Annotated in this window: 111 protein-coding genes and 1 tRNA gene (2 of these 112 running past the window's edge); 63 read left to right on the plus strand and 49 right to left on the minus strand. The window is 29.5% G+C overall.

The features are described from left to right. The 4 genes in view from IPH62_10345 to IPH62_10360 are tightly spaced (at most 26 nt apart) and all read right to left on the minus strand, a layout consistent with a single transcriptional unit that may run on beyond the window. On the minus strand, positions 1-625 hold the 5' end (the start) of the coding sequence (locus IPH62_10345; protein MBK7105671.1) for a HAMP domain-containing protein. The gene continues 1,217 nt to the left of window position 1, outside the view; 625 of the gene's 1,842 nt are visible here — the first part of the coding sequence; its start codon is at positions 623-625; its stop codon lies beyond the left edge, outside the window. 26 nt (positions 626-651) lie between these two features. Continuing rightward, the gene (locus tag IPH62_10350) at positions 652-1,770 is read right to left on the minus strand and encodes a cytochrome c3 family protein (GenBank protein ID MBK7105672.1); all 1,119 of its coding nucleotides are present in this window, start codon (positions 1,768-1,770) and stop codon (positions 652-654) included. After that, positions 1,767-3,011: a Ni/Fe-hydrogenase cytochrome b subunit gene (gene hybB / locus IPH62_10355; protein MBK7105673.1), complete on the minus strand. Its 1,245-nt coding sequence runs from the start codon at positions 3,009-3,011 to the stop codon at positions 1,767-1,769. Before hybB ends, IPH62_10350 begins: the two co-directional genes overlap by 4 nt. Then, on the minus strand, positions 3,011-3,910 hold the full coding sequence (locus IPH62_10360) for a 4Fe-4S dicluster domain-containing protein (protein ID MBK7105674.1): 900 nt from the start codon (positions 3,908-3,910) through the stop codon (positions 3,011-3,013). Before IPH62_10360 ends, hybB begins: the two co-directional genes overlap by 1 nt. A gap of 322 nt (positions 3,911-4,232) precedes the next feature. On the opposite strand from IPH62_10360, the gene IPH62_10365 reads away from it, so the two are divergent. Next, positions 4,233-6,272, plus strand: a complete 2,040-nt coding sequence (locus tag IPH62_10365) for a bifunctional 3-deoxy-7-phosphoheptulonate synthase/chorismate mutase (GenBank protein MBK7105675.1) — start codon at positions 4,233-4,235, stop codon at positions 6,270-6,272. A 57-nt stretch (positions 6,273-6,329) separates the two neighbouring features. Here the strand turns inward: IPH62_10365 and IPH62_10370 are convergent, their stop codons facing one another. Continuing rightward, complete coding sequence (locus tag IPH62_10370; GenBank protein ID MBK7105676.1) at positions 6,330-6,848, minus strand: DUF481 domain-containing protein; 519 nt, start codon at positions 6,846-6,848, stop codon at positions 6,330-6,332. Between the two features lies 1 nt (position 6,849). Further along, positions 6,850-7,332, minus strand: coding sequence for a GNAT family N-acetyltransferase (locus IPH62_10375; GenBank protein ID MBK7105677.1), 483 nt, complete (start codon positions 7,330-7,332; stop codon positions 6,850-6,852). A gap of 114 nt (positions 7,333-7,446) precedes the next feature. On the opposite strand from IPH62_10375, the gene IPH62_10380 reads away from it, so the two are divergent. Beyond that, positions 7,447-8,346 (plus strand): EamA family transporter, encoded by a 900-nt coding sequence (locus IPH62_10380; GenBank protein ID MBK7105678.1) that lies wholly within the window; start codon positions 7,447-7,449, stop codon positions 8,344-8,346. 27 nt (positions 8,347-8,373) lie between these two features. Here the strand turns inward: IPH62_10380 and IPH62_10385 are convergent, their stop codons facing one another. The 3 genes from IPH62_10385 to IPH62_10395 form a co-directional block, all read right to left on the minus strand. Beyond that, positions 8,374-8,604, minus strand: a complete 231-nt coding sequence (locus IPH62_10385) for a hypothetical protein (GenBank protein ID MBK7105679.1) — start codon at positions 8,602-8,604, stop codon at positions 8,374-8,376. Positions 8,605-9,032: 428 nt separating this feature from the next. Continuing rightward, positions 9,033-9,422 carry a VOC family protein gene (locus tag IPH62_10390; protein MBK7105680.1) on the minus strand — a complete coding sequence of 130 codons (390 nt, stop codon included), beginning with the start codon at positions 9,420-9,422 and terminating at the stop codon, positions 9,033-9,035. Continuing rightward, positions 9,412-9,603 (minus strand): DUF2892 domain-containing protein, encoded by a 192-nt coding sequence (locus tag IPH62_10395; protein MBK7105681.1) that lies wholly within the window; start codon positions 9,601-9,603, stop codon positions 9,412-9,414. Before IPH62_10395 ends, IPH62_10390 begins: the two co-directional genes overlap by 11 nt. Before the next feature lie 120 nt (positions 9,604-9,723). Here IPH62_10395 and IPH62_10400 point away from each other — a divergent pair, with 120 nt between their 5' ends. Next, on the plus strand, positions 9,724-10,350 hold the full coding sequence (locus IPH62_10400) for a hypothetical protein (protein ID MBK7105682.1): 627 nt from the start codon (positions 9,724-9,726) through the stop codon (positions 10,348-10,350). Between the two features lie 3 nt (positions 10,351-10,353). On the opposite strand, the gene IPH62_10405 is transcribed toward IPH62_10400, so the two are convergent. The 3 genes from IPH62_10405 to IPH62_10415 are packed head-to-tail and all read right to left on the minus strand — an operon-like array spanning position 10,354 to position 12,168. After that, positions 10,354-10,779: a hypothetical protein gene (locus tag IPH62_10405; GenBank protein MBK7105683.1), complete on the minus strand. Its 426-nt coding sequence runs from the start codon at positions 10,777-10,779 to the stop codon at positions 10,354-10,356. 51 nt (positions 10,780-10,830) lie between these two features. Next, complete coding sequence (locus tag IPH62_10410) at positions 10,831-11,604, minus strand: AMP nucleosidase (GenBank protein ID MBK7105684.1); 774 nt, start codon at positions 11,602-11,604, stop codon at positions 10,831-10,833. 12 nt (positions 11,605-11,616) lie between these two features. Further along, positions 11,617-12,168: a phosphatase PAP2 family protein gene (locus tag IPH62_10415; protein MBK7105685.1), complete on the minus strand. Its 552-nt coding sequence runs from the start codon at positions 12,166-12,168 to the stop codon at positions 11,617-11,619. A gap of 113 nt (positions 12,169-12,281) precedes the next feature. On the opposite strand from IPH62_10415, the gene IPH62_10420 reads away from it, so the two are divergent. Next, a complete protein-coding gene (locus IPH62_10420; protein MBK7105686.1) occupies positions 12,282-14,522 on the plus strand; it encodes a response regulator in 2,241 nt (746 codons plus the stop codon). A 116-nt stretch (positions 14,523-14,638) separates the two neighbouring features. Here IPH62_10420 and rocD read toward each other — a convergent pair whose 3' ends face one another. Next, positions 14,639-15,847, minus strand: a complete 1,209-nt coding sequence (gene rocD, locus IPH62_10425) for an ornithine--oxo-acid transaminase (protein ID MBK7105687.1) — start codon at positions 15,845-15,847, stop codon at positions 14,639-14,641. A 208-nt stretch (positions 15,848-16,055) separates the two neighbouring features. Between rocD and IPH62_10430 the strand changes: the two genes are divergently transcribed. Both IPH62_10430 and IPH62_10435 read left to right on the plus strand, forming a co-directional pair. After that, complete coding sequence (locus IPH62_10430) at positions 16,056-16,592, plus strand: LOG family protein (GenBank protein ID MBK7105688.1); 537 nt, start codon at positions 16,056-16,058, stop codon at positions 16,590-16,592. Between the two features lie 8 nt (positions 16,593-16,600). After that, on the plus strand, positions 16,601-17,020 hold the full coding sequence (locus tag IPH62_10435) for an acyl-CoA thioesterase (GenBank protein MBK7105689.1): 420 nt from the start codon (positions 16,601-16,603) through the stop codon (positions 17,018-17,020). A gap of 49 nt (positions 17,021-17,069) precedes the next feature. On the opposite strand, the gene IPH62_10440 is transcribed toward IPH62_10435, so the two are convergent. The 3 genes from IPH62_10440 to IPH62_10450 are packed head-to-tail and all read right to left on the minus strand — an operon-like array spanning position 17,070 to position 21,370. After that, on the minus strand, positions 17,070-19,958 hold the full coding sequence (locus IPH62_10440) for a DUF2723 domain-containing protein (GenBank protein ID MBK7105690.1): 2,889 nt from the start codon (positions 19,956-19,958) through the stop codon (positions 17,070-17,072). A 14-nt stretch (positions 19,959-19,972) separates the two neighbouring features. Beyond that, positions 19,973-20,191 (minus strand): hypothetical protein, encoded by a 219-nt coding sequence (locus IPH62_10445; protein MBK7105691.1) that lies wholly within the window; start codon positions 20,189-20,191, stop codon positions 19,973-19,975. A gap of 57 nt (positions 20,192-20,248) precedes the next feature. Continuing rightward, entirely contained in the window at positions 20,249-21,370 is a 1,122-nt protein-coding gene (locus tag IPH62_10450) for a glycosyltransferase family 4 protein (GenBank protein ID MBK7105692.1), read from the minus strand. A gap of 76 nt (positions 21,371-21,446) precedes the next feature. Between IPH62_10450 and IPH62_10455 the strand changes: the two genes are divergently transcribed. Next, positions 21,447-22,082 carry a glycosyltransferase family 2 protein gene (locus IPH62_10455; protein ID MBK7105693.1) on the plus strand — a complete coding sequence of 212 codons (636 nt, stop codon included), beginning with the start codon at positions 21,447-21,449 and terminating at the stop codon, positions 22,080-22,082. A gap of 2 nt (positions 22,083-22,084) precedes the next feature. Here IPH62_10455 and IPH62_10460 read toward each other — a convergent pair whose 3' ends face one another. The 3 genes from IPH62_10460 to IPH62_10470 form a co-directional block, all read right to left on the minus strand. Continuing rightward, positions 22,085-23,254, minus strand: a complete 1,170-nt coding sequence (locus IPH62_10460) for a class I SAM-dependent RNA methyltransferase (protein ID MBK7105694.1) — start codon at positions 23,252-23,254, stop codon at positions 22,085-22,087. Between the two features lie 241 nt (positions 23,255-23,495). Further along, positions 23,496-24,491 carry a DUF1028 domain-containing protein gene (locus IPH62_10465; GenBank protein MBK7105695.1) on the minus strand — a complete coding sequence of 332 codons (996 nt, stop codon included), beginning with the start codon at positions 24,489-24,491 and terminating at the stop codon, positions 23,496-23,498. A 27-nt stretch (positions 24,492-24,518) separates the two neighbouring features. Next, positions 24,519-25,757 carry an arginine deiminase gene (locus IPH62_10470; protein MBK7105696.1) on the minus strand — a complete coding sequence of 413 codons (1,239 nt, stop codon included), beginning with the start codon at positions 25,755-25,757 and terminating at the stop codon, positions 24,519-24,521. Positions 25,758-25,900: 143 nt separating this feature from the next. Here IPH62_10470 and IPH62_10475 point away from each other — a divergent pair, with 143 nt between their 5' ends. The 6 genes from IPH62_10475 to IPH62_10500 all read left to right on the plus strand — a co-directional run bounded on the left by IPH62_10475 (position 25,901) and on the right by IPH62_10500 (position 30,410). After that, a complete protein-coding gene (locus IPH62_10475) occupies positions 25,901-26,569 on the plus strand; it encodes a Crp/Fnr family transcriptional regulator (protein ID MBK7105697.1) in 669 nt (222 codons plus the stop codon). A gap of 112 nt (positions 26,570-26,681) precedes the next feature. Further along, positions 26,682-27,107, plus strand: a complete 426-nt coding sequence (locus tag IPH62_10480) for a hypothetical protein (protein ID MBK7105698.1) — start codon at positions 26,682-26,684, stop codon at positions 27,105-27,107. A gap of 11 nt (positions 27,108-27,118) precedes the next feature. Beyond that, complete coding sequence (locus IPH62_10485) at positions 27,119-27,688, plus strand: YceI family protein (protein MBK7105699.1); 570 nt, start codon at positions 27,119-27,121, stop codon at positions 27,686-27,688. 13 nt (positions 27,689-27,701) lie between these two features. After that, complete coding sequence (locus IPH62_10490) at positions 27,702-28,556, plus strand: hypothetical protein (GenBank protein ID MBK7105700.1); 855 nt, start codon at positions 27,702-27,704, stop codon at positions 28,554-28,556. Positions 28,557-28,573: 17 nt separating this feature from the next. Further along, entirely contained in the window at positions 28,574-28,768 is a 195-nt protein-coding gene (locus tag IPH62_10495; GenBank protein ID MBK7105701.1) for a DUF2892 domain-containing protein, read from the plus strand. Positions 28,769-28,781: 13 nt separating this feature from the next. Then, positions 28,782-30,410 carry a T9SS type A sorting domain-containing protein gene (locus IPH62_10500; GenBank protein ID MBK7105702.1) on the plus strand — a complete coding sequence of 543 codons (1,629 nt, stop codon included), beginning with the start codon at positions 28,782-28,784 and terminating at the stop codon, positions 30,408-30,410. Between the two features lie 63 nt (positions 30,411-30,473). Here the strand turns inward: IPH62_10500 and IPH62_10505 are convergent, their stop codons facing one another. The 8 genes from IPH62_10505 to IPH62_10540 all read right to left on the minus strand — a co-directional run bounded on the left by IPH62_10505 (position 30,474) and on the right by IPH62_10540 (position 37,884). Further along, positions 30,474-30,827 carry a hypothetical protein gene (locus tag IPH62_10505; protein MBK7105703.1) on the minus strand — a complete coding sequence of 118 codons (354 nt, stop codon included), beginning with the start codon at positions 30,825-30,827 and terminating at the stop codon, positions 30,474-30,476. Continuing rightward, positions 30,827-31,846 carry an argininosuccinate lyase gene (gene argH, locus IPH62_10510; GenBank protein ID MBK7105704.1) on the minus strand — a complete coding sequence of 340 codons (1,020 nt, stop codon included), beginning with the start codon at positions 31,844-31,846 and terminating at the stop codon, positions 30,827-30,829. The genes IPH62_10505 and argH overlap by 1 nt, the downstream gene beginning before the upstream one ends. Before the next feature lie 144 nt (positions 31,847-31,990). Then, positions 31,991-33,214, minus strand: coding sequence for an argininosuccinate synthase (locus tag IPH62_10515; protein ID MBK7105705.1), 1,224 nt, complete (start codon positions 33,212-33,214; stop codon positions 31,991-31,993). Between the two features lie 12 nt (positions 33,215-33,226). Next, the gene (locus tag IPH62_10520) at positions 33,227-33,685 is read right to left on the minus strand and encodes an arginine repressor (GenBank protein MBK7105706.1); all 459 of its coding nucleotides are present in this window, start codon (positions 33,683-33,685) and stop codon (positions 33,227-33,229) included. Next, complete coding sequence (locus IPH62_10525; protein MBK7105707.1) at positions 33,670-34,875, minus strand: aspartate aminotransferase family protein; 1,206 nt, start codon at positions 34,873-34,875, stop codon at positions 33,670-33,672. Before IPH62_10525 ends, IPH62_10520 begins: the two co-directional genes overlap by 16 nt. Then, positions 34,865-35,617, minus strand: coding sequence for an acetylglutamate kinase (argB, locus tag IPH62_10530; GenBank protein MBK7105708.1), 753 nt, complete (start codon positions 35,615-35,617; stop codon positions 34,865-34,867). The genes IPH62_10525 and argB overlap by 11 nt, the downstream gene beginning before the upstream one ends. Before the next feature lie 10 nt (positions 35,618-35,627). Further along, complete coding sequence (gene argJ, locus IPH62_10535; protein ID MBK7105709.1) at positions 35,628-36,866, minus strand: bifunctional glutamate N-acetyltransferase/amino-acid acetyltransferase ArgJ; 1,239 nt, start codon at positions 36,864-36,866, stop codon at positions 35,628-35,630. Next, positions 36,859-37,884, minus strand: a complete 1,026-nt coding sequence (locus IPH62_10540) for an N-acetyl-gamma-glutamyl-phosphate reductase (GenBank protein ID MBK7105710.1) — start codon at positions 37,882-37,884, stop codon at positions 36,859-36,861. Before IPH62_10540 ends, argJ begins: the two co-directional genes overlap by 8 nt. Before the next feature lie 586 nt (positions 37,885-38,470). On the opposite strand from IPH62_10540, the gene IPH62_10545 reads away from it, so the two are divergent. Further along, positions 38,471-39,970, plus strand: a complete 1,500-nt coding sequence (locus IPH62_10545; protein MBK7105711.1) for an OmpA family protein — start codon at positions 38,471-38,473, stop codon at positions 39,968-39,970. 56 nt (positions 39,971-40,026) lie between these two features. Here IPH62_10545 and IPH62_10550 read toward each other — a convergent pair whose 3' ends face one another. Further along, the gene (locus tag IPH62_10550; GenBank protein ID MBK7105712.1) at positions 40,027-40,446 is read right to left on the minus strand and encodes a DUF1801 domain-containing protein; all 420 of its coding nucleotides are present in this window, start codon (positions 40,444-40,446) and stop codon (positions 40,027-40,029) included. Between the two features lie 125 nt (positions 40,447-40,571). Here IPH62_10550 and lepB point away from each other — a divergent pair, with 125 nt between their 5' ends. Beyond that, a complete protein-coding gene (lepB, locus tag IPH62_10555; protein MBK7105713.1) occupies positions 40,572-41,459 on the plus strand; it encodes a signal peptidase I in 888 nt (295 codons plus the stop codon). Between the two features lie 6 nt (positions 41,460-41,465). Here lepB and IPH62_10560 read toward each other — a convergent pair whose 3' ends face one another. From IPH62_10560 to IPH62_10570, 3 genes are all read right to left on the minus strand, one after another. Further along, a complete protein-coding gene (locus IPH62_10560; GenBank protein MBK7105714.1) occupies positions 41,466-42,599 on the minus strand; it encodes an amidohydrolase in 1,134 nt (377 codons plus the stop codon). 1 nt (position 42,600) lies between these two features. Beyond that, on the minus strand, positions 42,601-44,505 hold the full coding sequence (locus tag IPH62_10565) for a CocE/NonD family hydrolase (GenBank protein MBK7105715.1): 1,905 nt from the start codon (positions 44,503-44,505) through the stop codon (positions 42,601-42,603). Positions 44,506-44,640: 135 nt separating this feature from the next. Next, on the minus strand, positions 44,641-45,816 hold the full coding sequence (locus tag IPH62_10570; GenBank protein ID MBK7105716.1) for a T9SS type A sorting domain-containing protein: 1,176 nt from the start codon (positions 45,814-45,816) through the stop codon (positions 44,641-44,643). A 235-nt stretch (positions 45,817-46,051) separates the two neighbouring features. Between IPH62_10570 and IPH62_10575 the strand changes: the two genes are divergently transcribed. After that, positions 46,052-47,578, plus strand: a complete 1,527-nt coding sequence (locus tag IPH62_10575; protein MBK7105717.1) for a serine hydrolase — start codon at positions 46,052-46,054, stop codon at positions 47,576-47,578. A gap of 37 nt (positions 47,579-47,615) precedes the next feature. Here IPH62_10575 and metH read toward each other — a convergent pair whose 3' ends face one another. Both metH and IPH62_10585 read right to left on the minus strand, forming a co-directional pair. Beyond that, positions 47,616-51,308, minus strand: coding sequence for a methionine synthase (gene metH / locus IPH62_10580; GenBank protein MBK7105718.1), 3,693 nt, complete (start codon positions 51,306-51,308; stop codon positions 47,616-47,618). Next, positions 51,298-52,344 carry a DUF1016 family protein gene (locus IPH62_10585; protein ID MBK7105719.1) on the minus strand — a complete coding sequence of 349 codons (1,047 nt, stop codon included), beginning with the start codon at positions 52,342-52,344 and terminating at the stop codon, positions 51,298-51,300. The genes metH and IPH62_10585 overlap by 11 nt, the downstream gene beginning before the upstream one ends. Positions 52,345-52,458: 114 nt before the next feature. Between IPH62_10585 and rfaD the strand changes: the two genes are divergently transcribed. From rfaD to IPH62_10605, 4 genes are read left to right on the plus strand one after another with little or no spacing between them, the layout of a single operon-like run. After that, positions 52,459-53,433, plus strand: a complete 975-nt coding sequence (gene rfaD / locus IPH62_10590; GenBank protein ID MBK7105720.1) for an ADP-glyceromanno-heptose 6-epimerase — start codon at positions 52,459-52,461, stop codon at positions 53,431-53,433. A 33-nt stretch (positions 53,434-53,466) separates the two neighbouring features. Beyond that, entirely contained in the window at positions 53,467-53,847 is a 381-nt protein-coding gene (locus IPH62_10595) for a four helix bundle protein (protein MBK7105721.1), read from the plus strand. A gap of 25 nt (positions 53,848-53,872) precedes the next feature. Next, positions 53,873-54,331, plus strand: coding sequence for an 8-oxo-dGTP diphosphatase (locus IPH62_10600; GenBank protein MBK7105722.1), 459 nt, complete (start codon positions 53,873-53,875; stop codon positions 54,329-54,331). A gap of 11 nt (positions 54,332-54,342) precedes the next feature. Next, complete coding sequence (locus IPH62_10605) at positions 54,343-55,323, plus strand: SPASM domain-containing protein (GenBank protein MBK7105723.1); 981 nt, start codon at positions 54,343-54,345, stop codon at positions 55,321-55,323. Here IPH62_10605 and IPH62_10610 read toward each other — a convergent pair. Next, positions 55,313-56,116 (minus strand): alpha/beta hydrolase, encoded by an 804-nt coding sequence (locus tag IPH62_10610; protein ID MBK7105724.1) that lies wholly within the window; start codon positions 56,114-56,116, stop codon positions 55,313-55,315. The two genes, IPH62_10605 and IPH62_10610, sit on opposite strands and share 11 nt — an antisense overlap. A 148-nt stretch (positions 56,117-56,264) precedes the next feature. Between IPH62_10610 and IPH62_10615 the strand changes: the two genes are divergently transcribed. The 8 genes from IPH62_10615 (at position 56,265) to IPH62_10650 (ending at position 64,190) form a co-directional block, all read left to right on the plus strand. Further along, positions 56,265-56,837 carry a hypothetical protein gene (locus tag IPH62_10615; GenBank protein ID MBK7105725.1) on the plus strand — a complete coding sequence of 191 codons (573 nt, stop codon included), beginning with the start codon at positions 56,265-56,267 and terminating at the stop codon, positions 56,835-56,837. 33 nt (positions 56,838-56,870) lie between these two features. After that, on the plus strand, positions 56,871-57,419 hold the full coding sequence (locus IPH62_10620) for an RsbRD N-terminal domain-containing protein (protein MBK7105726.1): 549 nt from the start codon (positions 56,871-56,873) through the stop codon (positions 57,417-57,419). Positions 57,420-57,485: 66 nt separating this feature from the next. Further along, positions 57,486-58,100, plus strand: a complete 615-nt coding sequence (locus IPH62_10625; GenBank protein ID MBK7105727.1) for a molybdenum cofactor guanylyltransferase — start codon at positions 57,486-57,488, stop codon at positions 58,098-58,100. Beyond that, a complete protein-coding gene (locus IPH62_10630; GenBank protein ID MBK7105728.1) occupies positions 58,097-60,016 on the plus strand; it encodes a hypothetical protein in 1,920 nt (639 codons plus the stop codon). Before IPH62_10625 ends, IPH62_10630 begins: the two co-directional genes overlap by 4 nt. Positions 60,017-60,254: 238 nt before the next feature. Continuing rightward, positions 60,255-61,838, plus strand: coding sequence for a tetrathionate reductase family octaheme c-type cytochrome (locus IPH62_10635; GenBank protein ID MBK7105729.1), 1,584 nt, complete (start codon positions 60,255-60,257; stop codon positions 61,836-61,838). Further along, the gene (locus IPH62_10640) at positions 61,831-62,475 is read left to right on the plus strand and encodes a cytochrome b/b6 domain-containing protein (protein ID MBK7105730.1); all 645 of its coding nucleotides are present in this window, start codon (positions 61,831-61,833) and stop codon (positions 62,473-62,475) included. Before IPH62_10635 ends, IPH62_10640 begins: the two co-directional genes overlap by 8 nt. Further along, complete coding sequence (locus tag IPH62_10645; protein MBK7105731.1) at positions 62,475-62,987, plus strand: YeeE/YedE family protein; 513 nt, start codon at positions 62,475-62,477, stop codon at positions 62,985-62,987. Before IPH62_10640 ends, IPH62_10645 begins: the two co-directional genes overlap by 1 nt. 12 nt (positions 62,988-62,999) lie before the next feature. Continuing rightward, positions 63,000-64,190, plus strand: coding sequence for a YeeE/YedE family protein (locus IPH62_10650; GenBank protein ID MBK7105732.1), 1,191 nt, complete (start codon positions 63,000-63,002; stop codon positions 64,188-64,190). A 31-nt stretch (positions 64,191-64,221) separates the two neighbouring features. Here IPH62_10650 and IPH62_10655 read toward each other — a convergent pair whose 3' ends face one another. From IPH62_10655 to IPH62_10665, 3 genes are read right to left on the minus strand one after another with little or no spacing between them, the layout of a single operon-like run. After that, positions 64,222-65,349 (minus strand): hypothetical protein, encoded by a 1,128-nt coding sequence (locus IPH62_10655; GenBank protein MBK7105733.1) that lies wholly within the window; start codon positions 65,347-65,349, stop codon positions 64,222-64,224. A gap of 12 nt (positions 65,350-65,361) precedes the next feature. After that, positions 65,362-65,871 carry a hypothetical protein gene (locus IPH62_10660; protein MBK7105734.1) on the minus strand — a complete coding sequence of 170 codons (510 nt, stop codon included), beginning with the start codon at positions 65,869-65,871 and terminating at the stop codon, positions 65,362-65,364. Between the two features lies 1 nt (position 65,872). Beyond that, complete coding sequence (locus IPH62_10665) at positions 65,873-66,346, minus strand: hypothetical protein (GenBank protein MBK7105735.1); 474 nt, start codon at positions 66,344-66,346, stop codon at positions 65,873-65,875. Positions 66,347-66,643: 297 nt separating this feature from the next. On the opposite strand from IPH62_10665, the gene IPH62_10670 reads away from it, so the two are divergent. From IPH62_10670 to IPH62_10700, 7 genes are read left to right on the plus strand one after another with little or no spacing between them, the layout of a single operon-like run. Then, complete coding sequence (locus IPH62_10670) at positions 66,644-67,087, plus strand: MerR family transcriptional regulator (protein MBK7105736.1); 444 nt, start codon at positions 66,644-66,646, stop codon at positions 67,085-67,087. Positions 67,088-67,090: 3 nt separating this feature from the next. Continuing rightward, a complete protein-coding gene (locus tag IPH62_10675; GenBank protein MBK7105737.1) occupies positions 67,091-69,301 on the plus strand; it encodes a molybdopterin-dependent oxidoreductase in 2,211 nt (736 codons plus the stop codon). After that, the gene (locus IPH62_10680; GenBank protein ID MBK7105738.1) at positions 69,302-69,841 is read left to right on the plus strand and encodes a 4Fe-4S dicluster domain-containing protein; all 540 of its coding nucleotides are present in this window, start codon (positions 69,302-69,304) and stop codon (positions 69,839-69,841) included. A gap of 9 nt (positions 69,842-69,850) precedes the next feature. Continuing rightward, positions 69,851-70,798: a polysulfide reductase NrfD gene (nrfD, locus tag IPH62_10685; GenBank protein ID MBK7105739.1), complete on the plus strand. Its 948-nt coding sequence runs from the start codon at positions 69,851-69,853 to the stop codon at positions 70,796-70,798. A gap of 15 nt (positions 70,799-70,813) precedes the next feature. Continuing rightward, a complete protein-coding gene (locus IPH62_10690) occupies positions 70,814-71,392 on the plus strand; it encodes a YeeE/YedE family protein (protein MBK7105740.1) in 579 nt (192 codons plus the stop codon). Further along, on the plus strand, positions 71,389-71,994 hold the full coding sequence (locus IPH62_10695; protein ID MBK7105741.1) for a YeeE/YedE family protein: 606 nt from the start codon (positions 71,389-71,391) through the stop codon (positions 71,992-71,994). The genes IPH62_10690 and IPH62_10695 overlap by 4 nt, the downstream gene beginning before the upstream one ends. Then, complete coding sequence (locus IPH62_10700; GenBank protein ID MBK7105742.1) at positions 71,991-72,647, plus strand: rhodanese-like domain-containing protein; 657 nt, start codon at positions 71,991-71,993, stop codon at positions 72,645-72,647. The genes IPH62_10695 and IPH62_10700 overlap by 4 nt, the downstream gene beginning before the upstream one ends. 50 nt (positions 72,648-72,697) lie before the next feature. On the opposite strand, the gene IPH62_10705 is transcribed toward IPH62_10700, so the two are convergent. Beyond that, positions 72,698-73,168 (minus strand): MarR family transcriptional regulator, encoded by a 471-nt coding sequence (locus tag IPH62_10705; protein ID MBK7105743.1) that lies wholly within the window; start codon positions 73,166-73,168, stop codon positions 72,698-72,700. Between the two features lie 151 nt (positions 73,169-73,319). Here IPH62_10705 and galE point away from each other — a divergent pair, with 151 nt between their 5' ends. Genes galE through IPH62_10720 form a run of 3 tightly spaced genes read left to right on the plus strand, consistent with a single transcriptional unit; the run spans position 73,320 to position 76,193 of the window. Next, positions 73,320-74,294: a UDP-glucose 4-epimerase GalE gene (galE, locus tag IPH62_10710; protein MBK7105744.1), complete on the plus strand. Its 975-nt coding sequence runs from the start codon at positions 73,320-73,322 to the stop codon at positions 74,292-74,294. Then, on the plus strand, positions 74,295-74,861 hold the full coding sequence (gene rfbC, locus IPH62_10715) for a dTDP-4-dehydrorhamnose 3,5-epimerase (GenBank protein ID MBK7105745.1): 567 nt from the start codon (positions 74,295-74,297) through the stop codon (positions 74,859-74,861). It abuts the gene before it with no gap. A 3-nt stretch (positions 74,862-74,864) separates the two neighbouring features. Beyond that, on the plus strand, positions 74,865-76,193 hold the full coding sequence (locus IPH62_10720; GenBank protein ID MBK7105746.1) for a UDP-glucose/GDP-mannose dehydrogenase family protein: 1,329 nt from the start codon (positions 74,865-74,867) through the stop codon (positions 76,191-76,193). Here the strand turns inward: IPH62_10720 and bshA are convergent, their stop codons facing one another. Next, entirely contained in the window at positions 76,194-77,321 is a 1,128-nt protein-coding gene (gene bshA / locus IPH62_10725; GenBank protein MBK7105747.1) for an N-acetyl-alpha-D-glucosaminyl L-malate synthase BshA, read from the minus strand. A gap of 145 nt (positions 77,322-77,466) precedes the next feature. On the opposite strand from bshA, the gene rfbD reads away from it, so the two are divergent. From rfbD to IPH62_10750, 5 genes are all read left to right on the plus strand, one after another. Continuing rightward, positions 77,467-78,375 carry a dTDP-4-dehydrorhamnose reductase gene (rfbD, locus tag IPH62_10730; protein ID MBK7105748.1) on the plus strand — a complete coding sequence of 303 codons (909 nt, stop codon included), beginning with the start codon at positions 77,467-77,469 and terminating at the stop codon, positions 78,373-78,375. Positions 78,376-78,378: 3 nt separating this feature from the next. After that, on the plus strand, positions 78,379-79,155 hold the full coding sequence (locus tag IPH62_10735; GenBank protein MBK7105749.1) for an HAD-IIA family hydrolase: 777 nt from the start codon (positions 78,379-78,381) through the stop codon (positions 79,153-79,155). An 81-nt stretch (positions 79,156-79,236) separates the two neighbouring features. Next, positions 79,237-79,512, plus strand: a complete 276-nt coding sequence (locus IPH62_10740; protein ID MBK7105750.1) for a DUF134 domain-containing protein — start codon at positions 79,237-79,239, stop codon at positions 79,510-79,512. 15 nt (positions 79,513-79,527) lie between these two features. Next, on the plus strand, positions 79,528-79,926 hold the full coding sequence (locus IPH62_10745) for a hypothetical protein (GenBank protein ID MBK7105751.1): 399 nt from the start codon (positions 79,528-79,530) through the stop codon (positions 79,924-79,926). Between the two features lie 82 nt (positions 79,927-80,008). After that, a complete protein-coding gene (locus tag IPH62_10750; GenBank protein ID MBK7105752.1) occupies positions 80,009-80,551 on the plus strand; it encodes an autotransporter domain-containing protein in 543 nt (180 codons plus the stop codon). A gap of 77 nt (positions 80,552-80,628) precedes the next feature. Here IPH62_10750 and IPH62_10755 read toward each other — a convergent pair whose 3' ends face one another. Next, entirely contained in the window at positions 80,629-81,093 is a 465-nt protein-coding gene (locus tag IPH62_10755) for a hypothetical protein (GenBank protein ID MBK7105753.1), read from the minus strand. 173 nt (positions 81,094-81,266) lie between these two features. Here IPH62_10755 and IPH62_10760 point away from each other — a divergent pair, with 173 nt between their 5' ends. Together IPH62_10760 and IPH62_10765 are read left to right on the plus strand one after the other, a co-directional pair. Next, positions 81,267-82,163: a helix-turn-helix domain-containing protein gene (locus IPH62_10760; protein MBK7105754.1), complete on the plus strand. Its 897-nt coding sequence runs from the start codon at positions 81,267-81,269 to the stop codon at positions 82,161-82,163. A 107-nt stretch (positions 82,164-82,270) separates the two neighbouring features. Then, complete coding sequence (locus IPH62_10765; protein ID MBK7105755.1) at positions 82,271-82,699, plus strand: hypothetical protein; 429 nt, start codon at positions 82,271-82,273, stop codon at positions 82,697-82,699. A 184-nt stretch (positions 82,700-82,883) separates the two neighbouring features. Here IPH62_10765 and IPH62_10770 read toward each other — a convergent pair whose 3' ends face one another. Together IPH62_10770 and IPH62_10775 are read right to left on the minus strand one after the other, a co-directional pair. Beyond that, on the minus strand, positions 82,884-83,501 hold the full coding sequence (locus IPH62_10770) for a response regulator transcription factor (GenBank protein MBK7105756.1): 618 nt from the start codon (positions 83,499-83,501) through the stop codon (positions 82,884-82,886). Then, positions 83,502-87,008 carry a PAS domain S-box protein gene (locus tag IPH62_10775; GenBank protein MBK7105757.1) on the minus strand — a complete coding sequence of 1,169 codons (3,507 nt, stop codon included), beginning with the start codon at positions 87,006-87,008 and terminating at the stop codon, positions 83,502-83,504. A gap of 221 nt (positions 87,009-87,229) precedes the next feature. Between IPH62_10775 and IPH62_10780 the strand changes: the two genes are divergently transcribed. Both IPH62_10780 and IPH62_10785 read left to right on the plus strand, forming a co-directional pair. Next, positions 87,230-88,297: an efflux RND transporter periplasmic adaptor subunit gene (locus IPH62_10780; protein MBK7105758.1), complete on the plus strand. Its 1,068-nt coding sequence runs from the start codon at positions 87,230-87,232 to the stop codon at positions 88,295-88,297. Between the two features lie 24 nt (positions 88,298-88,321). After that, on the plus strand, positions 88,322-91,405 hold the full coding sequence (locus IPH62_10785; protein MBK7105759.1) for an efflux RND transporter permease subunit: 3,084 nt from the start codon (positions 88,322-88,324) through the stop codon (positions 91,403-91,405). A gap of 75 nt (positions 91,406-91,480) precedes the next feature. Here IPH62_10785 and IPH62_10790 read toward each other — a convergent pair. Next, positions 91,481-91,553, minus strand: a tRNA-Thr gene (locus IPH62_10790). A gap of 87 nt (positions 91,554-91,640) precedes the next feature. Between IPH62_10790 and IPH62_10795 the strand changes: the two genes are divergently transcribed. Beyond that, the gene (locus tag IPH62_10795; GenBank protein ID MBK7105760.1) at positions 91,641-92,390 is read left to right on the plus strand and encodes an RNA methyltransferase; all 750 of its coding nucleotides are present in this window, start codon (positions 91,641-91,643) and stop codon (positions 92,388-92,390) included. On the opposite strand, the gene IPH62_10800 is transcribed toward IPH62_10795, so the two are convergent. From IPH62_10800 to IPH62_10810, 3 genes are read right to left on the minus strand one after another with little or no spacing between them, the layout of a single operon-like run. Next, positions 92,379-92,846: a DinB family protein gene (locus IPH62_10800; protein MBK7105761.1), complete on the minus strand. Its 468-nt coding sequence runs from the start codon at positions 92,844-92,846 to the stop codon at positions 92,379-92,381. The two genes, IPH62_10795 and IPH62_10800, sit on opposite strands and share 12 nt — an antisense overlap. 6 nt (positions 92,847-92,852) lie before the next feature. Further along, a complete protein-coding gene (locus IPH62_10805) occupies positions 92,853-95,666 on the minus strand; it encodes a T9SS type A sorting domain-containing protein (protein ID MBK7105762.1) in 2,814 nt (937 codons plus the stop codon). 35 nt (positions 95,667-95,701) lie between these two features. Beyond that, on the minus strand, positions 95,702-97,738 hold the full coding sequence (locus IPH62_10810; GenBank protein ID MBK7105763.1) for a hypothetical protein: 2,037 nt from the start codon (positions 97,736-97,738) through the stop codon (positions 95,702-95,704). A 246-nt stretch (positions 97,739-97,984) separates the two neighbouring features. Between IPH62_10810 and IPH62_10815 the strand changes: the two genes are divergently transcribed. Beyond that, positions 97,985-98,731, plus strand: a complete 747-nt coding sequence (locus tag IPH62_10815) for an HU family DNA-binding protein (GenBank protein ID MBK7105764.1) — start codon at positions 97,985-97,987, stop codon at positions 98,729-98,731. 65 nt (positions 98,732-98,796) lie between these two features. Here IPH62_10815 and IPH62_10820 read toward each other — a convergent pair whose 3' ends face one another. Then, on the minus strand, positions 98,797-99,114 hold the full coding sequence (locus IPH62_10820) for a hypothetical protein (protein MBK7105765.1): 318 nt from the start codon (positions 99,112-99,114) through the stop codon (positions 98,797-98,799). 286 nt (positions 99,115-99,400) lie between these two features. Between IPH62_10820 and ypdA the strand changes: the two genes are divergently transcribed. Continuing rightward, a complete protein-coding gene (gene ypdA, locus IPH62_10825) occupies positions 99,401-100,372 on the plus strand; it encodes a YpdA family putative bacillithiol disulfide reductase (protein ID MBK7105766.1) in 972 nt (323 codons plus the stop codon). On the opposite strand, the gene IPH62_10830 is transcribed toward ypdA, so the two are convergent. After that, a complete protein-coding gene (locus IPH62_10830; GenBank protein MBK7105767.1) occupies positions 100,365-101,816 on the minus strand; it encodes a PQQ-dependent sugar dehydrogenase in 1,452 nt (483 codons plus the stop codon). The genes ypdA and IPH62_10830 overlap by 8 nt on opposite strands. A gap of 92 nt (positions 101,817-101,908) precedes the next feature. Continuing rightward, a complete protein-coding gene (locus IPH62_10835) occupies positions 101,909-102,385 on the minus strand; it encodes an EVE domain-containing protein (GenBank protein ID MBK7105768.1) in 477 nt (158 codons plus the stop codon). 107 nt (positions 102,386-102,492) lie between these two features. Between IPH62_10835 and IPH62_10840 the strand changes: the two genes are divergently transcribed. The 13 genes from IPH62_10840 to IPH62_10900 form a co-directional block, all read left to right on the plus strand. After that, positions 102,493-103,047: a DUF192 domain-containing protein gene (locus tag IPH62_10840; GenBank protein MBK7105769.1), complete on the plus strand. Its 555-nt coding sequence runs from the start codon at positions 102,493-102,495 to the stop codon at positions 103,045-103,047. An 18-nt stretch (positions 103,048-103,065) separates the two neighbouring features. Continuing rightward, a complete protein-coding gene (locus IPH62_10845; protein MBK7105770.1) occupies positions 103,066-106,203 on the plus strand; it encodes an exodeoxyribonuclease V subunit gamma in 3,138 nt (1,045 codons plus the stop codon). A 114-nt stretch (positions 106,204-106,317) separates the two neighbouring features. Further along, the gene (greA, locus tag IPH62_10850; GenBank protein ID MBK7105771.1) at positions 106,318-106,788 is read left to right on the plus strand and encodes a transcription elongation factor GreA; all 471 of its coding nucleotides are present in this window, start codon (positions 106,318-106,320) and stop codon (positions 106,786-106,788) included. An 18-nt stretch (positions 106,789-106,806) separates the two neighbouring features. After that, positions 106,807-108,177, plus strand: a complete 1,371-nt coding sequence (gene tilS / locus IPH62_10855; protein MBK7105772.1) for a tRNA lysidine(34) synthetase TilS — start codon at positions 106,807-106,809, stop codon at positions 108,175-108,177. After that, the gene (hpt, locus tag IPH62_10860; protein MBK7105773.1) at positions 108,165-108,728 is read left to right on the plus strand and encodes a hypoxanthine phosphoribosyltransferase; all 564 of its coding nucleotides are present in this window, start codon (positions 108,165-108,167) and stop codon (positions 108,726-108,728) included. Before tilS ends, hpt begins: the two co-directional genes overlap by 13 nt. A 38-nt stretch (positions 108,729-108,766) precedes the next feature. Further along, positions 108,767-110,836 carry an ATP-dependent zinc metalloprotease FtsH gene (gene ftsH, locus IPH62_10865; GenBank protein ID MBK7105774.1) on the plus strand — a complete coding sequence of 690 codons (2,070 nt, stop codon included), beginning with the start codon at positions 108,767-108,769 and terminating at the stop codon, positions 110,834-110,836. Next, positions 110,823-111,470 (plus strand): dolichol kinase, encoded by a 648-nt coding sequence (locus tag IPH62_10870; GenBank protein ID MBK7105775.1) that lies wholly within the window; start codon positions 110,823-110,825, stop codon positions 111,468-111,470. Before ftsH ends, IPH62_10870 begins: the two co-directional genes overlap by 14 nt. A 64-nt stretch (positions 111,471-111,534) precedes the next feature. Further along, positions 111,535-112,629: a DUF4837 family protein gene (locus IPH62_10875; protein MBK7105776.1), complete on the plus strand. Its 1,095-nt coding sequence runs from the start codon at positions 111,535-111,537 to the stop codon at positions 112,627-112,629. A gap of 29 nt (positions 112,630-112,658) precedes the next feature. After that, positions 112,659-113,393, plus strand: a complete 735-nt coding sequence (gene truA / locus IPH62_10880; protein ID MBK7105777.1) for a tRNA pseudouridine(38-40) synthase TruA — start codon at positions 112,659-112,661, stop codon at positions 113,391-113,393. Between the two features lie 31 nt (positions 113,394-113,424). Then, complete coding sequence (locus tag IPH62_10885; GenBank protein MBK7105778.1) at positions 113,425-113,880, plus strand: DUF2231 domain-containing protein; 456 nt, start codon at positions 113,425-113,427, stop codon at positions 113,878-113,880. 9 nt (positions 113,881-113,889) lie between these two features. Then, on the plus strand, positions 113,890-114,486 hold the full coding sequence (locus IPH62_10890; GenBank protein ID MBK7105779.1) for a hypothetical protein: 597 nt from the start codon (positions 113,890-113,892) through the stop codon (positions 114,484-114,486). 11 nt (positions 114,487-114,497) lie between these two features. Beyond that, positions 114,498-115,277 (plus strand): enoyl-CoA hydratase/isomerase family protein, encoded by a 780-nt coding sequence (locus IPH62_10895; protein MBK7105780.1) that lies wholly within the window; start codon positions 114,498-114,500, stop codon positions 115,275-115,277. Between the two features lie 30 nt (positions 115,278-115,307). Beyond that, on the plus strand, positions 115,308-115,343 hold the 5' end (the start) of the coding sequence (locus tag IPH62_10900) for a hypothetical protein (GenBank protein ID MBK7105781.1). It continues 966 nt past the right edge of the window; the window shows 36 of its 1,002 coding nt (coding positions 1-36); it begins with the start codon at positions 115,308-115,310; the stop codon falls past the right edge of the window.

Raw genomic sequence — 115,343 nt, forward strand, 5'->3', positions numbered from 1 at the left:
TCTTAACCAATATTCTTACAATTGTTGCCAAAATTAGTGTTGCAATAATTGCAAATAGAATTACATTCATTGTGCTATTTTGTGTTAAATGATCTACTTCATAAAGTGAAACGGAAATATCTAAAACTCCTAAAACAATTTTATCTTCCGGATGCGCATGACATTCAGCTTCCCAGCAGCTTTTTTCATTATAGATTGGATTAATAATTCCCAAAACTCTAGAGGAATCCGGATCAACTCTAAAAATTCTTGTTCTTTCTTTAATTGATAATTTTTGAAGAGGTTCATTTTTTGCATGGCATGCATAACAACTTTCAGCATTTTTATCAACCATATCGCCAATTTCTTTTTCTTCGGTAGAATAAATTATTTCACCTTCTTTATTCAACACTCTAATATTTCTGATACTTTTTTCTTCGCCAATTCTATTAATAATATTGTGAATGTGATCTCTTCTATTTGAGAGCATATCAAAACGAGTACTGTGTCTAATTGTTTCACTTAACTGATTTGCATGTCTTTCAACTTCAGATATTAAACTATCTGATTGTGAAGTAATACTGAAATATGCAAATGTTGCCAATATTAAAATTACAGTTACTGAAACAGCTAATATTAATCGCATTCCAATTTTATTAAATAGAAATACTTTCATTTTATTTTTTCTCCAGGTAAATCATCTGGATAACTTACATCATCGTGACATTCATCGCAAGTTGGTTTTGCTGTATAATTATTTTTTGCGTGACAATTTTCGCAATAAAATTCAATGTGAATATCATCTAATTTTAATCCGGTAATATTATGATCAAAAACTCCATCATTATTTTTATGGCAATAAACACATGCTTGTTTTAATCCAGTGAATTTATTTTTTTCTTTGTGGCATTGACTGCAATCGGAAATGTTATGATATCCGGTTACAGCAAAACCAGTTTTTAATTTATGATCGAAAGGTTTGGCTTCTGAATTTTGATGACATTGATTGCAAGTTTTTTGATTATCTGTTTTGTGACAGCTTGAACATCTTGAATGTTTATCGGCTTTTTTATCAGCAACAAATTTTTCTTTTTTATTATGGCAATTTGCACAACTTTCTTGAGTATGACAAGCATTGCATTCTAATCCGAAAAGCGAAGAATGATCATTATGGAAATAAGTTACAAATTTTCCTTCTTTGGCTTTTGTTTCATAAACAATTTTTGCGGGAATTGTAATTTTAGGATGAACATTTTCTGCACTTTTTACTTTTTTTGAATCAGATTTTTTTTCTGTATTTAATAAATGGCAACTTTTACATTCTGTCTTTTCTTCCCACGTGGAATGACAACCGATGCATTGGCGGTGAAGTGCAGCTTTCAAATCCGGTGTACTTAAGTTTGTTCTGCTTCTTTCGGGTTCGTGACAAGTTACACATTTAACAATTTTTCCGGGTGGATTAAAATGATGGCAAGAAACGCAACCGCCGGACATAAGTGACATTTCAGAATGTAACTTGTGCGAAAATTTTACCGGTTTATATAAATCTTTTTCGACTTTAATTTCTGCGAGATATATTTCATTTGGTCCCTCATCAGGAGAATGTCTGATTATATCTGATTTATTTCGTGGGCAAGCAATTAAGCATGGATTTGCTTTTGTCGGAGTATCGCAAATATGACATTTTTTGCAATCAACATCCATTTGGGCATGTGTTTTTAAATTTGTGATTTGTCCAAATGTAGTTGAGGAAACGATGAATAGAAAAATATATAATTTAATTATTTTCATTTTGCAACTCCGCGGATAGCATATTTTGTTTTAATATTTGCTTTTGTTGAAGGAATACTTATTACCGGAAATATCATAACAAAAAGTCTATACATCAAAATTTCAATTGCTACAAATCCAAGCGTTACAGAAATTTCACCAAATGACGGAAAGTATGATTCAACAGCGTAAGGCGGATTATATGCAGTTACGAAATTGTTAAATCTATTCATTACAACACCGAAAATTACAAGCATTGATGCGATGAATAATCCGGTTGGTGATTTTCTAACTTCGGGTGATAAAAACATTCTTAACGGAACTATTACTCCAATTATAATTTCTATTCCAAACATTATACTGATTGAATTTATTTCTGCTAAGTAAACAAATGTTTCTCTGATAACCATATCGCCAAGTTTTCCAATCAAATAAATTCCTAATAATGGAGCAATAAATTTTGATAAACTTGACAAAACTTCAGTTTCCGGTTTTAATCCAAATGATCTTGATGCACTTAACGATTCCGCAATTACCATTGGAAATCCTACAGAAAATGCGCTCAATAAAAATAGCAAAGGAAGAATAGGAGTTTGCCACAAAGGATGCATTTTGGGTCCGGCAATAATCATTAAAGTTCCCAATGAAGATTGATGCAGACATGAAAGTACAACTCCGGCAATTATAAATACAAACATTGTTTTACTAAGTCCTCTATCAAGAGCTCGTAATAATCGATCAATAATTTTATTAAATCTGCTTAAAAATCCGGGAAGATTAACTTTGTCAATAAATCTTTCGGTAACTATCGGAAGGAATTCTATATACAAAACCGAAACATAAATCATAACACAAATACCAACTTCAAATAATGCGGAATTTCCGTTCCACATTACCAAAGGATGCCAGATATAATACCATCTTCCAATATCTACAAAAACTCCGGTTGCAACAAAAGTATAGCCCAACATTGCGGTTAATAAAGCTGGACGAATAACCGTTTCATATTTATCTCTATGCATTATGTGACCAAGAGCTGCAGTTGTAAATCCACCGGCGGCTAAAGCTACACCGGCTGCAACATCTAAACCAATCCAAATTCCCCAAGGAAATTGATCATTTAAATTTGTTACAGATCCAATTCCGAAGAAAAATCTTCCGAGCAGAAAAATTATTCCGTTTAATGCTATAACCGATAATACAATAACTCCCGGTGTGAAAAACTTTTTACTAATAGGAGTTGGTAAATGTAAATGACTCATTATTTATTCTCCTTTTTAGTTTCTCTATCTTTACTTAACCACATAATTCCACCAAGTAAAGCGTAAACTGCAATTGGCGGAACAAAATATGCAAACAATCCATGTTGAATTGATTCTGAAACTCCGGGTGCCGGATTATTTCCTAATTTTGGAAATACAGAACTAACTAAATCTTTTTGCGCAATATATAACCAAGATGTTCCGCCAACTTCGTATTCGCCAAAAATGTGATCATAATATCTATCTGGATAATTTTTAATTCTTCTCTTGGCTTCTAATATTAAATCTTCTCTTTTTCCGTAAGTCATTGCTTCAACCGGACAAATTTCAATACAAGCCGGAAGTTTGCCGACTTTTGTTCTTTCATAACAAAAATCACATTTCGCAATTTTAGGATCGAGAGCTTTTTCATATTCAAAAGAAGGAACTTGAAATGGGCAAGCAACCATACAATATCTGCAACCAATACATTTATTCGTATCCCAAATTACTGAGCCATTTTCAACTTTGGTAAATGCTCCAACAATACATGCCGAAACGCAAGCTGGATGATCGCAATGCATGCACTGTAATTTTATTGTTGCCGGAGTTTCTTCAGTAAAATATTGATTTACAACGGTCAAACTTTTTGCAGAAGGTCTTCTGTTAGTTTCAAAAGATTTGTCATTTTGGTAATCTTCATAATTTCCTTGTTCAATATCATGAGCACCTTTACATGCCCATTCGCATTTTCTGCATCCGATGCAAACTGTTGTATCAACAAGTACACCTTTTCTTTCGTTACTTATAATATTTTCCGGTGCAGCCTTAATTTTTTTTGGAGTTACAGTAGAAAGCGCTGTTCCACTTGCCCCAATAACTGCAATTGTTTTTAAAAAGTCTCGTCTATTTTGTGACATAGGTTAAACCTTAATTTATTTACGTACATTGAATTTATTGTCCTATTTAAAACTGTTATTTATCCTTTGTAAAGCTTCTTTTTATTTATCATAATTTTATAATGTTACCTACTTTTCAAATGAGAATCTTTTATAAATATAAAATAAGATTTTGTAATCATAATATCGAATTATACGGTTTATATTCGTAAATATATAAAAATATTATAATAAGATAAAGATGACTTATATTAATAAGTTATTTATCGCTTCTGTTATGGCTTTATTAGAATAATTAATTTTCGTACTTTCACTAACCAAAATTTTAAAATATGTGAGAAAAATGGAAGAATCAAAAAAACTGGAAAATTTAAGGGAAAAAATAAATAATCTTGATAACGATCTTTTACAATTGCTTGCCGAAAGAAGAAAATTTAGCTCGGAAATTGTTGAATCAAAAATTGAATCTGATCAGCCGATTAGAGATTTGGATAGAGAAACCGAATTACTTTCTCGTATAATAAATTCCGGTAAAAAAATTGGTTTGGATTCTCATTATGTTTCGAAAATATTTTATGATATTATTGATGATTCAGTTCGTTTGCAGCAAAATCATTTTCAAAAATCTTTGTTTGATAACGGAACCGATGTTATAAGAATTGCAATTCAAGGAATTGACGGCTCTTACAGTTCAATGGCGGCAAAAAAGTTTTTTGCACAATTTAATAAAGAAATTATTTTTATTAGCAAAGAAAGATTTGATGAAGTTGCTTTGGAAGTTGAAGAGGGAAGAGCTGATTTTGCAATGCTGCCAATCGAAAATACAACTTCCGGCGGCATTAATGAAGTTTACGATTTGTTACTTCACACAAAATTATCAATAATCGGCGAAGAAAAATTTAGAGTAAAACATTGTTTGGTTGGATCAGAAAATACAACTTTAGGAAAATTAGAATTAATTTTTGCTCATTATCAAGCTGCGGCGCAATGCAATAAATTTTTAGCAACAATTCCAAACGTAAAAATTCAATATTTTGCCGATACGGCTCTTTCTGCAAAAAAAATTAAAGAAGAAGGTAAAGTTGAATTTGGTGCAATTGCCAGCGAAGAAGCAGCAAATTTTTTCAATTTGAAAATTTTACAAAGAGATATTGCAAATCAACCCGAAAACTTTACAAGGTTTTTAGTTTGTTCAAGAATGACACAAAAAATTGATCCGAGAATTCCCGCAAAAACTTCACTCGTTATGGCAACAGCGCACACTGCCGGATCACTTTTAAAGGCTTTAGCGGTTTTCAGCAAATTTGACGTAAATATAGAAAAATTGGAATCTCGTCCAATCATAGGAAATCCTTGGGAAGAAATGTTTTACTTGGATTTTGAAGGTAATATTCAAGACGAAAAAATTAAATTATTGTTGGATGATTTAGGAATTCATACAAGATTTATAAAAGTTTTAGGTTGTTACCCGACAAAAGAAATTGGTAAAGCTGCGCTTGATTTTCTTGCTGCTTCTGCGGGAAAAACTGATGAAGAAAAGAAAACCGAGCCGGTTCAAAATGTTGAAAAACCAAAGAAATCTTCTAAACCAAAAAGTTATAAACTCGCAAGCAGAGATTATAAATCGGAAGATACAATTATAAAAGTAAATGATATTTCAATCGGCGGAAATAATTTTATTGTAATCGGCGGACCTTGTTCTGTTGAATCTCATGATCAAATTTTTCAATGCGCGCAATTTGCAAAAGAACACGGAACTCAAATTTTACGCGGCGGATGTTTTAAACCGAGAACTTCTCCATATAGTTTTCAAGGAATGGGTTTTGACGGTTTGAACGAATTAAAAAGTGCCGGAAAAAAATATGATATGCCAATAATTACGGAAGTTCTCTCTTCTGAACAAGTTACCGAAGTTGCTTTGCATTCTGATATTGTACAAATTGGCGCAAGAAATATGCAGAATTTTTCTCTTCTTAAGGAAGTTGGAAGAATCCACCGACCTGTAATGCTGAAAAGGGGAATGATGTCTTCACTTGATGAATTATTAAATGCAGCTGAATATATTTTAGCCCACGGAAATCGACAAGTAATTTTATGCGAGCGAGGAATTAGAACTTTTGAAACCGCAACAAGAAATACTTTGGATTTAAGTGCAATTCCGTTTTTGAAAGAACTTACTCATTTGCCAATTATTGTTGATCCATCTCATGCAATTGGAGTTAGAGATAAAGTTGCTCCTTTGGCAAAAGCTGCAAAGGTTGTTGGTGCTCATGGAATTATGATTGAATTTCATCCCGATCCGGATAAAGCTTTAAGCGATGGCGAACAATCATTAACTTTTGAGCAATACGGAACTTTGATGAAAGAACTTTATGAGTTGTAAAATGTATCGAGATAACCTTTTGAAATTGTTTCTTTTTAAATTTTCTAAACTATATAGTTATAAAGCGAAAGTGTAATTTATTAAGAACAAACTATAACTCGAATTTGTATTTGTAAACGTCATTCCGTAATCAAAATTAAAACCAAGTTTTGATTGCGGATTTATTTGATATGCAAAATTTAAACTTAGTAACAATCCCAAATTCCAAGAATTAATATCGCTGAAAGATCTATCATTCAAATAAATTAAACCTAATCCTTCACTAACGTAAAAATTTTCATTGGGATTTTGAAGAAATAAAACAGAAGTTCCAACCGAATAAAAGTAAGAGAAATATTCTATTCTATTATTTCCGGGAAGAAATTTTTCTAATTTTTGTGCTGCGGAAAAGTGAATATTTATTTTATCAAAATAAATTATTGGAGATTGAAATTCATAAAATAATTTTCCGCCAAAAACTGTTTGTGACGGAAAATTTCCCATAAATGAACCTAAACCAATTCCCGCACCAATTTCATTATTTTGTGCATTTAGCTTTATAAAAAAAAATAAAATGATGATTACTTTTATTTTCATTTTAATCTTTTGCAAATTCTAAAAGTAAAGTTCCGGTTAATCTTGTTAAAATCCATTCTGTTTTTAATTCGGCTCCAATTTTTTTGTAAAAATTAATTGCCGGAGTATTCCAATCCAAAACCGACCATTCAAATCTTCCACAATTTCTTTCAACTGCAAGTTTAGCCAAAAATTTGAGCATTTGTTTTCCAAAACTATTTCTTCTAAATTCTTCAAGTACAAATAAATCTTCTAAATAAATTCCTTTCTTGGCTAAAAATGTTGAGTAATTATGAAAGAAAAGTGCAAACGCTACTGGAGTTTCATTAAAATATCCAAGAATTACTTCCGCATTACTTTTTTCATCAAACAAAGTTTTTTTTAATTCTTCTTCAGTTGCAATTACTTGATGTGATAATTTTTCATATTCAGCTAATTTTTTTATAAAATCTAAAATTATCGGAACATCATTTTGTTGCGCAAATTTAATTTTGAAATTTTCCATATTCTTAAAATTTTTTTATTCCAAATTAGAAAAGTTATTTAATTAAAACCAACTAAACTAAATTTTGGAATAATTCTTATTTATATTTCTTAATCAATTTTGAGAATAAAAAGTTTGGATAAATCCGAAATAAAAGCCTATTTAGCTTGGGTTTCAATCTGCATTGTTTGGGGAACAACTTACATTGCAATAAAAATTGGAGTTGAAACATTTCCGCCGATGTTGTTTGCGGGATTAAGATGGATTATTGCCGGTCCAATTTTATTTCTTGTTTTAATTCTTTTTAAAAACAAATTACCCCCAAAAAAAGAAATTAAACATTTAATATTTATTGGAATAATGTTAATTGGTTTTTCAAACGGATTTTTGGTAATTGCAGAACAATGGATTCCAAGCGGATTGGCAAGTTTGTTAATTACAACAATGCCGTTTTGGGTTGTGGGAATTGAATCATTTTTACCGAACGGACCCAAATTTAATAAAATAATTTTTAGCGGATTGGTAGTTGGCTTTCTGGGAGTTTCATTAATTTTTATAAGTGATTTTGAAAATTTATTTAGACCGGGATATTTTTTAGGAATATTATTTATTTTCTTAACAATAATAGTTTGGTCAATTGGAAGTTTATATGCGAAATATAAAAAATTTAGTTCTCCGCCGCTTATGCGTGCGGCAATTCAAATGATTGCCGCTGGAATTCTTCAGTTAATAATTGCATTATTTTTAGGAGAATTTGAAAATTTTGTTTTTGAGAAAAACGGACTCTTAGCAATAATTTATCTCGTAATTTTCGGATCATTTTTAGGTTATGTTGCATATATTTATGCGATTTCAATTCTACCGGTTGCGTTTGTTTCAACGTATTCTTATATAAATCCGGTTATTGCATTATTTTTAGGCTGGTTTTATTTGGATGAAAAAATTGATATAAATATTATAATCGGAACAATAATTATATTTTCCGGTGTGGCTTTAGTCCAATTCGGAAACCGAAAAGAAGTCAAAAAAGTCTAAAATTCCCCAAAATAATTATTAAATCTACTAACCGAACCAATTTTCTGGGGAATCCATAAACATACTTCTTTTTGTTTCAATAGTCTTTGCCCTTAAAAAACTGCTTACATAATTTGGTCTGTTTTCCTCAATGGGAGAAATTTTTGCAATAGGAATATCAGATTTTGTAATAATAATTTCGTCCCCGTGAATTACCATGTCCATAATTTTTGGCAAATTCTTTTGAACAGATGAAATATTTAATTCTTGCTGGTGCATTTTATCCTGCTACAATATCTTATTTTAAAGTAAATCTTTGAAAGATTACTTTATATATGTAAGGATAAATTATGATAAAATCAAGGATAAAATTTTACTAAATTGTAAAATGTCAGTATTTTTTTACAATATTTTGAATTTTCCTCCAATTTTTACTTGAAGAAAAGATTTCCCAAATAATTTTAATCAGTAAGTTATTTTCTAAATTTGAATTTATCAAAAAATAAGAGACAAGGTCTTGTAAATAATTTTATCGAAAAATTATTTGAGAAGCAGTTATGAAAATTGTTTGATAATAAGAAATTACAATAATTTCCAAAATGTTATTCAGAATCCGTTAGCTGATGGATTTTTAAACAATTTTACAAATTCAAATTTTATCAGAAAGAATAATTAAATAAAATTTTAAGAAGATACAAAGTCTTTAATTAAATTTTAATTTGCTTATTTTCTGAGTATAAAGCTGCAACTGCACCGGAAGGATCTTCAATTATACAATATTTTGCAATATCGCCGTAATTTATAGGACCAGAAATAATTTTACCGCCTAACTTTAAACAGTCTTCCAAACTTTGTTCTAAGTTTTCAACAGTAATATAAATTAACCACTGATTTGGTAAATCTTTATTGGTTCCAAGTTTGCGACAAATTCCGGAAACAGGTTCATTATTGGGAGATAACATAACGTAATCGTTGTAATCTCCCATCGAAATATTATCAAATTTCCATCCAGCAACTTTTGAATAAAAATCTCTAATTTTTTCAGAATCAGTTGTAGTTAAATCAATCCAGCCAATTTTTCCAATGTTATTTGACATCTTTAAAAGTATTCTTTTTTAATGGTATATAAACCGGGCAAAAACCCATAACTGCTGTGCCAATTAAAACAACACCAATTAATCCAACAATCCAAAGTGAACCTAGTAAACCAACAATTAATAAAATTATCCCAACTACAAGTCGGATATTTTTATCGTTTCCACCAACATTCTTTTCCATAACTTCTCCCCTAAAATTAAATAAACATTTGAGTTTGAAAATTTCTATTAATTGTAACATTTTTTATTCGATTATACAAATACAAAAAATGATAAAATTTTATTTGTAATTGAGGAAAAAATGAATCACAATGAAATTAAAAAAAGTGTAAACAATTTATTTGATAATGTTGATAATTTTATATCGGATTTAAAACTTAAAAGTTCTGAAGAAATTTTAAATGGAAGTATTGTTGAAGCACAGAAATTAATTTCCAAAATTCTGCCTTATCAAAATTTTTATGAAAAATTAAAAGATGCACGACAAGCATTTTACGAAATTGAAATAAATCATGAATCAAAAAAAGAAATTAAAAAAGTGATAAAAAATGAAATTGCTGAACCAGAGAACAATGAAGAATTTGATGATGATATTTTTGAGAATGATGTTGAAGAGGAAGAAAATGAAAAAATTACCGTAACTGCACAAAATAATTTTAGGATTCCAATTTTAAAATCTCTGATATTTTTAGGCGGAAGTTCTGAAGAAAGCGAAGTAATAGATTTTGTAAAAAGAGATATGAGAAATAAATTAACGAGCGCAGATTTTGAAATATCAAATGAAGATGATAAAGAAAGATGGTTAACTAATTTATATTTTGAAACCGCAACAATGATTGATGAAGGTTTATTAACGCATGAATCTTCAAATAAAAAATGGGAAATTGCACAAAAGGGAGTTGATTATTTAGGCAAGTATGCAAAATAAAATTTATTTAAAATTAGCTAAAAGAATTTTCCCAGAAATATTTACAAATGTAAATGCAATATTTAGTTTTTGATCACCGCTCTTAAAAATTACATTTAAAATTGCTCCATTTAATCCATCTATATTTGCTGTTTTAAATCCGCTAAATTCATATGAATCACTTAAATCAATATAAGCTTTAATTTTTTTACATTGTCTTTTCACTGATTTTAATTCGTCACTTACAGATGTATTGTAACTTCTTTTTTCATTTGTTTTTTCAAACAGAAATAAATTTGCCGCGTTATTATAATTTTCATCAACACTTACATTAAAAATATTGGTTAATGCCGTTTTTACATCTGCTTCGGAAATTTGTGCATTAGTAAAATTATATCCGGTAATTAAAAAAAGAAATATCATATTTAGTTTTGTTAAATAATTTTTCATTTAGTCTCCCAAAATCATTTCTTATGTTACAAAGATATTCATCAAATGTTTCTAAAATGTAAAATGTTTAATTGTTTCACCTTTAGCTTCAATATCTGTCATTGCTTCAATTCCAATTTGAAGATGAAGATCTACAAAATTTTTAGTTACTATTAAGTCGGATTCTTCAGTTTTTACGCCTTCCGGCAGCATCGGAAGATCAGACACCAACAATAAAGCACCTCTAACAATTTGATTTGCATAACCGGCAATAAAAATTGTTGCGGTTTCCATATCAATTCCAATTGTACCTAATTTTTTCAGATATTCTTTAAAATCGTTATCCCATTCCCAAACTCTTCTGTTCGAAGTATAAACTACGCCGGTTCTATATTCTAAGTTGTGAGCAACAATTTTATCCGAAACAAATTTGTGAAGTTTAAAAGAAGGAAGTGCGGGAACTTCCGGAGGCATATATTCATTGCTTGTTCCGTCTCCTCTAATTGCTGCAGTTGGCAAAATAAAATGTCCAAGTTCCGTTGATTTTTTCAATCCGCCGCATTTGCCCAAAAATAAAATTCCCTTTGGAGCTTTTGCAATTAACAAATCCATAATTGTTGCGGCATTTGCAGATCCGATACCAAAATTTATAATTGATAAGCCGGCGGAATTTGTGGCGGCTTGCATTGGTCTGCCTTCACCGCTAACATCACAATTAAATTGTTCTGCAAATTTGGAAACATAATTATTGAAATTGGTTAATAAAAAATATTCACCAAAACTTTCTAATTTCGTTCCGGTATAACGCGGCAGCCAATTTTTTGCTATATCAAGTTTTGTTTTCATAATTCTCAATCATTAACTTTTACTAATTTTTTGTTCAATAAATTTTACTAAAATTGAAAAAATTAAACCAATAAAAATTCCAATAATTGCTCCGAAAAATATATCAGATGGATAATGCACGCCGACATAAGGTCTGGAAAATGCCATTAATGCGGCAATTGTAAATAAAATCCATTTAAATTTTGGATACAATTTATAGAAAAATGTAGCTACTGCAAAATTATTTACCGCATGCGAAGAAGGAAATGAAAATGATTTTGTTTTACTAATTAAAAGATTAACATTATCCAAAGCATTGCAAGGTCTAATTCTATCAAAAAAATTTTTAAGTAAATTACTACTAATTTGGTCTGATGTAATAATCAAAAATATTACAGTAATTGCCGCAATTTTACCTCTTTTTCCACCTTTAAAAAATAAAATAAACCAGAGAATTATATAAGCTATAATCCAATTTTTTATTGATGTAATAAATGGAAAAAATTTATCGAAAATAGGGTTGGAAATAGTTTGATTTATGAAATTGAAAATTTCTAAATCTATTGAATAGAAAAAATCTGTCATACGAATTTTAAAAGTTAAATGTGATTTAAATCAAACGAAAATTTTAGCACGCTTAATATAGTAAAATGTTTAGCGATAGTATTCTTAATAATTTATAAATTTTTATATTAGAAATGAGTCAGGCACTTAAAGTTATTCAATTTGATATTGATGAAAATAAGCAGTTGAATAAAAGCAGCTCAACCTCTAAAAAAATAATTTTTTCTGCTTCAAAATCTTTACAATATTCTGCAACAATTACTGCACTTCTTGGAGTAATTTCTTTAATTCTCGAAATTAAACTATACTTTCAATTTTCTTACGAATTATATCTCGCAAGATTATTTCCTACTTTATTTTCTTTTATTACGTTAATTACCCTAAATTCAAAATTTGGGAGAAAACATCAAGTTGGATTACTGCATTTTTATCTTGCTTCAATAATAATTTCGATAAGTTTTTTTGCATATAGAGTTCCGCAGTTTTATGCATTCAATTTAATGGGAGCACTATTTTTAGTTTTGATTATGTCTCACTTTACAATCTGGAAAATTCAAAACCAAATATTTGCAGCAATTTATTTTGCAGTTTCGTTTTTAACATCGGCAATTCTATCAAATGTTTTTATAGTAAATGAAATAAATTCTTGGGTTTTTGGAAGCGGAGTTGCGTCACTTTTACTAATTTCTATTTTAACAAATCATTTAAGAAATTCATTTGTTTTGGTTGGAAAGACAAATAACAAAAAGTTATTTAATACATCAGAAGACGATGAACAAAAAAATGAATCGGAAAATACTTTATCAAATTATTTAGATAGATCGGTTGTGCCCTTATTCCAATTGGGTTTAGACGGAACAATAAAATTTGCAAATCAATCTTTTTACGAAATTATTGGAAATTTACCGGAGAGTGATTTAAAGAATTATAATTTTTTTACAAATTTTATTAATAGCGAAAAAATTAAAACGCATTTAATAAAAAAGTTAGAAAGCAAAGGAAGAATTGAAAATTATAAATTGAATATTGTTGGAAAAGACGGAAATGAAGAAATTTATTTAATGGATTGCAAAGTTGATTCAAGTTCAAAGGATTTGCAAATTTTTGAAGGGTCACTTAAAAATGTAACTTTGCAGTTTAACAAAGAAAAGGAACTTCAAAAGGAAATTGAAAATAGAAAAATTGATAAAACCATTGCACCAAATGTAATTCCAAATTTTTCAAATAATAAAAATAAAAAACCAAACTTATTATCAAAGTTAGGACATGAGCTTCGCACACCAATGAATTCCGTTTTGGGATTTTTAACTTTGATAGAGAACGGATTATTCGAAACCGAAGAAGAACTTAAAGAATTTTCCAGAAGTGCAAAATTATCGGCTCAATCTTTATTAAGTATTTTAAATGATGTTGTTGAGCTTTCTAAAATTGAAGACGGCGAAATTGATATTCTCGAAACTGAATTTAAATTAAGTGATGAAATTGAAAAAGTAATTTCGTCAGTTAGTCCGTATTTAAAAGAAAAAAAACTAAATTTAACATATAATTTAAGTGATAACATTCCGGAAAAAATCATTTCCGATCCAATTAAGTACAACCAAATTTTGGTTAATCTTGTTGCAAACGCAATTCATTCAACAGAAACGGGAACAATAAAAATTTTAATCAGCTCAAGAATTAATCAAGATAAGAAATTTGAACTTCTTACAACAATTGAAGATTCAAGCAATGGAATTGAAAAAACAAAGTTAGATGAACTTTTAGGTATAGATCTGAATAAGGAAATGGGAAAAACTAAAATAACGACAAATATGCTTCACGTTTTAATTTGTAAAGAATTATTAAAACTTATGGATGGAAATCTTTTTGCAAAATCTGAAATTGGAAAGGGAAGTAAGTTTGGTTTTAGCCTTAATTTGAAAAGTGTAAACAATGCAAAAAACGAAAATGAAAACGTAAACGATGAAAATCAATTTGATATAATTTATACTAACAAGCCCAAATTATTGCTTGTTGAAGATAATCCAATAAGCAGAAAAGTTGAAAAAAAATTATTGGAAGATGCCGGTTATTATGTTGATTGTGTTGATAACGGTTTTGATGCAATTCAAAAAGTTTCAAATGGAAATTATAATTTAGTACTTATGGATATTGAACTTAAAGATTTGAATGGATTGGAAACAACTAAAAAAATTAGAACTTTGCCTGAAGCAGTTAGTAAAATTCCTATTGTTGCAGTAACTGCTCAATCAAGTATGAAAGATAGAGAAAAGTGTCTGCTTGCCGGAATGAATGATTATATTTCAAAACCGATAAATATTACTTTTCTCAAAATGACAATTGATCAATGGCTAAATGCTGCAAAGAATATGTGAAAAGTCAAAAGTGAAAAAAAAGTAAGTAATTTAAATTTAAGATAATTTAATTGGTGTAAAAAATTAAAAGATACGATCTTTAAAAAAAGATCGCATCTTTATAAATGTTGAAGGTACTAAATCTCTACAAGTGATTTTTTAATTATTTCTACAGCTTCTAAAATTTGCTCTTCATTAATTACCAAAGGCGGCGCAAATCTTATTATATGTTGATGAGTTGGTTTTGCAAGTAAACCGTTTTCTTTCATTTTCAAGCAAACATCCCAAGCTTCTTTTCCGTTTTTAGGTTTAATAATAATTGCGTTTAATAAACCTTTCCCGCGTATTAATTCTATCATATCAGAATTAATTTTTGCTAATTCATCTCTAAAAAGTTTACCTAAATTTTCAGCATTTTCAGCTAATTTTTCTTCTTTTACAACTTCTAAAGCTGTAATTGCAATTTTGCATGCAAGCGGATTTCCGCCAAATGTAGAGCCGTGTTCACCCGGTTTTATTACAAGCATAATTTCATCATTTGCTAAAACTGCGGAAACCGGCATAACTCCGCCAGATAATGCTTTGCCTAAAATTAAAATATCCGGTTTAACATTTTCGTGATCGCATGCTAAAAGTTTTCCTGTTCTTGCAATTCCGGTTTGTACTTCATCGGCAATAAAAAGTACATTTTTGGATTTGCACAAATCATAAGCTTTTTTCAAATATCCTTCATCGGGAACAAAAACTCCCGCTTCACCTTGAATTGGTTCAACCAAAAATCCCGCAACATTTTTATCTTCAAGTGCTTTTTCTAAAGCAGATAAATCGTTATAAGGAATTTTTACAAATCCCGGTGTGTAAGGACCAAATCCTTTATAAGAATCCGGATCAGTTGACATAGAAATTACGGTTATTGTTCTTCCGTGAAAATTTCCGTCGCATACAATTATTTTTGCTTCGTTTTCCGGAATTCCTTTTTTATCATAAGCCCAGCGGCGACAAATTTTTAATGCAGTTTCATCAGCTTCGGCTCCGGAGTTCATCGGCAAAACTTTATCATATCCAAAATATTCTGTTATATATTTTTCATATGGACCAAGAGCATCATTATAAAATGCGCGTGAAGTAAGTGTTAAAATTTTTGCCTGTTCAATTAATGTATTTATAATTTTGGGATGACAATGACCTTGATTAACAGCAGAATATGCGGAAAGAAAATCGTAATATTTTTTTCCTTCAACATCCCACAAAAATACTCCTTCACCTTTTGCCAAAACAACCGGCAAAGGATGATAATTATGTGCTCCAAATTTATCTTCCAACTCCATAAAATCTTGCGAAACCATAAAAAATCTCCAATGTTATTGAAATGAGTTTTCAAAAATATCAAATTTATGCGTAATTATGTGTAAAATATTCACTTTAAGTTTTAAACCTTATTTTCTTAACGTTATATTTAAATCAATAATTAAAATTTCTTGATGAAATCTAAAATAAATTTATTTGTATAAGGATTTAGTCGGTAAAATTATTGGTAAATAAATTGGTTAATAAATGAATCCCAAAATTGTTACTGTTTTTGGAAGTGCAATTCCACAACCCGGAAGCGAAGAATATGAAAATGCCTATAAAATAGGAAAACTTTTAGCTCAAAATGGATTTAATATTTGTTCGGGCGGTGCTCAGGGAATTATGGATGCTGTTTCTAAAGGCGCAATGGAAGAAGGGAAATCTGCAATTGGAATTACAGTTGATATTTTTAATTCTATAACAACTCAACATTTAACCAACGAAGTAAAGTGCGATACACTTTTTGAACGAATTGATAATCTTATAAAATACGGTGATGCATTTATTATTCTTCCCGGCGGAACCGGAACTTTTTTGGAACTTGCTGTAGTTTGGGAATTGATAAACAAAAATATTATTGAGCAAAAACCAATTTCATGTTTTGGAACTATGTGGGAAAAAATTATTGTTGTAATGGATGAAAGATTAGACTATGAAAAGAAAAGAACGGGATTAGTTAAATGTCATAATTCAGCTGAGGAAATAGTTGATTTTATAAAATTTGAGTTAAATAATAATTAGGAGTTTTAATGAGCAAAGTAATTTTTGAGCAGGAAGTTTATACTCATCAAGTTGATTATGTTGGGCACCTAAATAATATTATTTATATAGAGTGGATGGAAATTGGCAGAACTAAATTATTGGAATATATTGGACTTACTTTTGATTTATTAGAAAAAGAAAATATTGCACCAATACTTGCCCAAACAGAAATTAAGTATAAAAAATCTTTGTATTTAGCAGAAAAAGTAAAAATAGAAATTTGGGTTTCCGAATTAAAAAATGCTTCGGCAATAATGAGTTTTAATTTTTATAATAGTAAAAATGAATTAGCCGCTACGGGAAATCAGTTAGGATTATTTATTAATCTTAAAACAAAAAAACCGCATAGATTAACGTTGGAACAAAGAAAAGCTTTTGAAAAAGTGTTGGTTGACGATAGAGATTAAACCTTCGGGGGATTATAAAACCTCGAAGGTTTGAAAAATTTTATTAAATCTATTTATTCTGCGGAGGAATTTGCGGAGCTGATTTATTTGATAATTGTTTATATTGATCTATTAATCTTTCAACCGATGGATCATTTGGAACAGCCTCTTTTAGTTTATTTAAGAGCGCAATAAACTTATCATATTCACCTAGATTATCATAAATTTGTTTTAATACAATATATGGATTGTAATCCCCGGATGGAATATATCCGTTTTTGTCCAAATCTGCTAATGCTTGAATTTCAATCTCTTTTGCATATTCAATAAATTTATCGCGTCTTCCGGCAATTAAATAAAAATTAGCAAAATTATATTGAAGTCTATAATCCAAAGGAATTATTTTTCTTGGAATTTTTTCTTCCAATTTATCTAAAACTTGTACAGTTTTTTCGTTATCCTTCAATTCGCTCAAATAATAATTTGCTAACTGTAAAAAAGCGTGTCGATAATTTAAAGTTAATCTTGTATGATTATCATCCATGAAAATTGTACTGTCGTTTAATCCTCTAAATTTAAATCCCGGTTGATAATTTGTATTATAATCATTCGGTTCTTCCATCAATTGTTTCCAAAGAATTTTAGGATTTATGGATGAAAAATAATCGGTATTAGTTTTTGGTGTAATGCGATATGCCAAGCCTTCCATTTCCATATAATTATTTAAACCAATTTTACTATTATCAGGAGTTGTTACCGCAAAGTAAATTGGACGGTCATTTATATTGGCTCTAACAATATCCATTGCAACAATATCTTGAGCTCTAACAGCTTGAACGCTACCAAAATTTACTGAAGGTTCCATCTTCCAAGAAATCATTCCTTTGTTAGTAATTGAAGTATCTGTAATACCAAATTCCTTATATATATTTGGTGAAATTGGAACCGAAATATTTCTTGTTTTCCATTGACTTGGAGCAATTGCAGCAATTTGCGCATCGGTTAAATTCATTTTAATTTTCGGCGCTCCGTGCGGTTCCGTATCTTTCAATTGAAAAATGTACCATGGTGTGTTTAGCAAACTTAAATTTGCAATTCTAACATCACGTCTAACGCCTTCAACATCTTGCAAATACCAAAGCGGGAAAGTATCATTATCGCCGTTTGTAAAAATTATTGCGTTTGGCGCAGCACTTTGTAAAATGTTATATGAATAATCCCAAGGCACAAAATTTCTTGATCTATTATTTTTGAAATAATTTGAACTTAACATGTTTGCTGGAATTAGAATCATCATTAAGATTGCAATTGCTGTAAATATTGGTTTCTTAACACTTGAGTTTGCGAGGAATTCTGAAAGCAAATCGAAAATTCCTCTTATACCAAGAGCAATCCAAATTGAAAAAACGAAAAATGCACCAACATAAAAATAATCTCTTTCTCTCGGCTGCGGCTGCTGCTGGTTTTGATAAAATGCAGTTAAGTATCCGAGGAAAATAAACATTATTAAAAATACGGTAGCAAGTTTCCAATCGCGCTTATAGTGATAGAAAATTCCAAATAACGCAACAATAAATGGAACAGCCCACAATTGAGAAAGTTTAATTCCGGCATCTTCAACTGTTGATTCACGTCCGACATAATTCCATAATAAATATCTATTAAACATATGATTCATTTGGTATGTCCAAAAGAAATCTAAATCACTTGAGTAATTTGAATAAACTTCTTGCTGATGCGGTTCTCTAGTAAATCTTCTCTTAAATATTGGCTGATCGCCGTATTGTTCTCTATTTAAATAACTTACTAATTCGGGAAAAGTTTTTGGGCTATTTAAGTTTATCGGCGTATCTTGATTTGATCTAATAATTATCATTGCATAAGATGAAAAACCAACAATTGCAAATAGCAAGCTTTTAAAAATTAAATGAAGTGTTTGTTTATTTTCTTTTGCTGACCAATAAACTAAGAAACCAATAATTCCGGATAAAGCTAAAATTATAATTATATCTAATGTTAAATCATTACCGCCTAATTTTGAAATTACGTTTGGAATATGTTTTACAATTCCCGGGTAAGTTGCAAAAAGTGTAATTCCGCCAATTACAATTGGAATATAAAATGAATTTCTGTGGAAAATTTTCTTAAAGAAAATTCCCATAATTATTGCACTTGTAAATATTGAAAAAACCAAAAACTTAGAATCAAATGCTTCGTGTTCTTCTGCTGATGGTGGATTTGTCGGTGCAGACGCCCACAAAGCTGCTGCGACAATTAAAATTACAACCGAATGACCAAGAAAAATATAAGCTGTTTCCTTAAAATGTTTTTCATCAGTTAAATATTTTCTTGTATAAATTACCAAAACAATCGGCACCAAAGCCAAGACTGCCATCAAATGCACGCCGGTTGATAATCCGACTAAATAAGCAATCATCAATAAATATTTTTCGTTGTCTTCTTCATCAGCTTTTTCATTCCAAACAACCATTAACCAAGTTACGAATGCAATAAAAAATGTTGCCAAAGCATAAACTTCTGCTTCCATTGAGTTAAACCAAAAAGTATCGCTGAAAGCTAAAGATAAAGCTCCAATTGCGGCAGAAACGTAAGTAATTATTGACTCAAACAAATTTCCGTTTTCATTTCTTTTGTAATATTCAATTAATTTTACGGCAATTAAATAAAGAAAAAGAACTGTAAATGCGCTTGACAAGACCGAAATTGTATTTACTCTAAATGCAATATTTTCCGCAAAAGGAATCATTGCAAAAAATCTGCCCAGAATTAAGAAAAACGGAGTTCCCGGAGGATGCGGAACTTGCAATAAATTTGATGAAGCAATAAATTCACCACAATCCCAAAAGGAAACCGAAGGTTGAACTGTTAAAAAGTAAACAAATGCAGTGATGAAAAAAACAAAACCGCCAATTATTTTGTGAAGCATATTTTTATTCATTAAATCCTCAAAAATTATTTCTTCTTAAAAAATTCGTTGATATCAATTTTTTCTCTGTTTACATAATATTTTGTGTAAAGATTTTTCAGCTTTTGGAAAGAAATATTATCCAAATCTTCATCATCTTTATTTCTTTTTGCAAACATTTTGAAATCTTTTAATTCATCTTGTGTAAATTTTTTTTCATATCGCAAAAGTGTTTCAATATATTTTTTTTGATCTGAATTTCTCATTTTCAAATTTTCATTTTTGCAATCATAAAAGATATAAATAAAAAGTTTCTTATCTGATTAAATTTTTGACTTTAGCTGCGGATACCATTCTGCGGTTTTCTGAAGAAAATGTTCAGCCGATTTATCCCAATTAAATTTTTTTGACCAATTATAAGCATTTTCTGAAATTCTATTTAACTCATTTTTATTTCGCAATATTTCAGAAATTTTTTCAGAAAGTTTTTTTGTATCGCCAAGTTTTACTAAAAATCCCGTTTCATTATTTTTTATCGAATCTCTCAATCCATGAACATTTGAACCAATTGCCGGAGTTTTCATTGCGTTTGCTTCAATTACTGTAATTCCCCAGCCTTCTTTTTCCGCCATTGTTACAAAAATCCACGAATTTCCCAAAAGTTCGGCTTTTTCTTCTTCGGTTAAAAATCCCAAAAATGTTACAAACTTTTCTAATTTTTTTTCGGAAACATAATTTTTTAAATTTTCTTCATCATCACCTTTGCCGCCGATAAATAATTTTATTTCAGGAAATTCGGAAATCAAATTCGGCAAAGCATCAATTATAAATTTTATGTTTTTATATTTTTTAATTCTTCCAACGTAAACCAAAGTTGGAGTTTTACTTTTCTTAATTTCAATTTTTTCAAACAATTTATGATTTATTGAATTGTGCAAAATTGAAGTCAATTCTTTTTTAAATCCTAATTCTACAAGTTCATTTTGCGTACTTTCGGAAACAGTAAATATTGGAGTTGAATTATAATTTTGCGGAATTTGCTTTTCCTTCTGAATAATATAATACGCAAGCGGAAAGGGAATTTCTTTGTAAAGTGAATTTCCGTGAATGTGATGAAGAATTCCAACAATTGGTTTTGAAATATATTTTGAAGTATTTAACGGAATTTTTGAGATATCGTCAACAATTAAATCGTAATTATTTTTCACTAAATTTTTTTGGTAGAAGTGTTTGAACTGTTTATTGAACAAAAATTTATTTCCAATTCGCAGAATTTCAATTCCATCAACAATTTCTCTTTGCGGAGAATTATCAAAATGGTGAGCAACCAAAGTTACTTTATGACCTTTTGCGGCAATTCTTTTAAAGATTTCGTGGAAATGAATTTCTGCACCGCCCATTTCCGGATTTTTGATGCATCGCCAATTAATTGCTAAAATATTCAAGATAAATAATTGATTTAGGGAATTAGAATTATTAGATTATTTGAAAATTTATTCACTTTGTAAAACTTAAACGAATATGCAATTATACAAAAACTTTAAACCGGATGTTTCTATAATTCTGCCGACTTTTAATCGCGAAAATTATTTGGAAAGAAGTATAAATTCTGTGATTAACCAAACTTTTACAAATTGGGAATTACTAATAATTGATGACGGAAGTGAAGATAAAACTTTTGAGTTCGTAAATAAATTTTTAATGAATGATGAAAGAATAAAATACCAAAAACATAAAAATAAAGGTTTGCCGATTTCTTTAAATACCGGGATTCAAATTTCTTCTGGAAAATATTTAACATTTTTAGGAAGCGATGATGAATATAAATCAAATCACATTGAAGTAAGATTTGAGGAAATAGAAAAAGATAAAAATATTGATTGTTTGTTTGGCGGATTGGAAATAATCGGCGATGAATTTGTAAAAGATAAAAATGATTTAACAAAATTAGTTCATTTAAATGATTGTGCAGTTGGCGGAACATTTTTTGGTAAAAGAGAAATGTTTGTTGAAATGAATGGTTTTAGAAATATAAATTATGCAGAAGATTCTGATTTTTATGATAGAGCAAAAATAAGTTACAATTTTAAAAAAGTAAATTTTCAAACTTACATTTACTACAGAAATACTCCGGATAGTATTTGTAATAATATTTAAAATTAATTTTCACCAAATTTTTTCTTCAAACTTCCTTCGTAAAGTTTATAATTATAAAATCTGCTTTCCAAAGCTCCGTTGTACAAATGCAATCTTTTCGATGTTCGCAAGCCAATACTTTTCATTGCATCGGAATTTGCACTTAAAACCCAAACATCAAATCCCGTAAATTTTTGTTTTAAAGTATCGCCAAATTCTTTGTAGAATTTTTTAATATCATCAATTTTTATTCTTTCATCGTAAGGAGGATTTGTAATTATAATTCCCGGCTCAATTTTCAAATCAAGATTTCTGAAATCACTAATTTCAAAAATTATATCATTTTGCAAATTTGCGTTTTTAACATTTTCTTTTGCATTCTCAATCGAATTTTTATTTATATCATTCCCAATAATTTTGTGCTCAAACTTTTTTTGATTTTGAATTAACTCTGATTTTACTTCTTCAAATAAATTTCTATCAAAATCCTTCCAATTCATAAATCCAAAATGATTTCTATTAAAATTTGGTGCAATATTTTTAGCAATCATCGCGGCTTCAATTAGCAAAGTTCCGCTTCCGCACATTGGATCAACAAAATTTGAATTACAATTCCATTCGGAAAGTTGAATCATTCCGGCAGCCAAAACTTCATTAAGCGGAGCTTCACTAGCACTTTTTCTATATCCTCTTTTGTGCAAAGATTCGCCGGAACTATCTAATAATATTGAGCAATTATTATTTTCGATGTGAACATTAATTCTGAAAGTGGGATTTTTTAATTCAACATTTGGGCGATTTCCTTTTGCATCTCTTATTTGATCAACGATTGCATCTTTAACTTTTAGCGCTGCATATTTGGAATGTTTGAAAAACTCGGAACTTACAACCCCGTCAATGGCAATTGTGTCATTCGGTGAAATTAATTTTGCCCAATTAAATTCTTTTGTTTTATTATAAAGCTGATCTGCATTGTGAGCTTTAAATTCAAAAATAGGTTTTAAAATTCTGAAGGAAGTTCTTAAAGCTAAATTAGCTTTGTATAGAATTTTCAAATCGCCTTTAAATTCTACGGCTCTAACTAATTTTGAAACATTCTTTGCCCCAATATTTATAAGTTCTTTTTCAAGAATTTCTTCTAAACCAAATGGAGTTTTTGCGATAAATGTTTGCAGATTATTTTCATTTTTCATGAAAGTAAATATAGGTTTATTTTAATGAACATAAAAAAGCCCTCATAAAAATCACTTGGATTATTATGAAGGCTTCCAACCTCCCCTCACAAAATGTGAGTTACATTTTCTAAAGGAAGTGATGCAACTTCCTAAATGATTCACCAACTTAAGTTTTTTTCGGTTTTGCAATAAACCCTTTTTTTAAGTTATTTGGTTCCCCATCTGTTTCAAACGTAAAAATAAATTTTATGATTATCAACTATTTTTTATTTGCTTGATTTAGTATTTTAGTAAGCTGTTCCTCGGTCACATTTAAAAGTTTTGATTTAATAAGCCTTGGAGTTAATTTAATCCAATTTTTATTTTTCGAAAAAACTTCCTTAAATAACAGTAAAGATTCATCAACTTTTCCAATATTTGCAAGCGTAACAGCATGCCAATATTTCATTTCTTCATTTTCCGGGAACATAGATTCTGCGGTAGAATATTCCTTCATTGCCAAATCCATATCATTATGTTCTATTGCCAGATCTCCATTATTCATATGCTCATAAGCTCTGTGAACTTTTAGAATTCTTTTAATTTCCTCAATTGGTGCCGGATGGTCATCAACCCTAATATCTACAAGCCGATCTTGCCAAATATTTCCAGTGGGATTTGCTCTAACAACTAAAATTGATGCGGATTGTTTTCCTCTAATATCTCCGCCGGCATTTTGTGCGGCTTCAAGAGCAATTAATAATCTTTCTGCCAATTTACCTTTTGAATTTTTGAAAGCTTCCGACATCGCATTCCAAACTGTATTATTTTCCATCATATTTGCTTGAACTGAATAATTTTTTTCTTCAATATGCCCGGCATCATCCACACAATTTTTTCCGGTGTAAGCTGCGGAATTTCCTTTTGCATCAAGTATTGCCAACTGTCTAAAATCTCTTCCTTCATCTGATTCAATTAAAAGATTTAAAACTTGTTTTGCATTTAATCCTTGTTTTAAAAGAGCCAAACCTCTTGGTCCGAATGAAGGATTTACAAAAGATTGAGTTGCGACAACTCCAACACCGGCTTCACCCCAAGAAACAATTGTTCCAACAGCAAACCAATGCGATTGAACTGCAACTCCCATTTCTCCGGTAACAGAATCTCTTGCAACAATTGAAAAAGTATGGGCAAAAGGTTCTGTGGTGAAAAAATTTTGTGCATTTAAAATTATTGGGAATATTATAATTAATGATATTAGATTTTTAATTTTCATAACTCCTCAAAAGTTTAAAAATGTTTTCTAAATATTTTTTCTGCTGATTGGCATTGTCATACATCTGCAGCCGCCGCCGCCGCGGGCAAGCTCAGCTCCATCAATTGTAATAACAAATTTTTTGTAATCGTTTAATCCAATTTTATTACTTATAATATCTTTTGATTTTATAACTTCAAAACCATTTTGATTGATTGCTTCAATTGTGTATTCATTTCTGTTATATCCAATAATTTTTCCGGGAGCTACAGCAAAAAAATTAGCGCCGCTATGCCATTGTTCTCTTTCTTGAATCCAATGATCGCTTTCTCCGCCGCAATAAATTGGCTTCAAATCCATACCTAATTTTGAAAGTGATTGAAGTAAATTATTGTCTTCGTTAATACTTTTCACTTTTCCGTTATCAATTGAAATATGGATAGATTCAAATGCGTGATTATTCAAAATTACCGGAGAATAAATTAAACATTTATCATTATCTAAAATTGTAAAAACCATATCGAGGTGAATAAAAGATTCCGGCTGTTTTGGTAAAACTTGCGCAATAATATTAATCTTACGTTTTGACTGCTTAAAATGTTCTATCAAATAATCTATTCCTTGCGGTGTAGTTCTCGCCCCAACTCCAATTAACAAAATATCTTCGCGTGCAATTAAAATATCGCCGCCTTCAATTGTTGTTTTGGAATTAGGAATAAAACTTGGATTAACAACTTCGGTGTTAAAAATATTTTTACAATTAAAAATTCCATCCATAATTATTGCTTCTCGTTCACGAACTTGATTTGCAAGTTTTCCGATTAACACTTTATTGTTGATAGAAATTGACGCATCTCTTGTGAAGAAAAAATTATGTAGCGGCTGTAATTCATATCTTTCATCACTTAAATATTTTGTTAAATTAAATTCTTTTACCGGAACCCCTTCAATCAATTCTTTTGCCAAAACTTGATTTGGTATTTCCAACAATAATTCAATAATTTCCGGAACATTTTCTTTGTTGCAAATTTTAGTAATTAATTTAATTTTTGATTCTTCATAATTCAATAAAGTTTTAAGTAAATCACTAACTTCATAAACATTTGTAATTTTTTTCAACACTTTTTTAAATTGTACATATTCTTTAGAAGCAACCGATAAATTCAAAATATCACTGTACAAAGCTCTTTCGGCATTTTGCGGCGTCATATTTTCTACTTCGTGTCCCGGAGTATGAATTATAACTTTTTCTAATTCACCAATTTCAGAATTAATATTTATTTTCATTTTCAATTCCTCAAAAAATATTTTTTGTAAATATTTAAGTAAACTTCAGTAAAAAATGATTAATAATTTTATCTAAATAATTAACTATCATTTTGTTAAAAAGCTGAATAAATTATATATCAACTTTTGATTCTCTTAAATCTATGAATAATCAATTAAAAGAAATAATTCCTTTTTTTATTTCTGCCTCAAACTCTATTGAAGCGGAATTTTCAAACAATGTAATTTCACATTCATTTAAAAAAGGAACATTTATAACGATGGAAGGAGATAAGTGTAATTATTTTCCAATAATAAAAACGGGCGTAATTAGAGTTTATAAAGTTGGTAACACCGGACAAGAAATTACACTGTATAGAATAAACCCTGGTGAAAGCTGCATTTTAACAATTTCATGTTTGTTAGCGCAAAATAATTTTCCGGCAATTGCTGTTGTTGAAAAAGATTGTGAAGTTTTACTTGTAACAGCGGATAAAATTCGCGAATGGATTAGAAAATATGATATGTGGGCAGAATATATTTATAATTATTTATCAAAAGTATTGATGAATGTTTTGAAAATAATTGAAAATATTTCCTTCAAAAAAATTGATGTAAGAATAATAGAATATTTAATTGAACAAAATTCTAAACTAGGAAAAACTCTGGAATTAACACATCAGCAAATTGCTTATGATATTGGAACGGCGCGCGAAGTTGTGAGCAGAACTCTAAAAGAATTAGAATCACAAAATATTATTTCCCAAACACGCGGAAAAATTATTATCAATCACCTAACCGAACTGAATAAAAGACTTACTTATCTGCAGTAAAAAAAATTATTAAAATTTTTGATTTATGTGATTTTGTCACATACAAATAAGATATTTTGTCCTATGTTTCATCTGTAAATAATGTTTAACCAATAATTAAAATTTGAAAAATATGAAACTAATGAAAATATTTTACTTACTGATTTTACTTACAATCATTATTTCTTGTGAAGAAAATATTGTTACGGAATGTGAAGATGAAAATCAAACTTCCGTCACTTTAACAAAATTTTCTGATATTCAAAAAAATGTCTTTGATGCGAGCTGTGCGTTTTCCGGATGCCACGCCGGAGCTTCATCTCAAGCCGGTTTACAATTAACAAGTGGTGATAGTTATTCTAATTTAATAAATAAAACCAGCGTGCTGAATCCCAATTTTAAACTTGTTGAGCCGGGGAATAGTGAAAATAGTTTTCTAATAAAAATGTTAAAACATACCGGTGAAGGAACATCGCAAATGCCTCCATCGGGAAAATTAAGTAATTCTGTTATTGATTCAATTGCGGCTTGGATTGATAGAGGAGCTTTAAATAACTAAAGAGGTCTATTATGAAAACAAAAATATTTATGTATCTGTTTATTTCATTTTCTTCAATTTTAAATTTAATAGCTTCAGAATTTCATGTTAAAAAATCAGATAAAAATTCTGTGAAATTTATTTCTGATGCGCCGATTGAAGATTTTGAAGGTGTTACAAATAATATTGATGGATATCTTTATTTTGAAAATGAACTTGAAATAAACAGTCAATTGCATTTTGAAGTTGATCTAAGAACTTTGGATACCGGAATTGGATTGCGTAACAGACACATGCGCGAAAATTATTTAGAAACGGATGATTATCCAATGGCTGCATATTCGGGCAAAATTGTAAAATCAGAAAAAATTTCTGAAAATAAATTTAAAGTAAACTTAAATGGCGAAATGAATATTCACGGAGTTAACAAGAAACAAAATATTGAAGGAATTGTTGAGTTTATTGGCGATGAAATAAAAGTAACTACAAATTTTAATGTAAAACTTTCTGATCATAAAATTGAAGTTCCTAGTTTGATGTTTGTAAAAATTGATGAAAATATGGATTTACATGTCAACTTTTTTTTAGAAAAAGCAAAATAATTTTGGAGAAACTATGCAGTCTATTTATAAAAATTTAATTAAAAGTTTTCTTCTGATTTTGTTTACAGCATTGGTGATTAATGCTCAAGAAAATAATATAAGTTGGAAAAAAAGTGAGGAAGTAAAATCCGAACAATTGCATTTATTTCATTCCACACATTCAATAAATTTGCCGACTACTGAAACTCACCAAAAAGGGAATATTGAATTTGAAATTTCACATAGATTTATTCCAACAATTGGCGATGGAGTTGATGCACTATATGGTTTCGATGGTCCCGTAAATATTAAATTTTCTCTGGGATATGCTTTTACAGATTATTTTATTACAACAATTGCAAGAAGTAATGTTGATGATAATCTTCTTTTTAAAGCAAAATATCAATTATTTCAATTTGATAATTCCCAATTTCCATTTCAATTAGCAATTGAAGGCGGAGCAGCTTGGAATACAGATCCTATTGGAAGAAAATCAGATCATAATAAAAATTTTCAATATTACGGGCAACTAATTTTTAACACATTAATAGAAAAACAATTTGGGGTTGGATTCGTTCCTACTTATTCATACAACAGTCATATTTATTGTCCGGAAAAGCAATACTCATTTACGTTTGGCTCTTATCTACAATATTATATTTCAAGTTTATTGAGTGTTCTTGCTGAATGGAATCCAACTGTTACGGGATTTAGAAATAAATACAACTCTTTAAGTTTTGGTGTTGAATTAGAAACCGGCGGACATTTCTTTAAAATTATTTTATCAAATAATACGAATCTAAATCCAACTCAATTTACTACCGGTGCTGATTTACCAATTTCTATGAAAAATTTGAGAATCGGATTTAATATTACAAGACTTTTATAAAACTTAAAGGAGGCAATATGCAAAAAAATGTTGGCGGCATCGATAAAAATATAAGATTCATATTAGGAGTTTCAATAATAATTATTGGCTATTTAAATAATACATGGTTGGGAGCAATTGGCATTGTTCCAATATTTACAGCATTAATCGGATGGTGTCCGTTTTATGTTCCTTTAAAATTATCAACATTATCAAAAAAAGAAAAAAATTAGAAAGGTTGATTCAATGAAAAAGTTAATTTTGACTTTGTTAGTCATTTCCTTATTTACATTAGTTAATATTTCAGCAAGAGATTTTAGAGTTGCACAAATTCCAAACGGAAATAAATTTAGTTGTAATACTTGCCATACAAATGGCGGAGGTACTCCAAGAAATGATTTTGGTAAACTTGTTGCAAAATCTTTTTTAGTACAAAGTGGTTCACAATTTAATGTTAATTGGAATCCTTTATTAGCAAGTCTTGATGCCGATAACGACGGTGTTACAAATGGTCAAGAATTATTAGATCCATACGGTCAATGGTTAACTGGAAGTGCAAATCCCGGTGATGCAAATTCAGTTACATCGGCTGGGTTAAATAGTTCAAAACCGCAAACAACTCTTACAATTAATTTTTCTTCAATGACACCGCATGTTGGTCAAATGTTATATTTAAGAGTTTATGATCGAACTGATATGAAAGAAGTTGGAAGAACTTCTTCAACAATCAGTGAAAATTTTACTCTTACTTTAGATGTTCTTCTCGCAGGTCATTCATATTACATTGATTTTTTTGCGGATCATAATAGTAATGGATTGTATGATATTCCTCCAACAGATCATGCTTGGAGACTTGAATTACCGGAGGCACAAGGGAATGATATTTTAGAATTTATTCATAATACAAATTTTACCAACATTGATTGGAATTATTTGCTGACAATAAACTTTACAGAAATGACTCCGCATATTGGGCAGTTGTTAGAAATTAGATTAGAAGATGATTTAACATCGGAAGAAATAATTAGAAAAAGAATAGAATTTGTTCCTTCGGCAAATTTTACAATTGAACTTCCGGGAATAGTTGTTGGCAGGGAATACAAAATTGAAATGTATGCTGATCATAATGGAAATGGAAGTTATGACGCTCCTCCTACTGATCATGCATATGAAATCAAGTTTGAAAATAACACAGGTAATTTTTCAACAACATTTACTCATAATACTGATTTCAAAGATATTGGCTGGAAATATTTACTTACTTTAAATTTATTGAATATGACCCCGCATGACAATCAGCAAATTTTTGTAAGAGTTTTACGAAATGATACCGGTGAAGAAATAGGAAGAAAATCTGCAATTATTCCAGGTGCAAATTTTTCAATCAGCATTCCTCAAATTGAATTAGGTCATGATTATAAAATTGATTTTTTTGCAGATCATAATGGAAATGGAAGTTATGACGCTCCTCCCACAGATCATGCGTGGAGAATAAATTTTAATAGTTCTACCGGAAATTTTGTAACTAATTTTATTCACAATACAAGTTTTACTGATATTCAGTGGAACGATGTTACAAGTGTTGAAGATAATGTTCTTTCTGAAATACCAAAACAATTTTCATTATCTCAGAATTATCCTAATCCGTTTAATCCAGTTACAAAAATAAGATTTGCTTTGCCCGAAGCATCGGTTGTAAAAGTAAAGATTTACGATATTATTGGTAGGGAAGTTGCAACAATCTTAAATAAAAATTTATCAGCCGGAAGCCATGAATTACCGTTTGATGCAAGTAATTTGGAGAGCGGAGTTTATGTTTACAGAATTTCCGCAAATAATTTTTCTGATTCAAAGAAAATGATTTTAATGAAGTAAATATTTCTTGCTTATAAAAATGCCGAATAATTTTATTCGGCATTAATATTTTAAACTGGGATTTTACTTTTCTAAAATCAACTTCCAATTTTTAATAGAATCAAGGACAAATTTTGGATTTGGCGAGCCGAATGTTTTTTTATTTTCCAAACAAGTTTTTGCGGATAAATAATTATAAACATCATCTTCAAAAAGTGGAGTGAAATTTTTATATTCTTCCAAAGTTATTTGATTTAACTTTTTGTTTTCTTCAGTTGCAAATTTTACAATTTTCCCCAAAATATCATGAGCATCTCTAAATGGAATTCCTTTCTTAACCAAATAATCAGCTAAATCTGTTGCCAGCATTAAGCTTCCGTCAATTTCTTCAACAAATCTTTCTTTATTTACTTCCACACTTTTTATCATTTCCGACATTAAAAAACAGAATCGAAAAGTGTAAAATATGAATCGAACATTCCTTCTTTATCTTCTTGTAAATCTCTGTTGTAACTAAGCGGAAGTGATTTTATTGTAGAAAGAAGTGCAAAATAGTTCCCAAAAGTTCTTCCGTTTTTCCCTCTAATTAATTCTGCTAAATCCGGATTTTTCTTTTGCGGCATTAGCGATGAACCGGTTGTAAATTCATCACCAAGTTTTATAAAATTCCATTCGTATGAAGTCCACAAAATTATTTCTTCACTTAATCTGCTTAAGTGCATCATTGCCAAATTGCATGAATGAAGAAAATCTAAAATAAAATCTCTGTTGGAAACAGAATCTAAAGCATTATTAGATATTCTTGAAAAACCTAATTCCCTTGTTGTGAATTCTCTATCTATTTCAATTGTAGAGCCGGCTAAAGCACCCGAACCTAATACATTTTCATCTGATTGTGAAAAAGTAAATTTAAATCTCTCTTTATCTCTTTCCAACATTTCGACATAAGCTAATAAATGGAATGCAAATGAAATTGGCTGCGCTCTTTGTAGATGTGTGTAACCCGGAATTATTGTGTGAGTGTTATCTTCCGCAACTTTTATTAAACTTTTTTGCAGATTTGAAATTTCTGATAATAAATTATTTACTGCGCTTTTTATCCAAAGTCTTACATCTGTTGCAACTTGATCATTTCTGCTTCTTCCGGTGTGAAGTTTTTTCCCAACATCGCCAATTATTTTTGTAAGTTCATTTTCTATTGCTGAATGAATATCTTCAAATTCCGTTACATTTGGATTCCAACTTCCTTCATTAAATCTAAACTGAATTATATCAAGAGTTTGTTGAATGGATTTATTTTCAATAGTTGATAGAATACCAATTTTGTTGAGCATATTTGCATGAGCTTTACTTACTTTAACATCCCATTCAAGTAAATTTATATCAAACGAAAGTGAAGAAGAAAATTCCAAAGCTTTATTATCAAATTTTTTATTAAATCTTGAACCCCACAACATTTGGTATCTCCGTTGAAGTGAATTGTGAAAAATACAAATAGCAAAAAATAAAAATCAAACAAACATTAAACAAAAAAGATAAAACACAAAAACACTTTCTTGAGTTATTTGCATTTTGTCTTTTGAAATATCACGATTTATATTTTATAAACTTTTAACCTTTTCGAATTCTTTTTTTGTGTGTCTGGTAATTACTTGATGCGGTAAACTTGTAATATTTATAAAACCTTCAGCATCTTTATGATTAAATGTATCTTCTTCAGTGTAAGTTGCCAATTCTTGATTATACAAACTATTTTCCGAAATTCTTGCAAGAATTTTTATTGTTCCTTTATAAAGTTCTAAAGTTACATCTCCGCTTACTCTTTCTTGAACTTTATCGAAAAATGCTGTTAGCGATTCAAATAAAGGTGTGAACCAAAATCCGTCATAAATTAAATTTGCATAAGTGTTTGATGCATTTTGTTTATATCTGAATGTATCTTTATCCAAAGTGAGTTTTTCTAATTGTCTGTGAGCTTCATGTAAAATAATTGCTCCGGGTGCTTCGTAAACTTCTCTTGATTTAATTCCAACAACTCTATTTTCAATAATATCTAATCTTCCAATTCCATGTTTTCCTCCAATATCATTCAATGTGCTAACCAATTGAGCTCCGGGCATTTCAACGCCATCTAACTTAACCGGAATTCCTTTTTCAAAAGTAATTTTAATAATTTCAGATTTTTGCGGTGCATCTTTCGGATTTGTAGTTATTTGATATGCATCTTCCGGCGGGGCTTCAGCAGTATCTTCTAAGATTCCGCACTCGGTTGCAATTCCCCAAATGTTTTCATCAATAGAATATAATTTTTGAAGATTTGCAGAAATGGGGATATTATTTTCCTTCGCATAAATTATTTCTTCTTCTCTGCTTTTAAATTCCCAAGTTCTTAACGGTGCAAGAATTTGAATACTAGGATCCAAAGTTTTCATTCCAACTTCAAATCTAACTTGATCATTTCCTTTGCCGGTACAGCCGTGAGCAATCATGTTTGCATTTTCTTTTTGTGCAATTTCAACCATAAGCTTGGCTAATAAAGGGCGACCGATAGCTGTTGCAAGCGGATATTCTCCTTCGTAAAGTGCTCCGCCTTTCAAAGCTTTAAAAGCATATTCTTCAATAAATTCTTTTTGCAAATTAACTACGTATGCTTTTGAAGCTCCGGTGCTTAATGCCTTTTCTTCAATATTAACTATTTCAGATTTTTGTCCTAAATTTCCGGTAACTGTAATGATTTCAGCATTGTACTTTTTACTTAACCATTTTACCATTACACTTGTGTCTAATCCTCCGGAATAAGCCACAACTATTTTGTTGTTTTGCATCTTATTTATACCTCATTTTTTATAATTATCTGTAATTAAATTCTTTAGGATTTCAAGAATTTTTTCAATGTTGGCAACTTTATTTGGAATAATTAAAACCGTATCATCGCCTCCGATTGTTCCTAAAATTTCTTCTCTGTTCAAACGATCAATATAATGAGCAACTCCTTGGGCTCTTCCAGCAAGGGTTCTAAGAACTATCATTGATTCATTCTGAGCAATATTTAAAATTTCCAATCCCACAAGTTTGGCAATTTCTTTGCCGTAATCTGTACTGCTTAAAATATATTGAACGCCCAAATTTGTAAAAGTTCTTATTACGCCTAAATCAGCAAAGTCTCTGCTCAATGTTGCTTGGGTGATTGTAACTCCTTCGTTACCAAGAAGTTTTAGAATTTGTTCTTGATTAGATATAATTCTCTCAGTAAGAATTCTTTTAATTTTGTTTTGTCTAACTAATTTTGATGACATAATTCTTCACTTTGGTTTGTTATTAAATTATCAATTATTAATACCTCCATAAATTTATTAACAAATTGATCAATATGTAACTCTTCAATAATAAATGGCGGAAGAATTCTTAAAACATTATTTCCGGCAGTTCCTACAACAATTTTATGATCCATTAGTTTTACTGCAATATTTTTTGCATCAACAGACTCAATAAATTCAATACCAATCATTAATCCAACTACTCTAATTTCTTTTATAATAGGTATATTTTTTTGATTTAATTTATCTGAAAATAATTTTCCAAGTTTTTGATTATTCTGTAAAACCTCATCAGTAATTAAATCTGCAACTTTATTTGCAACTGAAATTGAAATTGGATTTCCTCCGAATGTTGAACCGTGGCTTCCCGGAGTAATTGCTTCTGCCACTTTATTATTACAAATTACAGCACCGAGTGGAAGTCCGTTTGAAATTCCTTTCGCAAGCGTTACAATATCCGGAATAATATTACTGTGCTGATAAGCAAAGTATTTTCCGGTTCTTCCATTTCCAGTTTGGATTTCATCAATAATCATTAGAATATTTTTTTCATCACAAATATTTCTAACTTCACTCAAATAATTTTCAGAGGGAATTAAAATACCGTTTTCACCTTGAATTGGTTCAAGCATTACGGCTATTGTAGTTTCGTCAATTGCATTTTTTATTGATTCAGAATCATTAAATGGAACGCTAACAAATCCCGGAGTTAATGGATGAAATCCTTCCCAAAGTTTTTCTTGAGCAGAAGCAGATAAACTTCCGTAAGTTCTTCCGTGAAAACTTCCCTTTGCAGAAATTATTGTTGATTTTCCATTGCCGAATTTTCTTGCAAATTTAATGGCGGCTTCATTCGCTTCGGTTCCGGAATTGCAGAAAAATACTTTGTCTAATCCGGATTTCTCGCAAAGTTTTTTAGCTAATTCTTCTTGCGGAGTTGAAGTAAATAAATTTGAAACATGCCAAAGATTATCAATTTGTGTGATTGCAGCATTTATTAATTTTTTGTTTTTGTGTCCAAATCCGGTTACTGCAATTCCACTTAAAAAATCTAAATATTTATTTCCTTCCTTATCAAATAAATAAACTCCGTCTCCTTTAATAAATTCAACGGGATTTCTTTTATAAGTATTTACTTGATAACTTTTATTTACCGAATTAGTTGACAATCCAAGTCCCTTTTACGTGATTATTATTTATTTCATTGCCTATCCAAATATTGCTCACACCGTTTGATAATAAATTCAAACAAGAATTAATTTTTGGAATCATTCCGTTATTAATTTCACCGGTTGAAATTCCGTTTTTAAGTTCATTAGCGGAAAGAGAATTTTGATATTTTCCGTTTAGGATTACGCCTTCAATATCGGAAACAAAAAATACAGAATCAGCTTTAAGTAATTTTGCAATTGCACCGGCGAATAAATCTGCATTAACATTCATTAAATTGCCATCTTTGTCTCTGCAAATACTTGAGAAAACCGGAAGCACTTCGTCTTTCAATAAATCTTTAATCCATTTTGCATCATCAAGATTTGAAATTGGGTTTCCGACAAATCCCAATTTATCATTTACATATTCTGCGATAAATGAATCCATATCAATTCCATTTAAACCAATTGCTTTGATTCTATGTTTGTGTAAATATGCTGTTAGTTTACTGTTTATTAATCCGCCTTGAACCGCCGCGGTAATTTCCATAGTTTCTTTGCAAGTAATTCTTTGTCCTTCAAAAAAATCAGATTTTATTCCCATTTTTTCAGCCCATTCGGTTATTAATTTTCCGCCGCCGTGAATTAAAATAACCGAAGAATATTTTTGTTGTAAATTTTTAATAAGATTTACACCAGCCATTGTTGATGTAAATTCTTCTAAATATTTACCGCTGATTTTTACAATTGCTAAATTCATAATATTTCTCTTAAGTTCTGTAGTGAGCGTTAATTTTAATATATTGTTCGGAGTAATCGCAAGTCCACCAAGTTGTGTTTGCGTTACCATCATTTAAATCAAGAGTAATTGTAATTTCTTTATTCTCTAAAATTTTTGCAGCTTCTTTTTCAACATCATTGATTTTATAATTTGGCGACATTAAAACTAAATCATCAAAGTAAAGTGTAACTTTTTCCGGTTGAATATTTGCACCGGAACTACTTGCTGCAGAAATAACTCTTCCCCAATTTGGATCACCGCCATTTATTGCAGTTTTAACAAGAGGAGAATTTGCAATAGCTTTCGCAATTATATTTGCATCTTTATCTGTTGGCGCATTTGTAATATTTAGTGTAATAAATTTTGTTGCGCCTTCACCATCTGCAACAATTGATTTAGCCATTTTAATTGATAAATCTTTTAGTGCTGAAACAAATATTTGATAATCTTCGGAATTTTCTAAAACCTCAACATTGCTCAATCCGTTTGCCAATAATAAAACCATATCGTTTGTACTTGTTTCGCCATCGACAGAAATTTTGTTATAAGAATCATTTACGGATTCCGTTAAAGCAGATTGCAATAATGATTTCGAAATTTTTGCATCAGTTGTAACAAATCCCAACATAGTTGCCATATTCGGCATAATCATTCCGCTGCCTTTTGCAATTCCGCCAATTATAATTTCACCTTTGGAAAGTTCAACTTTTACGGCAAAATTTTTCTTTGACAAATCTGTTGTCATAATTGCTTCTGCGGCAAGTAATCCGCCATCATCATTTAAATTTTCTTTTAATTGTGGAAGTGAATTTTTAATTGTATCAACATTAAGTTTTAAACCAATTACTCCGGTTGAGCTTACCAAAACTTCATTTTGATTAATTCCTAAAATTTCCGCACAACTTTTTTGAACTGCCAACGCATCTAAATGTCCGTCAACTCCGGTGCATGCATTTGCGTTTCCGGAATTACAAATAATTGCTTTAACCGTTGAATTATTATCTGTAATATTTTTCGAAATTGTTACCGGTGCCGCAGCAGCTTTATTCAATGTGTAAACTCCGGCAGATATTGCGGGGACTTCAGAATAAATTAACGCTAAATCTTTATTCTTCTTTTTTAATCCGCAATGAATTCCGGATGCTTGAAATCCTTTTGCAGAAGTGACAGATCCATTTTCAATATAAGTTATTTTGGTTTCCACTTCGGTAATTGTTGAGTTAGACATTTTCAAATTCTTCCTTAAAACTTTTTATTCCCAATGATTCTTTCCAGCCGAAAATTTTATTCATATTTTGAACAGCTTGACCGGAAGCTCCTTTAATTAAATTATCGATTGCGGCTGTAACAATTATTTTACTTTTTGCAACTTTAACATTTATATCGCAATAATTTGTACCAATAACCCATTTTAATTCGGGAGGTGAATTTCTCAATCTTACAAATTCCTTTTGCTGATATTGATTTGTAAAAATTTCATCAATTTCATTTTGCTGAATTTTTGAATTAAGATGAAAAATTGTAGTTGAATAAATTCCGCTGAAAACCGGAAGCAAATGTGTTGTTAAAGAATATTCAATATTGGAATTATATTTTTTCAATTCTTGTTCAATTTCAACTTCATGTCTGTGAGTTCCAACATTATAAGCTTTAACGCTGTTGTAATTTTCTGCAAAGAGCAAATCGGTAGAAGCCTTTTTTCCCGCTCCGCTTAATCCGGAGTAAGAAACCGTTGAAATACTTTGAATATTATTTCCATAATTTTTAACTATTGGAATTGATGAAAGCAAAGCGGCAGTTGGGTAACATCCGGGATTTGCAATTAAATTTGTTGAATAATTTGCAAAAATATCTGCCAGACCATAAATTTTTGAATTCAATAATTCCGAAGAAGTGTGTTCCAATCCGTAAGTTTGTTGAAATAAATCCGCATTATCTAATCTAAAATCTGCACCAAGATCAATAACTTTTTTATTTGCATCAATTAAACTTGGAATGTATTTGAAAGATTCTCCGTGCGGCAAAGCGAAAAAATAAACATCATGGGATAAATCTAAATTCTCAATACTTTTTATAATTTGATTATCAACTTCACCAACAAAATCCGGAAAAATATCATGAATTGTTTGCGATGCACTTTTATTTGCATAAATATAAAACTCACCAACATTTGGATGCTGGCTGCAAAACTTTACAATATATTTTCCCGTGTAACCGGAACCACCAATGATACCGACCGAAATCATTTCTTCCCTTTTAAAATTTTTTGAATTAATTAAATTGACGATATGTAAAATTATTCCCCCTAAATGGGGCGCGGCGGTGTTACACGTAGACTTTCAAATCTTGAAAGAAAGTTAACTTTTGCGGTATGATATTTTGTAAAATTCATGTAGGAAATATTCGAAAAAAAATATTATCTAATCAAGAAAAAATTGTGTAAAAATTCATCTCTAACATCATTAGTATGTTATTTATGCAATAAGGCGTAACAATATTCATAAATATTATTTTGTTATTGTTTTTCATTTGGGATTATTTCAAAAAAAAACAATAATTCTATAATCTTAATAGAATCATTTTAATAATTTGCATTTTCTTAACATTTCTTTGGGTTTGGTTTTTAATTTTATAAAGCTAATTATTTTTTTGTAACTGCTAAAATTTCACATAAACTTTTAATAAAATCAAATAATGTTTAACTTTGAAAAAAATATAAGTTATTTTTAATGTTATAATAAATTTCTTGAAGTTTATTTTGTAATTGTAAATTGAAGAAAGTAGAAAATTTATTTGAAAAAAAATAATTCATTCACAATAAAAGGAAAAGCTATGAAATCAAAACTGTTTATTCTCCTTGCAACAATTTTAACAATTGTATTAGTTAATCCGGTTTATTCACAATTGAATAAACCAGGTTTAGGCGGAGGTGTTAGTTATGGCGGAACAATTGGACAAACCGATTTTTCGAATCGTGAAAACGCACATCATATTGGAAGAGCATTTTTAAGATATGGTTTATCAAAATATTTTGGATCTGAATTGGGTATTGGCGTTGCAAAAGTATCAGGCTCTGATTATCAAACTGTTGTTCATCCGCTTGAATTAAGATTATTACTTTTTCCATATTCTGATGATAATTTCGATTATTTTATTTATGGCGGTGCCGGATACATGCATTATGAACTTGAACACATACCAGACGTTGCAACACAAGGCGAAGATTTAGATGGCTGGATGGGCGTTGTTCCGGTTGGTCTTGGTTTACAATTCAGACTATTAAAAAATGTAGCTTTTGAAACAACAGCCGGTTATTATTTTGGATTAAAAGATAATTTAGAAGCAGTAGTAAGCAAAGATAATAACGATGGATTTTTCACATTTACACTTGGTTTAACCGTAACTGCAGGAGATCCAAATAGTGATATTGATGGAGATGGATTAACTGACGAACAAGAAGAAGAACTTGGTACAAATCCGGAAATTGCAGATTCAGATGGTGATGGTTTATCAGATGGTGTTGAATTTCTTAAAACCAAAACCGATCCCAAAGCTGCTGATTCTGATGGCGATGGCTTAAGTGATGGTGATGAAGTAAATAATTATAAAACTGATCCAAACAAAGCTGATACTGATGGTGACGGTTTAAAAGATTCAGATGAAATTAATGTTCATAAAACTGATCCATTAAAAGCTGATACAGATGGTGATGGCTTAAATGATTCTGATGAATTATTAAAATATAAAACTAATCCAACTAAAGCTGATACTGATTCTGATGATTTAAAAGATGGTGAAGAAGTTACCAAACATAAAACCGATCCGTTAAAAGCAGATACGGATGGAGATGGATTATCTGACGGAGATGAAGTTATAAAACATAAATCAAATCCATTTAAAAAAGATACAGATGACGGAACTGTTGATGATAATGCAGAAGTAAAAAGAGGAACAAATCCGCTAAATCCGGATGATGATGTTGTAAAAGTTGGTGTTGCAATGGTTTTAGAAGGAATTACTTTTGAAACCGGCAAAGCAACAATTACTCCTGAATCTGAATCTACGTTGCAAAAAGCTTTAAAAACTTTAACAACTTATCCGGATATTTCCGTTGAAGTTAGCGGTCATACAGATAATGTAGGAAATTCAAAAAGTAATCAAAAATTATCTCAACAAAGAGCAGATGCTGTAAAAGATTGGTTAATAAGTAATGGTATTAATGCTGAAAGATTAACAGCAGTTGGTTACGGTTCTGCAAAACCAATTGTTGCAAATGATACAAAAGAAAATAAAGCTAAAAATAGAAGAATAGAATTTGCAAGAACGAAATAAGTAAATAGAATTCTTTAAAAAGGATGCAGAAATTGCATCCTTTTTTTATATAAAAATTATTCCCACTTCATATTTTTCATATAATCATAAGATTTAGAAATTAAATCTTCCAAAACTTTAAAATCGATATCTTCTTCTTTTTTAACATATAAACAACTTTTACCGGTTTTTACTTTTCCAAGTTTTTCTAAAATTTTTCCATATTGTGAAACATCATAAGTTAAATATAAAGTTAAATTTTGTTTCCGCGGAGAAAACCCAACCAAACACATATCTCCTTCATGTCCCGTTTTGTATTTATAATGATACGAGCCAAAACCAACAATACTCGTTCCCCACATTTTGGGTTCTTCCTTTGTAACTTTTTTCATTAAGTCAAGAACTTTTAATGAGAGATTTTTTTTATTATAATCTTCAATTTTATTTATAAAATTTTCAACATTGGCATCATTAAGTTTTGTTTTTAATTCGTACATAAAATTTCCTTTCTTTTTTCTGAAACGAATCAATTATGAAGTTTGTACAAATATTAGTTTAAATTAAATTTGAAAACCAATTAGAATTTTACACGTCTATTCTGAAGTTAAAAATAGGAATTAAAATGAAAAAAGAAATTAAAAATGTGAAATTATTGAATCGAATTTCTAGAGAAGTAAAGAGTTTATTTCTTACAGCATTTGTCTTTATTTTCGTTACCTCAGCATTAATTGAAGGCTCAATTGTACCAACTCCTTCAATGGAAAAGACAATTTTGGTGGGTGATAGATTATTTATAAATAAATTTATTTTTGGCGCATCAACTCCAAGTTATATTCCATTTACAAATATTGAACTTCCGCACTTTAGATTTCCGACTTTGCGAGAACCAAAAAGAAATGAAATAATTGTGTTTAGATTTCCCGGAGACCAAACTCAATTAGTTGATGATAAAGTTGAATTTTGGGTTAAAAGATGTTTAGCATTACCAGGTGATACTTTGGAAATTAGAAACAAATTGGTTTTTGTAAATGGAAAACAATCACCAATTCCTTCAAATATACTATATCAAAATCAATCAATTCAGAAATTAGGAATTAAGAATTCTAGAATTTTTCCACCTTCAAAAAATTGGAATGAAGATAATTATGGTCCGATTATAATTCCTAAAAATGGTGATAAAATAAATTTAACTTTGGAAAATATTTACGATTGGAAAATGATTATAAATAGAGAATTTGGAAGTGAAGTTGTTCAAATAAATAACGGAAAAATTTTTATTAATGGAATTAATTCAAATGAATATACTTTGAAAAATGATTATTATTTTATGATGGGAGATAATAGAGATAACAGTTTAGATAGCAGATTTTGGGGATTTGTACCGAGAGAAAATATTGTGGGAACTCCAATGATTATTTTCTGGTCGTGGGATTCCGATATACCATTTTATCAGCCATTGAAATTATTAAGTTCAATAAGATTTGATAGAATTGCAAAATTAGTTGAATAACAATTTTTAATAATTTGAGATAAATCCAATCATTGCTTCCAGTAACGGTTGGATTAAATCTTCATTCAATATTAAATCTTTGCTGTGTAAAGTTCCGCTTCCTTTTGCGCCAACTTGCAAATATAAACTTGGAACTTGCAATCCGTAAAACGCAAAATCATCAGCTCCCATCGAGGGTTTAGCATCGAGTACTAATTTATCAGCGCTTCCGGAAATTTTCATAAATTCAATAAATTTTTTTGTCAAAGCAGAATCATTAATTGTTGCGGGACAATTTGTTGGAAAATTTATTTCAATTTTTATTTTGTAAAGTTCGGCAAATGATTTTGTAAATGAATTCATTAATGAAATACACTTGTTTAAAACTTCATTATTATGCGTGCGTAAGGTACCTTTTAATAAAATTTGTTGCGGAATAATATTGTGAGTAGAACCACCGGAAATTGTTCCGAATGCAAAAGCTACAGTTTCTCTCGAATCAATATTTTGCTGAATATAACTTTGAATTTGTGTTATGTAATAAGCCGAAGCGTTAATTAAATCAATAGTTTCTGAAGGTTTGGAAGTGTGCCCGCCCGGACCCAAAAATTCAATTTTAATAGAAGTTGATGAAGCTTGAACCGGTCCATCAACAATATTAAATTTTCCCACTTCCAACATTGGATCGACATGAATTGCAAAAACGGATTTAACATTTTCCAAAATATTTTCTTTAACAACAAGCTCAGCACCGCCGGGAGCTGCTTCTTCTGCCGGTTGAAAAATTACACGCAGTTTATGTTGTAGTACATTTTTATTTTCACTAAAATATTTTAGTAAACCCAAACCAATTGCAGTATGAAAATCATGACCGCAAGCGTGCATCACTCCGGAAATTTCTGAACAAATTTCGTGAGATGAATCTTCAGTAATCGGCAATGCATCAATATCAGAACGGAATGCAATAATTTCGCCTTCTCCAATATCGCAGTAACCACCGGTTTCTAAATTGCAAAATCTATTAAATCTTAATCCCCATGAATTTAATTTTTCATCAATTAATTTTGTTGTGTTAAATTCTTTAAAAGATAATTCGGGATTTATATGAAGCTGTCTTCTTATTTCAATTATTTCTGGTAAAATATTTTCCAATGTTTTCATTTTAATTTTCTGTAATAAGTTTATTCAATTTTATTTTTGATGGATAATTTTTACTAAAATAAATTCTTTGCGTTGCTTTATGAAAATCACTTTCATCGGCATTGTAAATATCTATAAACTTTTGCGGATTTCTATCAAACAGCGGAAACCAACTGCTTTGTATTTGCACCATAATTTTATGACCCTTCTTAAAAGTATGACAAACATCATTTAAATTAATTTTCACTTTCGTAATTTCATTTGGAATAAACGGTTCGGTGAATTCCAAACTATTTCGATATTTTCCTCTAAGTATTTCACTGCGAACCAACATTTGATATCCGCCCATTTCAATTTCAGTATCACCAATTTTTATATCTTTTGTAGAATCCGGAAATACGTCGATTACTTTTACAATCCAATCGGAATCAGTACCGGAAGTAGAAACAAAAAGCTCAGCTTCAATTGGTCCGATAATACTAAAATCATTTTGCAATATTTCGGTTTCATAAACCAAAACATCTTGTCGTGTAGAAACAAAGCGCTGATCTTCGTTTAAATATTCTTTATAATAATAATCTTTCGCATCAATAAATTTAGAAGAATACGGAACGGGTTTTTTCGGATCACTTATATATTCATCAAAAATAATTTCGGAATTTTGAGGATAAGAAAATGTAATTGCATTTTCGGAGTTTAAGTAAAGATTTTTTTCTTCAATATTTTTAGGCGGATATAGATCAAATTTATTCCAAATATTTTTTCCGGTTTCAAAAATATATGCTTCTGCCAAATTTAATTGTCCTTCATTCTTTAAATAATAATTAAAAAAAGGAAGTTCAATACTATCAACGTAAAATTTGCTGGTATTTGAATTAAAATTTATATCACCAAATTTATTCCCATCAGTTCGCGTCCAACCGCCGTGTGGCCAAGGACCTAACACTAAACTATTATTTATGTTAGAATTTCTTATTTCAATTGATTGATAGGTATTTATTGCACCGAAAAGGTCTTCTCCATCAAACCAGCCGCCGACAGTAAGAATTGCCGGTTTAATATTTTTGAAATGAGGAAGTGTATTTTTTTCTTGCCAATAAAAATCATAATTTGGATGAGAAATAACGCTATCCCAAAAAGCAATATTATTTTTGAAATATAATTTGTTTATGTTTTTTAACGAACCTAATTTTAAGAAAAAGTTGTATGCATCTGGTGAATTAAAATTTACTCCATCCGGCCAAATTTTTGTTAAATCATTTCTTGCAACTCCAAATTGATTGAAAAAATTAAAAGTCATAGTTAAAGTTAAAGCTCCGTAATGATGCATATCATCTGCAACAAACCAATCGGCAATTGGTGCTTGCGGAGAAACAGCTTTTAAATTTGGATGAGCATCTATTGCTGCCATCGTTGCATAAAATCCGGGATAAGAAATTCCCCAAACTCCTACATTACCGTTATTGTTTTCTACATTATTTATAAGCCATTCAATTGTATCATAAGCATCGGAACTTTCATCAACTTGCGAATTATTTATTTTATTCGGAATGTATGGGCGCATATCAATAAAATTTCCTTCCGACATAAATCTACCGCGGACATCTTGAATTACAATTATGTAATTATTTTTTATAAAGTGAAGAAAAGTATTTAAGCTTCGTGAAAAGTAATTATTTTCACCATATGGCTGACAGCTATACGGCGTGCGCCAAATAATTATAGGCTGTTTTTCAGATTTATTTTTTGGCAAATAAATTGCGGTAAATAAATTTATTCCATCTCTCATTTTAATTGTGATTTCTTGTTTATCGTAATTTTGCGCAAAGAAAAGTGAATCATCATTTATTGAAAATGTAGAATTGCTTGAAATTATTGAAAGAAAAATTGATAATACAAAAATTGTTTTTTGAGGATAAATTTTCATTACGTTTCCAAAGATGTAAATAAGTTGGTACGAAAATATGGTTATTATTTTTTTATTTCAATTTTTAATTAATGAGAAATGTATTATGAAATGAAAAAATCCCCAACTCTTAATGAATTGGGGAATATGAAGAAATTATTTTTGAAGAACCATCATTTTAGATTGCGAGAAAATTCCGGATTGCAATTTGTAAATATAAACTCCAGAAGAAACTTTTTTATTCTCAAAATTTTCACCATTCCAATTAACAGAGTAATTTCCTTGTGAAAGATTTTCATTTAACAAAGTTTTTACCAATTGACCGAGGGAATTAAAAATATCAATTCGTACGTTTTCGTTTTTCGCAATGCTGAAATTTATATTTGTAGAAGGATTAAACGGATTCGGATAATTATTTTCCAATTTAAATTGAGTAAAATTATTTTGATTTTGAGTTGAAGTAGTTTCATTCCATCCGGAAAGTTTTGCCCAAAGCCACCAAGCTGCATAAGCTTTTTGATTTCCATTTAAAGCTTGCGAATGTGCAGCTGAACAATTGTACCAATCAACATTTTCTATATGGGAATTTTGCCATTCGATTGCCCAATTTGCATTTTGGGTACCGTTTCCATCGCTGTCATAATCACAATTATCATTTGGATATTTATCACCAAAATAATTTCCATCGGGATCGTAACTTTCAATATCGGCAAAATCAAAAAGAATTTTATTATTTGTAATGCAATAATTTCTGATTTGTTCATTTCGTAAATGTAAATTTCCTTCCAAACCTGAGCCGTCGAGATGTCCAGTCATATAAACAAATTTTACATTCGGGAAATCACTTTCAAGTTGTGTCATCAAATTTAAGTAAGTATTTATATCTACTTCAGAAGCCGAACTTGCTTGTCCGCACCAAGACCACATCACAACATTTACATTAGAATTTTGAGAATTGTTTAGATAAGTTCTTGTTCGTTCTGCCCAAGTTGTACGATCTGGATTTCCCAAATCTCCATCTACAAAATAATCATCAATATCCAAAAAACCTTCATCAGTTCCATCGTGAAAATTAAATAAACCATTTCCATTCATAAATTCATCTAAATTTTCCATTCCGGAAATTATTTGGCTTCCGTGAGATGTGTGTCCATATGCAACATGCAATTTATTTTTTGCTTCAATGATTGCTGATTCCGGAATTTGATTAATATCTGTGCAATTGTGATTTGCTATAATTCCTTGAGCGAAAAAATAATTTGTTAATGTTAAGAAAAGTGCAAAAAATTTAAGTAAAGAATTCTTCATCAAAGCCTCAACTTTATTTTTCATTATTTATTGCAAAAATTAAACCAAACTAAAAACTCATTTGAATTGATAAATTTCAGTTGATATAATATTAGTATGTAAAAATTACTTGTAGAAATTATCGATTTATGAAATTTATTATGAGAAACTAATAATCAATATGGGAAATTTAAATTGTTATGAAATGAGAAATATTTTAATATTATTATCAGTGAAAAAAATATCCATATTTTTGTAAATAACATCTAAGGAATTTAAAATGAAAAAGCATCAATTAATAATTTCATTTTTATTATTGTTTTTTTATAACATAAACGCACAATCACTTCCAAAATTTATTGCAGACAGTTTGGATAATTACATAGAAAGGGGAACGCAAAATTGGGAAATTCCCGGAGTTGCGGTTTTAATTGTAAAAGATGGAAAAATAGTTTTCGAAAAAGGTTACGGTGTAACTGAATTAGGAACACAAAATAAAGTTGATAAAAATACTTTGTTCATGATTGGATCAAACACTAAAGCCTTTACCGGATCTGCTTTGGCTTTGCTTGAACACGAACAAAAATTAAAACTTGATGATAAGGTAATTAAATATCTTCCGGATTTTAAAATGAAAGACAGCTGGATAAATAATGAACTAAATTTGCAAGATATTGTTTCTCACAGAATGGGAATGGAAACATTTCAAGGTGATTTTATCTATTGGACTTCAGATTTGTCAAGCGATGAAGTTATAGAGAAATTTGGATTGCTAACACCAAAATATAATTTTAGAACAAAATATGGTTATACCAATGCCGGTTATGCAATTGCCGGAAAAGTGATAGAAAAAATTTCAAATCAAACTTGGGGAGAATTTTTAAAAAACAAAACTTTCAAACCATTAGAAATGGAAAATACAGTTGCATATTCTCAAGAATTTATAAATTGTACGAATATTGCAAAACCTCATTCATTTGTAAATAATAAAATGAGTTTATTGGATTTACAAAACATTGATAATCTTGCTCCGGCCGGAAGTATCGGATCATCAATAAATGATATGAGTCATTGGGTACTTGCTCAGCTTGATAGCGGAAAATTTAACGGAGAAAAAATAATTCCTTTTTCTGTTATTCAAAAAACAAGACAGCCATTAACAATTGAGCGAAGAGTTAAACATCCTTATAATAAAACTCATTATTCTTTATATGGAATGGGCTGGGGATTGCAAGATTATGAAGGAAGAGAAATTATTTCTCACACCGGCGGAGTAAACGGATTTTTAACTTCTGTAACATTAATGCCGGAGGAAAAACTTGGAATTGTTGTACTAACCAACAACGACCAAAATGCTCTATTTTATTCTTTGCGTTGGGAAATTCTTGATGCATTTTTAAATCTTCCATACAGAAATTATGATTCAACTTATTATGCCGAAGAATTGAAGGATAGAAACAAAATGCGAATAAGATTAAAAGAAATTCAAGATTCTGTAAAAATGAATATTAAATCGGAAATTGGTTTATCGGATTTTGAAGGTAAGTATGAAAATGAAGTTTATGGTTTTGGAGAGTTAACAAAAAATGAAAATTCATTAGAACTAAAATTAGAACACCATTCTAAATTAATTGGAAAGTTAGAATATATTGGAAACAATAGATTTTTCTGTACGTATTCAGATCCAACATACGGAAAAAAAGTTTTTCAGTTTTATGTAAAAGAGGGAAAAGTAATTTCATTTGATTTATATGTTGATAATTTTGTTGATTATCAACCTTATAATTTTGTAAAAATTATTGAATAGTCATATAATTTTTTTGATGAATAAATAATTTTACATTTTATAAAATTGGTCTCAGCCATTTTTCTATTTCTTCAATAGAAACATTTTTCCTTTTTGCATAATCTTCAACTTGATCTTGAAGAATATTTCCCACAGAAAAATATTTTGCTTCGGGATTTGCAAAATATAATCCGCAAATAGAAGCCGGCGGATTCATAGCTAAATTTTCTGTCAATGAAATTCCAATATTTTTTTCTACATCTAACAAATTAAATAAAGTAATTTTTTCAGTATGATCAGGTTGAGCCGGATATCCCGGCGCTGGACGAATTCCAGTATATTTTTCTTTAATTAAATCATCCTTTGATATTTCTTCATTTTTTGCGTAACCCCAAATTTCTTTTCTAACTTTTTGATGCAATAATTCCGCATAAGCTTCAGCTAATCGATCAGCTAAAGCTTTTACCATAATTGCATTATAATCATCGTGATCTTTTTCAAATTTCTCGACTAATTCTTTTGAGCCAATTCCGGCAGTATCTGCAAACAATCCAATATAATCTTTAATGTTAGAACTTTGCGGTGCAATAAAATCAGATAGTGCTAAATTTGGAAATTTATTTTGTTTATCATTTTGCTGTCGTAAAGTATGAAAAGTCGAAATTACTTTGTTACTATTTTCATTTTCGAATAATAAAATATCATCTTCAAAACTATTTGCTGAAAAGATTTTACATATACTTTTTACGGTCAATAATTTTTCTGAAATAATTATATCCAATAATTTATTTGCATCATCAAAAAGTTTTTTTGCTTCATTTCCATATTTTTCATTTTCAAAAATTGACGGATATTTTCCTTTCAATTCCCAAGTAATAAAGAATGGTGTCCAATCAATATATTCTCTTAATTGCTCTAATGGAAAATTTTGCTCGATTATTAAATCAAAATTATTTGGTTTTGTTATTTCAATTTCATTCCAATTCAATTCTAATTTATTTTTTCTTGCTTCATCAAGACTAATTAAATTTTGGGTATTGTGTTTTCTTGAATGATTCTCGCGAATTAAATTATATTGATCAGAAATATTTTGAGTGAAAATATCTTTACTATTTTGATTTAATAATTTTCCTGCAACTGCAACAGCTTTCGATGCATCCAAAACATGAATTACCGGTCCAGAATAATTTTCATCAATTTTTACAGAAGTATGAACTTTAGAAGTTGTTGCTCCGCCAATTAATAGCGGCAAATTAAATTTTTCTCTTTCTAATTCTTTTGCTACGTGAATCATTTCATCAAGCGAAGGAGTTATCAATCCACTTAATCCAATAATATCAACATTTTCATCTTTCGCTTTGGAAATAATATGTTCGGAAGGAACCATAACGCCAAGATCAATAATATCATAATTGTTGCAGCTTAGTACAACTCCCACAATATTTTTACCGATATCGTGAACATCTCCTTTTACGGTTGCAAGTAAAATCTTTCCGGCTTTTTTAATTTCACCGGTTGACCTTTGTTCCTCTTCAATAAACGGAATTAAATATGCGACTGCTTTTTTCATAACTCGTGCACTTTTTACTACTTGTGGTAAAAACATTTTCCCCGAGCCAAATAAATCACCAACTTTGTTCATTCCGTTCATCATCGGACCTTCAATAATATCAAGAGGCGATTTGAATTTTTTACGAGCTTCTTCAATATCTGACTCAATAAAATTGTCTATTCCTTTGATTAAAGAATGTTCCAATCGACTTTCAATATTAGCGTTTCGCCATTCATCAACTTTAATTTCAGTTTTATTTTTTTGCTGAATTGATTGAGCAAACTCAATTAATATTTCTGTTGAATTATCATTTCTGTTTAAAATTACGTCTTCTACTAATTTCAGTAAGTCTTTTGGAATTTCTTCATAAATTTCTAATTGTCCGGCATTTACAATTCCCATATCCATTCCGGCTTTAATTGCATGATACAAAAATGCCGAATGCATGGCTTCACGAACTGTATCATTCCCTCGAAATGAAAAAGATAAATTGCTAACTCCACCGGAAACTTTTGCAAAAGGAAGATTTTGTTTAATCCATTTTGTTGCCTCAATAAAATCAACTGCGTAATTATTATGTTCTTTAATTCCGGTTGCAATTGCAAAAATATTTGGATCAAAAATTATATCTTCCGGCGGGAAATTAATTTCTTCGGTTAAGATTTTATAAGCACGTTCACATATCTCAATTTTTCGTTCGTAAGAATCAGCTTGACCTTTTTCATTAAAAGCCATAACAATTACCGCCGATCTGTAATTTAAAACTTTTCTTGCATGATCTTTAAAAATTTCTTCGCCTTCTTTCATACTTATGGAATTTACAATTCCTTTTCCTTGCAAACATTTTAAACCGGCTTCAATTACACTCCATTTTGAAGAATCTAACATAATCGGAACTTTAGCAATATCCGGTTCTGATGCAATTAAATTAAGGAATTTTGTGATTGCATTTTCCGCATCAATCATTGCGTCATCCATATTTATATCAATAACTTGGGCACCATTTTCTACTTGATCACGAGCTACAGATAATGCTTCCGAATATTTTTCTTCTTTAATTAATCTTGCAAATTTTTTAGAGCCCATAACATTTGTGCGTTCGCCAATATTTATAAAGTTTGAATCGGGTCTTACAACTAAAGGCTCTAATCCGCTTAATGAAAGAAGTTTACTTTTCTCTTTTGGAATTCGCGGTTTGAATTGTTTTGATATTTCCGTAAAAGCTTTAATGTGTTCGGGAGTTGTTCCGCAGCAGCCGCCGACAATATTGAAGTTTCCGTATTTCGCATATTCCGAAAGCACTTTGTACATTTGATTTGGTGTTTCATCATAATTTCCAAATTCATTCGGTAATCCGGCATTTGGATAAATGCTTACAAAACAACTTGCAAGATCAGATATTTCTTGAATAAACGGACGCATTTGAGTTGGACCTAATGAACAATTTAACCCAACACTTAATAAATTTGGTGTGTGAGAAATTGAGTGCCAAAAAGCTTCAAATGTTTGTCCGGAAAGTGTTCTGCCGCTTTGATCAACAATAGTTCCGGAAATCATTATTGGCAAATTAATTTTCTTTTCTTGAAAATATTGTTGAGCAGCAAAAAGTGCAGACTTTGCGTTCAATGTATCTGTAATTGTTTCAATCAAAATAATATCAACACCGCCATCAACCAATCCACGAATTTGATCATAATATGAATTTTTCATTTCATCAAAAGTTAAAGCTCTTGCTCCGGGATCTTCAACTTTGGATGACATTGAAAGAGTTTTGTTAGTTGGACCAATAGAACCAGCAACAAATCTGGGTTTAGCTGAATTTTGTTTTGTAAATTCTTCTGCAATTTCTTTCGCAATTTTTGCTGATTGAAAATTAATATCATAAACAAATTTTTCCATTCCATAATCAGCTTGAGAAATTGAAGTTGCATTAAATGTATTTGTTTCAATAATATCAGCACCAGCTTCAAGATAAAGTTTATGAATTTCTTTAATAATATTTGGCTGAGTTATGGAAAGTAAATCATTATCACCACGCAAAGTTTTTGGATGATTTTTAAATTGTTCACCTCGAAAATCTGATTCGGTAAATTTGTATCTCTGAATCAAACTTCCCATTGCGCCATCAAGAATTAGAATTCGTTTTTCTAAAATTTGTTTTATTGTTTGGAATTTATTTATAAACATTTTATTTACCATTTGAAGTATTTTCTGAAATATTTTTTGCAAGTAAAATTGCTTTTTGCAGCTTATCAATTAAAATATTTTTTGAAGGTAATTTTGTTAAATATTCGGCAACTTTTATTTGTTTATTATTATCCAGAAGTAAATATTTTATTTGTTCCGTAGATTTTTCACTGCACAAAATTAAACCAATTGGCTGGTTTTCATCTTCCTTCTTTTCATTTTTCTCAAGCCAGCGTAAATAAAGTTCCATTTGACCTTTATAAGCGGCTTTAAACTTTCCTAATTTTAAATCAATTACAACTAAACATTTTAGTGTTCTATGATAAAAAAGCAGATCAATATAAAAATCTTCATTATCGATTATTATTCTTTTTTGACGAGCAAGAAACGCAAAATCAGTTCCCAATTCCGTAATGAAATTTTGCAGATTTAATAATATTGCCGATTCAAGATCTTTTTCACTAAATGAATTGTGGAGACCTAAAAAATCCAAAATATAAGGATCTCTAAAGGCTAAATCTGGTGTAATTTGATTTTCATTTTTTAGTTTTTGTAAATCATTAATTATTGTTTCTTCAGGTTTTTTGCTTATTGCTGTTCTTTCGAATAATAGACTTTCTACTTTATCTTGTAAAGTTCTTACACTCCATTTTTCATGAACACACATTTGGATATAAAACTCACGTTTAATTTTGTCTTCTATATAAATAATATTTCTGATATGAGTCCATGTTAATTGTCTACTCAGTGAGTAGACAAATTCCAAAGAATTATATAATTCACTGAACTTAATAAAGTTGTGAAGATTTTGCTTGCTAAATCCCTTTCCATAATAATTTGTAAGTTTTTCACTTAAATCTAAAACAATGTTCTTACCATAATCAGCCCGCTTACTTAACAAAATATCTTCATTAATTTTTTTCCCAATATTCCAGTATAAAATTGTAAGCTCACTATTGATATTAATAGCTGCTTGTTTTCTAGAGTTTTCAATTAACTCAACAATTGAACTAAGTAAAGTTATATTTTGTTTTTTTGAGATCGCCATTAAAAACAGCTCGAAGAAATTATATTATCGATTTATTTATTCATATTTTACATCTAAATATAATATAACTAATTTTGAAAGTAATTATTTTGAACAAAAATTAAAGAGGTTAAAATGATAATAGTTACCGGCGGAGCTGGCTTTATTGGGAGCGCAATTGTTTGGAAATTAAACAAAATTGGAATTGATGATATTATAATTGTTGATCATCTTGGTGAAAGTGAAAAATGGAAAAATTTAGTTGGATTAAAATATTTAGATATTTTTCATAAAGATGAATTTCTTGAAATTATAAATGATGATTCTTTGGGTTACAAAGTTGATACGATTTTTCATCTTGGAGCTTGCTCTGCAACAACAGAAAAAGATGCAGATTATTTACTTTACAATAATTTTAAGTATACAAAAACTTTAGCTGAATATTGTTTGGAAAATGAAGCAAAGTTTATTTATGCTTCAAGTGCGGCAACATACGGAAACGGAGAAAATGGTTATGATGATAAAGAAGAAAATTTAAATTCTTTGAAGCCGTTAAATATGTATGGATACTCAAAACATATGTTTGATTTGTGGGCACAGAAAATGAAAGTTGCTGATAAAATTGTTGGATTAAAATATTTTAATGTTTTTGGTCCAAATGAATTTCACAAAGGTGATATGAGAAGCATTGTGCATAAGGCTTTTGGTCAAATACAAGAAACGGGAAAAGTGAAATTGTTTAAATCTTATAATCCAAATTATGAAGACGGAAAACAAATGCGAGATTTTATTTACATAAAAGATGCGGTTGATATGACTTTACATTTTTTCGAAAATAAAAATGTTAATGGTTTATTCAATGTTGGAACTGGAATTGCACGAACTTGGATTGATTTAGTTTCTTCAATATTTATTGCAATGGATTTAAAACCCAATATTGAAATTATTGATATGCCGGAAATTTTACGTGGAAAATATCAATATTTTACAGAAGCAAAAATAGATAAAATTAGAAACGCTGGATTCAAAAATGAAATTACTTCTTTGGAAAAATCAGTGGAAGATTATGTGAAAGAATACCTTAAAAAAGAAAAACATTTGGCTAGTTAAAAGTTAAAAAATAAAAGTCAAAAGTCGATTGAAATGAAAAATTCAAACAATCAATTTAAAGAAGAATTTAAGAAAAGATTATATAAATTAACTTTAGAATTGATTCAATTTATTGAAACATTAGAAAAAGATTTAGTATCACGTCGGTTAGCCGATCAATTATTAAGATGTGGAACAAGTGTAATCGCAAATTATGTGGAAGGATTATCGGGAAGTTCCAAAAGAGATTTTGCAAAATTTATAAACATAGCTTTAAAATCTTCAAATGAATCTAAATTATGGTTGTCTTTATTAAAAGATAGCAAAAAAGCAGATTTAACTAAATCGAATTTATTGATTAAAGAATACGATGAAATTTCTAAAATATTAGCTTCGAGTTTAATTACTATGCGAAACAATCAAAAAGATTTTTAACTTTTATTTTTGGACTTTTAACTTTATGAAACTTGCCACTCTTTGTTATGTTATGGAAAACGATAAAACTTTAATGCTTTATCGTAACAAAAAAGAAAATGATTATCACGAAGGAAAATGGAACGGACTTGGCGGAAAATTTGAAACCGGTGAAACTCCGGAAGAATGTGCAATTCGCGAAGTGTATGAAGAATCCGGATTAATTGTAAAAAATCCAATTTTAAAAGGACACATAACTTTCCCAATGTTTGATGGAAAAGACGATTGGTATGTTTGGCTTTATGTCTTTAAAGGTTTTGAAGGAAAAATTATTGATTCTCCCGAAGGAAAATTAGAATGGATTCCAAATGAAAAATTAACGGAATTAAAACTTTGGGAAGGAGATCAAATATTTATTCCATGGCTTTTTGAAGATAAAATATTTAGTGCAAAATTCAATTATGAAAACAGTAAATACAAAGATTTTTCTGTGATATTTTATTAAGAAATATTATTATGGAATTCAAGAAATATATTTCTACAAACCTACGTTTAAGCAATTTTGGAAGAGAAGTTTTATTTCAGTATAAAAAAATAACCGGGAAAATTCCCCAACCAGATATGGAGTTCCCCGAATTGATAAGTTTAGAAATTGCAAGCTCGTGCAATTTATCATGTATTCATTGTGCGCCGCATTTAAAAAAATTTAAAGATGAAGTAAGAAAATTTGGCATACTGGAAATTGAACTTTTTAACCAATTAATGGATGAAATAGATCTTCAAGGAAAAAGAAATATAGCTTTACATAAAGATGGTGAACCGTTGTTGCATCCAAAAATTTTTGAAATTTTGGAAAGAGTTAAAAAGAATATTAATCACACTGTTTACATTACAACTAACGCACATCAGTTAAAGGAAAAAATCTGTCAATCGATTTTGGTTAATAAAATTGACGTATTAAATTTTAGTATTGGTGCGGCAACGGAAGAATTCTATTCAAAAGTAAGGGGTAAAAATTTTACAAAAGTAATTGATAACATAAAATTGTTTCTTGAATTAAGGAATAATTCTGAATGGAAACCAAAAGTTTTAGTACAGATAATTCGTTTACCACAATTTGAAGAAATGGAAAATGAAATTAATGAATTTAAAAAATTTTGGACAAATTATGATGTTGAATTACAGATTTGGAATCAATTAACTTGGGGAGTTTTTGAAAACAAGGAAAATAAGTTAAACAGATATCCTTGCTATTCTTTGTGGGAATCAACATTTATAAATTCTGATGGAAAAGCTTCAGCATGTTGTATGGATTGGCAGCAAAAATTAATAATCGGTGATACCAACCAAAATAAAATTAAAGATATTTGGCAAAGTGAAGCTCAACAAAATCTTAGAAAAATTCATATTGAAAAAAGAGAAAATGAACTTTCGACTTGTCCAACATGCAATTATTGGAGTTGGCAACCAAGATTAGCAAAATATTCTATTCGATAAAGCTAAAGTTTTCCTCTACAAATTCTGAAATTATCTTATTTACAAATTTTGGATTTTCTAAAGGCGTCATATGTCCGGAATTTTTAACCATCACAAATTTTGAATTTGGAATTTCATCGGCAATTTTCTGCATAACATTTGGCGGAGTTAATTTATCAAATTCACCGCACAAAACTAAAGTTTGAATACTAATATTTTTAAGCGAATCGGTTGTATCTGTTCTGCTTAACATTGCAATCAAAGATCCCTTTACACCAATTGCATTACTTCGTCTAGATTTATTCAAAACAGTATTGTATAATTCTGAATTATTTTTAATTGTTTCATCCCAAAAACAAGTCGGAACAAAATTATCAACAAAAGAAATTACACCTTCTTTATTTATTTTTGCAATTCCGTTTTGTCGTTTAATTTTTCCTTCGTTGCTATCGCTTTCAGTTCTTGTATCCAATAAAATTGCAGCAGAAAATTTTGTTTGATCAATTTCCAAAGCTCGAAAAGTTATGTATCCTCCCATTGATAATCCACAGATTATTGGTTTATCTAATTCTAATTCATCAATAATTGAAGATAAATCTTCAACAAAAGAATCCATTGTAAATTGTCCATCACCGGCTGGACTTTTACCCAAACCGCGAATATCATATCTCACACAGAAATATTTATCTTTAAGAAAATTTACTTGTTCATCCCACATTGTATGATCGTAAGGAAAGCCGTGTAAAAAAATAATGGATTTATTTTCTCTGTCACCCTCTAAATAAACTTTTAGATTATTAATTGTTTGTTCCATTTTTCTTCCAATTTTTTATCTAAAATATAATACACTTTTATATTTCACAAATCATTTTTCAAAAAATTATATGCTTGATTTTAACAAGATAAATAAGTATGATAATTATGTAACAATCATTTTATTATCAAAAAATGAGGAGGCTAAAATGGTATATGAAAGTCTTATCGCAATTGTTGAAAGCCACTTAGAAGACTTAACTAAAACTTGGGTTCAAGAAGTTAAAAAATCGGAATACTTAAGTACATATCAAAAATTATCTGATGATGAAATTTTCTCAAGAGGACGAGTTCTTTTTAGTAATCTACAAAGCTGGCTTATGAAAGGTGCATCTAACTATGATGCGGCAATTTATTTTAAGAGAATCGGTGAAGAAAGAATTAATGAAGGAATGCCGCTTACTGAAGTATTCTATGCTCTGCATCTTGAAAAAAAAGTTTTGTGGAGTTTTGTTGCTTGGAAAGATGAAATAAGCGGAATACTTAAAGCTGTTGATGCAATTGAGTTTATGACCGTGATAAATAACTATTTTGATCTCGGTAATTTTTATATTATTAAAGGTTACAATGAACAACTTTTTTCAAAATTAACAGAAACAAAAAAATTTACTGAAATGGAATTACAGCAGTTTTTAGTAAGCGGAGCTTTGTATCAAGAAAGTATTAAAAAAGTTAAGGAAAAAATGTATAGCGAAGCTTTGAGTATTGGAATAATTAGATAAATAAAATAAATTATTTTGATTTATGGAGGGAAAATGTCGGCAAGAAATTTATCCAAAATTGTTGATGATCAAATTGATGAACTTAAACAAGAATGGCTTACAGAAGTTAGAAAATCCGAATATTTAAAAACTTACAAAACTTTTAACGATGTTGAAACTATTAAAAGAGGCGGTGCAGTTTTTTCATATTTAAGCGAATGGCTTAAGGAAGGCGGCACAAATAAAAGTGCAGAAGAGTATTTTGAAAAAGTAGGAGCTTCAAGATTTAGAGAAAGATTTCCGTTAACGGAAGTTCATTACGCAGTTTATTTGTTAAAGAAAATATTTTGGAACAGAATTGACTGGCGCGATAAAGTTACCGGTTCTTTTGAAACTTCTAACGCAACAAAAATTATGAGCGTGTTTAATGATTATTTTGATCTCGCAAATTTCAGTATTACAAAAGGATATTTTAACGAATTGTTAAACAGCATAAATGATGATAAATCAATTTCTAAAGAAGATTTAAAAAGTTTACTAACAAAAGGTAAACTTGATGCCGAAAAATTAGAGGATGATGAATTTATTTGGCGTCATGTTTAGATAAATGTTTTTTAAAATTTAATTTGAGCCCAACTATAAAAAGCTGGGCTTTTCTTTATAAAAAATATGAATGAAAATTTTACGGCAATAATTTTGTCGGGTGGAAAAAGTAAAAGAATTGGCAGCGATAAAGCACTTCTGAAAATTAACGGAATTACACTTATTGAACGAATCCAAATTTTGTTAAAAGAAATTTTTAATGAAGTTATAATTATTTCAAATTCACCGGAGAACTATAATTTTATAAATTCTAAAATTTATAGAGATATTTTTCCCGGTTTTGGACCTTTATCTGGAATTCATTCCGGACTAATAAATTCAACTTCTGAAAATATTTTTTTTATTTCTTGCGATATGCCATTTGTTACGAAAGATTTAATAAATTTTCTTATTCTTCAGACCAAAAGTGAAGATATTTTAATTCCCAAATCACACAATAATTTTCAAACACTTTGTGCAGTTTATAAAAAAAGTTGTATTCCCAAAGCTGAGGAATTGCTTAAACTCGCTTCTGAAAAAATTAATGAAAATGGTAAAACTAAAGTTAAACTTTATGATTTGATAAATTCCTTGAATACAAAATTTGTTGAAATTTCAGATGAATCATTTTTTAATGATAGACTTATTTTTAATATGAATTCATTGGATGATTTTGAATTTGTAAAAAATATTTTAGAATGAAATCTTACTTAAATCATAAATCACTTGAAAAAATTTCTCTAATTATTTTTGGAATAATAATATTTCTTTTTGTGATATACTTTTTCGTATTTAAAATAAATTGGGTGAAATTATATCAAACTGAAAACGTAAGTAAAAATATTTCCGCATTATCGGAAAGCTGCGTTCAATGTCACGGCGATGTAAAAGGATTTTCAAAATTTCATAATCCGCAAAAGATTGGCTGTAGTTCTTGCCATTTAGGAAACGTAATAGAAAAAGATAAAAATCTTGCTCACGCCGGAATGATAAAAATTCCCGGCAATTTGGAAAATGCAAAGCAAACTTGCGGAAAGGTAAATTGCCATCCCGGAATTTCTGAAAGAGTTGATTCGTCTTTAATGTCAACAATGAGCGGAATTATATCCGTAAATAAATTTGCATTCGATGAAATTAAAAATCCAAATGGAAAATTTCATATTGAAAAAATTAAAAATTCTGCGGCTGAATCTCATTTAAGAAATTTATGTGCATCTTGCCATTTAGGAAACGAGAAAACTGAATTTGGTCCAATCACAGAATTATCCCGCGGTGGTGGATGTAATGCGTGTCATTTAAATTATTCTGACGAAGCAAAAAAAGAATTGCAAATTTATAATTCTCTTAAAGTTGAAAAACGGGATTCAGCATTAATAAAATTTCATCCATCACTTTCATTAAACATTACAAATAATCATTGCTTTGGATGTCACAGCCGATCCGGAAGAATTTCTACAAATTATGAAGGCTGGCACGAAACAAGTTTTACAGATAAAAAAATAGTTGATAATAAAAATTTTAGACTTTTAGATGACGGAAGAATATTTCAAAAGAAAATTCCCGATGTACATTTTGAAGCCGGTTTGGTTTGTGTTGATTGCCATATTTCATACGAAATTATGGGAAACGGAAAATTTTATGAACACAAGGAAGAACAAATTTTAGTTAAGTGTGAAGATTGTCATTCGCAAAATAAAAATGAAACAATTTCATTAAATGAATTTGATTTTGAATCAAAAAAAATTGCTGAAGTTTTTGGAATTGATGATGAAAATAGGAAATTTATAAAAGTAAAAAAATCTCAAACTCCTTTAATAAATACAGAAATTATAAATAACAGAATTGCAAAATTACATGGAAAACAATCAAAGAAAATTTACGATTTGAATCCGCCAAAATTTGAATGCGTAAATTCCAAAGTGCATAAATCACTTTCGTGTAATAGCTGCCATACTTCCTGGGCGCCGCAATGCGTTGGTTGTCACACAGAATTTGAGTCAAACACTAAAGGTTTTGATTTGCTGGAAAATAAAAATACGAATTCTTCTTGGGTTGAATTTAACGGAGAATTTTTTGCAGAACTTCCTACTTTGGGAATTAAAGAATTTTCTGAAAATGGGAAAATTCAGAAAAGTATTGAAACTTTTATTCCCGGAATGATTATGACTTTGGACAAATCTAAATATTCAAAGAAAAAAGAAGAAATTATTTTCAAAAGATTGTTTTCTCCATCGGTTGCTCATACAATTAGAAAAGAAAGCAGAAGCTGTGAATCTTGCCATAATAATTCACTCGCAATTGGTTACGGAAGAGGAAGTTTGAAATACATAATTCACAATAAAATTGGTAAATGGATTTTCAAATCAAAATATAAAAATGTAGAATATGATAATTTACCGGAAGATGCGTGGATTGGTTTTCTTCAAACACGAAAAGAAAATTTTGCTACAAGAAAAAATGTTCGTCCATTTAATATTGATGAACAGAAAAGAATTTTAACGGTTGGAGCTTGTTTAACTTGCCATAAATCAGATTCAAAAATTATGAAAGAATCATTATCAAATTTTGAAAATCAATTAAGTAAATTATCGCAAAAATGCATTTTGCCAAGCTGGTAGAATTTTCTTTTAATTAAAAACCAAATGATAAACTATTTTATACCGTAAAATAAAATAATCTATCATATCTTTTTATTCCCTAAAATAATTTTATAAAAATTAAAATTCCCACAATTAAGAAGTTATTATTGGAATTATTTGTTTTATAGTCTAAAACAATGAAAATTATTGGCAAACTATTTGAAAGGAAATATCCTAATATTTTATATTATAAAATAAAATTGGAAAGTACCTTTTTATGAAAAAAATTATCGGCTCAATTGGAGTTTTAGTTTTGGTAATTATTGTTGCAATTGGAACCTTAACAACCAAAAGTAGTGAAGAAACTATTTTGGATAAACTTAAAAATAAATATTCCGAGAAACACATTGCTTCTGTTGATCATTCGAAATTTGCGGAATTGCAGAAAAAATTTAATTCACCAAGAGAAGTTACTGCGGAATGTATAACTTGTCATAATAAACGCCATGAAGAAGTTATGCATTCTAATCATTGGAATTGGGAACGTGAAGAATATATTGAAGGTCGTGGAATTGTTTCAATCGGTAAAAAAAATATTATGAACAATTTCTGCATTGGAACACAAGGAAATGAAAAAAGCTGCGCAAAATGTCATATTGGTTATGGCATGGATGAAAAAGGAAAATCATTTACCGATGCAAATAATATTGATTGTTTGGTTTGTCATGATAACACAGAAACTTATGCAAAAGCTCCAAATCAAGGCGGCGCTCCGTTAGAAACTTTGGATTTTAATAAAATTGCACAAAATGTTGGAAAACCGGAAAGAACAAATTGCGGAGTTTGTCACTTTTTTGGCGGCGGCGGAGATAATGTTAAACATGGCGATTTAAGCAGCGATATGTTTTATCCAAATAGAGATATTGATGTTCATATGGATGCGGATGGAATGGATTTGCAATGTGTTGAGTGCCATGCGACAAATCAACATACAATTGCGGGAAAAATGTACTCGCTTTCTTCAATGAATCATAATAGAGTTTTTTGCGAAGATTGCCACACTTCAACTCCTCATGAAAAAGAAATTTTAAATGAGCATACTTTAAAAGTTGCTTGTCAAACTTGTCACATCCCAACTTATGCAAAAGGAAAATCAACAAAAATGGCGTGGGATTGGTCGACTGCCGGAAAACTTAAAAACGGTGAACCTTATCATGAAGAAGACAGTTTAGGAAATCATACATATCTTTCAATTAAGGGAAGTTTTAAATGGGAAAATAATGTTAAGCCGGAATATCAATGGTTTAACGGAACCGCATCTCATTATTTAGAAGGCGATAAAATTGAAGATACTACAAAATCTTTAGTAATGAATGAACTTCACGGATCTTATTCAGATTCCGAATCTAAAATAATTCCGGTAAAAGTTCACAGAGCAATTCAACCATTTGATCCGGAAAATAAAATTTTAATTCAGCCCAAACTTTATTCTGATAATAAAGGAGAAGGTGCATTTTGGCAAGATTTCAATTGGGAAACTGCAAGTATTGAAGGAATGAAAGATTCAGAATTACCATTTAGCGGAAAAATTTCTTTTATCAAAACTGAAATGAATTGGCCGGTAAATCATCAAGTTTCTCCAGCAGAAAATTCTGTTCAATGTGCCGAATGTCATACTAGAGAAAACAGCCGTTTAGCAGAATTAAAAGATTTTTATATGCCGGGAAGAGATTACTCAAAAATTGTTGATTACATCGGTATTTGGAATATCATTTTATCACTTGTGGGTATTGCGCTTCATGGTTCATTAAGATTTTATGCTGCAAGAAAATTAAAAAATGGAGTTCATAAAAATGACTAAAAAAGTTTATGTATATAAATCATTTGAAAGATTTTGGCATTGGATGCAAGCAATCTTAATAATATTTCTCGGATTTACAGGATTTGAAATTCACGGTTCATATAGTTTCTTCGGATTTGAAGAAGCAGTAATGTACCATAATATTGCGGCATATTTATTTATCATACTAATTGTGTTTGCAATTTTTTGGCATTTTACAACCGGCGAATGGAAACAATATATTCCAACTTATAAAAATATTGTTGCTCAAGTACATTATTATTTTTCGGGAATTTTTAAAAATGCTCCGCATCCAACAAAGAAAACTGTTCTAAGAAAATTAAATCCTATGCAAAAGTTAACTTACTTCGGATTAAAAATTTTAGTAATTCCGCTTTCGGTAACTTCCGGATTACTTTATATGCTTTATCGATATCCGCAAAGACACGAAATAAAATTTTTAAATATTGATTCTTTGGAAATTATTGCGATTGTTCATACAGTTGCGGCATTCTTTTTGGTTTCATTTTTAATTGTTCATCTTTACTTAATAACAACCGGTGAAACTATTACAACAAACTTAAAAGCAATGTTAACCGGTTACGAAGAACTTGAACATGATGATGCTGAAGTATTAAAATTAAAGGAGAATAAATAATGCAGACAAAATATATGAATCCATATTTAGCCGGATTTTTACTTGGACTTCTGCTTGTAGCAACAGTTTACATAACCGGAAGAGGTTTAGGTGCAAGTGGAGCTGTAAAAAGTATGACTGTTCAAGTTGTAGAATCAGTAACTCCGAATCATGCTGAGAATACAAAATTTTATAAAGAATATTTATCTGAACATGCCGGAAGCCCGCTAAAATCTTGGCTGGTTTTTGAAGTAATCGGAGTTTTAATCGGTGCATTTATTTCCGGATTAGTTTCTGAAAGATTAAATTTAACTCTCGAACACGGTCCAAGAATAAATTCAAGAATTAGAATATTTGGTGCAATTACCGGCGGATTATTATTTGGATTTGGAGCACAATTGGGAAGAGGTTGTACAAGCGGTGCAGCCTTAAGCGGAATGGCAGTTTTATCTTCCGGTGGAATTTTAACAATGATTGCAATTTTTGGCGGTGCATATTTGTTTGCATATTTTTTTAGAAAATTTTGGATTTAAGGAGAATTTAAAATGGGTCCTTTAGTTCCCGATGTAATCAGCAATGATTTAAATTTTATAATCGCTTTAGTTATTGGAGTTGCGTTTGGTGCAATTTTAGAGCAAGCCGGATTTTCAACTTCTAAAAAATTGGTGGGATTATTTTACGGTTATGATTTTACTGTCTTGCGTGTATTTTTTACTGCGGGACTTGTAGCAATGTTCGGAATTATAATGTTAGATCATTGGGGATATTTAGATGTAAATCTAATTTATATAAATCCAACATTTGTAGGTGCAGCAATTGCTGGTGGATTAATTATGGGTTTAGGATTTGTGATTGGCGGATTTTGTCCCGGAACTTCCGTGTGTGCAGCCGCCATTGGTAAAATTGATGCAATGTATTTTATCTTAGGTTCTGTTATAGGAATTTTAATTTTCGCAGAAGGTTATCCTCTTTGGGAAGATTTTTATAAAGCTTATAATTTTGGCGGAATAAGAATTTTTGATACTTTCGGAATTTCACAATCATTATTTGCATTTATTTTAACTTCAATTGCGCTATTAACTTTTTGGGCAACTTCAATTATTGAAAATAAAGTTAACGGAATTTCTAAACCAGTAATTCGATTTACTCCATATTATTTGGGATTAACAGCAGTTGGAATTTTTATCGCAATTTCTGCTTTTATGTTTCCACCAAAAAAAGCTGGATTATTAGAAATGGTTGAAAATTTAGAATTTGTAAATTCATATCCGCTTAATGAAATTACTTCTGATGAATTAGCTTACAGAATGATGGAACGTGATAAAAAATTACAAGTTTTTGATTTTAGAACTTCAGATGAATATAGAAAACAAAGTTTACCGAATTCAATTTTATTTTCTATAGATAATTTTTTTGAGAAAGAACCAAATAGATTTTTGAGCTTGGCAAATAGAACAAATGTATTTGTAGCAAATGACGAAATGGTAGAAAGAAAAATTGCAATTATTGCTAAAGAACTTGGTTACAATAATATTAAAATACTTTCCGGCGGAATAAAAACTTTTGATAAACTTATTTTGAATTTTGATAATACACAAACTCCACAAAATAAAGTTGAAGAAACAACATTTGCATTTAGAGAAAAAGCTTCTTTGGTAATTCCGGAAATGATTAAAAACAATAAGCCAAAAGGCGGTGTTGAGAAAAAATTAAAAAGAGTTGTTGGGGGATGTTAGTATTTAGGGAATTGTAATTATAAGATTTTTCTTATTCATAATAAGAAATTAATTGTGCTCTTCCTGAACCGCCTTCACTTTCCCAAAATGGTTCAGTTAATGCAGTTCCGCTAGGTTTGTAGAATACATTAACAGTTCCATTAAAATTGAAATATCCTTTTGCAGTAGCAAGTCCGTGCAACTGACTGTTATTACCAAAATTAATATTACTTTTAGAAAGTAGTTGTGCACTTACGGAAACATTATCGTGTAGATTAATATCTCCATTTGCATAAATAGCTAAATTATTTTGGGCTCCGCTCGGCGAGCTAATTGTGACATTCTCTTGACAAATAACATTTCCAGTTACAATGAAAATTCCATAACCGGTCATATTCGCTTTAAGAATTAAATCGCCTTCAACATAATAAATTACTGGATTTGCTTCAGTTCCCAAAGTTTGATTACCGGAAATTATTAAATTTCCAGTTGCAGAATTTGTTGCTTTGCTTTGATAATCCGATGCATTAAATAATGGAATATCTACTGTTGGGGCTTGATAGTGTGTAACTCCTCCGCTGGGATTATTATTTGGTTTAAAAGTTAAATCCATATTTTCCGGAGGATTTGAAACAACACTTCCAGAATATGAACCAAATCCATCAATTGAGTTTGTTCCGTTTAATTGAATGTTTCCATTTGTATGAAAATTCGAATTCCAACTTGAATTTCCATCATCTGTAATGTGTAGATTTCCATTTATGCTTGCAGTATTTCCACATAACATTGAATAATTAAAAAATTCTGGCGGGCCACTTGTAACTCCAGTAACTTGCACCACACATTTTATAGTATCTTCCATTTCATCAACAATTCCAATAGATTCAATTTCATAGTGGTCTGTTAAACTCATATTTGGTCCATTTGGAAATTGACTATTAGTTGAAGAAACTGAAATTAATAATGATCCAATATTTAAAGATATTTCGGAACCACTCCAATCCTTATTTAATGAGAGTTCTTTGGTTGCAATATCAATTCCGCTTGCGGCTAAATTTCTTGCCTGTGTTTTATCGTAATAATTAAAAATTTTATTTAGAACTCTTGAATCACTATTTAAATTACTTAAATTAATTAGTGTAAAAATTCCTCCAATTCCTAAAACCACTATTAAAATCATTTTTCCCATATTCTAATTCTTAATAAAATAAATTTCTTCAAAATATGATGCAGCAAAAAATGTTGTATCATTTAATTGATTTTTACTGTTTAATGCAATCTTGAGATTAATACTGTTTATTTTTGATAATAGATTTGTTATTGTATTACTTGAATCATAAACAGTAATACTAAATTTAGAAACATTTGGAATTAAAAAAGTTTTTTGACCGGGATTTACCAATCTTGTTAATCCATTATCAAAATAATAGTGAATTGTATCAAGAATTCCATTATTATCTAAATCAGCCTTAAATCTAATATTTGTTGAATCAAACTCAATAATTGGAATTGAACCGGCTCTGTAACCAATTTTACTAAAATCATATTCAACAATTTCTTCTAATGAAAATGTTGAGATTGTGTTAATTTCATTTATCGTTTTAGAATTAAAAAAATTGCTATAAAAGATAGAATAGCCAATTAGAAGTGATAAAATAACACCACCAATTATTGTTGATATTGTTAATTCTAAATTATTCATTTCAATAAGCCGTATAATAATAGAGTTTTACAGTATCAATTAGCGATATTGATGAAACATATACACTAATTTTTTTTGTTCTTGTTGGAATTGTAGATTTATATTCCAAATTAATACTGCGTACATAAGAAACGCCAACTTTTAAATTATAAGCACCCATATCATTATTAACAGTAGTTTGATAATTATTAAAATCATCTACATCATCAAAAGTATTATAAACTTCGTTACCATCAGATTTCAATAAATTACTAAAACCCGTACTGTCAGTAGGAATTGAAGCAATACAATTCTCATCAAAACTTTTTGAAGAAATTTCTTTTATAAATTTTTGACCAATACTAATTGCGGTTGTAATTTTACCAGCTTCTGCAGTTCTCTCTGAGGAAGAATTAATTTGCTTTGTTGAATTAACAATTAAAGTTGCTGTTAATACAACTGCACCAATTACAAGGATTATGTGATTTCCCCCCATTCTCAAATCCTATTTTTTAAATACTATTTTTTTAATACTACATAAAACGATATACTATCGAAAAAAAAATGAATAATTAAATAGATTTTTATAATAAATAAGTAGAACATTATTTATTTTGCAAACAATTTTAAAAGGACTGAATCTATTAAATTTCTTAAAATAAATAAAACACCTTTTGTCTTATCCAAAATTTTAGAAAATATTTTACAATAGAACTAGAAATTTTAATAAAAGCTAATATTTAAAATTGGCAAGAAAGTTGATATGTATAAATATCAACTTTTGTGGATTTAAATGGAAATTTCTATAGATAAAAAAACTCCAATTTATCCAATCAGAACAGCCGCACAAATTCTTGGAATTTCCGTTCCAACTCTCAGAATGTACGAAAAAGAAGGTTTAATAATTCCACATAAATCAGATGGAAATCAAAGAGTTTATTCCGAAGACGATTTGGAAAGATTAAGATGTATTCGTCGGGCGATTAACGAATCGAAAATCAGTATAAACGGAATCAAAACAATTTACTCACTAATTCCTTGCTGGGAAGTTGTAAAATGTACAGAAGAAGACCGAAAAGTTTGTGATGCTTTTAAGAGTCATCAGCAACCTTGCTGGACATTCACTCACCCAAATACAACTTGCGAAAACCGAAACTGTAGAGAATGCGAAGTTTATAATGAATTTTCGCAATGCGGGGCAATAAAAGATTTAATTAAGAAAATATCGGGATTATAATTTATGAATTCATTATCACGAAGAAGATTCTTAAAAATTACCGGAGCAACTTTTGGAGCCGCCGTAGCCGTAACTTCATTAAGTGAAGTTGTAAAAGGTGCAGAAAAAGTTGAAATTGAATCCGGAAAAAAAGTTAAGGGTATTCAGAAAATTCCAACTTACTGCGATTTATGTTTTTGGAAATGCGGCGCAATTGCATATTTGAAAGACGGAGAACTTTGGAAAATTGAAGGGAATCCCAAAGATCCTTTAAGCAACGGAAGATTGTGCCCAAGAGGAACCGGAGGAATTGGAGTTTATTCAGATTCTGATAGACTTAAAGCTCCGTTAATTAGAAAAGGTGAAAGAGGAAAAGAAGAATTTGTTCAAGTAACTTGGGATGAAGCTCTTGATTACATTGCCGAGAAAATGAAAAAAAATAAGTCGGAATTTGGACCCGAATCTATGGTTTTATTTAGTCACGGAATTGGAGGAAATTTTTTACAACATTTATTTAATGCTTATGGAAGTCCGAATATAACTGCTCCATCTTTTACACAATGTCGCGGTCCGAGAGAAGTTGGATTTGAATTAACATTTGGAGATGTAGTTGGTTCACCCGAAAGAACAGATATTCAAAATGCAAAATGTTTGGTATTAATTGGTTCGCATCTTGGCGAAAATATGCACAATACACAAGTTCAAGAATTTGCTGAAGCAGTAGAAAAGGGTGCAACAATAATTACAGTTGATCCAAGATTTTCCGTCGCTGCAAGCAAATCGAAATATTATCTGCCAATAAAACCCGGAACCGATCTTGCATTAATTTTAGCTTGGATGAATGTTATAGTTTCAGAAAAATTATATGATAAAGAATTTGTAGAAAATTACGGATTTGGTTTTGATCAATTTGCGTATGAGATTTCCCAATACACACCGGAGTGGGCTTATATTGAAACTTCGATCGAACCCGATATTATTAGAGAAACTGCGTACGAAATGGCAAGATATAAACCGGCAACTTTAATTCATCCGGGAAGACACACAACTTGGTACGGAGATGATACTCAAAGAAGCAGAGCAATTGCACTTTTGAATGCTTTGATGGGAAATTGGGGAAAGAAAGGCGGATTTTATATTCCATACAATTACAGTATTCCTAAATATCCATATCCGGCTTACCCGAAACCACTACGTGAAGCTGCGGATAATCCGAATCGAAAATATCCGTTTGCAGAAGGTGAAAAAAGTTCAAGCGGAATGCGCGATGCTACATTGACCGAAAATCCTTATTCTATAAAAGGTTGGTTTATTTATGCAACAAATCTTTTGCAAGCTTTACCAAATATGCAAGAAACAATAGATGCAATTCAGAAATTAGATTTGATGGTTGTAGTTGATGTAGTTCCAAGTGAAATTGCCGGATATGCCGATGTAGTTTTGCCGGAATCAGTTTATTTGGAAAGATATGATGATTTGAATACTTCGTCATTTAAAGAAGGATTTGTCGGTTTGCGCCAACCGGTAATAGATTCTCCTAATGATCAAAAACCAAATTGGTGGATTGCAAAACAACTCGCAAATAAACTTAGCTTAGGAAAATATTTTCCTTGGAAAAATGTTGAAGAATATCTTGATACAAGATTGAAAAGTGCGGGATTGAGTTTAGCGGAATTAAAAGAAAAAGGTATAATAAAAGCTCCTCAACAGCATATTTATTATGGAGAAAATGATGTTCCGGAATTTTATACACAATCCGGAAAAGTTGAATTTTATTCAATTCCACTAAAAGATGCGGGTTTTGATCCCGTTCCCAAATATACCAAACCTGAAGAACCGCCAGCCGGATATTTTAGATTATTATTTGGAAGAGCACCGGTTCATACTTTTAGCAAAACTTTATCAAACAGATTTTTATCAGATTTGATGAGTGAAAATGAGTTGTGGTTAAATTCTGATATTGCAAAAAGATTGGGAATTAATAATGGTGAATATGTAAAATTAAAAAATCAAGATGGAGTTATAAGCAATAAAATCAAGGTTAAAGCTACGGAAAGAATTAGAACAGATTGCGTTTATATGGTTCACGGTTTTGGACAAAAAGCAAAAATGTATAGACAGACTTTCAATAAAGGTGCAAGCGATGCACAGCTTGTTACAAAATATAAAGTTGATCCATTGATGGGCGGAACGGGAATGAATGTAAATTTTGTAACTATTGTGTTGGAGGCATAAATGGCAAGATACGGAATGGTTATCGATACAAAAAAATGTGTAGGATGTCAAGATTGTGTAATTGCTTGTCAAGCTGAAAATAATGTTCCGCAAGGATTTTGCAGAGATTGGATTACGACAGAATCAACTGGAAAATTCCCATCAATTAGTTTAGAAATCAGAACAGAAAGATGTAATCATTGCACAGACGCACCATGCGTTTCATGCTGTCCAACCGGCGCAAGTCATTATCATGATATTGGTGGAGTAGTTTTAGTAAATCACGATGAATGTATTGGATGTAAAGCTTGTATTGCTTCTTGTCCTTATGATGCACGATATGTTCATCCCGAAGGTTATGTTGATAAATGTACATTTTGCATTCACAGAGTTGAGAAAGGATTAAATCCGGCATGTGTTTCTGTCTGCCCGACGCATTGTATGTATTTCGGAGATTTTGATGATCCTGGAAGTCAAGTAAATGAACTTTTACAATCAAGAAAATATCATTCGCTAATTCCAGAAGCCGGAACAAAACCTAATATTTTTTATTTGATTTAGGAGATTGAGATGAACGAAATTACTTCAACAAGAAATAATTACACGATTGATCCGACACTTTCCGTATGGGGTTGGGAAATACCGGTTTATCTTTTTCTTGGCGGAATGGTTGCCGGTATGATGCTAATTTCCGGATATTTTTTATTTAAGGGAAGACAAACTGAAAAAAATTGTTCATGTTTTTATTTGCCATATATGAGCGTGATTTTGTTGAGCATTGGAATGTTTGCATTGTTCTTGGATTTAGAACACAAACTATATGTTTGGAGATTATACACAACATTTCAAATTACTTCAGCAATGTCGTGGGGTTCATGGATTTTAGTTTTAGTATATCCAATTTTATTGGTTAACATTTTAATAAAGCCGCCAAAATTTCTTGAAGAAAAATTTCCACAAGTTATAAATTGGAAAAAATATTTGCTTGAGAAACCAATTCTGCTGAAAAACATCGGCATAATTACAATGTTTTTTGGAGCGGGAATTGGATTATATACCGGAGTTCTGTTAAGCTCACTTGGAGCAAGACCATTATGGAGTTCGGCAATTCTTTGGTTACTGTTTTTGGTTTCCGGACTTTCCGGTGCTGCAGCTTTTGTTCATGTAATTGCTAAAGATGTTTACGAACGTGAATTGTTAGCAAAGGCTGATAATGCATTTTTAATTATTGAACTTTTCGTAATTGCTCTTTTTATTATAGGATTGAAAACTGCAACTGAAGTTCAGGCTCAGGCTGCTGATTTACTTTTAACCGGAGAATTTGCACCAAGTTTTTGGGTTTTTGTTATTAGTATTGGAATTATTATTCCGCTAATTATTCAGCTTCTTGCCGTAAATCATAAAGTAAAACATACGGCACTTGCACCTTTAATGGTTATTGTTGGAGGATTAATTTTAAGATTTATAATTGTTTCTGCTGGTCAATACAGTCATTGGTTTAACTCAAATTTTCATTAATGGAGAAAATAAATTATGAATGGTTTAACACACAAACTTTCACATATTTTTGAACATGGCGATCATGCTCACATTCATGTGAAAGAAAAGCCTTTCTCCAATCCATATTTTGTTGGAGTTGGATTAGGTTTAGTTTTGCTTGCGGCTTTCGTAATTATGGGAAGAGGATTAGGTGCATCCGGCGCACTTTCTACAACAGTTGCAGTTAGTGTAAATAAAATTGCTCCGGAACATGCTGCAAAAAATAGTTTTTATACGGAATATCTCGGCGATGAAAATTCAAATCCTTTTAAAGATTGGTTAGTATTTCAAATTATTGGAGTTTTGTTCGGAGGATTTATTTCCGGGATTCTTTCACATCGAGTTAAAAAAGGAATTGAGAAAGGTCCGAGAATTTCTACAAAGATGAGATTGGTTTATGCATTTATTGGTGGAGGATTATTGGGCTGGGGCGCTAAATTAGCGCGCGGTTGTATGAGCGGACAAGCTTTAGCCGGAGGCGCAGTTTTAAATTTAGGAAGCTGGATATTTATGATGATGGTTTTTGCTGGTGGTTATGCAGCAGCTTATTTCTTAAGGAGGCAATGGATATGAATGCACCATTCTTTAAATATGAATATTTTGGAACTGACGTAAGTTTAATTATTGCATTTGTAATTGGAATTGCATTTGGATTTGCTTTGGAGCGCGGCGGTTTCGGAAGGGCAACAATTTTAGCTGCACAATTTTATTTTACAAATATGCGCGTATTAAAAGTTATGTTCACAGCAATTGTAACTGCAATGCTTGGACTTTTCTTTTTATCCGTAATTGGATTTTTAGATTTATCTCTGATTTATCTTACTCCAACCAATGTGATGCCTAATTTAGTTGGTGGATTAGTTGCCGGTGTTGGATTTGTTATCGGCGGTTATTGCCCGGGTACTTCAATTGTTGCAGTTGCTACCGGAAAAATTGATGCATTGGTTTATGTAATTGGAATGCTGTTCGGAATTTTTGTTTTCGGAGAAATGTTTCCATCTATAGAAAATTTCTTCAACTCAACTGCAATGGGAAGTGTAACTTTACCACAATTTTTCAACATTCCTTATGGAGTTGTTGTTTTTCTAGTTGTGGTTATGGCAATCGGCGCTTTCGCGGCTGCTGAATGGGGTGAAAGGAAAATGGCAAATAAATCATTGGAGAAAAAAATATGAAAAAGTTTTTCTCAAATTTGAGTGCAGAAAAAAAACTTGCAATGTTTACTTTTGTTTTAGGAGTAATTGCAATTTTTGCGGGTGATCCTTACGGAAAAACTTCAATAAAAATTAATGCAAAGGAATTATCATTAATTTCACCAAATGAAATTGGAAAAATAAAAGTTGAAGATATAGCTGATAATATTATTCAATCAAAATCTGATTATAGATTAATTGATTTGCGTAAACCGGAAGAATTTGCAAAGTATAATATCCCAACTTCTGAAAATATTCAACTTGATAAATTGCTAAATTCAGAATTACAGCGAAATGAAAAATTAATTCTTTATTCAGATAATGATATTGAAGCAACGCAAGCTTGGTTTTTATTGAAGACAAATAATTTTAAAGGAATAAATATTATTCCCGGTGGATTAAATAATTGGAAAGATAATATTTTATTCCCCAAATGTGATTGCGGAGAAAATCCTTCTGCTGAGCAGAAACATAAACATGATAAACTTGCTGAAGTTAGTAAATATTTTGGCGGAAATATTCAGACAAATTCTGCAGCAGAATCATTTGTTAAAAATGAAATGCCGCAATTAGCAGCTCCAAACGGAATAACATTAAAGAAAACATCCGGGAAGAAAAAAAGAGAAGGTTGTTAATTTCAAAAAAAATATTCTCCCGCAAAAATGTGGGAGAATAAATATCCAAATTATTCTACATCTAATTTTTGTCTATTTGAATCACTCCACAATTCTAAAGCATTTATTAATTCTTTCATAATTACTGCAACAAATTCTTGCTTTTCATTTTCAAAATTATTTAAAATGTTTTGATGCAGTTCAATATGTTTTTTTGTTAATAAATTTATAAACTTTTTGCTTTCCGGAGTTAAATCAACTAAGTGGTTTCGCTTATCAGAATTATCGATTCTTCTTACAATATATTTTTTATCTTCCAAACTTGTTAAAATATGTGTAACTCTTCCGGCGCTAATTTCTAATTCTTCAATCATTTCTTTAATTGAAACTGTAGATTTTTTCGCAAACATTCTTAAACACTTTAATTCGGTTGGAGTAAGATTAAAAAGAGCGGCAAAACTGCTTTCCTTTTTGTTGCATGCTCTTGAAAGTCTGCATGTTAATTCAGACATTTCGATTGCTTGAGATTTTGTAATATTCATAATTCCATCAATTTTTTTTACTTTAGGATGTAAAGTAAAATATTCTTATATAATTATCAAATATTTCATTTTATAAAATAATTTCATTTATTGGCTTAAGAAAATATTTACTATTATTTTGTATCTTTAGAAAAAAATGGATAAAAATTAAATGAAAGTTTTAGTAACCGGCGGTGCGGGATATATTGGTTCTCATTTTGTAAAAATATTGAATGAGAAAAATATTGAAGTTGTTGTACTTGATAATTTGAGCAGAGGTCACAAAGAAGCTGTTCCAAATAATGTTAAATTAGAAAATGTAGATTTATTAGATTTTCAAAATTTGGATAAAGTTTTTCAAAATCAATATTTTGATGCAGTAGTTCATTTTGCAGCATTTGCATACGTTGGTGAATCTGTTGAAAACCCAAGCCAGTATTATGAAAATAATGTTGTTGGTAGTTATAATTTACTTAAAGCTTGTTTACAAAATAATGTTAAAAAATTTGTTTTTTCTTCAACATGTTCGCTATATGGAAATCCGGAAATTATTCCTATTTCTGAAAATCAAAAAACAAATCCAATAAATCCTTATGCACAGACAAAATTAATGATTGAAAATATGTTGAAAGATTTTAATAATTCATACGGTTTAAAATATGTTACGTTAAGATATTTTAATGCTGCCGGTGCTGATTTCAGCGGAGAAATTGGTGAAAGTCACAATCCGGAGCCGCATTTAATTCCAATAGTTTTGAATACTGCATTAGGCTTAAGAGAAAAAGTTTTAATTTTTGGCGATGATTATGAAACAAAGGATGGAACTTGTATCCGCGATTATATTCATATAAATGATTTAGGTGATGCTCACTTTAAAGCTATTGAATATTTAAAAAGTAATGAAAAGAGTAATATTTTTAATTTGGGAACCGGCGAAGGTAATTCTGTAAAAGAAATTATACATTCTGCCGAAAGAATTACGAAGTTAAAAATTAATTATGAAATTGTCGAAAGAAGAGAGGGCGATCCGGCAATTCTTGTAGCAGATAATAAAAAATCGAAAGAAATTTTAGGCTGGAATCCAAAATATAAACTTGATGAAATTTTATCATCTGCATTTACTTGGCACAAAAATAAAAGGTATTAAATGGTTAAAAAAGTTGACACACCTTTTCGCGATCTATTTATTGTTAAACCGGATATTTTTAAAGATGATAGAGGTTACTTTTATGAATCTTTTTCTGAGAAAAAATATTTAGAGCTTGGTATAAATTTAAAATTTGTTCAAGATAATATTTCATTTTCAAGTTACGGAACTATTAGAGGTTTGCATTATCAAGTTGGAGAATTTGCACAAGGAAAATTGTGTCAAGTTTTATTTGGTAAAGTTTTGGATGTTGCCGTTGATATCAGATTTAATTCACCAACGTTTGGAAAAAGTTTTGGTGTAGAATTATCCCAAGAAAATAAAAAACAATTATGGATTCCACCCGGTTTTGCACACGGATTTTCAGTTTTATCGGAAACAGCAATTTTTAGCTATAAATGTACAAACTATTATAGCAAAGAACATGAAAGATGTATTATTTATAATGATTCAAGTTTAAAAATAAACTGGAAAATTAAAAATCCGATTATATCCGATAAAGATTTAATTGGAAGTAATTTTTCAGAAATTAAAGAAGATTTTTTTTATAAAATTAATTTGGAGTAAAATATGAAAATTTCGGTTATAGGAACCGGTTACGTTGGATTAGTTTCAGGAACTTGTTTTGCTGAAATGGGAAATGACGTAATCTGTGTTGATAATAATCCGACTAAACTTGCTCAATTAAAAAAAGCGGAAGTTCCGATTTATGAGCCAGGACTTGATTTACTTTTCTATAGAAATATTGCAAAAAACAGACTTCATTTTACCGACGATTTAAAATCAGCAGTTTTGGATTGTGAAGTAATTATGCTTTGTCTTCCAACCCCGCAAGGAGAAGATGGCTCAGCAGATCTAAAATATGTTTATGGAATTTCTGAAGACATCGGAAAAATTTTAAGTGAAAACCCCGGACACGAATTCAAAATTATTGCAAATAAAAGTACAGTTCCAGTTGGAACATCATCTGCGGTTACAAAAATTCTTAGAAAATATAATATTAATAATTTTGAAGTTGTATCGAATCCCGAGTTTTTAAGAGAAGGATTTGCCGTTGATGATTTTATGAAACCTGATAGAATAGTAATCGGCGCATCCACCGAACAGGCAATGAATAAAATGAAATCTCTTTACTATCCATTTGTGCTCAAAGGAAGTTCAATTATTGAAATGAATCCGGAAAGCTCTGAAGTAACAAAATATGCCGCAAATTCATATTTAGCTATGAGAATAACTTATATGAATGAACTTGCAAATTTTTGCGAAGTAGTTGGAGCAAATATTGATTTGGTTAGAAAAGGAATGGGCTCCGATACAAGAATTGGAAAACGGTTTTTATATGCCGGTATTGGTTACGGTGGTTCTTGTTTTCCTAAAGATGTAAATGCATTGATTAAAACATCAAAAGAAAATGGTTCCGAAATGAGATTGCTTTCGCTTGTTGATATAGTTAATAAAGATCAGAAACAAGTCATTGTTAAAAAAATATTTAAACATTTTGGTGAAAATATTGAAGGAATGAAATTTGCGGTTTGGGGATTAGCTTTTAAACCTAACACAGACGATATGCGCGAAGCTCCTTCGGTTGTAATTATTGAAGAATTACTTAAACGCGGTGCAAAAGTTACGGCTTATGATCCGGAAGCAATGGAGAATGCAAAATTCTATTTGCAAGACCGTGTTGAATACGCCGAAGACCAGTATAAAGCAGTAAAAGAAGCAGATGCATTATTGGTTTTAACAGAATGGAATGAATTCAATAATCCGGATTTAGAGCAAGTAAAATCTTTATTAACGCAGCCGGTAATTTTTGACGGACGAAACGTATTTAATAGAAGAAAAACTAAAGAATTGGGTTTTACACATTACAGCATTGGTAAAACACCAATTATTCAATAATTATTGATTTAAAATTTTCTCGTAATATTTGATATATTGAGGAACAATTAACTTCTTCTCAAAATAATCCTCAGATCTTTTTCTGGAATTTTTTGAGAAGGAGTGAAATTTTTTCTTATTTGTTAAAAGCTCCAAAGCATATTTTGCCATTCTATCAACATCACCAAATTCTGCAATAAATCCAGTTGTATTATGAATTATTAATTCCGGCAATCCGCCAACACTTGATCCAATTACCGGAACTCCGCAAGCCATTGCTTCAAGCGCAGATAAACCAAAACTTTCTTGTTGAGATGGAAGTAAGAAAATATCTGCAACACTTAAAAGATTTTCTAATCCGTCTTGTTTTCCTAAAAATAAAACATTGTGTTCTAACTTTAATTCGCGTGTTAATCTTTCACATTCCGATCTATCAGGTCCATCGCCAATTAAAATTAATTTTGTAGGAATTATTTTATTTACTTTTTCTAAAATCCTAATTGTATCACTAACTCTTTTAACCGGTCTAAAGTTTGAAGTATGGATTAAAATCTTTTCTCCGTTTGGTGCAACGTGATCTTTAAATTGTTTGTTGCAAACCGGTTTGTAAGTCTCCGTATCAATAAAATTATAAATTACTTCAATATCTTTTTCAATGTGATAATTTGTTAAAGTTTTTTCTTTTAAAAATCTGGAAACCGCAGTTACGCCATCACTTTCCTCAATGCTCAATTTCATAAGCGGTAGGAAAGATGGTTCAAGTCCAACAAGTGTTATATCAGTTCCATGAAGTGTTGTAACAATTTTAATATCCGATCCATTTTTTCTTAAAATTTGTTTTGCTAAATATGCGCTTGTTGCATGCGGAATTGCATAATGAACGTGAAGCAAATCCAATTGTTCATATTCAATAACTTCTAACATTTTACTTGTTAATGCCAAGCTGTAAAGCTGATGTTCAAATAATGGGTAATTGCTTACTTCAACTTCATGATAATAAATATTTTCAACAAATTGCGTTAATCGGTGCGGAAGTGCATAACTTATAAAATGAATTTCGTGTCCAAGTGATGCTAATTCTTTTCCTAATTCTGTAGCAACAACTCCGCTTCCGCCATAAGTAGGATAACATGTTATTCCAATTTTCATATAATTTCTTTCTGGATAATGAACTGAGTTTGATAGATTTATCAATAACAAAATAATTGTTTAATTGAAAATACTAATTTATTCCAATTTATTTTATTATAAGTATATTTGAAAAATAATTTTAATAACAAATTAATTTTAGTAAATGTTAAAAAAGAGAATTTTATTAGTTGGTTCCAACGGAATGTTAGGACAAAGTGTTGTTGAATTATTAAAAATTCGGAATGATGTTGAATTATTTTTAGCTTCTGCAGAAGACAATTCGTTTTTTCCGGAAATAAATTATTCAAAGTTAGATATTTCAAATAAAAAAGAAGTTAAAAATTTAGTAATGAATTTTTATCCTGATTTTATTATAAATGTTGCTGCATATACTAATGTTGATAAATGCGAAACTGAAAAAGAACTTGCATGGAATATTAACGTAAACGGGGTTGAATATTTGGCAAAATATGCAGTTCCAAGTAATGCACATTTAATTCATATTTCAACTGATTATGTGTTTGATGGAAAAGAAGGACCGTACTCTGAAGTTGATTTGCCAAACCCAATCAGTTATTACGGAAGAAGCAAATTAGCCGGCGAAAATGTGATAAAAAGATTCGATATAAAAAGTACAATTTTGCGGACAAATGTTTTATTCGGGTCAACAAAATTTGGAAGACCTGATTTTGTAAAATGGGTTTTTGATTCGCTTACAAAAAATCAGAAAATTAAAATTGTTACCGATCAAATTAATAATCCAACTTTTATTGATGACTTAGCTTTGGCAATTGTTGCAATTTGTGATTCTAATAAAACCGGATTATTCAATATCGGCGGTAGTGAACTTCTAAATCGTTTTGAATTTACAAAAAAAATTGCCGAATTTTTTAATTTAGATTTTTCACTTGTAGAACCAATTATAACAAAGGAATTAAATCAGCCAGCATTGCGACCTCTAAATTCCGGATTAATAAATTTGAAAGCTGAAACGGAATTGAATTATAAACCTAAACCGCTGAATGAATGTTTTAAAATTATCAATCAACATTGGAAAAATAATTTAAAGTAAAAAATGAATTTCGTTGAAAAATATGATGGATTTATTTTTGATCTTGATGGAACAATTTATCTTGAAGACAAAATTATTCCAAATGCCGTAAAAGTTATAAATAAATTAAAATCATTAAATAAAAAAATAGTTTTCATTTCTAATAAAACTACCGGAAGTATTGAGGATTATTATAGTTTTCTTTTTTCACATGGATTTAAAATTAATAAGAATCAATTTTTAACTGCAACAGTAATAACGAAAAAATACTTAGCAAATAAATATTACGGTAAAAAGTTTTTTGCAATTGCCGAAAAAAAATTCATAATGGAAATTGAATCTGCTGGGTTGGAGTATTGTGAAAATGCTAATAAAATTGATTTGATTATTGTAACATTAGATAGAACTCTAAATTATCAAAAACTGGAAATTGCGGGAAAAGCCTTAGATAATGGGGCAAAATTTTTTGCGGCAAATATTGATAATACATGTCCAATTAATGGCGGTGAAATTTTAGATGCCGGTTCAACAATTTCCGCATTAGAAAAAAGAACAAATAAAAAATTGCAGAAACATTTTGGAAAACCATCAAGATACATGTTCAATGAAATTATGAATTTGATAAATTTACATCCGCAAAAATGTTTAATTATTGGTGACAGATTAGAGACCGATATTGCAATGGGCAATAAATTTGGTGTTGATACTGCATTAGTTCAAACCGGAGTTTCAAAAGATATAGTTCATCTTTCAAAAAATCATCCAACATATACGATCAATTCTATAAATAATTTACTTTAGTAATTATTAAAATTTATTAAGAAGTTGTAAAAGTCATATTTATTTAATAATTTTATTATGAGCATATGCTCATAATAATTTATGCCGAGACCAAAAAAAAATAGATGTATAAGCTGTAATCCAACAGCAAATTATTATAAGCCGCAAGGAATTCCGTTAAAATTTTTAGACGAAATAATTTTAGAACGTGATGAATTTGAAGCAATAAATTTAGCTGATTTAGAAAATCTCTCTCAGGAAGAAGCTGCGGATAAAATGAAAATTTCTAGAGCAACATTTGGAAGAATTATAAAAAGTGCACGAAATAAAATTGCCGAATGTATAATAAACGGTAAGGCAATTAAAATTAATAATTAAATATTGAGGTATAAAATGAAAATAGCAGTAGCAACAGATGATTTTAAAACAGTAACCGGACATGTTGGAAGATGTAATGGTTTTCTTGTTTATGAAATTTTAGATGGAAAAATTGTTAATCAAGAAAAACGAGAAAATAATTTTACTAATCATAAACATAGCCATGATCATGATCATTCGCACAATCATACTCATAATCATGAACATTCTTCAGCTCATTCAAATTTATTGGATGGTTTGCAAGATTGTACTGATTTAATTTGCACCTCTGCAGGCTGGAGATTACAAGAAGATTTTATAAATAATGGCAAAAATTTAATTTTCACAAATGAAGAAATTGCAGAAAACGCAGCTTTAAAACTTTTCAATGGTACTTTAGAAATAAATGAAAACGGTTCATGTCACTCACATTAAAAGTTAAACTAAGGAAATTTCAAAAAAAATGATTTAATTTTTTTATTTTGGTAAATACAAACTAAAATATTTGAGAATTTTGATGGTGTTAAAAAACATATTTTTTTTACTTTTTGTAACTTCAAATATTTTTTGTCAATTTCAATCTAATTTGCACACATCGGGACCATCATTAGGATTTTCATTTCTTGGTTCCACAGTTCAATTAGGGATTAACCATGAATACGGAATTGATCTTGATAACACAGAAAATTCCAAAATAGGAAAATTAGGTATTGGCGGAATTTTTAGATCATGGAGTTATTCTGAAATTTTTCCGGAAGTTGAATGGAATTACACAAATATTTTATTTGGATTTCAGACCAATTACCATTTTAAATTAAAAAATGAAAGATTTGATCCTTGGGCGGGATTAATTATTGCTTATGATTTTAATGATGTTAACAAACAAATATTGGTCGAAAACGCGAATGTTAGTGAAGTTGATAAAGGTGGATTATGGTTTGGAGCGCAAGCCGGAATGAGATATTGGTTGAACACTAAAATGGCATTTAACATAAGAATAGGTTTCGGAACTTTGAGTTATAGTGCTTTAGATTTAGGAATTGATTATTCATTTCGCTAAATCGGTAAGGGGAGTGAACGGTCGTTTTTAAAAATAAGTTAATAAAACAACCGTTCATTTAAAATTTCAAATTCTTTTCATTTAACAAAATCTGCTAATTTTACTCCGTTGTACTCTAAATTTAAATTTACAACTTCAAAAGGTTCAACAATTACTTGGGGCTTTCTCTGATTTGCTAAAAAGCAATTATAAAATTTTGCGCATAATTTTTGAACACGTTCACTATCATCAAATTTTATTCTCTGTTTAACAGCATACATTCCTTGTTCAGATTTTATTTTTGATAGAGAAAGTGCTGCGATAATTCTTTCCTCTTCGGTAATTCCACTTTTCAACATTCTAAGAAGCGGAATAACAGCTTTTTCAGATTTTAATTCGCCCAAGAAAAAAGCGCAGCTTACTTGAAGACCTCTATTATCAGTGTTTATTCCAACAATTAAATTATCTTCAATTTGGTTGTATTTTTCTTTTGTAAAACCAAAAGATACGGTAGTGAAAAGGAGAGTTAGAACTATTAGAAATAATTTGCTAAAGTTCTTCATGGCTTCCTCCATTTATGTAAAAATTATTTTTCTGTGATTTCATAAATTAGGACGGAGTACATTTAGAAAAGTTTTGAAAGAGAAAATTTTTTACCCTAAGTCGATTCTCTAAATTTTGTATAAGGTTTTAAACCTATCAATTTATAAACATGTCTAAAATCTATAATTTAATTTTGAAAAATTATTTGAATTATAAACCCGAGAATCTACAATTGCAGAATATTGCTAAGATTAAAACAATAAAATCTAACGTTTCTATACATTCATTCAAAGATTACTATACAAATATTGCTGACTTTCTAACAAAAAATGAAAGAACATTTCTAAATCAAATTATTTTAATTAAAGATGGTTATGGGGATTTATGGATAGACATTCATAAGTATAAAGTTGTAAAACAATCTGTTTTTATTTATAGGCAAGACCAATTACAAAGATTGGAAAATATAAATAATATTGAGGGAACAGTTCTAATTTTTCCAACACAACTTCTTTATAAATGCGGAAGAGAAAATGAATTAATTCAGAATTTAAATGAATATAATACTTTTTTCCAAAATCCAAAAATTAAACTTAATAATGATGAATTTAATTCAATATGCGAAATCATTGAAAAAATAAAATATGAGAGCTTTAAGGTTTATGATCAAATACAAGAATCAATAATTGAAAGTACGATTAGAATTTTACTTTTAAAATTAATACAGATGAATTCTAATGAAGTGAAATATCCTTTTATGTTAAATGTTGATAATAATGTTTTTATCAAATTTAAAAATTTGCTTGATAAGTATTTCAGCCAAGAAAAAAGTGTTTTATTCTATGCGATGAAATTATTTGTAACTCCAAATAAACTAAATCAAATTGTTAAGAAAAATATTTCAAAAACCGCAAAACAAATGATTGAAGAAAGAATTTTACTTGAAACTAAAAGGCATCTCATTCATTCAAACTTTTCAATAAAAGAAATTGGGTACTTAGTTGGATTTAATGATCCTACAAATTTCAATAAATTTTTCAAAAAAAATACTAAGCAAACACCCGTTGAATATAGAGAATCTAGTATATAATTTTTTAACCATCAATTATCATTTTTTTACCATTCACAAAATATTATTATTCCCGAAAATTAAGTGTAGTTAAAAATTTAATTAATCAAAAAAATTGAGAGGAAAAAATGATAAGTAGTGTAAGTAATTCAAACAGTGCACAATTTTATCCGCAAATGAAAGTAAATAATTCTTTAACTGACGAACAAAAATCTACGTTAAAAGAAATAATTTCAAATTATGATTCAAGTAACATGACCGAAAATAATTGGAAAAGTATGATGGAAGAAATAAAATCATCAGAAATTGGTCCAGGTGAAGATATGAAAGTTATTATGGAAGAAGCTGGTTTTGAAAAACCAAAAGGGATGAAACCTCCGGATGGTTTTGGAAATCGTCCACCAGTTGAAGACAAGGAAACTATTGATTTAATTAAAGAGTATATGGAAAAAAAAGAATCTGGTGAAATTTCACAAGATGAATTTGATACTTTTCTGCAATCATTGTTTAGTTCGAAAGATACGACAAATGGATTACTAATTGACAAATCAATTTAAAAAAAAAGGGGGCACAATTCCCCCAAACGTGCCCCAGAACTAAGATGCTATTTAGTTCAAAACTATGAATATTTATCAAAAAATAAATTATTTAAATTTTGCGTAAATACATATTGTTTACCGCTAATAATTATAATAAGTAATTTTCTTGGAAAGATCTTCTTAAAATATTGTAAGGTTTATCTTACAATTTATTTACATTGAGGTAATGCATCATTTGAACAAAGTTTTCAAAATTCATTTTTTCTAAAATTCTGGCTCTGTATGTGCTTACTGTTTTTGGACTAAGCGATAATTTATCTGCAATATCTTTTGCGGAAATCCCTTCGGCGCTCATTATCATTATTTGATATTCTCTTTTAGATAATCTTTCCTGAATTGGCTTTTCAAAATCTTTTAAATTCAACATTTGTGATGCTAAAGAATTGCTTAAATATTTTTTACCATTTAAAATTTGTTCCACTGCTTTTTTGAGTTCTGTTGGGGCGGCATTTTTATTTATATATCCAAAAGCGCCGTATTTATAAGCTTTAATTGCATATTGTTCTTCCGGATAAATACTTAGAATTAATACTTTAATTTCCGGGTCTTTATTTATTAATATTTTTAATGTATCCAATCCGGTTAAGTTTGGCATTGATAAATCCAAAATCAATAATTGATATTTGCCAATTTCAAATTTATCAATAACCTGTTTACCGTTTTCAACTTCATCAATAAGATTAATTTGCGGAAGTGATGAAACAATTTGTTTTAAGCCTTTTCTTACAATTGCATGATCATCAGCAATAAGTATATTCATTTATTCCTCTGCAAGTGGAATATTAATTTTAACAGTTGTTCCGCCTTTTGTATTTCTTAAAAATTTAATCTTCCCGTCAATTGCTAGAATTCTTTCCCTCATGCCGATAATACCAAAAGATTTATTATCATGAAGCTTAGTCTGCTCAATTCCAACGCCGTCATCAATAATTTCCAAGAAAATATTTTCTGATTTTTGCTTTAACGATATTTTTAAATTTTTAGCTTTTGAATGTCGAATTATATTTGACATTGATTCTTGGAAAACTCTAAAGACCGCTATTCGCTTGTCTTCCGGCAATTCAATTTCATTTTCGGGTAAATCTAGTTTTATAAATAAATTAGTTTTTCTGCTTATTTCATTTGATTGCCACTCAATTGCATTTACTAATCCCAGATCATCCAAAATTCCGGGTCTTAGTTCCGAACTAATTTTTTGTACAGTTAAAATTGAGTTATCAATTAATTTAAGCAGCGGATTAAATCGTTCTTTAATATCAGCAAGATTATCCGGCAATAAATTTTTAATCCAAGATACATCCATATTTATTGCGGTTAAAATTTGGCTTAAATTATCATGAATTTCTCTGGCAATATTTTTTCTTTCTTCTTCTCTAATATTTGTAATGTGTTTAGATAAATTTCTAAGCGTATCATTTGTTTCTTTTAATTTTGTTTCAAATAATTCTTTATCGGTAATATCAGAGGCATAAACTGCAAAACGGTTAACACGATTTTTCTCATCTAAAATTGGGATAATTGTATTCTCCCAAATTTTTTTATGTGATTTATCTTTGTATATATATTTTGTTTTAGTCCTTAATACTTTTTTAAAAACATCAAATCTAATATCTCTAACTTCCTTATCAAATTTATTAAGAATTTCAAAACCTATTAAGTTTTGTCTTTCCACACCAAGAGCTTTTTCTAATTTTTCATTTGATTCAAGTAATTTTCCTTTATTATCTACAAGAACAATAATATCCGGAGATACATCTAAAACAGCTCGCAGATTTTCTTCACTTTCTTTTAATGCTTCCAAAGCTTTCATTTCAACGCTGGAATCTTTGAAAATTGCAACAATTTGATTATTAGGCAATTTAAAAATATAAAGGTCAAACCACCTTTCTATTTTTCCATTTTTATAAATTTTTAGCGGAAAATATTGGGAATTACCAAATTTGTAAACATCTTTAAAAATTTTCAGAATCCCATAATTTTTTATAGCTGGAAAAATAGTTGTAATTTTTTTATGCAAGATATTAGATTTCTTTAAATCACTTAAATCTTCGCCGGCTTTGTTTAAGTCGTCAAGAATAAAATTATTACCTCCATCAATTGCTTCATAAATGGCAACGCCATTGCGCATATTATCAAATAACTGTTTGAATTTTTCTTTTCCTTCCAAAATTAATTTTTCTGATTTTTTATTTTCAGTTATATCATGCATTGTTACAAAAACTTGATAGGGTTTTTTTTCAGAATATTTAAATTGAGGAATAGCATTTACTAATAACCATATTTTTTGTTGAGTTTTTAAATTTTCAAGAATTAGTTCATAATTAATAATACTTTTTCCGGTTTTTAATGCAACCACCGAAGGATGTTTTTCAGGCGGCAAGTATTTGGAATGTTTGTCGGTTACATTCCATCTTGTATCTTCTGAGTTCGAGCCGATAAAGTTTCTTTTGTTGATTCCAAAAATATTTAAAGCAGATTTGTTAATATCTGATAAAGTTCCATCATTTTTTTGATAAAATACACCCTCGTTCATATTTTCAAATAAGGATCTAAATTTTTGTTCACTTTCAATTAATTTTCTTTCTGTTTCTTTTTCTTTAGTTACATCTCTTGCACTTCCAACCGTACCAATTATTGCGCCTTTATCATTATATAACGGAGCTTTGTAAACATCCAGAAATAGAAATTTACCTTTTACATTTCCAAATTCATCAAATCTTCCTGCTTTTTTTGTTTTTAAAACTATTGAGTCAGAATCCATACAAAGTTCACCAAACGTATGCCAATATTGATTTTGGGAATGTGTTTCTCGTTCTCGTTTTGCAAAAAACATATCGTTTTTTCCGATTGGCTCTTTTACATTTTTTGCGTTTAAAAGATTTTTACAGAAAGATTTATTTGTAAAAATAAAATTTCCTTTTAAGTCTTTTGCCCAAATCATATCTACAATATTATCTGCCATACTTACAAATAATCTTGAAAGTTCTACATATTTATTTTGACTTTCCTTAAGTGCAAACTCAGCATTTTTTCTATCATTTATATTTCTTGAAATTCCTAAAAAGCCAATTGGTTTTTTATTATCATCCCGAAGAATTGAAACTTTTGTTTCAATCCAAATTTTGTTTTTATTTATTCTTATATATTCAATTTCCCAATTCGGATATTCCTTGCCGGTTTTAGTAAATGTTCTTATACTTTTTCTAATATGCTGATAGTCTTGTTGATTAATAAAATTTTTTATATGACGACCAATTATATTTTCTGGATTTTCTTTAATTACATTTTTAAAAGATGGACTTAAATAAGTGAAGTAACCTTTTAAATCAATAGTCCAAATAACATCCTGCATATTTTCAGCTAATAATCTAAACTTTCTTTCGCTTTCTTTGATATTTTCATTAACTAATTTCGTTTCGGAAATGTCAACTATTGAGAAGGTAATTCCGCTTTCGAGACTATTTTTATCAATTAATGTAGATGTAAGCTGAACATCTATAATTTTTTTTTCTTTGCGCAAGAATTTAGTTTCAATTGTTTTACTTTGTTCTATTTCTTTTGTATCAAATTTAAATTTACTGACACGACCAAATTCATTTTTTTTAAGAAAAAGTTTGGATAAAGGTTTCCCAAGCAATTCAATTTCATCATAACCGGTAATTTGACAAAATTTATGATTTACTTTTGAAATAATTCCATTTGACGCAACTCCAATACCCACGGGAGCAAAATTGAAAATGCTATTAATATATTTTTCATTTTTTTCTAAAAGTGCTTCAATTTTTTTTCTTTGTGTAATATCAATTCCATAAGCCACAATAACATTTTTCCCCAAATAATTAATTTTGTTAAGTGTTACAATTTTGGGAAAAATTTCGCCATTTTTTCTCATTCCCCAAAAATCAAATTGCTGCGGTTCACCGTTAAGAGCTTTTTTTAAGTTTTCAAAAACCAATTTCATATTATTCTTTTTAGGTGCAGAAATAAAATTTGGAGTTTTTCCTTTAAAATAATTTCTTGAATAGCCGTACATTTTTTCAGCAGCATTATTTACATCAATAAATTTTCCATTTTCATCCAAAATGTATAATGCGTGAATTGAATTATTAAAAATATCAAAGTTGTTTTGTTTGCTTAATTCTGTAGGTTCATCAATATTTTCATTCGAATTACTTTTATTGCTTTCTATTTTTTTGATTTGTTTTTCCAAAGCAATAATCTTATTGATCAATTCTTTTTTAGAAAATAAATTTAAATTTTCTTTCATCACACACTCTGAGTTATTGTTGAATTCATAAAATGAATTTCAAAAAAAATATAAAGAAATAAACAAATAAACTATTTTAAATAGTGATTTTAATAACGTCTTATCGCAATATTGATTTAATTCACTTTTGTATTGAAAAATTGTAACAATAAAAAAGAAATTACTTATTTATATTTCGCTTAATAGAATTGATTCTTATTAATTTTTTAAAGTAGGATGAAATGAAAAATAAGAAACGGATTTTAATTATTTCTGTTGTAATAGTTGTTTTAGCACTTTTGTTTTTACCGAAATTTCTATTTACAGAAAAAAATAAAATGAGTTTAAATCAAACTGGGAATAAGAAAGATGTGCTAATTGCCGACCTTAAAGTAATCAAACCGGAATTGCTTCAAAGCAAGATTTTTACAAATGGAACTTTAATTGGGAATGAGGAAGTTTTATTAAGAAGCGAGTCATCCGGTAAAGTTACTTCAATACTTTTTGAAGAAGGGAATAAAGTTAGTAAAGGTGAATTGCTGCTTAAAATTAATGATGCTGAACTTCAGGCAACTTTAAAGAAAAATATTTTAAAAGTTGAATTTTCTGAAGAAAAAGAATTTCGTGCAAAACAATTGCTTGAAAAACAACTTACAAGTCAGCAGGAATATGATATTGTTCTGAACGAATTAAATTCTCTAAAAGCAGATATTGAATTTACTAATGCGCAGATTGCTAAAACAGAAATCCGTGCGCCGTTTGATGGAATTGTCGGGTTACGTTCGGTAAGTATCGGAAGTTATATTACGCCGCAAATACAAGTTGCAACAATACAAAGTATAAATCCGATTAAAGTTGATTTTGCAGTTCCGCAAAAATATTATAGTGAAATTAAAATTGGAAAAAGTATTGAATTTGCAATTCCCAATGTGGAAAAAATATTTTCTGGAAAAATTTATGCCGTTGAACCCAAAATTGATCAAACTACGCGAACAATATTAGTTAGAGGAATCGTACCAAATAATAATGGAATTCTTCTGCCCGGAGCGTATGTAGAAATAAATATCGTTTTAGAAAATATAACTAACGCAATGTTAGTTCCAACTGATGCTTTGATTCCGGATATTGAAGGTGAGAAAGTATTTTTGTTCAAAAATGGAAAAGCTATTCCACGTAAAGTTTCAACTGGAATTAGGACCGAAGAAAATATTCAAATTGTAAATGGAATTGAAATGGGGGATACTGTTATTATTTCTGGCATTATTCAACTTAGACCGGAAATGGAAATAAAAATCAAATCGGTAAAATAAAATATTAGATAGAAAGATTATATTATGAGTTTATCATCAATTAGTATTCGGCGACCAGTTCTTGCAATTGTAATGTCTATAGTAGTTGTTTTATTTGGAATGATTGGATATACATATTTGGGAATTCGTGAATACCCAAGTGTTGATCCGCCTATTATTAGTGTTGGAGTTTCATATATTGGCGCAAATGCTGATGTTGTTGAATCTCAGATTACCGAACCGCTTGAAGAACAAATTAATGGAATTGCCGGAATTCGATCTTTAACTTCCGTTAGCCGAGATGGAAGAAGCGATATTACGGTAGAATTTGATGTTAATGTTGATTTGGAAACTGCAGCAAATGATGTACGTGATAGAGTTTCACGTGCGCAAAGAAATTTACCTGCCGATGTTGATCCCCCGATTGTATCTAAAGCTGATGCAGATGCCGTGCCGATTGTCTTTCTAAATGTAAAAAGCGATAAACGAACTTTGTTGGAATTATCGGATATTGCATTAAATACATTTAAAGAAAGATTACAAACAATTTCCGGCGTAAGTCAAGTAATGATTTGGGGAGAAAAGCGATATTCAATGAGATTGTGGATGGATCCAACAAAACTTGCCGCTTACAATATTACTCCGCTTGATATAAGAAATGCATTAAATAGAGAAAATATTGAACTTCCTTCCGGCAGTATTGAAGGAAAGAATACCGAACTTACAGTAAGAACTTTGGGCAGACTTACAACAATTGATGACTTTAATAACCTTACGATAAAAGAAGTAAGCGGCGCAATTGTAAGATTTAAAGATGTTGGATTAGCTGAATTATATCCTGAAAATGATAAATCAATTTTACGGCGCGATGGAATTCCTATGGTTGGGGTTGTACTCGTACCTCAACCCGGCGCAAATTATATTGAAATAGCAGATGAATTTTACAAGCGAATAGAACAGCTTAAAAAAGATTTGCCTGCGGATATTGAATTAGGAATTGGGTTTGATGTTACAAAATATATAAGAAATTCAATATCAGAAGTTCAGGAAACAATTTTTCTCGCATTTATACTTGTAATCTTAATAATATTTATTTTTTTACGAGATTGGCGTACAACATTAATTCCAATTATTGCTATACCAGTTTCGTTGATTGGAACATTCTTTATAATGTATATTGCAGATTTTTCAATTAATGTGCTTACACTTTTAGGAATTGTTTTAGCAATTGGAATTGTTGTTGACGATGCAATTATTGTTCTTGAAAATATTTATAAAAAAGTCGAAGACGGATTAAACCCCATTGATGCCGGGATAAAAGGAACTTCAGAAATTTTCTTTGCAGTAATTTCCACAACAGTTTCTTTGGTTGCCGTATTTTTACCAATCATGTTTCTACAAGGAATTACAGGAAGATTATTCGTAGAATTTGGTGTAGTTATTGCAGGTGCCGTTATAATTTCGGCATTTGTTGCATTAACTTTAACACCAATGTTAAGCTCCAGATTTCTTAAACATATCGAAAATCAAAATTGGTTTTATAAAAAAACGGAACCAATATTTAAATCATTTGAACTTGCGTACAAAAATGCACTTTCGTCATTTATGAAAATAAGATGGCTGGCAATTCCAATTGTTATTGTTTCTTTTGGAGCAATATTTTTAATCGGTTCCAATTTGCAATCAGAGCTTGCCCCAATTGAAGATAGAGGTGAAGTAAGAGTAGAAAGTAAAATGCCGGAAGGAACATCTTACGAACTGATGGATTTTTACATAATGCAGACCGTTAAATTACTTCAAGATTCTATCAAAGAATCTGAAGCAATGATTTCTTTAACCGGCGGCGGAAGGGGAAGAAACTCTGGTTTTGTGCGACTTACTCTTTCAGATGCTGATACGAGAAATAGATCGCAGCAGGAAATTGCGGATAAAATTACAATAATGATGAATGGTTTGAGTGATGCAAAATCTTTTGTAATTCAGAGTCAGTCAATTTCTACAAGAAGAGGCGGACTTCCAGTTCAATATGTAATTCAAGCTCCAAATTTCGAAAAGCTTCAAGATGTTGTTCCAAAGTTTATGAATAAGGCTCAAGATGAACCAACATTTGCAAATGTTGACGTAAATTTAAAATTTAGTAAACCGGAAATAGTTGTAGAAATTAATAGAACAAAAGCCAGACAATTAGGTGTTTCTGCGTTGGATATTGCGCAAACTTTGCAGCTTGCATATAGTGGTCAAAGATTTGGTTTTTTTGTAATGAATGGAAAACAATACCAAGTAATTGGTCAAGTTTTGAAAGAAGATAGGAACAAACCTCTTGATCTTACTACAATTTCTGTAAGAAATAATCGAGGTGAACTTATACAATTAGATAATCTTATAACGTTAAAGGAAAAAAGCAGCCCTCCGCAATTATTCAGATTTAACAGATATGTTAGTGCAACAATTTCTGCAAGTTTAGCACCGGGCAAAACAATTCAAGATGGAATTGCTGCAATGGATAAAATTGCGGACAACGTACTTGATGATAGATTTTCAACATCACTTGAAGGTGCATCAAAAGATTTTGTTGAAAGCTCATCCAGTTTATTATTTACATTTATGCTTGCACTAATTTTAATTTACCTAACACTTGCGGCTCAATTTGAAAGTTTTCGCGATCCTTTAATAATAATGTTTACCGTACCGCTTGCTATTGCCGGAGCTGTTTTTTCTCTTTGGTATTTCAATCAGACTTTAAATATTTTTAGTCAAATTGGACAGATAATGTTAATAGGACTTGTAACAAAAAATGGAATTTTAATTGTTGAGTTTGCTAATCAAAAGAAAGCGCAAGGATTAAATATTTTGGATGCCGTTAAGGAAGCAGCAAGTTTAAGATTAAGACCAATTTTAATGACAAGTTTATCAACAATTTTAGGAACTTTGCCGATTGCATTAGCACTTGGAACCGGATCGGGAGCTAGAGTTTCAATGGGAATTGCGGTTATTGGAGGATTGATTTTTTCAACCGGATTAACTTTATTTATTGTGCCGGCAATTTATTCATTCTTATCTGATAAGAAAAAGGAAGTAAGTAATGTTGTTATTGAAAATTTTGATAAGGAATTATTAGCATCAAAATGATTTGGTTTGCAGAACAAATTAATAATTAATTAAGTTTAAAATAAAAAAGTTCGAAAATAATTTTCGAACTTTTTGAGCTGGTGATGGGACTCGAACCCGCAACCTGCTGATTACAAGTCAGCTGCTCTACCAATTGAGCTACACCAGCATTTTTTTGAGAAACCAAATCTAATATATTTTGTAATTCAAAGCAATAATATAAATTACATTTTTAGAAAAATTTAATAGACAAAAAGTGATATCTAAATCTGAACTTAAAAGCTTAAGTAAACTTACTCAAAAAAAATATAGAATTTCTGAGCAAAAGTTTATTATTGAAGGAAAAAGATTATTTGAAGAAGGATTAAAAAGTAATTTCAAATGTTTGGAAGTTTTGATAACAGAAGATTTTGAAAATAATTTTCCGGAAATAATTAAAAATCTTTTATCAAAAAAAATTAGATATTCTATTATTAATAATGTTGAATTAGAAAAATTATCTTCCACAAAAAATCCGCAGGGAATTATTGCGTCTTTTGAAATTCCATCCCATAATGAAAAATTAATAAATGATAAAATTATTATTTGCTTGGATAATATTTCTGATCCCGGAAATGTTGGAACAATTCTTAGATCTTGTGATTGGTTTGGAGTTAAAACTGTTTTGTTAAGTAAAGAATGTGCGGAATTGTTCAATCCAAAAGTATTAAGAGCGAGCATGGGAGCAATATTTAATTTAAATATTTTTGAAGATATTGATTTGGTGAGTAAAATTAGTGAATTGAAAAAGCGTAATTATAAAATCTATTTAGCTGATTTGGATGGCATCGATTACAAAAAAAATCAGTTTAATCAAAAATCTGTTATTATCTTTTCTAACGAAGCATTTGGACCAACCAAAGAATTAGTCGAAATTTGTGATACAAAAATTACAATCCCCAAAAAAGGAAATATTGATTCATTGAATGTTTCTGCGGCTGCGGCAGTTATTCTTTCAGCTATTTAATTTTTCTCGTTCATAAAAAATATAATCAATTTTAGCCGGTTCAATATTCTTTAATTTTAATTTTGAATTTATTTGTGCCCGATGATAAGTTGAATGATTTATTACGTGAGTGAAAATTTCTTGATAAGAATTTGAAAATTCATTTCCGGAAGAATTATGATATTTACAAATATTCAGAATACTTTGGTCATTCAATTTGTTAATAAACTTTTTCCATTCATTTGAACTTTTTTCTGAAAGTATTTGTATTTCTTTATTTGTATAAATTTCCCAAATATCAATTGAGTAATTTTGTGTTTCTTTTAATCTTTCAAGCCATGTATCTTGCGCTGAAATAATATGGCTCATCAATTTAATTGTTTCATCCTTTCCATCATGAATAAAAAATAATTTATTTATTAGATGAGAATTAGCCCAATTATTATATTCAAACAAATTTAGAAAATACTTTTTCATTAAAGTCTATTTTAGCAAAACCATTTTTTTTATTATAGAAAATGATCCATAACTCAACTTATAATAATATATCCCACTTGACAATTCTTTAGCATTAAACTCTACTTCATAATTCCCCGGTTTTTGATCTTGACTTACGAATATTTTAACTACTCTTCCTAAAACATCATACACTACTAATTTCACGTTAGATGTTATAATTTTTTCAGTTATTGGAATTGAATATTGTATAATTGTTTTTGGGTTAAACGGATTTGGGAAATTTTGCAGAAGTTCAAAATGTGGAATAATTTTATCTTCTTCATTTTTAATGTCTACCAAAATTCCTTGTTCTGGTGTTGGAAGCTTTACTGTTGTATAAATGTGAAACTCTCCTGGCTCAAGAGTTATAGAAGCTTGAGTATTTGTGATTTCAATACTGTCACCGCTAAAATAATTAAACCACTTACCAGTATTTTGAAAATCCGGAACTATTGTTTTTTCCGTTACATCAAAATTACCAATAATTACAGCATTCATACTTTCGTGCGAAAGTTGAATTTTTTTTGTTGATGTAATTGTTGATAATGTAAAATTTGATGTGGAAAATGTTTCGTAATTTTGTTTAAGATAATTTAATGCGGCAATTGTTTTATACAAATTTTTTCTTTCTTCAACTTCCAAATAGTCCCATTTTATAGGCTTATTTCCAACTCTTCCATTATAATCTATTGAATAATCGTAACCCAATTCTTCAAATTGCCAAATCATTTTTGGTCCAGGAATAAGAATAAAAAAAGCTGCTGCAGTTTTTATTCTATCTAAAGCAGTGTTCAAATTTTTTATACTATAATCACCAAAAACATTTCCGTATGTTAGATTTTTATACATTAATCTTTCTTCATCATGACTTTCCATATATCCGACTAAATTAGGTTTTGTAAATCCGTGATTCTTGTAAGATATTCTTCCAAAATTCGAATTATCATTATATCCCATTGTAGCTTCATTATAATTATAATTTACGTTTCCCCAAACCATCATCCCATAATCTGTTAATATTTTTTCTTCGGAATCCGGTGCAAAATGTTCAAGAATAATATAAGCTGTTGAATCAAATTCCCAAATATTATCTGCCATTCTTTTTAAAATATTAATTCTTGATTGATCGAAAGAACTTCCATCACCAATTGTATTTGTAAAACCTTTAGTGAAATCAAATCGAAACCCATCAAACTTATATTCTTCAAGCCAGTATTTTGTTACTCGATCAACTAATTCTTGAGTTGTAATATTTTCATGATTAAGATCGTAGCCCCAAGAAAATACTGGATTGGGGCTTGAAACATTGAACCATGGATTTTCTGAAGTTACCGGTCCATAATCTCCGGAAGCATACAATCTCACAAACGATGATCTTCCGTACATATGATTAAGTACTATATCCATAATTACGGAAATATTTCTTTTATGGCATTCATCTATAAATTTTTTCAAATCATTTTTAGTTCCGTAATATTTATCCGGAGCAAAATAAAACGATGGATTATAGCCCCAACTTTCGTTTCCTTCAAATTCATTTACCGGCATTAACTCAATTGCATTTATACCTAATTTCTGAAGATAATCTAAAGTATCAATTAGTGTTTCATAACTATGTGTTGAAACAAAATCTCTAATTAACATTTCGTAAATAATTAATTTTTCTTGTGCAGGTTTTATATATTCATTTGCTTCCCATTGAAATTGAGTTTGCGAAGTTTGAAATACCGAAACCGAAAAACTTGTTTTATCATTTGGATATTGTATAAGATTCGGATAAGTATCATTTGAAATAAAACTATCTTCCGCTTCCAAAATTTTATCAGAATATGGATCAGCAATTTTTAATTTTCCATCAACTAGATATTGAAATCTATATTCTTGATTTGCAGTTAGATTATTTAATGTAATCCAATAAATTGTACTGTCCGGAGTTAATTTAAAATAATACTTTGAATCAAATTCCCACGATTTTGAAGAATCGGGATCAAACTCCCAATTGTTAAAATCGCCAATTGCATAAACAAATTTTTTGTTCGGTGCAAAAAGTGCAAGAGTTATTGTATTTGCATCAATATAATTTATACCGGTTTTAATTCCATTTGGTAATTCTTCAATTGTCACATTTTCTCTTATTATAAAATGAACTGAATCAATAAAAGTTTCACCATTTCCTTCTGCTATAAATTTTATCCATTGCCTTCCGGAGCCTTCTGCAATTATGGTTTTACGAAGTGTATCTTCACTTGTCGAAGCAACAATTTGGTTATTAACAAATAATTTTAAACTATCGGCATCACTTGAAACAATTACAAAATTAATTTCTTCGCCTGATAAAGGATAAAATGGTAAATATTGCGGTTCAAGAATTTTAACATTCAAACCAACTTCAAAAAGCGAAATAAATAAATCTTCAGATTGTTTAGTGCCGTCTGAACTTCTTAAAACAAAATTTAATGTAGAAATATGTTCATTGAGATTTGTTAGATTATAAAATTCCCGCGGATTATTAATTGTAATTTTGTAAACATCGGTTGAAACTTTTGTTAACGAAGGCTGAGAATTATTATCACCCCAAGAACCAATTACATATTGCCAGTTCCCTAAATTTGTATTTACGCCAGTGTGAGTATAAAGTGTTCCGATATAACCAACTAAATCTTTTCTTGTCAATTCTTGAATATTGAAAGTAATTTCAATTATATCGGTTTCGGTCGGGAATTCCGGATTTGTAATAAAGTCTTGAGAAAAAATTAAATTATATATGAATAGAATTATTGTGAAAATTATCTTTTTCATTTAATATCCTAAGTAATTTTTCGAAATTAAATTTATTATTCAATAAAATCCCAAGAAATGCCAATTCTAATTCCCCCTTCAGGTATTGGATAAAATGGAATTGAGTAATAATTATTTGATAAAATATTTTCATAAGCAAAATAAAATGTTGCACGGTCTTGAATTCTTCCAGCTAAAGTAAAATCAATTCTAAATTGTGTATTTGAAATTGAATAATTTTTGAATTGTGTTAATGCATCATTTACAAAATAGTAATTGGAAGATCTCATAATTTGAAAATCATAAAATTGATTTTCTATATTATCATTAAAATAGAAATTGAAACCAGTTTTAAGATCCAGATTATTATTGTAAAGTTTATCTCTGTAATAAATTCCGGAAGAAATATTGAACTTGCTTGGTTTGGGAATTAAGGTTGATTGACTTGACAAAAGGTAATTAGCATTTATGAAAAATTCTATATTCCAAAAAAATAAATTCGAAATTAAATTAATTCCTTCTCTCTTAACTTGCTCTGTAAATGGGAAAATAATTTTTGTAGAATTTAGGTTAAAATCAGAATTTGAAAAAATTGGAACGGGAGTATGATCTGAATTTGTTGCAAAATATGTTATCGAAGTTTTCAAATTTTGCAGTGTAAATTCTGAAGTTAAAAAATAATTTGTGACATAGTTTTTTGCTTGTTCAGATTTTGGCAAGGAGAATAATTCGGAAATTAAATATGGCTGGTTAAGTTTAGAAGTTCCGAACATAAATTTAATATTCTTGTTTATATTAAGTTTAACATCAAATCCCAAGCCCCTAGTAAGCTGATTTTCAAAATTACCTGTTTTGAAATAAATTGCTGGAACGATAAAACTATCAATAACGTTATAATCTGCAAATGCGGAAAATGAATAACTATTTTTAGTAGTGTAAACATTATAGTATTCTATCCCATAATCCGTATTAGAATAGTCTAAATTTATTTTAAATGAAAATTCTTCAATGGAATGTTTGTGATGAAAATTAAAATAGTATTTTGAAAACTTATTCATGTTTGAAATTCGGGTACTGTCATTAGTCGATAGATCAATATTCTGTCTAAGCTTTTCCTCTGTTTGGTTAAATATAAAATTTAGTCTTGAAATACTATTCGGTAAAATTATTCCATATAAATCTCCAGAGACTTTATTTATCGTAGTTTCCTTGTATCGGTTTTCAAAATTAACCGGTGAGATTGTATTAAATAGTTCATCTTGCAGCGAAACTGAATTTGCCAAAAGTGTTTCAACATCTATTCCGCCATTCAGTTCAACATTAGATTTTAAATGATAATAATTTACTTTTGCAAATATGCTGTCAGTAATTCTGTAAATGCTATTTAAATCAGATTTCCAAATACCATATTCTGAATTTTTAAATGCGCCTGAATAAGCTGAATTAGAAAGCCGATATGATAAATGCAAATCTCTAAATATTAATGCACTAAATATAGCATCAATAGCAGCATCGTAATCCGGTGCTTGATAATATCTAATTCTTGAAATAGGTTTTGCAGTAATGCTGTCTTGAGTTATTATGTTTGCAATTGCTGATGAATTTAAATTGTTATAGAGAAATCCTCTTGCTAAAGGAATAACTTCAATGGAAGAAATATTTTCAGAAGGAATTAAATTTAAATCACTTGATCCATTCCAAGAATTAGAAAGTGAATAATTATTGTGAATGAAAGAAATATTTTTATTTTCTTGAAAAAATATAAATGGAATATTTGGAACTCCTGCTAAACTAAAATTTTGTTGTGAAGTTAGTGGAAGAAAATTTAAGTAGTCGATTGCGTATCTGTAATTTTCAAAATCTAGTTCTTGTTTTTTTTTAATAAATGTCGCCAAGTATTGATATTCATTTTCATCAGTTACTTTTAAAAATGATTTTGGAGTTGATTTTATTTGATTTGAAGAATCCACTTGAGCAGTACTATCGCCAATATTTATAAGGGTTTTAGAGCTATCTATTTGAATGATTTGAGCCGGCAAATTAATATTAAATAAAGTTATAACACAAAAAAACAACATCAATTTTATTTTCATAATTATATTTTTTTTATTTCTTCTGCTGAAATTTAATTAAAATAAATTTGCGAAATTCAGTTTAGATAGAACGAAATTTAGACTTTTATAAAGCATAAAAAAATATAAATAACAGAATCGTTAAAAGTCAGACACAGTAAGGGTGAAATAAAGTTTTAAAATATTAATAAAAAAATTTTTTTTTATTAAATAAAATAATTATTTTTTCACTGCATTCATTAACTAACAATCTATAAAGGAAAAAAAATGGCAAAAGCAAAACCTGCAGTAAAGAAACCAGCTGCAAAAAAAGCTGCTCCAAAAAAAGCTGCTGCTAAAAAAGTAGCACCAAAGAAAGTCGCTGCAAAAAAAGCTGCTCCAAAAAAAGCTGCTGCTAAAAAAGTAGCACCAAAGAAAGTCGCTGCAAAAAAAGCTGCTGCAAAAAAAGCTGCAACTAAAAAAGTTGCTGTAAAGAAACCAGCTGCAAAAAAAGCTGCTGCTAAAAAAGTTGCTCCTAAAAAAGCCGCTGCTAAAAAAGTTGCAACAAAGAAAGTTGCTGCAAAGAAACCAGTTGCAAAAAAAGCTGCTCCAAAAAAAGCTGTTGCTAAAAAAGCTGCACCAAAGAAAGTTGCTGCAAAGAAACCAGCTGCAAAAAAATTAGCCGCTAAAAAAGTTGCAGAAAAAAAAATAGCCGCTCCTAAACCAGCTGTTAAAAAACCAGTTGCTCCTAAAGGTCCTTATACAAAAGGAGATATTGTTGATCATTTAGCTTTTAAATTGGAAGTAACAAAAAAAACAGCTAATGCTTTTGTTGACGAATTAGCAGGCTTGATTGCTAATAATGCAAAGAAGACATTTACTTTACCTGGAGTTGGAAAATTTTCAACTGGTAAAACAAAAAAGAGAAACGGAAGAAACCCTTCAACTGGTCAAGCTATTGTTATCCCAGCTAAGAATAAAGTTAAATTCAAAGTTGGTAAAGCTTTACAAGATGCTGTGTTTCCTACAAAATAATTTTTATGGTTTACGATGTTTTAAAGTCCGGTTTTTGCCGGACTTTTTATTTTAAATAAGTAAAATTATTTCTTTTTCTGTTTGGGACTATTTATAGCGCTGCTCTTAATATCATCTAAAAGTTTTAAGTAAAGTTTTTTAGTTACATTTGTTAAAATTATTTTAAGTAGTTCATTATAGTTTTTTAAATGTGGGCTAATTCCAATTTTTGTTTCATTGGTAATAACTTGCAGAGGTTTATAGGTTCTTCCGGAGAAAATTCCACCGGTAATATCCATTATATCTGAATGTTTGATAGTAACTTTTCTATTATTTAAAACAAAATCTGAACAAATCATTTCCTCATTATTAATTTCAATTTTGAATGGAAATGTTTTATACATTTTAAAATAGAATCTGTTAAAAATGTAAAGTAGAATAATTTTAATTAATAGCGGGAATACTAATTTCCAATCACTCGAAATTGAAATTAATGAAATAAAAATATAAAACAGTAAAAGTAGATTAACGGGAATAACAGAATATCTATAAAATATTCTAGAAAAAAACGTGTATTTAAATGTCACCATAATTTGTTCAACATTATTAAAACTTCCTAAAATTTAATAATTATATTTATTCGTAAAAATATTAAAAGATATATCAAAGTAATAAAAATAAATTTAAAGCATGAATTCAAAATATGACGTAGTTATTGTTGGAGCTGGACCAATTGGTTTAGCATGTGCAATAGAAGCAAGAAAAAATAATCTCTCACATTTAGTTATTGAAAAAGGATGTCTCGTAAATTCAATTTATAACTATCCAACCAATATGTTTTTTTTCTCAACTTCGGATCGGCTTGAAATTGGGGATGTTCCGTTTATATCGCATGGAATAAAGCCAACAAGAACCGAAGCTCTTGAATATTATAGAAGAGTTAAAGAAAAATGGAACTTAAATGTAAACACTTATGAAAAAGTTTTGCTAATGGATTCTTCCGAAGGTGAATTCAAGATTAATACTGATAAAAATAATTATTTAACTAAGAAAATTATTATTGCTACCGGATTTTATGATTATCCAAATATGATGAACATTCCCGGAGAAAATCTTAAAAAGGTAAAACATTATTATCACGAACCTCATCCGTTTTCATATGAAAAAATTATTGTTGTCGGCGGAGGAAATTCTGCGGTTGATGTTGCGCTTGAAACTTATCGGCGGGGCGCTGATGTTACAATGGTAGTTCGCGGAAACAATTTAGAGGAAAATGTAAAATATTGGGTGCGTCCCGATATTGAAAATAGAATTAAAGAAAAAGAAATTAAAGTTTATTTCAATTCAGAACTGAAAGAGATTAATGAAAAAGATGTTGATATTATTACTCCGAATGGAATTGTAAATATTCCGAATGATTTTGTTTTAGCAATGACCGGCTATAAACCCGATTTTGATTTCTTGAAAATAAATGGAATTAAAATTTCTGATGATAAAAATAAAATTCCGTTTTATAACGAACAAACTTATGAAACAAATATTAAAGGTTTATATTTAGCCGGTGTTGTTTGCGGAGGAATGAATACAAGCAAATGGTTTATTGAAAACGCCAGAATTCACGCTCCACAAATTTTGAAACACCTAATTGAAAATATTAATTAAGCAATAACATTTTCATAGTTTTTGAAAAATTTCCAAAAGTTAATTTGCAAAAATATATTCCTGAACTTAATTCATTTCCGGTAAAATCTATTTGGTAATTTCCGGCTTTCTGAATTCCATCGACCAATATTTTAATCTCATTTCCCAAAGTATCGTAAATTTTTAATTTTACTGAAAAAGCATTTAACATTTCCAAATTTGGAATTGAATAAGTTATTGTTGTGGTTGGGTTAAATGGATTAGGGAAATTTTGGTGTAATTCAAATTTCTTCGGAAGTTCCAAATCAATTGAATTTAAATTTTCCGCAACAAATTTATAAATTCCTCCGGATTGATAATCAGCAAAAAAAAGATTTTTATTTTGGTCAATTCCAAAAGTTGAAATTTGTCCGTTAAATTTTGTAATAAATAAGTTTTCAGAATTAACTAAATCATAAGACCAAATATTTCCTGTAACAAAATCTGCATAAATATACTTATCATTTAATTGCGGAATATTATTTCGTTCATAAACAAATCCGCCGGTTATTGAATATCCGCCATTTTGATCATGACCATATTCCAAAATTGGAAGTTTCAATCCGGTTCTATCACAATTATCACTCGGATTATAACAATGAAAACCTTCCATAATTCTCCAACCGTAATTTCCGCCTTTTTCAATTAAGTTAACTTCTTCCCAAGCATTTTGCCCAACATCTGCAGCCCACAAATTATTTTTACTATCAAAACTGAAACGCCAAACATTTCTTAAACCGTAAGCATAAATTTCTTCACGGTAATTATTTGTATTTCCTTTAAATGGATTATCCAAAGGAATTGAATAAAGTTTTTCGTTTTCATTATTGTCAACATCAATACGTATAATTTTACCGAGAAGTTCTTTCAAATTTTGCGATCTATTTTCGGGATCGCCTCCGGAACCTCCATCGCCAAAGCTAATATATAAAAATCCATCGGGACCAAATGCAATTTGTCCGCCGTTATGATTTGAATATGGTTGTTCAACTTCCAGTAAAATTTCTTCACTTTCATGATTAGCAAAATTTGGATCATCAGTAACAGTGAATTTGGAAATTATTGTTCTTTTCGGATTATCCGCAACATAATTAACAAAGAATTTTCCATTTGATTTATAATTTGGATGAAATGCTAAACCCAATAATCCTTGCTCACCTCCAAATAAAACTTTTTGTTCAATATCTAAAAATAAGTTAGAAGATTTTACTTCATCATTATTTTGAAATACAAAAATTTTACCTTTTTGCGAAACAATAAAAATTCTATCTGTTTCATCATTCGGAGATTGAATATCAACTGGATTTTCAAAAGTTAAATTTGGAAATGCTCTGGAAATTTGAGGCTGCGCAATTGTGTTTTCACTTTTGCATGAAAAATTGAAAACAGAAATTATAATAAGAACAACATACATTAACTTTGACATTGTATTGCCTTTCTCCAGTTTAAACTGGTATTTCAAAGTAAATGGTTATTAAATAAAATATCAAACGTACTTTAAGTAAAATTGTAAAAATATTAAAGGGAAATTCCAGACATTTTAATAATTTCATCAAACTCAATTTTTGCAACCGGCATTACGGAAAGCCGGTTTCCGCGCTGCACTAATCTCATTTTAGAAAGTTTTGGATTTTCTTTTATTTCGGAAAGTGTAATATTCTTTTTAAACTTTTTCAACAATTTAATATCAACCATAATCCAAGTTGGATTTTCCTTTTTACTTTTCGGATCAAAATGTTTGTCACTTGGATCAAAAGCTGTAAAATCCGGATAACCTTCTTTTACAATTTCACAAACTCCAACTATTTCATTCGGCTCCGCATTGCTATGATAATAAAGAACCAAATCGCCAATTTTCATTTCATCACGTAAAAAATTTCTTGCTTGATAATTTCTTACGCCATCCCAGTAAGTAGTTTTGTTTTTACTTTTTTCTAAATCATCAATAGAAAATTCCGATGGCTCAGATTTTATAAGCCAATAATTTTTTCCCATAACATCTCCAAAATTTTAAAATTCAAAAATCATTTCTATCAAAAATTTAAAACATTTTAAGTAAATTGTAATTACAAAAATAAATCTCAAAATAAACATATTTAAAGATGACAAAACAGAAAAAAAATCTTTCCGTAAATAAAAAAAGTAAAATTTTTCAAATATTGGTAGTTGTTATAATTATTGCATTTGTAATTTTATTATTATCAAACCTTTTTAAATCAAAAAATAATTTGAAAAACAATAAACCAATTATTGCAGAAGAAACATACAAATTTAATAAAGAAGGTGAACTAACTTTTCAAAGTTCAAATGGGAATTTTATTTCTTCCGTTGATGTTGAATTTGCTGATAATGATGAAGAAAGAGCAACCGGATTAATGTTTAGAAATGAGATGAAAGAAAATCAAGGAATGTTATTTATTTTTCCATACGAAGATCGTCAGTCATTTTACATGAAAAATACAATTCTTCCTTTGGATATTATTTACGTAAATAAAGATTTGGAAATTGTAACAATTTTTAAAAATACATTACCTTTTTCTCTTGAATCACTTCCATCAACTGCACCTGCTCAATATGTAGTAGAAGTAAATGCCGGCTATACTGAAAAATATGGAATAACGGAAACGGATAAAGTTATATTTAGAAAAATAAATTAGCGAAAATATTTTCACTTAATGATTCTTTCAAAAAATAAAAATTTTAATATCTCAATCAATCAGCTTCTTGATGAATCTTCGCTGCAAAATGAAATTGAAAATATTTTAATTGTTGTTCCAACAAACCGAAGATTACGAGAACTAAAGAAAAATATAATCAGCAGATTTACAGATTTTCCTATCGCAAGAATTAATATAGAAACTTTTACAACTCTCACTTCAAAATTATTAAAACAAATCAAGCCTTTTACCACACTTAGTGAAGCTGCATCAACGGTTTTAATTAAGGAAACTTGCGATGAATTAAAGCTAAAATATTTTGCCGCTTATTCAAACGGAATTCCTTTTGGGACTTTGGATAAAATAAAAAATGTAATTTCCGAATATAAAAAACACGGAATTTCTGTAGAAAAATTGTTAGAAGAATCAAAAAAACTTGAAGGCGGCGAACAATTAAAAGCTGTTGATATTGCATCAATTTTTAAATCGTATAATAATAAATGTAAAAATTTATCTGCTTATGAAATTGGAGATATTTACACAGATATTATTTCTGTTTCTCAAATTGAAATTTCCGATGCTTTCAAAAAAATATTTAAAAGTGTTAATAGTATATTAATAGATGGATTTGATGAATTCACAAATTTGGAAATAGAAATAATTGAAAGGTTAAACGCAATTGTTGATTCAAATCTCTCAATTACATTTGATTATTTTTCAAACAACGAAAACCTATTTAGCCATTTAGCCCAAATCTATATTAGACTTAGTCAGCTTGGATTTAATGAAATAAAACAAAAAACCTTTGATGAAAAATTTAATTTCAGAGAGAAATTAAGAAATGAATTGTTTAGTGAAATTGAATTTATGGAAACAGAATTTAAAGATAAAATCACAAAGATTATTGCAAAAAATAGATCTGAGGAAATTGAAACAATTGCAAAAATTATTAAAGGATTAATATTTAAAAATAACGTTCAACCGGAAAATATTTGTGTTGTTTTTAACATAATTGGAAATTATTCGAGTAAAGTTAGAGATGTTTTTGGAAAATATGGAATTCCAATAAATTTGACTGACAGAATTTCTTTGAAATCTTCTCCATCGGTAATTGCGGCGATCAGCTTACTGGAATTGATTGAAGGTGATTTTCACTATAATGATATTGTTAGAGTTTTATCAAACGGATTTATAAAATTTGAAAACATAGATCTAAATAATTTAATTTCTGTTGCAAATGAATTGAAAATCACAATTGGAAAAAATAATTGGGAACTAATAATTTCGGATGCAAAAAATCTTATCAAATATCGAGAGAATTTATCAAGCTTGGATCAAAATATAGTTTTGCAAAATTACGATAAAGCTTTAGCCGATATTAAAAAAATAGATTCAACTTTATCGTTATTAAAAAGGAAAAATACTGTTGATGATTTTATTCAAAATTTTATTAAAGTTTTGTTACATCTTAAATTACCATGCACAGTTTTAGAAGACTCAAATAATAAAGAAGAAGAGCATGTAAAATCATTAACGGTTCTTTTAAAAACCCTAAATGAAGTTTTGTATTTAGTTAAAAAAGACGATGGTGAAGAAAAAAAATATCCTTTAAGTTTTTATTTGGATCACATTAGAACTATTTGCAATTGGGCAAGATTTAATGTTAAGGAAAAATCTGATTATGGAGTTTTGGTTACTTCGCTTAATGAAATTAGGGGTTTGAACTATGATTATCTTTTTGTTGGCGGAATGTGTGACGGAGATTTTCCGACAAAATATTCGCCGGAAATATTTTTTTCCGGTTCATTCCGAAAGCAAGAAATAATTCATCAGATAGAAGAAAAATTCCATTTTTATCAAACACTTTGCTCATGGAATAAAAAACTTTATTTATCAATTCCGAAAAACGACAAAGATTCAGAGCTTGTTGAATCAACTTTTATAAAAGATTTTGAAAATATTATTAAAATTTCAGAATATAATTATTCGGATATAAAGAAAATATTTTCCAAAGAGGAACTGCTTGTTGAATTTGGAAAAAATATTAACAACAATATATTAGAAGAAGAAATTTCTAAAGCCGGAATTGACTCAAATGAAATTTTGCGAAAAAGTGAAATTAGGAATTTTAGAACTGCAAATTATCTTGAAGAAAATTATTTCAATGGATTTTTAAATTTAAATGAGATAAATATTTCAAGTTTTCTAAATGATTTTTCTCAAAAGGAATTTTCCATTTCTCAGTTGGAAACTTTTGCAAAATGTCCGTTTAAATATTTTTCTGAACGAATATTAAAAGTAAAACCGATTGAAGAACCAACTGAAGAAGTTGAACCTTTGGAATTGGGAAATGTTCTCCACTCAATTTTATTTGAATTTTATAAAAAAGTTACAGAAGAAAATGTTCCAATAAATTCCGAAGGAACACGTGAATTTGGCAATCTGAAAAAAATACTTTTTGAAATTGCCGAAAATAAAATTTCCAATTTAAATATAAATTCGCCGATTGCATTTTTTGAAAAGGAGAAAATTTTAGGAATCGATGAGAATCAAGAATCATCAATTTTGTATAAGTTTCTACAAGAAGAAACAAATGAAAAAAGTGAGTTTAGTCCAAAATATTTTGAATATAGTTTTGGAAATTTTCCAAATAAAAAAAATAAATTAGTTAATCCAATAGAAATTGGCGATGTTAAACTTCGCGGAACTATTGATAGAATTGATATTGACGAACAAAATTCATTTTTCAATATTGTTGATTACAAATTAAAAGGGAAGAAGCCTACTAATTCAGAATTGCATGATGGTTTATCACTTCAGCTTCCGGTTTATTTAATTGCCGGAAAACAAATTTTGCAAGAAGAGAAAAACGAAAACTTTGAAGAGCAAGATATGATAATTTATTCACTCAATTTTAAAGACGAGAAATTTGGAAAATCTCCAATAAATTTGAAAGTGCGTGGGAAATTATCAACCGAAGAAAAAATTGAAATGAACGATGATTTAATAAAATCTACAAAAGAAAAAATTTCTTTATATCATAAAAAAATAAAAGACGGAAAATTTCATCTTTCATCGTTAGAGAACCGTGATGATAAAGTTTGCAGATTCTGTGATTTTCAATCATTTTGCAGAGTTAAAGAGGTTTTTGAGTAGTTAAACTTTAATTTCATTTTCTTGTTTACAAAGCTAAATTTTATTAATTTTCTGCATGCCATTGCAAAAGCGATGGCAATTTTTTTTATATAGCCATAAAAAAGGAGAAAGTAATTGGCAAACTTTGTTTATTTAAGTCAAGAAAAGTTACATGAATTAGAAAAAGAATTAAAAGAACTTAAGACCAATGGACGAAAAACTATGGCGCAAAGAATTGCTGAAGCAAGATCTTATGGAGATTTATCGGAAAATGCTGAATATGATGCTGCAAAAGAAGCTCAAGGTCATTTGGAACTTAAGATTAGCAAGTTAGAAGAAATGTTGGCAAAAGCTAAAATTATTGATGCTTCAAAATTTCCGGAAGGAGAAATCCATATTCTTTCAACAGTTGAAGTACTAAATTTGAACAATAAAAAAAATTATAAATATACATTAGTTTCAGAAGAAGAATCAGATTTACAAAATGGTAAAATTGCATTAACGTCTCCGGTTGGAAGCGCATTAATGGGAGCAAAAAAAGGTCAAATTGTAGAAGCAAAAGTTCCCGCCGGTGTAATCAAATTTGAAATTCTTAAAATTGAATAAGAGTTAATTTTATAAAAATTGAAAAAGCATCACAAAACAATTGAACAAGAAGTAATAAACTTCATAAGCAGACATCAATTGATAAATGATGCAAAAAAAATTTTAATTGGTTTAAGCGGCGGAGCCGATTCGGTTTTTGCGCTGCACTTTTTTAATAAGTATAAAAAAAAATATAAAATTGAAATTACGGCTGTTCATGTAAATCATAATTTGCGCGGAAAAGAAGCAAAACATGATGAAAATTTTTGCAAAACTTTTTGTTCAAAATTAAATATTGATTTTTATTCTGAAAACGTAAATGTTAAACTATTTGCGAAAAGTAAAAAGTTATCTATTGAAGAAGCTGCAAGAATTTTACGTTACAAAAAGTTTGATGAAATTCTGAAAAAAAGTAATTCCGAGTTAATTGTAACAGCGCATAATTCGGATGATAATTTAGAAAGTGTTCTTTTAAATATTGTCAGCGGAACCGGAATTGAAGGTTTAAGCGGAATTTCAATTAAGAAAGAAAAATTAATTCGACCATTTTTATGCATTTCAAAATCAGAAATTTTTGAATATCTAAAAAATGAAAAAATAGATTTTGTTACGGATAGTTCAAATTCAGATGTAAATTTTAGAAGGAATTTTATTCGAAGTGAAATTATTCCAACTTTGAAAAAAGTAAATCCGGCTTTGAACGAAACTGTGCTTCATTCGTCTGAAGTATTTGGAAATCAAAAAAAGATTTTAAATTATTTTTTTGAAAATATTTTTGATAAAATAATTTCGCAAAGCAAAGAAGAAATTATTATTGATTTAATTGAGTTAGAAAAATATCCGAAAGAAATTTTTGGTGAAATTGTAAAACTAATTTTTGAAAATAAACTTAAACTTGAATTCAATTTTAAAGATTTTTTACAGTTTGAAAAATTAATTTCTTCGCAAACCGGAACTAAACTTGAATTCAGCAAAAAATATTTTGCAATTAAGGAAAGAAATAAAATTGTAATCCAAAAAAAAAATCAAATTAAAAATGATTTTATAATTTTGGAATTGAACAGCAAAACAAAAATTTTAGATAAAACTTTAACATTAGAAAAATTAGATAAAATTCCGATTTTGGAAAATAAACGCAAAAATGTTGAAATAATTTCTGCCGATAAAATTGATAAAAATTTAATTTTACGGAAATGGAAAACCGGAGATAAAATTCAACTTTTAGGAATGAAGGGAACAAAGAAAATTTCTGATTTTTTAACTGACTTGAAAATTCCAAATTCGGAAAAAGAAAATCAAATGGTTCTGCTTAATAATGATGAAGTTATTTATTTAGTTGGATTTAGAATTAGCGAAAAATATAAAATTACAAAAGAAACAAAATGTGCGATAAAAATATGTCTAAAATAAACGAAAACGAAAAAGGTGAAGTTTGGGTAGGAACTGAAAAGTTTGTAACTCTAATTTCAGAAGAAAAAATACAAAATAGAGTTAAAGAATTAGGCGAGCAAATTTCTAAAGAATATCAAGGGAAATTGCCGATTTTAATTGGAGTGTTGAACGGCTCGTTTATATTTTTATCTGATTTGGTAAAAAATATTAATATTCATATTGAAATTGATTTTTTTAAACTTTCAAGTTACGGCGATGCAAAAATTTCAACCGGAGATGTAAAATTAATTAAAGAATTAAATGCCGATATAAATGAAAGACACATAATTATTGTTGAAGATATTGTTGATACCGGACTTTCAATTCAATTTATAAAAGATATTTTAAAAAACCATAAACCGGCGAGCGTTAAAATTGCAAGCCTTTTGGTTAAACCGGAAAGTCTGAAATATAAAGCCAAAATTGATTATATTGGCTTTGAAATTCCAAATAAATTTGTTATTGGATACGGATTAGATTACGCACAAAAATTTAGGAATTTGAATTCCATATATGCTTTAAGCGAATGACGGAGAAATAAATGTATAAACCTTTTAATAAATTATTTATGGCAAACGAACAAAATAATAGTCCGAAAAAGAATAAAGGATTTGGTCCGCAAAAACCAGATGGAGATTTTGATTGGTCGAAAATTCTAAAATCTGTTTTTAGCTGGGGAGCAGTAATAATTGCAGCAGTAATTGTTATGCAGTTTTTAAATACAAACAGAGGCGAAGCTGTTGAAGTTGATTACGATGTTTATGAATCGCTGTTGGCGCAAGATCAAATAAGCGAAATAAATGTTATCAAATCTGAATTAAATAATTATGTTTTGGATATAAAATTAAAATCGGAACAAACAGTCCCGGTTGGAAAAAATTCAATTTCCACAGAAAAAATAAGCACCGGAATTATTGAAATATTTATTGAACAACAACAATTGGTTTGGAAGGAAAAAGGAATAAAATATAATATTACTTTGGACTCAAACGAATGGTTTACGGTTTTAATTAGCTTTTTACCATGGATCTTAATGATAGGGATTTGGGTTCTGATAATGCGTAGAATGCAAGGCGGAGGAACCGGCGGAACGAGAGGAATTTTTAATTTTGGTAAAAGTCGTGCTAAATTGAATTCTCAATCTTCACTAAAAGTAACATTTAAAGATGTAGCCGGCGCAGATGAAGCGAAACAAGAATTGGAAGAAATTATTGAATTCTTGAAAGAGCCATCAAAGTTTCAGAAACTTGGCGGAAAAATTCCAAGAGGAGTTTTACTTTTGGGACCTCCCGGAACCGGAAAGACACTAATGGCAAGAGCAGTTGCCGGTGAAGCTGGAGTTCCATTCTTTTCAATCAGCGGTGCAGATTTTGTGGAAATGTTTGTTGGTGTTGGTGCAAGCAGAGTTAGAGATCTTTTTGAACAAGGAAAGAAAAGTGCACCATGCATAATTTTTATTGATGAAATCGATGCGGTTGGACGTCATCGTGGTGCTGGTTTGGGCGGCGGACACGACGAACGCGAGCAGACACTAAATGCGTTATTAGTTGAAATGGATGGATTTGAACAAAATAATGGTGTAATTATTATCGCTGCAACAAACAGACCGGATGTTTTAGATCCCGCATTATTACGCCCGGGAAGATTTGATAGACAAGTAGTTGTTGATAGACCGGATGTAAATGGCAGAGAAGGAATTCTAAAAGTTCATACAAGAAAAATTCCTTTGGCACCGGAAGTTGATTTAAAAGTTTTAGCAAAAGGTACTCCCGGATTAGCCGGTGCAGAACTTGCAAACTTAGTAAATGAAGCAGCGTTACTTGCAGCAAGACAAAATAAAAACAATGTTAATATGGATGATTTTGAAGATGCAAAAGATAAAGTAATGATGGGAATGGAACGCAAAAGTATGATTATCTCCGAAAAAGAAAAGCGTACAACTGCATATCATGAAATTGGTCACGTTTTGGTTGCATTAAAAATTCCGGAATCAGATCCAGTACACAAAGTAACAATTATTCCTAGAGGAAGAGCACTGGGTGTTACAACTTATCTTCCGGTGGATGAAAAACATACATATTCAAAAGATTATCTTGAAGCAATGATTGCTTATGCGCTGGGCGGAAGAGCAGCAGAGAAAATTGTTTACAATGCTTTTACAACCGGTGCAGGAAATGATATTGAAAAAGCAACAAACATTGCACGTAAAATGGTTTGCGAATGGGGAATGAGTGAAAAATTAGGTCCTTTAGCTTACGGCAAAAATGAAGAAGAATTATTTTTAGGAAGAGAAGTTACCAAACATCAAGATTATAGCGAAAAAACTGCGCAAGATATTGATGAAGAAGTTAGAGCAATTGTAACTAAAGGTATGACGCGTGCCGAAAAAATATTGACCGAAAATATTGAAGAACTTCATAGATTATCTGAAGAATTATTAGAACGAGAAATTCTTGATGCTGACGAAATTGATAAAATCTTAAAGGGTGAAAATTTGCCACCGGCAAGAAAAAATGGTGTTGATGAATCATCTCATAAGAAAGAAGAAATACCAGATCACGTGAAAAAAATGTTGGATGAAAAAGTAAATCGCTCTTCCAATCAAGAAAATCCCGCAAAGGAAAATGACCTCAATTGATAAAGGTTCCATAGATTTTAAAGGTGAATTGCTTAGAAAAAGTATTCACCTTTGTTCTTTATCTATCCCAATTATATATAATTTTATTTCCAAATCTGAAGCATTAACTATTCTTATTCCAATTACACTCATATCAGTTTTAATTGATTTCAGCAGGTATTATATTCCTTCTCTCAATAAAACAATCATGAATATTTTCGGTTTTATTATGAGAGAACATGAAAACGATATGAAGAAAAAGAATTTAAATGGCGCTTCCTATGTTTTTATTGCAGCAACATTAACATTATGGATTTTCCCCAAATTAATTTTTATTACTTCATTTACTATGTTGATAATCTGTGATATTGCAGCCGCACTCATTGGAAGAAAATTTGGTAAACATAAATTTTTAGCTAAAAGCTTTGAAGGAACTTTTGCGTTTTTTTTGTTTGGAATAATTGTTGTTTTTATAACTCCCAAAGTTGAAGGCATTTTATTGGAATTTATTATTGGAATATTTGCTGGAGCTGTTGGTGCAATTGTAGAAAATATCTCTTACGGCTGGGCTGATGATAATTTAACAATTCCGATTTCAATTGGTTTTACAATGTGGGGATTATATTTTCTTCTCTTGCCAAACTTTATTTTATGAAATATTAGGAACTATATAATTTCATCAATGTTTAAAAAGAATTCATTACTAAACTTTTAATTATATGAAAACAAAAATTACATTTTTTATTATATCAATTTTATTTGCATTAATAATTTTACAAGGCTGCGATAGCAAACAACCCGCAAAAGGCGAAGAAGACGAAATTTTTGTAATTGCCGATTCGATAGAATTTAAAGAAGTGGAAGATGAGTTAAAGCAAACTTTTGGCAAAGTTATTTATACTCCACAGCCGGAAGAACTATTTGAAATTCATAGAAAAAGATTTAGCGATCTTGAAAAATTAAAACTTCGAAAGAATATTATTATTCTTGCTACACTTGGTACTAATTTGCCAACATCAAATTATTTGGATTCTATTATGGATGATAAAGTTAAAAACATGATTAAATCCGATTCTATTTTTGTAATCAACAAATATGATCTTTGGGCTAATAATCAATTGGTTATGATTTTAACATCCTCATCAATTAGTAATCTTAAAAATCATATCAAAAATAAAAAAGATGATTTACTTTACTATTTTAGAGAAACATCCAATAAAAGAATGGCAAAAGGTTTGTACAATAAAAATTTTGAGCAAAAAAATATTGAGGCAAACTTAATTACAAAATATGGTTGGATGATGTACATTCAAGCTGATTATCAACTTGCTTTGGAAGTTCCCTCTGATAATTTTGTTTGGATAAGAAGAGGTGTAAATACCGATATGGAAAGATGGATTTTTGTACATTGGATTGAAAACGCATCTCCGGAATTTTTGCACCAGGATTCAATAACAGTCGAAAGAAATAATTTGACAAAAAAGTTTTTTAGAACTACAGATGATTCATCATACGTTGAACTTTATGATGATTATAAAATGGATTCCGAAGTTAATTTTAATGGTAAATATGCTTTAATGATGCAAGGATTATGGAGATTTAATAATTTAAGCGGCGGCGGTCCTTTTATCAATTATACATTTTACGATGAGAAATCCAGAAGAATTTATATGCTGGATGCTTCAGTTTTTGCACCAAAATATTATAAGAAAAGTATTTTGCAGGAAGTTGATGTTTTACTTCATAGTTTCAAAACTGATTCCGAAGTTAATCCGGAAGTAAAGCAAGATATTTTAGAACATTTGGAAAAATAATTTTTTAAAAATTATACTTCTAAAATAGTATGCCCAATTACAAAATTACCATCAAATATGATGGTACAAATTTTTTTGGCTGGCAATCGCAGCCGGAAGGCAATACTATTCAAGACGAAATCTCAAAAGCAGTCAGCCAAATTTCTCAAGAAAAAATTAATTTAATCGGCGCCGGAAGAACGGATTCGGGAGTTCACGCAATAGGACAAGTTGCAAACTTTTCTCTATCAAAAGAATTACAACTTTACAAATTTCAACATTCCTTAAATTGTATTCTGCCTAAAACTATTTCAATATCAAAAATGGAATTTTGTGATGATAATTTTAACGCAAGATTCGATGCAAAAAGAAGAACTTATATTTATATAATAGGCAAAAATAAAAATCCATTTTATGAAAATTATTCATATAATTATCCACAAATTAGAAATATAAATCTTGAACTATTAAAAATTCTCACAAAAAAAATTATCGGTGAATTTGATTTTACATCTTTTTGTAAAACAAATACCGAAACTCAAAATAAAATTTGTAATGTTTTAAACTGTGTTTGGCGAGAAAATAAAGAATTTTTAATTTTTAAAATTGATGCAAATAGATTTCTGCATGGAATGGTTAGAACTATTGTGGGAACTTTACTTTCCGCTGCATTTAATAAAAATGATGAAAATTATATTGAGGAAATTTTAAAATCGAAAAACAGAATTCATGCTGGAGAAGCCGTTCCGTCAAAAGGATTATATTTATACAAAGTAAAATATTAATTTTAACTTTAAAAAATTTTACGGAAATATTTTGGAATTTTTAGCAGATAAACATCCTTTGGTAATTCATTTTCCAATTGCGTTTTTAACAATTTATGTTTTGTTGGAAATTATTTCACAATTTTTCAAAAAAGATTTTATATTGAAATTCACACACTTAAGTTTGTTGATTGGAGTTATTGGCGGAATTGCAGCGGTTCTAACCGGCAATATGGAGTTTCAGTTACTAACACAAAAAAAATTTTTAACTCAATCTCTTATAAATGAAATTTCCGAACATGAATTTTATGCAACTTTAACAATGTGGTATTTTTTTATTTTACTTATCTCAAAAACTTACATTCTGTTGAAAAAGAAAAATCAATCTAAACTCAGCTATTTATTTGTTATTTTTGCAGTAATTGGATTTTATCTAATTTACAATACATCAAAAATTGGCGGCAGACTTGTTTATGAATTTGGAATTGGCACAAATTTATTAAACTAGTTTTATAAAATGAAACTAAACAAAATTCTAATTTTAATATTTTTTATTTCTTTTAATTTTCTTTCAGCGCAAGTAGAAAGTTATCACGAAGCGAAAGGCGTATTTTTTTCTTTAGGAGTTGGACCAAGATTTCCTATGGGAGAATTCAGCAGAAGAAGTAATATTGGTCCCGGAATTAGTGCAGTAGTTTCTTACACAGATGTAAATTTTCTACCGGTTTTTTTCTACGGAAAATTTGGATATCAAAATCACTCCGGAAATTATAAATTTTATCAAAATTCAGATCATTCAACATTAACGTCAAGTTTGTTCAGCGCAGATTTTGGAGCAAAATATTTTTTTAATCCAATAGTAGATGATATGTTTCTTCTTATGCCTTTTGCAGAAGGCGGATTTTCATATTCGTATTTAACAGAATTTTATCAATTCAAAATTAATTCAGAAAAACCCGACCAATTAGAAAATTTATCCAAAGTAGGATTTCATATTGGCGGCGGATTATCTTTTTTTCTTATGGATATTATTGCAAGTTACAATTATTTGTATGAATACCAATTTTTCTCACTTGATTTGAGAATTACAATTCCGGTTGCAGCAAGTTTATAAGGAATAATAAAATGGAATTTAAAAATTTACTCGTTAATAAAGAAGATGATATTTTAATCATTCAAATTAATCGCCCGGAAAAATTAAATGCGCTTAATAATGAATTATTAGAAGAATTGGATTTTTTATTTTCGGAAATTAAAAATTACAAATCGAAAGTCATAATACTTACCGGAGTTGGAGATAAAGCATTTGTTGCCGGCGCTGATATTAAAGAATTAAAAAATTGTAACGCAGAAACGGGAAAACAATTTTCAATAAAGGGACAAAATGTTTTCAACAAAATTGAAAATTGCGGTAAACCGGTAATTGCGGCAATTAATGGATTTGCACTTGGCGGCGGCTGCGAATTAGCTTTAGCTTGCCATATTAGAATTTCAAATAGTCGTGCTAAATTTGGACAGCCTGAAGTAAATTTGGGCATAATTCCCGGATACGGCGGAACGCAAAGATTTACAAAGTTAGTTAATACCGGCAGAGCTGCAGAATATATTTTAACCGGAGATTTATTTGATGCCGAAGAAGCTCTTCGTATCGGACTTATAAATAAAATTACCGCTCCGGAAGATTTAATTTTTGAATCAAAAATTTTAGCAAAAAAAATTGCAAGTAAGGGACAATTAGCAGTAACGGCAGCGTTAAATTCAATTTTGGCGACAAACAATTTAAATCTTGAAGATGGATTAAAAATGGAAACCGAATTATTTTCTAATTGCTGTAACACAAAAGATTTCCAAGAAGGTACTTCTGCATTTTTGGAAAAAAGAACTCCAAACTTTACCAATGAATAATTAGATTAAATTTTTTATCTGCAGAAAATTATGCTTAACAAACGAAAAATAATTTATATTCTTATT

The sequence above is a fragment of the Ignavibacteriota bacterium genome (genome assembly GCA_016708125.1).
Taxonomy (GTDB): Bacteria; Bacteroidota; Ignavibacteria; order Ignavibacteriales; family Melioribacteraceae.

Bases quoted from the DNA above. Each gene is read 5' to 3' on its own strand.
- IPH62_10350 (MBK7105672.1), bottom strand. From the start codon at position 1,770: ATGAAAATAATTAAATTATATATTTTTCTATTCATCGTTTCCTCAACT.
- hybB (MBK7105673.1), bottom strand. From the start codon at position 3,011: ATGAGTCATTTACATTTACCAACTCCTATTAGTAAAAAGTTTTTCACA.
- IPH62_10360 (MBK7105674.1), bottom strand. From the start codon at position 3,910: ATGTCACAAAATAGACGAGACTTTTTAAAAACAATTGCAGTTATTGGG.
- IPH62_10365 (MBK7105675.1), top strand. From the start codon at position 4,233: ATGGAAGAATCAAAAAAACTGGAAAATTTAAGGGAAAAAATAAATAAT.
- IPH62_10370 (MBK7105676.1), bottom strand. From the start codon at position 6,848: ATGAAAATAAAAGTAATCATCATTTTATTTTTTTTTATAAAGCTAAAT.
- IPH62_10375 (MBK7105677.1), bottom strand. From the start codon at position 7,332: ATGGAAAATTTCAAAATTAAATTTGCGCAACAAAATGATGTTCCGATA.
- IPH62_10385 (MBK7105679.1), bottom strand. From the start codon at position 8,604: ATGCACCAGCAAGAATTAAATATTTCATCTGTTCAAAAGAATTTGCCA.
- IPH62_10390 (MBK7105680.1), bottom strand. From the start codon at position 9,422: ATGTCAAATAACATTGGAAAAATTGGCTGGATTGATTTAACTACAACT.
- IPH62_10395 (MBK7105681.1), bottom strand. From the start codon at position 9,603: ATGGAAAAGAATGTTGGTGGAAACGATAAAAATATCCGACTTGTAGTT.
- IPH62_10400 (MBK7105682.1), top strand. From the start codon at position 9,724: ATGAATCACAATGAAATTAAAAAAAGTGTAAACAATTTATTTGATAAT.
- IPH62_10405 (MBK7105683.1), bottom strand. From the start codon at position 10,779: ATGAAAAATTATTTAACAAAACTAAATATGATATTTCTTTTTTTAATT.
- IPH62_10410 (MBK7105684.1), bottom strand. From the start codon at position 11,604: ATGAAAACAAAACTTGATATAGCAAAAAATTGGCTGCCGCGTTATACC.
- IPH62_10415 (MBK7105685.1), bottom strand. From the start codon at position 12,168: ATGACAGATTTTTTCTATTCAATAGATTTAGAAATTTTCAATTTCATA.
- IPH62_10420 (MBK7105686.1), top strand. From the start codon at position 12,282: ATGAGTCAGGCACTTAAAGTTATTCAATTTGATATTGATGAAAATAAG.
- rocD (MBK7105687.1), bottom strand. From the start codon at position 15,847: ATGGTTTCGCAAGATTTTATGGAGTTGGAAGATAAATTTGGAGCACAT.
- IPH62_10430 (MBK7105688.1), top strand. From the start codon at position 16,056: ATGAATCCCAAAATTGTTACTGTTTTTGGAAGTGCAATTCCACAACCC.
- IPH62_10435 (MBK7105689.1), top strand. From the start codon at position 16,601: ATGAGCAAAGTAATTTTTGAGCAGGAAGTTTATACTCATCAAGTTGAT.
- IPH62_10440 (MBK7105690.1), bottom strand. From the start codon at position 19,958: ATGAATAAAAATATGCTTCACAAAATAATTGGCGGTTTTGTTTTTTTC.
- IPH62_10445 (MBK7105691.1), bottom strand. From the start codon at position 20,191: ATGAGAAATTCAGATCAAAAAAAATATATTGAAACACTTTTGCGATAT.
- IPH62_10455 (MBK7105693.1), top strand. From the start codon at position 21,447: ATGCAATTATACAAAAACTTTAAACCGGATGTTTCTATAATTCTGCCG.
- IPH62_10460 (MBK7105694.1), bottom strand. From the start codon at position 23,254: ATGAAAAATGAAAATAATCTGCAAACATTTATCGCAAAAACTCCATTT.
- IPH62_10465 (MBK7105695.1), bottom strand. From the start codon at position 24,491: ATGAAAATTAAAAATCTAATATCATTAATTATAATATTCCCAATAATT.
- IPH62_10470 (MBK7105696.1), bottom strand. From the start codon at position 25,757: ATGAAAATAAATATTAATTCTGAAATTGGTGAATTAGAAAAAGTTATA.
- IPH62_10475 (MBK7105697.1), top strand. From the start codon at position 25,901: ATGAATAATCAATTAAAAGAAATAATTCCTTTTTTTATTTCTGCCTCA.
- IPH62_10480 (MBK7105698.1), top strand. From the start codon at position 26,682: ATGAAACTAATGAAAATATTTTACTTACTGATTTTACTTACAATCATT.
- IPH62_10485 (MBK7105699.1), top strand. From the start codon at position 27,119: ATGAAAACAAAAATATTTATGTATCTGTTTATTTCATTTTCTTCAATT.
- IPH62_10490 (MBK7105700.1), top strand. From the start codon at position 27,702: ATGCAGTCTATTTATAAAAATTTAATTAAAAGTTTTCTTCTGATTTTG.
- IPH62_10495 (MBK7105701.1), top strand. From the start codon at position 28,574: ATGCAAAAAAATGTTGGCGGCATCGATAAAAATATAAGATTCATATTA.
- IPH62_10500 (MBK7105702.1), top strand. From the start codon at position 28,782: ATGAAAAAGTTAATTTTGACTTTGTTAGTCATTTCCTTATTTACATTA.
- IPH62_10505 (MBK7105703.1), bottom strand. From the start codon at position 30,827: ATGTCGGAAATGATAAAAAGTGTGGAAGTAAATAAAGAAAGATTTGTT.
- argH (MBK7105704.1), bottom strand. From the start codon at position 31,846: ATGTTGTGGGGTTCAAGATTTAATAAAAAATTTGATAATAAAGCTTTG.
- IPH62_10515 (MBK7105705.1), bottom strand. From the start codon at position 33,214: ATGCAAAACAACAAAATAGTTGTGGCTTATTCCGGAGGATTAGACACA.
- IPH62_10520 (MBK7105706.1), bottom strand. From the start codon at position 33,685: ATGTCATCAAAATTAGTTAGACAAAACAAAATTAAAAGAATTCTTACT.
- argB (MBK7105708.1), bottom strand. From the start codon at position 35,617: ATGAATTTAGCAATTGTAAAAATCAGCGGTAAATATTTAGAAGAATTT.
- argJ (MBK7105709.1), bottom strand. From the start codon at position 36,866: ATGTCTAACTCAACAATTACCGAAGTGGAAACCAAAATAACTTATATT.
- IPH62_10540 (MBK7105710.1), bottom strand. From the start codon at position 37,884: ATGATTTCGGTCGGTATCATTGGTGGTTCCGGTTACACGGGAAAATAT.
- IPH62_10545 (MBK7105711.1), top strand. From the start codon at position 38,471: ATGAAATCAAAACTGTTTATTCTCCTTGCAACAATTTTAACAATTGTA.
- IPH62_10550 (MBK7105712.1), bottom strand. From the start codon at position 40,446: ATGTACGAATTAAAAACAAAACTTAATGATGCCAATGTTGAAAATTTT.
- lepB (MBK7105713.1), top strand. From the start codon at position 40,572: ATGAAAAAAGAAATTAAAAATGTGAAATTATTGAATCGAATTTCTAGA.
- IPH62_10560 (MBK7105714.1), bottom strand. From the start codon at position 42,599: ATGAAAACATTGGAAAATATTTTACCAGAAATAATTGAAATAAGAAGA.
- IPH62_10565 (MBK7105715.1), bottom strand. From the start codon at position 44,505: ATGAAAATTTATCCTCAAAAAACAATTTTTGTATTATCAATTTTTCTT.
- IPH62_10570 (MBK7105716.1), bottom strand. From the start codon at position 45,816: ATGAAAAATAAAGTTGAGGCTTTGATGAAGAATTCTTTACTTAAATTT.
- IPH62_10575 (MBK7105717.1), top strand. From the start codon at position 46,052: ATGAAAAAGCATCAATTAATAATTTCATTTTTATTATTGTTTTTTTAT.
- metH (MBK7105718.1), bottom strand. From the start codon at position 51,308: ATGGTAAATAAAATGTTTATAAATAAATTCCAAACAATAAAACAAATT.
- IPH62_10585 (MBK7105719.1), bottom strand. From the start codon at position 52,344: ATGGCGATCTCAAAAAAACAAAATATAACTTTACTTAGTTCAATTGTT.
- rfaD (MBK7105720.1), top strand. From the start codon at position 52,459: ATGATAATAGTTACCGGCGGAGCTGGCTTTATTGGGAGCGCAATTGTT.
- IPH62_10595 (MBK7105721.1), top strand. From the start codon at position 53,467: ATGAAAAATTCAAACAATCAATTTAAAGAAGAATTTAAGAAAAGATTA.
- IPH62_10600 (MBK7105722.1), top strand. From the start codon at position 53,873: ATGAAACTTGCCACTCTTTGTTATGTTATGGAAAACGATAAAACTTTA.
- IPH62_10605 (MBK7105723.1), top strand. From the start codon at position 54,343: ATGGAATTCAAGAAATATATTTCTACAAACCTACGTTTAAGCAATTTT.
- IPH62_10610 (MBK7105724.1), bottom strand. From the start codon at position 56,116: ATGGAACAAACAATTAATAATCTAAAAGTTTATTTAGAGGGTGACAGA.
- IPH62_10615 (MBK7105725.1), top strand. From the start codon at position 56,265: ATGGTATATGAAAGTCTTATCGCAATTGTTGAAAGCCACTTAGAAGAC.
- IPH62_10620 (MBK7105726.1), top strand. From the start codon at position 56,871: ATGTCGGCAAGAAATTTATCCAAAATTGTTGATGATCAAATTGATGAA.
- IPH62_10625 (MBK7105727.1), top strand. From the start codon at position 57,486: ATGAATGAAAATTTTACGGCAATAATTTTGTCGGGTGGAAAAAGTAAA.
- IPH62_10630 (MBK7105728.1), top strand. From the start codon at position 58,097: ATGAAATCTTACTTAAATCATAAATCACTTGAAAAAATTTCTCTAATT.
- IPH62_10635 (MBK7105729.1), top strand. From the start codon at position 60,255: ATGAAAAAAATTATCGGCTCAATTGGAGTTTTAGTTTTGGTAATTATT.
- IPH62_10640 (MBK7105730.1), top strand. From the start codon at position 61,831: ATGACTAAAAAAGTTTATGTATATAAATCATTTGAAAGATTTTGGCAT.
- IPH62_10645 (MBK7105731.1), top strand. From the start codon at position 62,475: ATGCAGACAAAATATATGAATCCATATTTAGCCGGATTTTTACTTGGA.
- IPH62_10650 (MBK7105732.1), top strand. From the start codon at position 63,000: ATGGGTCCTTTAGTTCCCGATGTAATCAGCAATGATTTAAATTTTATA.
- IPH62_10655 (MBK7105733.1), bottom strand. From the start codon at position 65,349: ATGATTTTAATAGTGGTTTTAGGAATTGGAGGAATTTTTACACTAATT.
- IPH62_10660 (MBK7105734.1), bottom strand. From the start codon at position 65,871: ATGAATAATTTAGAATTAACAATATCAACAATAATTGGTGGTGTTATT.
- IPH62_10665 (MBK7105735.1), bottom strand. From the start codon at position 66,346: ATGGGGGGAAATCACATAATCCTTGTAATTGGTGCAGTTGTATTAACA.
- IPH62_10670 (MBK7105736.1), top strand. From the start codon at position 66,644: ATGGAAATTTCTATAGATAAAAAAACTCCAATTTATCCAATCAGAACA.
- IPH62_10675 (MBK7105737.1), top strand. From the start codon at position 67,091: ATGAATTCATTATCACGAAGAAGATTCTTAAAAATTACCGGAGCAACT.
- IPH62_10680 (MBK7105738.1), top strand. From the start codon at position 69,302: ATGGCAAGATACGGAATGGTTATCGATACAAAAAAATGTGTAGGATGT.
- nrfD (MBK7105739.1), top strand. From the start codon at position 69,851: ATGAACGAAATTACTTCAACAAGAAATAATTACACGATTGATCCGACA.
- IPH62_10690 (MBK7105740.1), top strand. From the start codon at position 70,814: ATGAATGGTTTAACACACAAACTTTCACATATTTTTGAACATGGCGAT.
- IPH62_10695 (MBK7105741.1), top strand. From the start codon at position 71,389: ATGAATGCACCATTCTTTAAATATGAATATTTTGGAACTGACGTAAGT.
- IPH62_10700 (MBK7105742.1), top strand. From the start codon at position 71,991: ATGAAAAAGTTTTTCTCAAATTTGAGTGCAGAAAAAAAACTTGCAATG.
- IPH62_10705 (MBK7105743.1), bottom strand. From the start codon at position 73,168: ATGAATATTACAAAATCTCAAGCAATCGAAATGTCTGAATTAACATGC.
- galE (MBK7105744.1), top strand. From the start codon at position 73,320: ATGAAAGTTTTAGTAACCGGCGGTGCGGGATATATTGGTTCTCATTTT.
- rfbC (MBK7105745.1), top strand. From the start codon at position 74,295: ATGGTTAAAAAAGTTGACACACCTTTTCGCGATCTATTTATTGTTAAA.
- IPH62_10720 (MBK7105746.1), top strand. From the start codon at position 74,865: ATGAAAATTTCGGTTATAGGAACCGGTTACGTTGGATTAGTTTCAGGA.
- bshA (MBK7105747.1), bottom strand. From the start codon at position 77,321: ATGAAAATTGGAATAACATGTTATCCTACTTATGGCGGAAGCGGAGTT.
- rfbD (MBK7105748.1), top strand. From the start codon at position 77,467: ATGTTAAAAAAGAGAATTTTATTAGTTGGTTCCAACGGAATGTTAGGA.
- IPH62_10735 (MBK7105749.1), top strand. From the start codon at position 78,379: ATGAATTTCGTTGAAAAATATGATGGATTTATTTTTGATCTTGATGGA.
- IPH62_10740 (MBK7105750.1), top strand. From the start codon at position 79,237: ATGCCGAGACCAAAAAAAAATAGATGTATAAGCTGTAATCCAACAGCA.
- IPH62_10745 (MBK7105751.1), top strand. From the start codon at position 79,528: ATGAAAATAGCAGTAGCAACAGATGATTTTAAAACAGTAACCGGACAT.
- IPH62_10750 (MBK7105752.1), top strand. From the start codon at position 80,009: ATGGTGTTAAAAAACATATTTTTTTTACTTTTTGTAACTTCAAATATT.
- IPH62_10755 (MBK7105753.1), bottom strand. From the start codon at position 81,093: ATGAAGAACTTTAGCAAATTATTTCTAATAGTTCTAACTCTCCTTTTC.
- IPH62_10765 (MBK7105755.1), top strand. From the start codon at position 82,271: ATGATAAGTAGTGTAAGTAATTCAAACAGTGCACAATTTTATCCGCAA.
- IPH62_10770 (MBK7105756.1), bottom strand. From the start codon at position 83,501: ATGAATATACTTATTGCTGATGATCATGCAATTGTAAGAAAAGGCTTA.
- IPH62_10775 (MBK7105757.1), bottom strand. From the start codon at position 87,008: ATGAAAGAAAATTTAAATTTATTTTCTAAAAAAGAATTGATCAATAAG.
- IPH62_10780 (MBK7105758.1), top strand. From the start codon at position 87,230: ATGAAAAATAAGAAACGGATTTTAATTATTTCTGTTGTAATAGTTGTT.
- IPH62_10785 (MBK7105759.1), top strand. From the start codon at position 88,322: ATGAGTTTATCATCAATTAGTATTCGGCGACCAGTTCTTGCAATTGTA.
- IPH62_10800 (MBK7105761.1), bottom strand. From the start codon at position 92,846: ATGAAAAAGTATTTTCTAAATTTGTTTGAATATAATAATTGGGCTAAT.
- IPH62_10805 (MBK7105762.1), bottom strand. From the start codon at position 95,666: ATGAAAAAGATAATTTTCACAATAATTCTATTCATATATAATTTAATT.
- IPH62_10810 (MBK7105763.1), bottom strand. From the start codon at position 97,738: ATGAAAATAAAATTGATGTTGTTTTTTTGTGTTATAACTTTATTTAAT.
- IPH62_10815 (MBK7105764.1), top strand. From the start codon at position 97,985: ATGGCAAAAGCAAAACCTGCAGTAAAGAAACCAGCTGCAAAAAAAGCT.
- IPH62_10820 (MBK7105765.1), bottom strand. From the start codon at position 99,114: ATGTATAAAACATTTCCATTCAAAATTGAAATTAATAATGAGGAAATG.
- ypdA (MBK7105766.1), top strand. From the start codon at position 99,401: ATGAATTCAAAATATGACGTAGTTATTGTTGGAGCTGGACCAATTGGT.
- IPH62_10830 (MBK7105767.1), bottom strand. From the start codon at position 101,816: ATGTCAAAGTTAATGTATGTTGTTCTTATTATAATTTCTGTTTTCAAT.
- IPH62_10835 (MBK7105768.1), bottom strand. From the start codon at position 102,385: ATGGGAAAAAATTATTGGCTTATAAAATCTGAGCCATCGGAATTTTCT.
- IPH62_10840 (MBK7105769.1), top strand. From the start codon at position 102,493: ATGACAAAACAGAAAAAAAATCTTTCCGTAAATAAAAAAAGTAAAATT.
- IPH62_10845 (MBK7105770.1), top strand. From the start codon at position 103,066: ATGATTCTTTCAAAAAATAAAAATTTTAATATCTCAATCAATCAGCTT.
- hpt (MBK7105773.1), top strand. From the start codon at position 108,165: ATGTCTAAAATAAACGAAAACGAAAAAGGTGAAGTTTGGGTAGGAACT.
- ftsH (MBK7105774.1), top strand. From the start codon at position 108,767: ATGGCAAACGAACAAAATAATAGTCCGAAAAAGAATAAAGGATTTGGT.
- IPH62_10870 (MBK7105775.1), top strand. From the start codon at position 110,823: ATGACCTCAATTGATAAAGGTTCCATAGATTTTAAAGGTGAATTGCTT.
- IPH62_10875 (MBK7105776.1), top strand. From the start codon at position 111,535: ATGAAAACAAAAATTACATTTTTTATTATATCAATTTTATTTGCATTA.
- truA (MBK7105777.1), top strand. From the start codon at position 112,659: ATGCCCAATTACAAAATTACCATCAAATATGATGGTACAAATTTTTTT.
- IPH62_10890 (MBK7105779.1), top strand. From the start codon at position 113,890: ATGAAACTAAACAAAATTCTAATTTTAATATTTTTTATTTCTTTTAAT.
- IPH62_10895 (MBK7105780.1), top strand. From the start codon at position 114,498: ATGGAATTTAAAAATTTACTCGTTAATAAAGAAGATGATATTTTAATC.